This window comes from Nocardia sp. NPDC004654, assembly GCF_040609595.1.
Taxonomy (GTDB): Bacteria; Actinomycetota; Actinomycetes; order Mycobacteriales; family Mycobacteriaceae; genus Nocardia.
In genome coordinates this window covers 57,672-168,588 of sequence record NZ_JBEXKI010000004.1, presented here as the reverse complement: position 1 = coordinate 168,588, position 110,917 = coordinate 57,672, and the positions used below count along the sequence as shown (strand labels likewise).

Here is a 110,917-nt window from a genome sequence, read left to right as displayed (position 1 = left end):
AACTTGCTGTCGACAGCGAGCATCGAACTGGGGATCTCCGAACCGATGGGCGGCGGAAACCCGGCTGAGCTTGGGCCACTCCGGAACCGGTCGGGCACAACGCCACCGCCGCATAAGCCGCCGTAGCCGCGACCACTCGACGCCACCCCGACGCGGCGGAGACCCAGCGCTGAGCAGATTTCGGACCGTTCAGCGACAACTTCGTTCTCGCTGATGAAGCCGGACATCACTGACTGACCTGCCTGTATTCGCGGCCGGCGCCGATTCCAGAGGGCGACAGCGCAGCGACCAGGCCCCCGAAGTTTTCCATGGCCTCGGGCCATTGACGCGCCCACACCGGGAGCACCGCAGAAGCGGTCACAGCGCTAAAGGTCAGTCCTCAGGAGTGGCCGACACGAATAGCGCATGGATCGAATAACTACCCTCCACCAGTTTTGCCGGAACAACTACCGGGGCGGATTTCGTCTTCTCGAGATGATGGCGCACTCGCGTGCCCGGTTTACCGTTCGGGGCACGGATCGCGGCCGAAGCTCGCATCGATTCGATGGCAGCCGGCAACGTCGCCAGAGCCGACTGCTCGCGATCCTGACCTGCAGCCTCGACGACCATCGCTGCTCGGCAGGTTCCGGATCGGCGCTCTACCACCGATCCCAGTACCTGACAACGACAATGAACAGTCGGCGTCGTGCCGATAACGGGAGAACTACGATGGTCGTGCGCAATTCGCCTCTTTCCGACGAACCAACCGTGCCTCTGGTATCGGCGGCACTATCAGCAGCGGCACCGTCCGCACCCGATCGGTCACACTCGCTGCCCCGAACCAGGCGACCATGCTCGGCACCCGGATCGACCTGTCGATGCTGCCGGTCGACGCCTACGTCGTGGCGGGCATCGCCGATCACATCTCCCCGTGGCAAGCCTGCTACCGCAGCGCGCGGCTGCTCGGCAGCAAGGATCTTCGTTTCGTCCTGTCCACCAGCGGCCATATCGCGGCCTTGGTCAACCCGCCTGGCAACCCCAGGGCTTCCTACCGCATCGGGCCGGTAGACCAGATCGAACCCGACGGATGGGCCGAAAGGCATGCTACGCAGCAGGGTTCGTGGTGGCCGAACTACGTCGAATGGCTCGCCGAGCGCAGCGGTCCGGACATCGCGGCGCCGACCATGCTCGGTAGTGCCGAATTGCCGCCGCTCGCAACGGCGCCGGGGACTTATGTGCGCGAACACTGAGGGCCCCGGCGCGGAACCCTCGCGCGGCAGGACCGAACAACGCCTCGTTTCCATACTCGGACAGCAGATCCGGGTCGACGTGCGCTGGGGGACCGGTGTACCGCTCGTGTTGTGCAACGGCATCGGCGCCAGTCTGGAGGTCCTCGATCCCCTTGTCGCGCAACTCGATCCGGAAACTACCGTGGTACGGATCGACGTTCCCGGCACCGGCGGCTCGCCGAATTCGCCCTTGCCGTACGGGTTCCCGTATCTGGCTACGGTGCTCGGCCGACTGCTGCGCAAGATCGGCTTCTCCGGGCAGGTGGACATCCTCGGCTTCTCCTGGGGCGGCGCGCTGGCCCAGCAGTTCGCCTTCCAGCATCCACGCCGCTGCCGCACCATGATCCTGGTGGCCACCGGAACCGGAATCCTCATGGTTCCCGGCGATCCGCGGGCCCTGCTGAAGATGCTGACCCCACGCCGATTCCTGGATCACGAATACGCTGCCCGGATCGCCGCCGGCATCTATGGCGGCAGCGCGCGTGACGACCCACGCGTCGTGCGGCAACTGCTCGATCGCCAGCTCATGGCGGGCTCCCGCGTCGGCTACCTCCACCAGCTGCTGGCAGGCTCGGTCTGGACCAGCCTGCCCGCCCTACCGCTGATTCGCCAGCCCACCTTGATCATCGCCGGTGCCGACGATCCGATCATTCCGCTCGCCAATCCCCGCATCATGCGACGGCTGCTCCCGCACGCCGCCGTCCACCTCCACCCCGGCGGCCACGTCGACCTCATCACCAATGCCGCGGAATTGGCTCCGGTCATCGAACGCTTCCGCAGGGCGCCTCAGCGCGTCCTGGACGGAGATTGTCCGTCGTCCGACAGCATTGCCGACTGATTTACCGCCGCGTCAGTCGCCGAGCATGTCCCGCACCGCCAGATGGCTGAACAACATCGATGCGCCGATCGGGTTGCCGCCACCGGGGTAGGTGGTGCCGCTGACCGCCGCCATGGTGTTGCCCGCCGCGTACAGGCCAGGGATCGGCGCGCCGTCTCGGTCGAGCACCCGTGCCGCGCTGTCGGTTCGTAGCCCGCCCTTGGTCCCCAGGTCCGAGATGCCGAACGCGGCGGCGTGGAACGGTCCTCGGTCGATCGGCACCAGCGGCGGTTCACCGTGGGAGAAGGCGCGATCGTAGGCTTCGTCACCGCGGCCGAAGTCGGTGTCGACGCCGGCGGCGGCCATCGTGTTGAACCGGTCGACGGTCGCGACGAGCGCGTCGGCCGGGACGCCGATCTTCCCCGCGAGTTCGGGCAGTGTGTCGGCGGTGTGCCAAAGACCGGCGGCGACGTACTTCTCGGTCTCCACCATCGAGACGTTGGTCACCTTGACCGGCGGCTTCTCGCCTTCTCTGTGGTCGTAGATCATCCAGTAGGGCAGCGTGAGCGAGCCTTCCCGCAGCTGCCGGATCACCTCGCGACCGAGCCGGTCGTAGGGCGCGGACTCGTTGACGAACCGCTTGCCGTCCTGGCCGACGAAGATGCCGCCGGTGAACCACAGCGCGAACGCCGAGCGACCGTCGGGATGGGTCAGCCCGGGCGACCACCACGCCTGGTCCATCAGGTCGACGTCGGCGCCCGCCGCGATGCCGGCCTGGTGTGCGAATCCTTGATTTCCCCAGGGGCCCATGGTGTCTCGGGCCTCGCCCGGCACGCCGTACTGACGGCGCATCTCGTCGTTCTGCTCGAAGCCGCCGGTCGCCAGGAGCACGCCGCGCCGCGCACGGATCGCGAAGCGTTCGCCGTCGCGTTCGATCAGCGCGCCGACTACCGCGCCGCCCTCGACGACCAGCTCGATCAGCGGCGAGTTCAGGTGCAACCGGACGTGCGGGTAGGTCGACAGCGCCCGCAGGAACCGGCCGATGAGTGCTCGACCGCCGATCAGCACCTCGGGCAGCGGCGCGCCGAGACGGTCGGTGTCGAGTGGTCCGCGGAGGGACTCGCGCAACTCTCCGAGTTCCGCGGCGGGGAGCGGCGTGGGCATGGTGTGGCGCAGTCCGTCGAGACGGGCCTTCGGCGCCGTGCCGAAGTAGTCCGGCCAGGGCAGAACTTCGAACGCGAAGTGGTCGTCGGCCTCGAGGTATTCGATGAGGTCGCGGCCGCGGCGGACATAGGTTTCCTGCAATTCCCGCGGGGTCCGGTCGCCGACGACGGCGTGGTAGTAGGTGAGCGCGTCCTCGATGGTGTCGTCGCTGCCCGCTCGTTGCAGCACGGGGTTACAGGGGAACCACACGCCGCCGCCACCCGAATAGGCGGTGGTGCCGCCGAATTTGTCGGTCGCCTCGACGACCGCGACGCTCAGTCCCTCGCGGGCCGCGGTGTAGGCGCCGGCCAGACCGCCACCCGAACCCGCGACCAGCACATCGACTTCGTCGTTCCAATCCACCACTGTTTCCTCCCGCGCCACCGTGTTTCCGTCGACGCTAGGCTCGGCCGCCTCGGCCGGAGCACCGGCGATCCCGGTCATCGGAATGGCGGCGCAGCGGGAGAAGATCGAACGCTTTCAGCCTCGGGCGGCGAAGATGGATTGTCGAAGTCGATCAGTGGGACAGGACAACCGACCGCATCATCGCCAGCAGGAGAGCGCCGCAGGCCTCGAGCTGTTGATCGGCGGCGCGGGGGTCGTCGCTTACTGTTCCGATGGTCGTCTTCAGGCCGTCGAAGGCGCCGACGAGGACGGTGGCGAGCTGTTGGGGGTCGACTTCGTCTGATACCTCACCGATGTGCTGGGCGTCGCGAATGAGGTCGGCGACGCGGTCGATCCATCGGCGGGTCAGTTCCGTGGCGAGGTCGCGGGTCGCGGGCACCTCGGCGAGGTTCTGGGCAAGGCGCGAAATGACCCAGGCGTCGGGGTCGTCACGGTGGAGATCCAGCATGGCGGGCAACAGCGCTTCCATCCGTTGCAGCCCAGGGGGTGCCGTGGCCAGTCGTGCATGTACCCGATCGAGCCATTGCGCGTGTTTCTCGGTGAGCACGGCGACGGCGAGGGCTTCCTTGCTCTCGAAATGAAAGTAGACCGAGCCCTTGGTCATTCCGCTCGCTTCGACAACGTCGGCCATGCGTGCCCGGTCGTATCCGACCTGCGCGAACACAGCGGCGGCGGCATCGAGAATCCGCTCTCGGGATGCCGCTCCGTGTTCGGTTGGGCCGGACGGGCGGCCGACGCGTCGCCGGGCCTGCGTGCTGCGGTGGGGGCTTGCCATGGCCTCAGCATAGCGGTATTAATTAGACCGGCATGAAGGTTTAATTAAGGAGATAGTGGTGGCCGGATATTTCGACCGACAGCGAGTACTGGTGACCGGGGCGTCATCGGGTATCGGGCGCGCCTTCGCCGCGCGTATCGCCGCGGACGGTGGTGACCTCGTTCTGGTCGCCCGCAGGGAGGCGGTATTGCGAGCACAGGCCGAGGAACTGCACGCGCGATTCGGTTCGAGCGTGGAGGTCATCCCCGCGGACCTCAGCGCCCCGAACGCCGCAGCGAGCGTCGCCGAACTGCTCGCCCAGCGTGCGATCACCGTCGACGCGCTCGTCAACAATGCGGGACTCGGACTCCACGGCGACCTCGCCGACGCCGACCTCGGGGCGGTCTCGAGTCAGATCGCGGTGAACATCACCGCTTTGACCGAGCTCACCGCAATCCTGTTGCCCAGCATGATCGCTCGCGGCCGCGGAGCCGTCGTCAATGTGGCCAGCACCGCCGCGTTTCAGCCGGTCCCGCACATGGCGGTGTACGCGGCGACCAAGGCGTACGTGCTGTCCTTCACCCGCGCGCTCTGGTCCGAGACCCGCGGCACCGGGGTCCAGGTACTTGCCGTGAGCCCGGGTGCCACCGAGACCGCGTTCTTCGAGATCGCCGGCGAGGACGCCTCGGTCGGCAGCAGGCGCTCGCCCGAACAGGTCGTCGAAGCGGCCTTGGGCGCGCTCGGGTCGAACCGCCCGGACATCGTCGACGGCGCGGCGAACGCACTGCTGGCGCGCATCGCCTGCCGGATTCCCGCCAAGTGGGCGATCGCGCTCGCCGAGCGTTCCGTCCGACCGGAATCGTCTGTATCCCAAACCAATTGATCGAATCGGAAAGAGCAAGACATGTTCATCCAGAAGTTCGCCACAGCGGCCGCGGCCGCGGTGAACAAGCACAGCGTGGACGAGGTCGTCGGCCTGTGGCGAGAGCCCGCCGCCTACGACTCACCCCTGACCGGTCCCCAGCAAGGTCTTACGGCGCTGGCCGCGCGAGAGTCCGCGCTTTTCGACGGCTTCAGCGATCTCACCGCCACTATCGAGCCCCTCGGGCAAGTGAATTCCACTGGTGCCGCGCTGGTTCGCTTCGACGGTATCCACGACGGGCACTACGCGGGAATAGCGCCGAGCGGGAACACGATTGCCATCGAGATGGTCGCCGTCGTCACCTTCGACGACGAGGGCTACGTCGTCGGCGAACGCGTCTTCTTCGACACCGCGGTTGTTCTGTCGCAACTCACCGGATGCGCCGGCACCGGCACGGCATAACCTCGCCAACTTCATCCGCGCTGCCCGACGCAGCAGGACTCGCCTCGATACGACGTCGACGATCCCTATGACCGTCCGTTCGCTCCGGTCTGGCCGGAGCGAACGGCGGGATATCGATACGCCGGTTATGCCGTGCTCACCGCGGTCCGCCGACGGCGCCGACATTGCCGATGCTCACCGGGGTGAGTGGTGGTCGTTCGCCCCGGACTTCATGGCCACGATGGATCTTCGGTCGCCGACCGGACTGGTGACCGGCCCGGGGCGGATCACATCGGGTACACCGGGTGTTTCCGCGGGTTGAACTCCGGCTTGACCTTCGGCTTGTCACGCAGCAGGCGCAGCGCGCTTCGGATCTCCAGGCGGGTGGTCGCCGGTTCGATGACCGCGTCGATGTAGCCGCGCTCGGCGGCGATCCAGGGGGTGGCGATCGTCTCGTTGTACTGGTTGACCATGAACTCGCGCGCCGCCGCCCGATGCTCCTCCGGCACCGCCGCCAGCTGCCGCTTGCCGATGAGGTCGACCGCGCTGTCGGCGCCGATCACCGCGATCCGGGCCGTCGGCCAGGCGAAACTGATGTCGGCGCCCACCTGCCGGGCCGCCATCATGCCGTAGGCGCCACCGTAGGACTTGCGCACGACCAGGTTGATGATCGGAACCGTCGCCTCGATGATCGCGCGCGGGACCCGGCCGCCGCGGATGATCACGCCATTGGCTTCCTGATCGAGCCCCGGCAGCACACCGGGGGTGTCGGCGACGAACACCAGCGGGATGTTGAACGCGTCGCAGAGCCGGATGAAGTACGTCGACTTGTCGGAGCAGGCGGCGTCGATGGAACCACCCAGCACCAACGGCTGATTGGCGATCACACCGACCGGATATCCGTCGACCCTGGCGAACCCGGTGATCAGATTCGGGGCGAACGCTTCGCGGACCTCGTGGAACTCACCGTCGTCGAAGATCCGCAGCAGGATCTCGTGCATGTCGTAACCGGAGCGATCGGAATCCGGGATGATCTTCTCGAGTTCCCGGTCGGAAGCGGTGATCTCCGGCTCCAGGCCGGGGTTCACGATCGGCGGCTGCTCGAGGCAGCTGGTCGGCATGTAGCTCAGGTAGTTGCGGGCCCAGGCGTAGGCTTCCTGTTCGGTGTCGGCGACGTGATGCAGCGTCCCGCGCTCGGCCTGCACCTTGGCGCCGCCGAGCTCCTCGGCGGTGATGTCCTCACCATTGACGGCTTTGATCACCTCCGGCCCGGTGACGAACATGTAGGAATCCTTGGTGCCGATGAGCACGTCGGTGTTGATCGGCCCGTACACCGAACCCGCGGCGCACTTGCCGAGAATGATCGACACCTGCGGCACATACCCGGACAGCTTCTCCAGCACCCGGGAAATATCACCGAACGAAGCGATCGAACCCACCGCGTCCTGGATCCGCGCGCCGCCGGAGTCGTTGATCGTCACCACCGGGCACGCGTTGTCGAACGCGAGTTGCAGCGCCCGCATGAACTTGCGCGCGGACGTGATACCGACCGACCCGCCGTAGACGGTCTGATCGTGGGCGATCACCACCACCGGGCGGCCCGCGATCAGCCCGCGACCGGTGACCAGCCCGTCACCGTAGAGAGCGTCCGGCTGGCCGGGCTGACGAGCCAGCGCACCGGTCTCGATGAACGTCCCGGGGTCGAGCAGCATCTCCACCCGCTGGCGAACGCTCGGAATGCCCTTCTTCTCCCGCTTGGCGACACCGGCCTCACCTGCCGGTTCCTCAGCGATTGCCAGGATCTTGACCAGTTCATCGATCTTCGCCTGGGTACCTGCCACGCTCGCTGCCACCTTTCAAACCAACTGTTGCCGTCGCGACGTTAGGCGGTGTCGAGGCGGAACGTGACATCGGGCCGGATATCCGGGACAAATCACAGACGAGGCCGGACGCACATCACCTCCCGCCCAAAGACGCAGTCAGCGGTATGCCCATCGGATGCGACCCCGAATACCTGGCACTGCCCGCTGGAGCCGGGCGGTGTACCGCTACGACTTCGACCAGGGACCTGTGAGCGCCGTGGCGAGGATCGCGCGGCCAGGAGGGAAAGCACGTCGCCGCGATCGCTAGGCTGGTCTTGTGGCTCAGCCCGGTGGCACCCCAGTCGACGGGCACCCCGGATCGGGAAAGCGAAGGGGGACATCGCAATGAAGGCCGTCATCGTCTGCACCTCGGTGTCGCATGGCAACACCAAGAAGGTCGCCGACGTCATCGGGCAGGTTCTGGAGGCCCGGGTCGTCGACCCCGCCCAAGTCGACGCGGCCGAGCTTTCCACCTATGACTTGGTGGGATTCGGTTCGGGGATCTTCCTGGGATCCTTCCACGCGGAGCTGCGCGAGTTCATCAGGTCGCTGCCGGATGCGCAACGGCGGAAAGCGTTCGTGTTCGCCACGAGTGGCTTTCCCGAGGCGCGGTTCCAACGCTTCTCTCGACCTCTCGTGCGGATGCTCGACCAGAAGGGCTTCGAGGTAGTCGACACCTTCTCGTGTCGGGCATTCGACACGTACGCGCCATTCAAGCTCGTCGGCGGTATCCGGAAAGGGCGGCCGAACTCCACCGACCTGGCGGCGGCGCGCACGTTCGCCGAAGGACTGGCAGGCACCTACTCGATCACATAGGCGTCTCCCGGAAGGGTGACGCTCCCGAATTCCGGGCCGGGAATCGTCGGCTCGAAGTCGCTGGATCCACCTGTGCGGGCGTCTTCGGCGAAGTCCTGCCAGGTCGTCGGCACGCCGTCCTCGATGACGGGATCCTCCAGGCTGACGTCGTAGTCGTCATCGTCGTAGTCGTCATCGGCCGACTGCTCGGGCGGGGGTGACTGATCGTCCGTCGACTGGTCTGGCTCCTTCTCGTCGGTCGACGTGCTCGCGAGGTAGTCGGGGCCACCGATGTAGACGGTGTGGCCGGATTCGGTGGGGGCCGTCGTGGCGTCGGCGATGGCGGTGGCGAACTCTTCGACGGTGGGGAGTGGGCCGTGGTCGCGGCGGGTGGTGACGGCGTCCGGGTCTCGGCGTTCGAGGAGGCGGACGATGATGGTGCCGTCGATCATGTCGCCGGAGACGACGGTGAGGGTGATGCCGAGGGCCTCTAGTTCGGGGATCAGGGCGCGGAGGGCGTCCTCACCCGCGCGTTTGCTGGCGGCGATCGGTTCGTAGTCGGCGGGGACGGGTTTGCGGCCGTGGAAGTGGGCCTGGTGGCTGGTGACGAAGACGATGCGGCCGCCGGATGGCATGAGGGGCAACGCGAGTCGGGTCAGGCGCAGTTGCGCGTCGCGGTTGATGGACATGGCGTAGTCGGCGGCCGCGTCGCGTTCGAGGCCGCCGGATGCGTTGAGTACCAAGACATCCAGGCGGGCGAAGCGGTCGGCGATTTCGGCGATCAATGCGCGGGTGGCGGTTTCGTCCGAGACGTCCGCTCCCGCGACCGACGCGCTGCCTCCGGCGGCCGCGATCTCGTCGGCGATGGTCTGGGCACGGCGGCGCTTCTCGCGGTAGTTGACGATCACGTGGTCGCCGCGGGCCGCCAGGATGCGGGCGGTGTCGGCGCCGATCCCTCGGGAGGCGCCGGTGACGAGGGCGATTCGCTGGTCGGTCGAGATGTTCGGTTCGCGCACCACGTTCCTTTCCTGCGCGGACCGCCGCCCGCCCGGTTGCTTCTAAATTAGAATCACTATGGTGGTTCGAAATGAGAAGCGCAAGCGGTGCGAAACCGTCGCGAGGTGCGGCCGACCCCGCGAACGAACCGATGCTCGCCGCCATGGAACTGCTCGGCCAGCGGTGGATGCTGCGCATCGTGTGGGAGTTGGAGCCCGGCACGCTGGGCTTTCTCGAACTGCGCCGCCGGATGGGGCAGTGCTCGTCGAGCATGCTCTCGGTGCGCTTGCAGCACCTTCAGGCCGCGGGGCTGATCGTCAAGAAGCCGGACAAGTCCTACGAATTGACCACGGCCGGAAGGGAACTCGGGGAGTCGCTGCGTCCGGTGTGGGAGTGGTCGCGGCGGTGGGAGAGGTTGTTCCCGGAGGCGGGCGACTGACCGTGCGCGCCGACGGGCCGACTGCTGGACGGCCTCAACCCGGTGGGCGCGGGCGCCTCGCCGCTGCTGAAGTAGGCTGACGGCTCCACTTCAGCACGGGAAAGAGACCATGTCGCAGTTCGAGAATGTCAGCGTCACGAAGAAGGCCAACGTCTACTTCGACGGCAAGTGCGTCAGCCACAGCATCGAGCTGGCCGACGGCACCGCCAAGTCGGTCGGCGTCATCCTGCCCTCGACCCTGACGTTCAACACCGGCGCACCGGAGATCATGGAACTCATCGAGGGCGAGTGCAAGGTCACCCTCGCCGGTGCGACCGAGGCCGTGACCTACAAGGGCGGCGAGTCGTTCGACGTGCCCGGCGACAGCTCGTTCCAGATCGAGGTTCTGGAGACGGTGCATTACGTCTGCCACTTCGGCTGAGTTCTCGACACCTCCGCCGCCGTGCTTGCGGGCCGCGACAGTGTCGGCCGGTGAATCGTTCGGCACAAGGTGAGCGGCTGGAACAAGAACCACGCGGGTGTGGCGTTCGGCGGAATTCTGTCCATGATGACCGACCCGTTCTTCGGGCTGATGGCCCTGTGGCAGCTGGGCGAGGGATACCGCGTCTGGAACATCACGGCCACAACGGAATTCGTGCGGCCGGGTCGCGGGTTGGTGCGCGTGACGATGCTGATGCCGCCCGAAGACATGGCCGAGATCCGCGCGAATCTGGAGGCGGACGGCGTCTCTCGCACCAAGCACTCCGCCGAGCTCGTCGGTGCCGACGGCGAGCTGGTCGCGCGCACGAGCCAGGAACTCTACGTGCGCAGGCACTCTCGGTAGTGCGGTGCAGCGCGCCCGGCTGACTCGGCGACTGCGCGGCACGACGTCCCCCCCGCTGCGGCGGGTGGCTCGCGACACCGCGCGGGGGTCGGCTCGGCACGCGCTGCGACCGAGCTCGCGGGCTCGACGAGTCAGCGGAGCGCGGGCGACGCGGCCTAGCTTGGACAACTCAGCGCAACGCCGCGGCAGCCGCCCGGGCAATCGCCCCCGCGATCGCGCTCAACGCGGGGGAGTGCAACTTCCACTGCTGCCAGTAGAGCGGCACGTCGATGAACGAATCCCCGTCTATCGGAACCAGACTCGTCGGTGAGTCGTCGGCGGTCTGCAGGTCCGGCAGCATGCCCCAGCCGAGGCCGAGGCGAACGGCCGTGCCGAAGGCGGTGGACGAGGGGACGTAGTGGCGGGGCGGATCGATCGGCTGTCGAGTGCGGCGGCGGAGATGGCGGTCCTGGAGGTCGTCTTTGCGGTCGAACAGGACGACGGGCGCCGCGGCGTAGGCCTTGGCGGTCGGGCCGTCGGCGAACCAGATCCGGGCGAACTCGGGGTTGGCCATCGGGCGGTACCGCATGGCGCCGAGCTTGTCGACCTTGCAACCCTGCACCGGCTTCGCGGTGGCGGTGATGGCCGCCATGACAGTGCCGTCGCGCAGCAGGGCGGTGGTGTGCTCCTCGTCCTCGCGGTGGATTTCGAAGCACACGCCGGGCGGTGCGTCGCGGAGGGCGGGCATCACCCACGTCTCGAGCGAGTCGGCGTTCACCGCGATGGGGAGGCGGATCGGGCGGTCGACGGGGTGGTCGGCGTCGCCGAGTTCACGGGCCGTGTCGCCGGTGAGCAGATCGATCTGCCGGGCCAAGCGCAGCACCGCGAGCCCGGATTCGGTGGCGCGCACCGGTTTCGTGCGTTGCAGCAGGATGCGACCGGCCGCTTCCTCGAGCGCTTTGATGCGCTGGCTGACCGCCGATGGAGTGACCCGCAGACTGCGCGCGGCCGCCTCGAAGGTTCCCTCGGTGACTGCCGCGTTGAGCGCCCTGAGCTGGTCCAGCTGCAAATCCATATCAAGAAATTGTAATGATGCTTCAGAATCTTTAGCTTGTCTGGTTGAATGGCGCGGTCATAGCGTCGATGGACGTGACGGTTTCCTCGGCGGGTTTCGCCACCATCTCCGGTTTGGGTTTCGGGTTGTCGCTGATCGTGGCGATCGGCGCGCAGAACGCCTTCGTGCTGCGCCAAGGTGTGCGCGGACAGCACGTCGCCGCGGTGGTCGCGGTGTGCGCGGTGTCGGACATCGTGCTGATCGCCGCGGGCATCGCGGGCTTCGGAGCGCTGGTGGAGTCGCTGCCCTCGGTGGTGACGGTGGTGCGCTACGCGGGCGCCGCGTTCCTCATCGGCTACGGCGTGCTCGCGGCGCGGCGTGCGATCTCCGGCGGCACCCTCACCGCGGACGGGGCGGGCACGTCGGTGGCACTGGGCGCGACCGTCCTCACCTGCCTGGCGCTGACCTGGCTCAACCCACACGTCTACCTGGACACGGTCCTGCTGCTCGGCTCCTTCGCCAACACCTACGCCCCGCCGGACCGCTGGTTCCTCGGCGCGGGCGCGATGCTCGCCAGCATCCTCTGGTTCGTCACCCTCGGCTTCGGCGCCCGCCTGCTGAGTCCGCTGTTCGCCCGCCCCGCGGCCTGGCGAGCGCTGGATTCAGCGATCGCGCTGATCATGTTCACCCTCGCCGCGGGCCTGCTGCTTTCGAGCTGACGAGTGCCGCGTCCAGAATTGGATGTCCAACCTTTGTGCGGCACTAGAAAGTCTTGTGCGGCACCCCCACCGTCAACCCACCATCGATGACGAACTCCGCGCCCGTCGAATACGACGACTCGTCACTCGCCAAATAGGTCACCAGGTTCGACACCTCGGCCGGATCGGCGGCCCGCCCCAGCGGGATCTGCAGGAAGTCCGCTGGAATTCCCTCGGTCATCGGCGTGCTGATCAAGCCGGGATGCACCGAATTCACCCGAATCCCGTACTGCGCCAGCTCCAGCGCCGTCGACTTCGTGAGCCCGCGGACCGCGAACTTGGTCGCCGTGTACCCGTGCAGACCGGGGCTCCCACGCATGCCCTCGACGGAGGAGATGTTGACGATGGAACCGCCGCCCGCCTCGATCATCGCCGGGGTCGCGGCCTGCATACCGAGGAACGTGCCGGTCAGGTTGATGTCGACGATGCGCTGCCACTCCTCGAGCGCGAAGTCCACCAGCAGGTTCCCGTTGACGATCCCCGCATTGTTCACCAGCACGTTCAGCGCGCCGAAACGCCGCACGGCCTCTTCGGCGGCGGCCTGCCAGTCCTGCTTCTGCCGGACGTCGAGGTGCACGTAGACGGCGTGGTCGCCGAGTTCCTCGGCCAGCGCCTTGCCCTCGTCGTCGAGAATGTCGCCGAGCACCACGCGCGCGTCCTCGGCCACGAACTTCCTGGCGTGCGCGGCGCCCATGCCGCGGGCTCCGCCGCTGATCAAGGCCACCTTGCCGGTGAGTCGCCCCATTGCGATACCTCCGTCCGTCCCGGAACAGTCGTGAACACGTTACATAACTTCTGGACGGTTGCGGCTCGAAGGCGCGTCGGCACAGCGAAGAAGGCCGACAACCGTGTGGCATCATCGAATAGAACGTGTTTCAGTGACGGCTGGTCCGGAGGAGGCCGACGATGGCGAACCGGTTCCGACGCTTGATCCGGCGCGCGGGCGTCCCCGACATCGCGGAGGTGCCCGGTGGCCGATTGGTCGACCTGCCCGGCCGGGGACGCACCTACGTGGTCGACATGCCGGGGCCCGAGGGAGCTCCCACGCTGATCCTGCTGCACGGCACCGCGAGCACCGCCTGTCTCACCTGGTTCCCCGCGCTGGAAGCGCTCGCAAAGCGGTACCGGGTGATCCTGTTCGACCAGCGCTGGCACGGCCGCGGCATCCGATCCCCGCGCTTCTCGGTGGACGACTGCGCCGACGACGTCGTCGCCGTCGCCGACGCGATGCGGGTCGAGCGCCCGATCTGCGCGGGCTATTCGCTCGGCGGAGTGGTGACTTTGACGGCCGCGCACCGGCATCCGGACCGTGTCGGCGGGCTGGTGCTGTGCGCGACGCCGTACCGATTCCGGGAGAAGTGGCGCGAGCAGGCGTTCCACCAGGTGTTCGGCGCGTTCGCCGACGCCATCGGACCGTATTCGTTGCGGCGCATCGAGAAATTCGCGAGCACACTGTCCGAGCTGCCGGAACATACCTGGCCGCCGGGCGGCTTCGAGAAGTGGGCGCTCGGTGAATTCCGCAGTACGAGCGGATGGGCGCTGGCCCAGGTGATCGCGGAGGTCGGCCACTTCGACGCGTCCGCTTGGCTCGACACGATCGCGGCGCCGACGGCGGTGGTCATCACGACCCGCGACCGGGCGATTCCGGTGTATCGGCAGCTGGAGATGGCGACGATGATTCCCGGCTCGACCATTCACCTGGCCGGTGTGGGACATGCGGGCTGCGTTTTCGGCGCGGAGCGTTTCGTTCCCGCACTGCTCGACGGCTGCGCGTCGGTCGTCGACCGGGTGTAGCGAAATTCGCCGCGGTCGACCCTGTTCGGCGTCGGTGGCGAACAGGGCGGCGCGGGTCACTCCACTTCGCGTGCCGCGGACCGCAATTCGTCGATGATATCCGGCACCGCGTCGGCCATCGCGGCGAGATCCGGCACGAGTTCCTTACAAGCTATGAACCCGATATCGAGATCGCCGTTGTTGGACAACACCGTGACGGTGAGCCCGGCACCGTGGAAGACCGGCCCGAACGGATACATCGCGTCGACCTTCACGCCGAGGAAGTACAGCGGCATCGGCGGTCCCGGCACGTTCGAGACGACGAGGTTGTGCACCACCGGATGGTGCTCGGCCAGCTTCAGCGACGAGTAGACCCGCGCGGCCAGCTGAAAAGTGTTGGGCGGGGCGTACTGTGACCAATCCTGTAGGAAGTCGGCGCCGATGAGGTCGTGTTCGTCTTTGGCGTCGCGGTTCGCTTCGGCCACCTTGCGCAGCCGCTCGACCGGGTCGGCGATGTCGGTGCCGAGCTCGGAGAACAGCGAGGAGACCTTGTTGATTCCGGCCTTGTGCCGGGTGGCTTCGTGCACCGACACCGGTACCGAGGCGATGAGCGAGCGATCGGGCAGCTCGCCGTGCTTGTCCAGATAGGCGCGCAGCACACCGCCGACCACGGTCAGCACCACGTCGTTGACCTTCACGTCGAACGCGGACTTGATCTCCTTGATGGCGGCCAGATCCGCTTCGGCGAAGGCGACCGTGCGATGCGGTGTGATGGCCCTGTTGAACGGCGTGCGCGGCGCCGTGAGCGGAATCGCCATGCCCGCCTGGTTGTTTCGCCGCCGCTGCGCGAAACCGGCGAGCATGCCGACGGTCTTGGGCAGCATGCCGACGATGCCCGCCTTGCCGGGCAGCCGAACGGCCGCCTCCGCCAACAGTTTCCAGTCGTTCGGCGCGGCCTCGGGCCGCCATTCCTCGGTCGGCTCCGGATGCGTCACGCCCGGTTCCATATCGCACAGATGCATCATCATGTTCGTGCCGGTGATGCCGTCCACGGCGGCGTGGTGGTACTTGCAGATCACCGCGACCTTGTCGCCGTCGATGCCTTCGACGACGTTCATCTGCCACAGCGGCCGGTCGCGGTCCATCGGCCTGCTGGCGATGTCGCCGACCAGTTCGGCCAGCTCGCGCCTGCCGCCCGGACTCGGGATGCCGATGCGGCGGATGTGGTAGTCGAGATCGAAGTCGGGGTCCTCCACCCAGACCGGATGGTCCAGGTTGAACGGCACCTCGTGCAACCGCCGCCGCATCTGCGGAATCAGGGGCACCCGGCGGCCGAGTTCGGCCTTGAAGGAGTCGAAGGAGTACCGCACGCCGTCCGCGGTCGGGTCCAGGATGAGCAGCGCGCACACATGCAGATGCTGGGTCCCGGTCTCGAGATAGAGGAAACTGGCATCCAATCCGGTTAAACGTTCCATAGCGAAAGACTACTAGAACAGGTTCTAGTTTTGGGCTGGATTCGGGGGAGGTCGGTCACAGTGGCGCTCTCTATCGTCCACTTGGAGAACGGAATTCATCGGATGAATGCCGGGCGATAGCTCGCCGTGTCGGGTTCGAGTCCGATCGGTGACATGCATGTGTGTTACCGCTAGTTCCACGTATGTGTATGATCGTTTCTACACCAGCGCAGGAATCGGCGCACCGCCGTGCCGATCCGCCGCTGAGGTGCACGTATGAGGATCGAGGAGTACCGATGAAGCTACTTCGCAGGGCTCACCGGCGACCGGAAACCGACCCGGGCGAGGTGGCCCTCAACGCACGTAACGTCCAGTTCGACTGGGCCGACACTCCGCTGCACTGGATGCCGGAGGAGCCGATCGCCTCGCATCTGATCAATTCGCTGAATCTGCTGCTGCCCGAGGGCGAGCGCATGTTCTGCGCCGCGTATGCCGAGGCGCTGCCCTACGTCAAGGACGAGAAGCTTCGCGAGGCCATGCTCGGCTTCATCGGTCAGGAATCGATGCACGCCGAGACCCACGACAAGGTGCTGAACGAGGTGCTCGCGGCCAACGGCATCGACCCGGCGCCGTATGTGCGACAGGCCGAATACCTGTTCCGCAAGACGCTCGGGCCCAAGAACGTCGAGGGCATCGCGCAGCGCCAGATCATGGTCGAGCGGCTGGCGTTCATCGCCTGCCTCGAGCACTTCTTCGCCTTCCTCGGTGACTGGGTGCTCAACGCCGATCTGGAGAAGTTCGGTGCGGACCCGCGGGTGGCCGACCTGTTCCGCTGGCACGGCGCGGAGGAAGTGGAACACCGGCATGTCGCCCACGACGTGGCGGTGTACTTCGGCGCGGGATACATCCGCAGGTCGGCGCTGATGGTGCTGGTCTTCCCGATCTTCATCTCGCTGGTCGTGCGCGGCACCAAATTCATGGTCCAGCAGGATCCCGCGCTGCCCGATCTCGGCTATCCGCGCCTGATCAAGCGGGTTTTCGGCGCCATGTGGCGCGGCTCCCTGCCCGGCGTACCGTCGCTGCTGTGGAGTGCGCTGTCCACGCTCGAGCCCGGCTACAACCCGGAGACGGTCGGCTCCACCGCACAGGCGGTGGCGTACCTGGCCGCCTCGCCCGCGGCGCGCGCGGTCGCCTCGTGAGTCCGCGGGTCGTCCCCAAGCAGTTGCCCGCCGACCTGTTCGGCAAGCGCGATCGGGACCGGGCGGTACGGGTGCTCGATGCCGTAGCCTCGGCCCGGTTGCGCTGGGCCACGCTGGTCAACCGACGGGATCTGCGCCCGAAGGTCGACGACCGGAGATTGGCGCTCGTCGTCACCGAGCGCCGGGTCGAGGCGCACGACCAGGATGTGGTGAGCCTGCGACTCGAGTCGCCGGACGGCCGCGAACTGCCCGCGTGGCGGCCGGGCGCGCACCTGGATCTGGAGCTGCCCTCCGGCAGGTTGCGGCAGTACTCGCTGTGCGGCGACCCCGCCGACACCCGCGCCTACCGTGTCGCGGTGCGCCGCATCCCGGAGGGCGGCGGCGGTTCGGTGGAGGTGCACGACGCGCTGCCGGTCGGCGCGCCGATCGTGGTGCGCGGGCCGCGCAACGCCTTTCCGTTCGCGGTGCCCGGCTACGGCTCACCCGCGGTGCACCTGCACTTCGTCGCGGGCGGCATCGGAATCACCCCGATCCTGCCGATGGCGCGGCTGGCGATGCGGCTCGGCCTCGACTGGTCCATGGTCTACGTCGGCCGCAGCCGCGAGACCATCCCGTTCCTGGACGAGATCGAGACGTTCGGCGACCGGGTCACCGTGCGCACCGACGACGAACACGGTCTGCCGGACGCGCCCGCACTGCTGCCCGGCGTGACCACCGGCACCGCGGTGTACTGCTGCGGTCCGGTGCCGATGACGACCACCGTCGCCGAAGCGGTGCGTCGAATGCGCGGCGTGGAACTGCATTCCGAGCGGTTCTCGCCGCCGCCGATCGTGAACGGGCGGCCGTTCGAGATCCAGCTCGCCTCCACCGGTGAAGTGCTCCAAGTGCCCGCCGACGAGTCCGCGCTGACCACCCTCTTGAAATCCCGCCCTGATCAACCGTATTCGTGTCGGCAGGGCTTCTGCCGAACCTGCAAGGTGCGCGTGCTGGCCGGCGAGCCGGACCATCGCGACACGGTGCTCACCGAGGACGAACGCGCCGATGGCGACATGCTGGCCTGCGTATCGCGCTGCGACGGTGGCCGTCTCGTGCTCGACCTGTAGTGGAGACCCCCTCCGACCCGGAGAACAAGGAGACGTCCATGACGACGGATATCGACTCGGTGGCGACCGAGCGGATCGTGCGCAGCGGTGAATTCGACCTCGCTGTCTACGAATACGGTGATCCCGCCGATCCGACCGTGGTGCTCGTGCACGGCTGGCCGGACACCCACCACCTCTGGGACGCCGTGGTGCCGCTGCTGACGCCGCGGTTCCACGTCGTCACCTACGACACGCGCGGGCACGGCCGGTCGACCCGGACCCAGCGCACCGCGGACTTCCGGCTCGAGGAGCTCGCCGCCGACTTCTACGCCGTCGCCGACGCGGTGAGCCCCGACGCGCCCGTGCACGTCCTCGCCCACGACTGGGGGTCGGTGCAGGTGTGGGAGGCGGTGTGCGAACCGCGGGCCGCCGACCGTATCGCCTCGTTCACCTCCGTGTCCGGCCCGAATCTCGACCACATCGGAAAGTGGGTGCGCGCCAGGCTGTCCCGGCCCACGCCGCGCAACCTCTGGCAGCCCTTCACCCAGCTGCTCTCCTCGGCCTACACCGCCTTCTTCATGACGCCGGTACTGCCGCGAGCCGCTTTCACCGCGCTCGGCACCGAAGAGCGTTGGCAGCGCGTCGTTTCCCTCATGAACGACACACCGACGTCGAACGTCACCCTGGCGCCGACCTTCCGGCGCGACATCGTCGACGGCCTGCGCATCTACCGCGCGAACATCGTGCCCCGGCTGCTCGGCCCGCGGGAGCGGCACACCGAGGTGCCGGTTCAGCTGATCGTGGCGGGTCGCGACGTCGCGGTGCGGCCCGCGGGCTACGACGACGAGCGCAAGTGGGTCTCGCGGCTGTGGCGTCGCGACGTGCCCGCCGGGCACTGGATGCCGTTCTCGCACCCCGAACTGCTGGCTACCGCCACCACCGAGCTGATCGACACCCTCGCCGGTGGCGCGGTGCCGCGCGGCCTGCGTCGCGCCGAAACCGACCGGAACCGAAAGGAATTCGACGACCAGCTGGTGGTGATCACCGGCGGCGGCAGCGGCATCGGCCGGGAGACCGCGCTGGCGTTCGCCCGCCTCGGCGCCGAAATCGTGCTCTCCGACATCAATCTGGACGCCGCCAAGCAGACCGCGGAGCTGATCGCCGCGGAAGGCGGTGTGGCGCACGCCTATCGCCTCGACGTCTCGGACGAGGCCGAGGTCACCGCGCACGCGGCCGAGGTGTTCGCCGCGCACGGCGTGCCGGACATCCTGATCAACAACGCGGGCATCGGCCAGGCGGGCGGGTTCTTCGACACGCCGTCGGCGGAGTTCGATCGGGTGCTGCGGATCAACCTCGGCGGCGTCGTCAACGGCTGCCGCGCCTTCGGCGCCGCCATGGCCGAGCGTGGTTTGGGCGGACACATCGTCAACCTGTCCAGCATGGCGGCCTACAGCCCGCAGCAGGGGCTCAGCGCGTACTCCACCAGCAAGTCGGCGGTGTTCATGTTCTCCGACTGCCTGCGCGCCGAGTTGGCGGGCCGCGGCATCTCGGTGCACACCGTCTGCCCCGGCATCGTGCACACCAATATCGTTGCCACCACGTCCTTCTCGGGCCTCAGCGTCGAGGAGGAGAAGCGCAAGCAGGCCAAGTACGACGACCTGTACCGGAGGCGTCACTACACGCCCGACAAGGTCGCCGATCAGATCGTGCGGGCCGTCCGGCGCAACCGCAGCATCGTGCCGGTCACCCCGGAGGCGCGCTTGCAGTACCAGTTCAACCGCTTCGCGCCCGCGGTGGTGCGGTTCTTCGCGGCGCGGGTGAAGCTCACTTAGCGGGGTTCGTCGCCGCCCGGTGCAGTTCGGCCTCGATCGCCGCGACGCGCCGGGCGTCGATGCCCCACGGTTCGGCGACCCCGACCTTGCTGTCGAGATCCCACAGCACACAGGTCTCACCGGGCCGCGCGACCATCGACCACGCCACCACCGTGCGGCCGAGCTGTTCGGTCATCGAACCGTGCGCGGTGGGCTCGGCGGGGCCGTCCCCGTCCGGGTAGTGGTGCAGGAACCGGCCGTAGGCCGCCGTACAGAACGCGGCGTAGCGCTGCGTGCACAGGATCAGGCCGTGCCACGCCTCGTCCACCGCGTGCGAGGGCATGCCGATGACCTGGCCGTCGCGCATCGCCGCGCCGCAACAGCGCAGCCACTGGCGCAGGCCGGTCTCCACCAGCTCGCGCGGCTGCCACGGGCACGTCTTGAAGACGGCCTCGGTGAGTTTCAGCGCGGCCACCGCCTCCTCGACGTCGCGTAGGTCGACCTGGCGGCGGAGGCGCTGTCGGGAACGGAAAAACTGCACGATTCACTGTACGGCGGCGCGCCGCTACCATTCCGGCATGAGGGCTGTTCTCCTGGGTCTGTTTCTGATCGCTGTGGTCGTGATATTCGTGGTCGCCGTCGTCGCGTTCGTGGTGCTTCTGGTCAAGGCCGTGAACAGGCCGTCGCGGCAGCCAGGGTGGGGACCGAACCACAATCCGGGACCGTGGTTCGCGGGCGGCGCCGGGACGGGGCACCGCCACCACGGCAGCGGCTGCGGCGGGGGAGACTCCGTGAGCGGCTGTTCGGGCGGCAGCGGCGGAGACAGCGGGTCCGGCGGGGGCGGCGGCAGTAGCTGTGGCGGCGGGAGCAGCAGTAGTTGCGGCGGCGGTGGGGGCAGCAGTTGCGGTGGCGGGGGCTCCTGAACGCGATGTCCCGCCTCGCTCGCGAGTGATACCGCTCCCAGCGCTTGACCTCTACTGAACTTCAGGTTTCATGCTGGGCACTGATCAACGAGATGTGGAGGTCAGTGATGCGGGTTGTGCAGGCAACGGAATTCGGTGGACCAGAGGTGCTCGCGGTGCGCGAGATCCCGGATCCGACACCGGGTCCCGGTCAGGTGGTCGTTCAGGTCGCGGCGGCCGACGTGATGTTCCTCGACACCCGGCTGCGCGGCGGGTGGGGGAGCGAATACTTCCAGATCGAAACCCCTTACGTGCCGGGCGGAGCGGTGGCGGGCGTGGTCGTCGAGGTGGGCGCGGAGGTCGATCCCTCGTGGATCGGCAAGCGCGTCGCCACCAGCACCGCCGCGAGCGGCATCGGCGGCGGTCAGCCCATCGGCGGCTACGCCGAGAAGGCGCTGGCCAAGGTCGAGACGCTCAACGAAGTGCCGGAAGGGCTTTCGCTCGAGCAGGCCGTGGCGTTGGTCCACGACGGCAGGACCGCGCTCGCCGTCTTCGAGCGGGCCGCGATCCAGGCGGGGGAGTGGGTTCTCGTCACCGCGGCAGGCGGCGGGCTCGGCACGCTGCTCATCCAATTGGCGCGCTCCGCAGGGGCACACGTGGTCGCGGCGGCTCGCGGCCGCGACAAGCTCGAACTCGCCGAACGGCTCGGCGCGCACGCCGTCATCGACTACTCCGAGCCGGACTGGTCGGCCAAGGTACGCGCCGCGACCGGCGGGGCTGGGGTGAACGTCGTGCTCGACGGAGCGGGTGGCGACCTCGGCGCGGCGGCCACCGAAGCCATCGCCGACCACGGCCGATTCCTCGGATACGGCGCCGCGGCGGGCGAATTCGCCGAGTTCGACAGCGACAGCTTGGCCGTGCGCGGCATCTCGGCGCTCGGCCTGTTCGACATCACCGGCGCCGACACCGATTGGAACGCCCTCGCGCGGGGTATCCAAGACGCCGTGGTCGCCGGTGACATCGAGGTCGTGATCGGTCAGACCTTCCCCCTCGAACACGCCGACCGAGCCCATGCCGCAATCGAATTGAGGAAATCTCTCGGTCGAACGCTGCTTACTTTGTGACTTGTCCGCGCGTGGGTGCGATCGGTCTCAGACAGCGCTAGGGTGCCCCCGTGCAAACTCTGATAGTCGTCGGTGTCGTTGCCGTCGTCCTCTTCCTCGTTTTCGCCGTCGTCCAATTCGCAAGTCGCCCACCGAGAATGGAGAGTCGGTGGGACGACAGCGTGCCGGTGGACAAGGGGCGATGGGGAGACGGCGACGACTGACCGCGTCACCTCGCCTGCGTCAACACCACCACCGCGATGGGCCGCTTGGTCATTTTCTGATAGGCGCTGTAGCGGCCCTGGTTCACCTCGTCGACTATCGCCCAACGTCGTGCGTAGTCCGGGTCGTCCGGATACGTGGCTCGCGCAACCACTCTCATCCTGCGTCGCCCCACCTGGATCTCGCACTCGGGCGCTGCCTTCACGTTCGCCAGCCACCCCGGCGGACGCGGCGAGCCGCCGTTCGACGCGGTCACCAGGTATGCCTCGCCATCGCGTCCGTAGGTCAGCGCCGAGGTCCGCTCCTGACCCGTCTTCCGTCCTATCGTTCGCAACAGCAGGGTCGGATTCCCGAACAGCAGCTTGTGGCCCACCAGCCCGCCGCTCTGCTCGTATACCCACTGATGAACCCGCAGCACATTCGCGAACACACTGGCCATATCTGACCCTCCAGTAAGTTTCCGGTGTCGGCCCCACCCTAATCGACCTCGCCCGGCCGAGTCGGCCGACAGACCGCGCTTCGTCGGAGTAGCGTCGAGGGGCCGGGGAGTCAACTGGTGCCCGGCCCGCCGCGCCCGGTAGCATCCTTGACAGTCGCGGTTCCACCGCGCATGCGGGGCGGTAGCTCAGTCGGTTAGAGCCGTGGACTCATAATCCATTGGTCGCGGGTTCGAGCCCCGCCCGCCCCACAAACCCCCTTCTACCAGCGGAAATGTTCGCAATTTCGCTGTGCGTTCGTCCCGGACGGGGCTCGGCAGCGATAGATTTCGGCGGTCGACTGGGCGTGGGATTCCGCTGGATTTCCTACTCGACGTCCGTGGCGTGCAGCGCCCAGTTGAAGCGCCTCAACCTTCGTCCGCTCCTGTTCTCGGAGACAGGTGCCAAGCCGAGCGGTGCTCCCCGGTGTCGCCCGCCGCTCGGCATCGCTCGGCTCGGCGCGGTTCACGGTCGGCCGGTCGTTGCAGCGCGTTCGTTGGCCTCACGGCGGCGAAGTGATACGGACGTCCGTCGCCAGCATCGCTGTCGACGTTTCACGCGAATTCACCGGCGGCATTGGATTGGCCGTAGCTTCGGACGTTATCGGCGGCGCCGAGGAGTCGAGGTCCGTGCCCCGAGCTCGCCTGCGCCCATCAAAATTCCTCCCGCGGCGAAGATCGCGAATCCGACGCCGGGAGTGCTCGGTGAATTGTGTTGGCTGATGGCGATCATCATGATCACCCAGCCGAATACGGCAATCGCGCCACCGACCCAGAGGCAAACTTTCGTCCAAGTCGGGGCCCCGGACAGGTCGTCGTTTTGCGGGGCGTAGTAGTCGGAGACGATGTTGTCTCTGCCCGCTGTATGGCCCTGGCCGTAACCGGCGACGGTCTGGCTACCACCGCCGGTCAGGATCACGCTGTTGTATCCCTCGCGCCGACCGAGCTGATTTTGCAGCTCGGCGAGTTCCCGTGCGAACTGCGCGTCGGTGGCAGCCGCACGTTCGATCGAGGCGGCCACGCGACGATGTGCCGCAACGCTGTCCGGGTTCTCGGCGAGGTCGTCGAGAGGCGCGCGGCCGAGCTTGCGCCGCACAGTCTCGGTGAGGGAACTGAGTAGCCCATCGAGTTGGCCATCGACCCACCGGCTGCCTGCGGCTCCGAGCGCCCCCGCGAGATAACCAGCGATCACCATTCCGTCGATCACGGCCCTGCCTCCTCCGTAGCCATCGGGCAACTCGATCATCTCACCCCTCATCGCGTGAATGGACCCTTTTGTTTCCAGCTCAGTGATCATGAATTCGTTTGCTAGCAAAGGTAATTCACTGTGGAATTGCGTACGACGGCCTATTCGCCGTAGCCCCCGGACTCAGTCGCCTGACAGACGGTGCGCGATCCACGAATCGATATCCCGCAGCGCGACGGCGGCCATGCCGGTCGGGCGGTGGGTGAAGGCGTGGGTGGACTCGGGGTACACCCGGATGTCCACGTCGTTTCCCGCCGCGGAGAGGCGGGCGGCCATAGCCAAGTTGTCTTCGAGGAGGATATCGAGACTTCCCACCACCAGCAGTGTCGGCGGTAGGTCGGTGAGGTCGCCGTAGAGGGGAGAGATATCGGGGTCGGTTCGGTCGGCGACATGGCCGACATACGCCTCGATGAAGAACTCGTCGGCGTACAGCCTCCCGCCGGGGGATCGCCCGCTGAGGTCGTAGGCGCCGAACTGTAGGACGGCACCGGCGAACGGATCGGCCAGGCCCTGGTCGCGTAGTCGTAGCAGGGTGGTCATGACCAGCGTGGAGCCCGCCGAGGCTCCGCCGATCACCAGTTTCGTTGTCCTGAACAACGACTCGGCCTGTTCGAGGAGCCACAGCGCAGCGGTTTCGCAGTCGTCGGGAGCCGCGGGCCATGGATGCTCGGGCGCCAATCGATAGTCGACGCTCACCACGGCCACGCCGAGAGCGTCGGCCAGACGAGCATTGCGGGCGTCCTCACTGGCCGCTGATCCGAGATAGAAGCCGCCAGGGTGGATGTCGAGGTAGGCGCCCCGGATCTCGGTTTCCCGAGGGACGGTGATCCGCACCGGGACTCGACGCTCACCGACTTCGGCGGTGCGCTGGGTAGCCCTGTCACCCGATGACGTGAGAGACCTGGCCTGCCTGGCCCGGGCCTGCCGCAATTCCTCGACACTGGTCGGGCCCGCGCCAGCAGGTGAGGCCGCGTTGAACTGTCGGCTCTCCTCGACGTAAGCGTCGAGTCCCTCGCCGATCAGCCGCTTCAGTCCGATCTCCATGTTCCTCCCGTTCGTAGCCGCGTGTCGTGTGGGGAGCGCCGATGAAAGCCTGCCGCCATGTCCGAACAACCCACATCGACCAGGAGGATGCAACCAGGTGAAGCGACGAGCCTCAACAGCCAATCCGCGTGCTGGCCACAATTATTGGTTGTGCACTGCGCTGACCGATCGCGCGACCGCAGCTCGGCGATACCGCTCTCGGACTCCGCCGGCCGGGGCCACACAAGGTAATCGGGACTCGCCGAACCAGTCGTGATCCGTGCTGGAGCGGCGAGAGATCAGTCGATGTCTCAGAACAGCGGTGATGAATCGCGCTCGCGTGCAACAGGTTCTGGTATGACGGGCATGAGTTGCCTGCCTGGCCGTGAGTGCCACGGGGACCGTGCCGCTGACCTCTTCGAGATGCCGATGCGTCACCTCCGCCGACCACGCTCCGATCGGGGGACTCGGTTAGGCTTCCTTAGGAACTTCTGGCATCACTCACGCGAGGTGTGGCATGGACTCGTCGGCGGTCGCCGCGGCTGCTGGTGTGGCGACGGCGGTGATCGCGCTCGTCGCCGCGTCGTTGGTGGTGTGGCAGGTGACCGAGATGCGGAAGACGACCTACGCCAGCGCTTTCAAAGCGGTGTACGACATGCTGCAGGCGGAAGTGATCCGTCAGGATCGGCGTTTCGTCATGCGGGAATTGCGGATTCGCGACCTCGACACCTGGACCGAGGACGACATCCTGCGCGCCGAACGCGTCTGCCACAGCTACGACTGTGCCGCCATCATGTGCCGCAATGGGTTCATCCCGACCGACGTGGTCGCCGATTCCTGGGGCGATTCGCTTCGGACCTGCTGGAGCGTCCTGCGACCGCTGGTCGAGAAATACCGTTCGGACCGGGGCGCGCCCGAGTTGTGGGACGACTTCGCCTGGCTCGCCGGACGCGCCACCGAACTGCACGGGCAGCGGCAGTCGCGGTAAGCCGCATCCCGGTCGCCACAGCCTTCGGTGGCGGGCACGCCGTTCAGCCGTGTCGCGACCGAGGCCGCGCCCCGCGACCGTCGCGATGGAACTCAGTACGGCCGGTCGATGGTTTGCGGGACTTCCCATTCGTCGGTGATGTCGAGGGCGCGGTTTCGGGCCTCGCCGAGCAGGGCGTGCGAGTGCCTGCTGCGCTTGGTCAATTCGTAGCGGCGAGCGCCGAGGCCCGTCGTGGTCTGCAGCTCGTAGTCGAGGTCGTCGACCAGGTGGTGTAGCTCGTCGACCTGCGTGAGTGTGGGCCGGTCGCCCAGACTCTCGAGTTGGTCGATGACGTCGCCGAATCGGTCTTCCAGACTGCGCATCGCGCGCCCTCCCCTGTATCACCGTGTGCCCCTTGCTATCTCAGAGTAAGGCGGAATCAGGTATTCGGCGAACGATCGAGACGCGCACGTGCGGGTTCGGGGCCGAGCACGGCGTACACCGCTCGCTTTGGCTAGCATCTGACCGAGGCGTACGGGTTTGGTGGACAGGGCGGAAGCTCAACGGCGGTACGGGAGCCCATGAATCAGATCTTGTTCTCGGCGATGATCGCGCTGGCGGTGTCGATCATGGTGACGCCGTTCCTGATCAAGGCGTTCGTCACGAGGAACTTCGGTCAGGAGATCCGCGTCGACGGACCGGCGAGTCATCAGGCGAAGCGCGGCACGCCGACGATGGGTGGCATAGCCATCATCGCCGGTCTGTGGGCCGGGTACCTCGGCTCGCATCTGATCGTGGTCCGGGACGGCGTCGATGGCCCGTCGGCTTCCGCGCTGCTCGTTCTCGGGTTGGCGACCGTCTTGGGTTTCGTCGGCTTCCTCGACGACTCCATCAAGCTGCGCAAGCGACGCAATCTCGGCCTGACCGCGACGGGCAAGTACCTCGGCCAGCTCGGCGCCGCCGTGTTGTTCGGCGTGCTGGCGCTGCGATTCCCCGACGGCGCCGGGTTGACGCCCGCCAGCAAGCACATGTCCTACGTCCGGGATTTCAGCGCCGTGTCGCTCGGGCTTGTCGGGTTCCTGCTCGTCGTCTGTTTCCTCGTGGTGGCCTGGTCGAACGCCGTGAACATCACCGACGGCCTCGACGGCCTCGCCGCCGGATCCATGAGCTTCGCGCTCGGCGCCTACGTGATCATCACCTTCTGGCAGTACACCAACGCGTGCGCGACCGGGGTCGCGCCAGGCTGCTACGAGGTCCGGGATCCGCTCGATCTCGCGGTGGTCTGCGCCTCGGGCGTCGGCGCGTGCATCGGATTCCTGTGGTGGAACGCCGCACCGGCGAAGATCTTCATGGGAGACACCGGCTCGCTGGCCCTCGGCGGCCTGCTCGCGGGCCTCTCGATCACCACCCACACCGAGCTGCTGATGGCCGTGGTCGGCGCGTTGTTCTGTGCGGAAATCCTTTCGGTCCTGCTGCAAATCGTCGTTTTCCGCACCACGGGCAATCGGGTGTTCAAGATGGCCCCGTTCCACCACCATTTCGAACTCAGCAAGTGGGCCGAAACCACGGTGATCATCCGCTTCTGGCTCCTCGCGGGGATCGCCGCGGCGGTGGGGCTCATGCTCTTCTACGGCGAGTATCTCGCCGTCGTCGGCTGATCCTGGCCCTGCGTCCGTATGCCTCGGAGGCGTACGGAACCGAGTGCGGGAGTCCTCCGCCGCGGGCTACCGTGGAGGGATCATGGCCGATACACCGCGCAAGGCGCCGCGGCAGCGGCGGTCGAAGGAGACCGTGGACACGCTGCTCGAGGCGGCCGCGCAGATGTTCGGGCGGGAGGGGTTGGCGACGACGACGAACCGGATCGCCGAGCGCGCCGGGGTGTCGATCGGGTCGCTGTATCAGTATTTCCCCAACAAACACGCGCTGCTGCACGCGCTTGCCGAGCGGCACGTGGCCGAGGGGATGGCGCGGCTGGACGCGGTGTTCGCCGAGGCGCGTGTGACGCGGCCCGGGTTCGACGAGACCATGCGGGTGATCCTGGAGGCGGTAGTCGACCTGCACCGGGATCGGCCCGCGCTGCACGCGGTGCTGCACCGGGTCGCGCCCCGGTCGGCGGCGGAGGTGGCGGCGATGCGGGCGTTCGAGGACCGGCTCGCGGATGAGGTGGCGTTCCACCTCGTGCGCTGCGGCCGGGGTGGCGAGGACCCGAATTATCTGGCGCGCACCATTGTTCACGCCGTAGACGTCCAGGTGCATCGAGTGCTGATCCCACACCGGCTCGACACCGAACGGCTACTGGAGCTGGTCCGCCGGATCACCGCCGATCCGGCGGCGTGAGCGCGGCCGTTTCGGCCAGCACCTCGCGCAAGGTCGTCGCCAGCAGGCTCAGGCCGGGTTCTTCGATCGGGAAATGTCCGCAGCCGTCCAAGAGAACGGTCCTGGTCGGTCCGGGGACCCTGGCCAGGAACCGGAGACTGAGCGACGGCGGTGTCCACCGGTCGGCCGCGGGGTGCACCAGGGTGACCGGTGTGGCGGTGAACTCCTCCGGCGGGGTGTGCCGGAAGTTCAGGAAGTCGGCGAGAAATCCCAGCGGGACGTGCGCGCCGCCGCCCTTCGGGTCGCTGCCGCACAGGTCGGAGAGGGCCGGGTCGAGGCTCATGTTCCGCATGTCGACCAACCACCTGATCGGCACCCGAAGCCCGGCCAGCGGTGTGAGCGATCGCAGCAGTAAGGGAGCGAAGCCGCCCGTGAACGACCAGCGTGCCGCGGCCCGCCGAGCCGCGGGGTCGGAAGGGTCGAGCAGGCAGGTGGCGACGACGTGCGCCACTGCTCGCGTCCGCGCGGCGGTCTCGTAGGCGAGCATGCCGCCCATGCTCGCGCCGAACAGGATCAACGGCCGTTCGTCGAATTCTGTTTCGGCTAGGACGAATTCGCTGAGCAGGTCCACCCAGTGGGCGTAGCGGACCGAGTTCGGCTCGGGTTCGACGGTGTCGCCGTAGAGCGGCAGATCGATGGCCATCGCCTCGACGCCCTCGCTCGCGGCGAGCGCGGCGAACGGCCAGAGCAGTCCCGCGTGCCCGCCCGCGCCGTGGACGAGCAGCACCCGCACCGCCGCATCGGGTCGCGCCGCTCGGGCGACGTGCACAGTGCGCCCGCGCCACGACCACCAGGTGGAGATCGGTTCGAGCAAGGGTTCGCGTCGATAGTCGGCGGGCAGGAATTGGGCGTATCGCAGGTATTCCATGTATTCAGGCTCGGCCCCGGCGTCCATGCGGACAACTCGCATTCGACCCGGTCGGTTCCGCCGTAGACGACCCCGCTGACCTGCGAAGATCGGCACCCCGCGAGCCCGCGCGACCACCGGCTCACATTCGGACCTTCAACCTTGCCGCTCACGCACTCAGACGGGGTCCTCGGTGCGCATGCCGATGGGCCGGGCAGCCTGCCTTGCGTCGAACTCGGGCGAGTCGGAGCACGGATCGAGTTGTCTCACAGCGGAATCGGCGTCGCGCTGCTAGAGTCTCGCGCAAGCCCGAGGGAGGTGAGGCTTGGTGATCGTGGGGCGCGCCGAGCTGCTGGAACTGATCGACACCCTGGTGCGGGTTCCGCGGGGAAGCACCGAAGAAACCGGGAATCCCGTACTGGTGCTGGAAGGGTACGGTGGGTCGGGGCGCACCACCGTGCTGGAGCAGGTGCTCGACCGGTGGCAGCGACGGACCCCGACCGTTCTGGTCCGGCCGTTGGAACGCCCGTACGACCCGGACAACCCGGCCCGCCCCGTGCTCGCCGCGGCGATGCTCGGCCTCAGCATGGATCTGCCCGGCTTCCCGATGGCGTTTCCGCGCATCGTGGTGGCGCAGATCGCGATCAACGAGAATTTCACCGAGATTCCCGCGACCGAGCATCGAGAACGGTTGCGCACGGCGCTGAATCGGTACCGGGACCGCGCGACGCTGGTCGCTTTCATCGGCGATCTGGTCGGTTTGGCCGGCGCGCAGGCCGCCAACATCAAGCTGCCCGGCGCCAGCATGATCGCGCCGACCCTGAGCCAGCACCTGTCGAACCTGGTGGTGGGCAGGCTGACTCGCGGCAGGCTGATCACCAAGATCACCTGGGGTTCGGCGGTCTCCTGGTACGGACACCAGGATCTCGGCCTGCGGGCCGACGCCGAGACGGAGCTCATCGAACTCGGCATCAAAGCGGCCAGCGAAGACGCGGCCACCAGGCGCGGCGTGGACAACCTGCTGATCAGCGCCTTCCTCGCCGACCTCCGGCACAGCGCGGCGCGGGTCGCCGGACGGCCGTCGAATGTCGTTGTGCTGCTGGACGATGGCGACACCCCGACCGCGATCGCCTTCACCAGCGCACTGCTGCGTGCGCGCGAGGCGATGACCGCCGCCGGATCCCCGCTGACGGATCCGCTGACGCTCGTCACCACCAGCTCCGGCGTCCTCGCCGAGGAACTCGACGGACAGGTCCCCGCGCCGGTGACGTGGACGCCGCGCCGGCGCGCCGATCCGTCCGAGCGGGACCCGTGGGCGCGGTTGCGGATCGACGACTTCACGGAGTTCGAGGTGAAGACCCTCGCCAAGGACGTCACCTCGATCGAGGCGGACCGGATCGGCGAACAGGTGTACCGGCTGACCGGCGGCCACCCCGCCGCGACGGCCTATGTGCTGGATCGGTTGCGGCAGCGTCGGCGGTCGGTAGACGACCTGGACGACCTGTTGCGCGACAACCACGCGGGGCCGGGCACCGCCGTCCAACGCCACCTGCTCGGCATGTTCGCCAAGGATCTGCACCCGCGCAAGCAACTCGACGAGGACACGCTCGACGCGCTCGTCACGGTGTCGGCGGCGCGCACCAAGGGCGACGCACTCCGGTTGGTCACGCTGTTGCCCCCCGGGATCGGGGAGCGTTCGCCGGTGTTCCGATCCCCGTCGCTGTGGAGCGGGCCGACCGACAGCGCGGTGCTGCCCGCCTTCGTTCGTCGCATGGGCCTGCGCGAACTGGCGGTGCGCACGAACCGTCACCCCGGTTGGGACCGCGTGTTCGGAAAGCTGCTCGACACAGCGCCTTCCGGCGATCGCGCGAGCAGGCTGCACTACACGCGGCTGCTGCACGGTGGCGCCGCCATCGTCGACGAACTGGCTGAGTTGCTGCCGATCACAGCCGCTTCCGAGTGGTTGTCGCTGTTCGACAAGATCGTGGAGATGTCCGATCCGCGCAGGCCGGATGCCGGTCTCGTCGACGGCCGCGACCACGCCGCGAGTCGCGTCGAGCACATAGCCGTGCTGCTCGCGGTCGTGCCCGCAGTGGAATCGGACCTGCGGATCACCGTCGCGGAGCGCAGGGAGATCCTCTGCGCACGGGCGGCGCACAGCTTCGAACGCCTCGCCGACCACGCCACGGACCGAAGCCCGTTCCTGTTGCGCGCCAACGATTACCACCATTGTGTGCGCCGAACCCGTTGACCCGACCTCGATGAGGAGCCCGCTGTGGAGTCGCGTTACTGGGCAGGCATAGTCCCGAAGCGGCGAAGGCCCATGCCGCGACCCTGGACCGACTGGGTGCGGCTGGGTGTAGTCGTGATCTTGGTGGTCGGCGCGGTGAGCGGGTTCGCGGCCCGTGAGCCGTTGCGGCGGTTGGCCACCTGCAACGACGGCTTGCCGAGCACGGCGGCGTGGGCGGCGGGCGGCCGGTGCGTCGGATTGTCGGAGGGCCCTTACGCTTTCGAACTGCCCGCGTTCGAGCACGTCATGCGGGTCATCGATGAGCAGAACCGCACCGCCGCCGACGGATGTCCCGGCACACCGGTGACCGTCGGTGTGCTGCTGACCATGACCGACCAGCTGGCGGGCAGTCGCGCCGTGCACGAGCTGGAAGGTATGGCCGTCGGCCAGCGCCGGGCGAACGCCACCGGATGCGTGCATCCGATGCGTCTCGTCGTCGGCAATCTCGGTGACTACGGACCCGAGGGCGACGCCGTGGCGGTGGCGCGGAAAATGGCGCAACGCGGCGACGTGGTCGCCGTCGCGGGCATCGGCCTCAGCGACCAGACCACGGCCGAGGTCGCGGATCTGCTTGCCGCCGAGAAGATTCCGATGGTGTCGGACGTGGTCACCGCCGAGGGCTTCGACCAAGCCGGTTCCGCCGGCGACGATCCCGACTTCACCCGGTGCGACGAGAACATCACCTACCCGGGGGGAGTCGGGAAGGACTACTACTATCGGGTCGCCTTCCGTGTCGCGGTGCAGGTCCGCGCGCTGGGTGCGGTCGCGCCGACCAGGCCCGATTTCGTCATGGTTCCCACCGGTGGCTCGGACCCGTATACCTGCACGACGTTGCCCTTCCTGCACCGCCAGTACGGCGGCGAGTTGCTCGAGGTGAAGTTCGACGCCGAAGAGCCGACCACCGTGTCGCAGACGGCGCGACGGGTGTGCGCGACGGCCAAGGACGTGACGATCGCGTATCTGGCACGCGGTCGCGACCTCGGTCGCCTGCTCTACGACCTGGACGTTTCGTACACCAACGGGCAGTGCGCGGCCACCTCGATCACGGTGCTCAGCACCTCCGACGGAAATCGGCTGCGCACCGCGGAATCCGATGCCGCGCTCGAGGATTTGCGTGGCAAGGCGCTGAGTTCGCCGAGCTTCGTCGGCGGACGCGTCCGGGTGCTGTTCACCCTCGTCGCGGGGGCCGACGGACCCGAGCAGGACAATCCGCAGTGGGCCCTGTTCGAAGAGGCCTACACCGCAGCGGGATTCGATCTCGCGCACGTCGGCGACGGCTGGGCGGTGAACGCCTACGACGCGCTGAGCACTGTCGTCGCCGCCGTGCGCGCGCTTCCTGCCGCGTCGACGGTTCAGCGCAGCCAGGTCAACATCACCCTCGGCGGTTTCACCTCGCCCGAGCTCGCGGTGGCGGGTGCGGGCGGCCCGATCGTTTTCGACAACAGCGGCAACCGGGCCGGACCGGATCCCGCGGTGGTGCGGCTGTGCCCGGCGGGTGAGTTCGGCGGCAGGCCGTATGTGCCGACCGTCGAGGCGAAGCCAGGCGAACCGATCCCCGAATGCGTCCGACCCGCTGCGTGACGGGTCCGGCGTGCATGCCATCCGCCGCCGCTCTGCGCACGCGGGTATGGCCTGATTCATCAAGGGGCGCTGCGCATTCGGTGGAGTCGCGTTGGTGTCGGCGGTGCGTGATACGGTACGGCGCGAACGGCGAGAGGTCGTTCGTCAGGGGTGAGGGGGAGTGGGCGAGTCCGCCACGTGATCCGGGTTTCGGGTAGCCGATCGTCTCGCGTGTCGGGGCGCGTGTAGGTCGGCTGTCCGTGGATTCGTGGCGAGCCTTCCGCCGATCGGGCGCATCGAGTTACACCGGCCGACCGCGCCTCGGCCACGCATGAGGAAGCGTGAACATGAACTACCGCAACAAGCTGACGCAGCTCCTGCTGACGGCGGCGTTGGCGACGGGCCTCGGCGCGGCGTTTCCGGCCACCGCGCAGGCGCAGGGGATCGCCTATCCCGGCATGACCATCACGACGGGCGAGAGCATCTGCTCGGTCGGCGCGACCGGACACATGGGGGATCAGCAGTACGCGGTCACCGCCGCGCACTGTTTCCAAGAAGGCCGAACCGTCTACGACGAGAACGGGAGGGTGATCGGCCGATACGAGCAGAGCCACGGCGACGACGCCACCATCGGCGGGCTGGGCTTCGCGCTCATCCGGCTGGCCGCCGGGGTGGGTGTCTCGGCTTCGCTCGGCAACTTCGGCATCGAGTCGACCTACACCGATGCCCAAGTGGGACAGGAGGTCTGCCACGTCGGCTGGGCGACCAACTGGACCTGCGGCCGGGTCACCGAGGTGGGCGCGACCTTCTTCGTCGCGGATTTCGTGGCCGACCGGGGTGATTCGGGCGGCATCGTCTACTTCCCGACACCGGAGGGCCGCGCGGCCTTCCTCGGCATCGTGATCGGCAGTCTGGAATCGGGTGGCGTGCTGGTCGAATCGGCCAACTATCTGCGCGACACCATCGACGCCCACGCTCAGGGCCCCGATCACTTCCGGTGGTACGTCGAGTGAATCGAGGGCGGGAAGAGCGGGGCCGAATGTCCCGCTCTTCCCGCGCGATTCGCTAGCGGCCCTGGTGGCTGTGCTGGCCGCCGAGTCGCTTGGCCTCGGTCGGCTGGGCCGCGGCACCCTTCTTACCCGCTTCGCTCGCCCTTCTCGGGTCGTTGTCGAAGCTGCCGCTGCTCGCCTTGCCGCCCAGGCTGGCGATCTTGCGCTGCTGCTCGGAATCCATTGCCGCGAAACCTCGTTGGTTGTTTGCCATCGTCATCCTCCCTCGGAAGGTCGGCGGTTGCGTGACGCGGTCTCGCGCCACCACTCCTGGCGCTACCCGGGGTCGGCGGAGGCAAACACGCGCCCGCCGATCGATGGGCGCTCGCATGTTGGGGGACCGTTGCGGCAGCTTTGCCGTTCTGCGCACGACGATCGCGAGTTCCAGCGCCCGCGAAATCCCTCGCATCGTGAGGTGAATCACGCTCTGCTGGAGCGCTTTCCACTCGAGCGGCGGCATTCGCGGGTACCGCCTACCCTCGACACCAGCGGGGCGGTCCGGCGGAAGGGGAGCAGTCATGGGACATGTCGAGCACAAGGCGACCGGTGCGGCGCCGGTGGATTTCGTGTTCGAGTACATCGCCGACTATCGGAATGTGCCGAAGTGGATGTTCGGAGTTCGTCATTACACGCCGGTCGGCGAGCAGACCACCGGCGTCGGCGCGGTGTTCGACACGGCGCTGCATCTCGGCCCGACCACGTTGCACATGCGCGCGGAGGTCACCGAATGGGTAGACGGCGCGAAGGTCTCGCTGCACGCGATCAAGGGCATCGAGGGCACGGTCCACTGGAGTTTCCAGGCCATCGATCCGACTACCACCGAGATCGGCGTGGTGGTCGATTACCGGGTACCCGGGGGATTCGCGGGCCGCGCGCTGGACAAGATCATCCAGGCCTTCGTCGGCCCGGCCATCCGGCACACCGAGAAGAGTCTGCGCGAGCAGGTGCTGGCGGGTTATCGGGAATCGCTCGGCGAGAACGCCTGACAGGACGGGCCGGGAACGCCCGGGTCTCCGAATTCCTCGGGCGCCGAGAACCCCGGGCCGTGGGTATGCGGACGCTGGTGATCTCCACGGGACGCGTCAGGCGCGCCGTACAGCGGAACGGCGCGCCTGTCGTGGTCGGGGTTCATCGATCGCCGGGCAGAGCCACGGACCATCGACTTCCGTGACGGGTCGACCCAGCTCGGTTCACGCCCGCACGGACTCCGACTCCGGTTCCGAATCCGGTTCCGCGACCGGGGTCTTCCGCGCCCGCAGCAGCAGCATGCCGAGCACGGCGGCGGCGATGCTGAAGCCCGCGCTGATCCAGGCGCCGCTCGACATGGCTTCGGTGAACGCCGTCTTGGCCGGTTCCTCGAAGCCGAGTTGGAATGCGGCGCCGATGGATTCGCGCGCGGCCTCGGGCGCGTCGGCGGGCATGTTCGAGGTGAACACACCGGCCAGCACGCTGCCGAGCACCGCAATGCTGATCGCCATGCCGACCTGTTGGAGCGTGTCGTTCATGGCCGAGCCGACGCCCGCGTGCTCCAGTGGAATGGCGCTCATGATGGCGGCGTAGGCGGCCGGTCCCGCCAAGCCGCCGCCGACGCCCATCACGAGCATGCTGACCAGGACCCACGTGTACCCGCTGCCGAGAGCGAGGATCGCGAAGGCCAGCCCCATGACCAGCAGACCCGATACGATCAGCGTCTTGTTGCTCAGCTTCTTGCCGAGAGTCGCGCCGAGCCCGTTGCACACGGCCGCGGCCACGGCGTACGGCAGCAGCGCCAAACCCGCCTTCATCGGGCCGTACCCGAGCACGAACTGCAGGTACTGGGTGAGCATCAGCATGATCGCGCCCATGCCGAAGACCATGAGCAGCAACGTCAGACAGGTGCCGGTGAAGTCTCGGTTGCGGAACACCGCGAGCGGCAGCATCGGATGCGCCGAGCGGCTCTCCCACGTGACGAATCCGAGCGCCGAGACCGCCGCCAGCGCGATCACCGGGATGTTCCATTCGCGTTCGATGATGACGTAGACGATCGAGACGAGCGCGACGATCGACAGCAGCACACCGACCAGGTCCACCGGCCGCTGCTCGCCGGTGGTCTCGGGCATCAGCACGAGCGCGGCGACGATGGCGAGGATCGCGACCGGAATATTGAGCAGGAACACCGAGCCCCACCAGTAGTGCTCCAACAGGAAGCCGCCCAGCGTGGGGCCCGCGACGATGCCGACCATCGAGACGGTGCTCCAAGCCGCCATCGCGGTGCGCCGTTCGTCCTCGGCGAAGGTGGTCATCAGGATGGACAGCGTCGATGGCATGAGCAGCGAGCCGCCGACACCCATCGCGGCTCTGGCGGCGATCACCTGCCAGGGTTCGCTGGCGACTACCGCGGCGAGCGAGGCCACGCCGAAGACGGCCAAGCCCGTGACGAGCATCCGCCGCCTGCCGAACCGGTCCGAGAGGCTGCCCGCCGTGAGCAGCAGTCCGGCGAAGACAAGCACGTAGGCGTCCAGGATCCACTGCACGTCGGACGGCGTGGCGCCCAGCTCGCGGATCAGGGACGGGATGGCCAGATTGAGGACGGTGCCGTCGATCATCAGCACCAGCAAGGACAGACAGAGGACCCCGAGCACCCACCAGCGGCGGGGGTCTCGTACGGTGTTCGATTCCACTCGCACACCGTACTATGAACTCGAACGTTGTGCGAGTGAATATAGGATCAAGTCGTGGCCAAGCAGTTCACTTCGATATGGACCCGCGAACCCCGGCAGCCGAGGGGGTCGGGGTTGGATCGCGCGCAGATCGTCGCGGCGGCGCTCGAGATCCTCGATTCCGAGGGACTGGACGCGTTGAGCATGCGCAAGATCGGCGCGAAGCTGAACGCGGGTGCGACCAGCCTGTACTGGTACGTCGCCAACAAGGACGAACTGCTCGAACTCGTCCTCGACGAGTTCTGGGGGATGCTGCACGCCCCGGAATCGGAACAGGCGTCCTGGCGCGAGGTGCTCACCACCTTCGCCTACAGCCTGCGCGGCAGCATGCGTGCTCACCCGTGGGTTGCCGGGCTCGTCGGTCACATCCCGAGCATCGGGCCGAACGCGATGCGCGTCAGCGATCGGTTGCGGCGGGCGTTCACGGAGGCGGGCTTCCAGGGTGTCGACATCTACCGTGCCAGCGGCACGGTGATGTCTTTTGTTCTCGGCCAGGTGCTTCCGGAGATCGCGTATGCCAAGACCTACGGCGAGGACTACGACGCCGAGAGCGTTTCGCAGGTGATGAGCAAAGTCGCCGGAGACTATCCCGAGATGTTCGCCGACTACCGCGATGTCGCGCAGACCGACCCGGAAGTCGCTCGCGCGCTCGGCTTCGATTTCGGGCTGCTGTGCGTGCTCGACGGGCTGGAGTTGCGCCTGCGCGACGGTGACCGGTCGCGTCTGCGGAAGTGACGGCGGCGCACGGGATCTCGTAGCCGGACGGGCGCGGCTGGAGCAACGAACGCCTCGCGTGCCCGGCAGGCGTTGCGGTCGATCCGATACCGCCGGTTGTGGAACCGCGGTCGGTCGACTGCGGTTCTGCCGTACGCTGAGCCGGTCGCGGCGACAGGAGTTTTCGGTGGGCACAGTCTTGGTCAAGGGGCAGAACGGGCCGGTGGCCGCGGGGCGAGTCGTGGTGTCCGTGCGCACCGAGGCGGTGGTCGACGTGTCGGCGCTGCTGGTCACCGAAGCCGGGACGGTGCGTTCCGACGCGGACTTCGTGTTCTTCAACCAGCCCGTCGCACCCGGCGTCGAGCTGACGTCGGGTTCGCCTGCCGCACTGGCGATATCGCCCGCCGACCTACCTGACGAGATCGCGCAGGTGCGCGCGGTGCTCACGCTGGACGACGCCACCTTCGGACGATTCGCACCCCCCGTCGCGACCGTCGCGGACGAGCTGGGAAATGTGCTGTACGAGTACGAGATCGAGGGACTCGACAGCGAATCGGTGGTGATCGCGCTCGAGCTCTACCGGCGCGGTCCGCAGTGGAAGGTGCGCGCGGTCGGGCAGGGATACGCGGGCGGGTTCGCCGCGCTGGTCACCGATCACGGCGTCGTCGTGGACGACGAGCCGTCGCCGAGCGCCGCCACCGCGCCGCCGACAGTGCCCGAGGTCCGCACTGTGCCGGGCGAGTCGAAACTCTCGTTCGAGAAGCGCGCCGTGCTCGACCTGCGCAAACGCGAGGTCGCCAAGATCCTGATCGACCAGAACGCCATGGGCATCCGCGCCCGGGTGGTGCTCGTCATCGACAAGACCGGCAGCATGCAGAAGCAGTACCGGAACAAAGTCGTGCACCGCGTGGTGGAGCGGATGATCCCGATCGCCACCCAACTGGACGACGACGGGACGCTCGAGGCCTACCTGTACGCGCTGTCGTACACGAAGCTGCCGGATATCGAAGTGGCCGAGGGCGATCGCTGGTCGGAGACCCACCTGCATCTCAGCGGCACGCACGCGGGTATCGACTACGGCGCCCTCGGCGGGCGCAACGACGAGTTGCCGATCATGCGCGCCGTCATCGATACGCTGCGCCCCGGCGATCGGCCGACGCTGGTGCTGTTCTTCACCGACGGCGGTTTCGCCAAGAAGCCGGAGATCACCGCCCTGATGCGGGAAGCCGCACGGCTGCCCGCGTTCTGGCAGTTCGTCGGGCTCGGCAAGGCCAACTACGGGCTGCTGCGCAGCATCGACGAGATGGACGGCAGGCTCGTCGACAACGCCGGGTTCTTCGCGCTCGACGACATCGACAGTGTGGACGACGCACAGCTCTACGCCAGGTTGCTCGGTGAATTCCCGCAGTGGCTGCGCGCCGCGCGTGCCGCGGGCGTGACGAGTTGAGTCGCGGCGTTCAGTCGTCGGCGACGATCAGCCGATCACCGCGTTCATGATGGTGCCCGCGCTGGTGGCGACCACGCCGCCGATCATCGCGCCTGCCACCATCTTCGGCGACTCGAGCCCGCCTCCGGTCCACTTCTCCCAGGCGAACCGGCCGCCCGCGTAGATGATGCCGCAGACACCCGACAGCAGAACGAACCAGGTCAGGTAGCGGACGAGCTGCAAGATCTTATCGGACACCGGCGGCGCCTCGGGCGTCGGATTGCCGATCTGCGCCAGGGTGTCGTATGCGACGGCCAGGATCATCGTTGTGCTGCTCATTCCGGGTTCGGGACAAGGAGAATCGCTGAATGGATGGTATCCGGTTCTCCGGCATGCCGCCCATACCTCACATCCGTGGCGCGATACCTTCACCACCCCGGCGCGGGCTGTTGTCCTGCTGAGGCGGTCGGACTCTCGCCGCAGTGCGGCACCGTGGCACGGACCGCGGTGTCAGCTCGGCGCTGCCTCCGTTGTCTCGCGGTCGTCGTCAAGCTGCCGGGCGATCGGCCGATCGGTGGCCGCGGCAATGATCTGCGACCATGTCGAGCAGGCCGTCGATCGCTGCCAGTGAAGACCAGGGGTTGTGAAAGACCAGGTCCGGATACTGATCCGACAATGCGACGAAGGCGGAGTCCGCCGCCGACCAGTGCACGTGGATGGACGATAGGCAGATCTCGCGAGCGACGGAAGTCATGACGGTCCTATGCCCCCTGAACGAATTGCGGCCCAGAGGTGTAATTCAAGGCGGTAACTGTCATGACGGCGTTGCTATTAGCGATTTCTCGACGGCTGGGTAGGGGTTATTTCCGCTTTCTTGGCGGGTCGCTGCGGTCGGGTGATCCGTCGTCGAACGCATCCTCGTACAGCGCGTCCCACGTGTCCTGGCGCGACAACATCGTGGCGGTGCGCAGTCCGAGTCCGGTAAGCGCGAAGGTCTCGGTCGCTGGGTACCGCTGGTCCAGGCTTCCCGCACCGTCGCCGAAGACCAGACCGTGCGCCGCCAGCCTCCGTAATCCGCGCACCACCGACCTGTACCCGCCGCCGATGTCATCGAGCTCGGCCACGGTTCGAGGCCGACGCGAGAGAGCATCGAGCAACTCCACCAGATACGGGTGGCTGAGCGTCTCACGCAACTTGTCCAACTCGGCAACACTGATCATCGGCACGACTACCTCGGGGGTGCATACGTTTCGGTTTCGTGAGGGTATGAAGAGCCGCGACCGGCGAGGCGGTTCCTTGACGGAAACTTGCGGAGCGTCGGCTCACTCTTGACGAATTCCCTACGAGGCTCGGCAGACATGCGCGAAGCCCCGTGGCGCGTAGTGGGCGCGCCACGGGGCTTCGGGTTTTCCAGCCTCGGTTTCAGTCCGGGATGGGCGATTTCAGCGCTGGTTCGGTTTGTGGCCGTGGTTGGCCTTCTTCTTCCGGCTGGCCCGTTTCTTGCTGGAGCGTTTCGACATGGGATTCGGCTACCTCTCGGTTTCTCTTGCGGTCAAGCGGTGGTGTATTGCTGGTTGGTCCATGCGGCCAGCCGGGCTCGGGCACGTGAATTGCGCACCAGCGCAGCCGGTCGCGCCGGTCGGGTGCCTTCGTAATAGCTGCCGTTGACGACGGGGGCGCCGGAGGCGCTGTACATCGCAAGCAGATCGGCGGCGTCGTCCATCGGCGCGTCCACGTGACTGCGAAGCTGGGGCATGTCGATTTCGAAGTCGGCCGGGTGCACGCTCACCGCCGTCAGGCCCTCGGGACCGGTCTCGGCGAGCGTCCGCGTGAACATGGTCAGCGCCAGTTTGGATTGCGCGTAGACAGCCAGTGGCGTGTAGATGCCGCGATTGCGGTCCAGATCGGAGTAGTCGATGTTGCCGCTCAGATGCAGCGGAGACGACACGGTCACCACCCGGCCCCGCGCCGCCGCGACGGCGGGCGACAGCGCCGCGATCAAACGCTGCGGTGCGAGGTAGTTGATTTGCAGGGTCGTCTCGTAGCCGTCCGCGGTTCGTGAGCGGCGTTCGCCGCCCGGAACCGAGGCGGCATTGATCAGCGCGTGCAGGCACGGCACCGTCGCGGCCAACGTGGCGGCGAGTTCGTCCACCTCGGTGAGGTTCGAGAAGTCGGCGTGCACGATGTGCAGCCTGGCGACCGGAATGCCGGTCTGCACCAACGCTTCCAACGCCTCCTCGGCGTGTTCTTTGTCGCGTGCGTGCAGGATGACGGCGGCGCCATCGGTGGCGAGCCGTCGCGCGGCCGCGAAACCGAGACGGGTGTCGACGCCGGTCACCATGGTGATCCGAGCCGCGGACAGAGATTCGAACATAGCTCTCCTATCGAGTGAGCGTGCGACCGCCGTCGATCGACGGCAGACGAATCCGCGACGAGTGATCACCGATCAACGCGCGGAGACTTGGAATGCCTACGGCAGCTGCCGTACGCACAGAGGCGCCCCGTGGCAGTAGAGGACCGGGGCGAAAAGGGGAGGTGTCAAGCCGGACTCGGCGGCTCGTCCTCACTTCCGAAACCGAAAAGTTCCAGCGACGACGGCAACTCGTGCGCGACGCGGACCGAGACAGCACCGGACGACGTGCGCAGAGCACGCAGAACGTCCGGAGTGGGGGTCATAGTCCGATATAAAGGCCTCGCGGTAGCCCGGGCAAGGTTCTTCGCTCCGGATTGACGAATCCTTTGCGCTGGAAAATGCCACCGCGCCCGGCTCGCCGTAGCCATGCTGTCGCTGTGGCGTAGGCATCGTTGTGGCACAGCGCCTTGCGAGCGACCGGGTCCGTCCGGATCATGGGTGGGACGTGGTGGTCGATGCCCGGCCGCCGTGAAACCGGTGAATCCCGAGGTAACCAACAGTGAGCATGATCTTGATGTCGGTCGGGGACACGTATTCCACCCTGGCGCAAATCGGTAACCCGACACCCGAGGCGCCGCCGTTGTCGGACAAACTCATGCAGTTCGTCCGGTACGCGACCTGGTTCGCGCTGCTGTCCGGCATCATCAGCATCATCTACGCGGGCGGCCGCTTCGCCTGGGAGAAATGGTCCGGCGGGGCGCTGCAGTCGCCGAAGATGGTGGCGGGCGCGATGATCGGTGGTGTCGTCGCGACCAGCGCGGGCACCATCATGAACGCCGTCGTCGGAAGCTGACCAGAGACCGACCGGTACGAACTTTTCGAGCCGTGGTCCGGCGAGCGCTCAGCCCTCCCAAGTCCAGCGCGGCACCGCGCGGATCGGATGCAACTCCTCGTCGGTGCTCGCGTGCGAGTTCTGCTGCGCCACTTCCGCGCCGAACTCCACGTGCGAGCGCACCGCGTCGCGGAACGCCGCCGACTCCAGCAGGCCCGCCTCCTCGAACGCCTCCATATACAGTTCGGCGAATCGCTCGCGCTGCTCGTCGGTGATCTTCAGGTGCCGGTGCACCGCGATGAGGTAGTCGAACCCCAGTTCGCGGCTGAAGCGATCCGGGCCGCCGAACGACTCGGCGGTGAACCAGGTGAGGTGATCGACGTGGTGCGGGCGACGCTCGGGGAACAGCGACTTCAGCACGGGGTCGGCCAGCACCTTGTCGTAGAAGGCGGTCTCCACCCGGCGCAGCGCCTCCTCGCCTCCGACGTGTTCGTACATGCTCGTCATGGGTGACCTCCCGAATGGCTGCGACTGCTACCCATTAGAGGCCCGTGCGTCGCGCAATGCGCCCGGTTTCGCCGAGAGCGGGTCCGAAATCCGTGTTTTCTCAGGGTGTTTCCCGATTCTCTCGTCCGCGTTCCTGCCACACGATCGATACGACCGGATCGAGACGAGGAGCTGAGATGACAGATCGAGCCAAGGACGAGGCGCTGATCCGCGAGGTGGTGGCGCGCGCCGCGCAGGCGTGGGACGCCAACGACGCGACGGCCTACGCGGCCGAATTCACCGAGGACAGCGACTACGTCGCGTTCGACGGGACGCTGCTGCGCGGACGGGAGGCGAACCGCGCCCTGCACGCCGGGCTGTTCGACGGTGTGCTGTACGGCACCAGGATGGAGGGCACGATCGAGTCGATCCGCTTCCTCACCGGCGACGTCGCCGTCGTGCACCTCACCGGATCCGTGGTGTTCGCCTGGCAGCGCGAGGTGCCCAAGGGCCGACGCTCCCGCAACACCTGGGTGCTGGTGCGCACCGCGGACGGCTGGCGCGTCGCCGCGTTCCACAACACCCGGGTGCGGCCGATGCCGGGGGAAGGGCCGGTGGTGCGGTTGTTCGGCAACTACGTGCGCTGGCGGACCGCACGGGCACGAGCGCACGGGTAGCGGAACAACGTCAAGGCTTCAGATCCGCGCGCCCTTGGCGCGATTGCAGGCTCGACAGAGGATCTGCAAGTTGCTCGCGCTGGTGGCACCGCCGCGACTGAGCGGGATGACGTGGTCGAACTCGAGGTAGTGCGCGCTGGCGCATTCGACGCACTTGCCGCCGTCGCGCTGCCACACTTCGGCTTTCACTTCCTGCGGGATGCTGCGCGTGTCGCGCTGGCCCGGCGTGAGCACCAGCCGCTTCGCGACCCGCAGCGCGCCTTCCAGCGCGGCGGCGACGTAGTCCGGGTCGGCCACCTCGAAGGTCGCGCCGCCGCGGGCCGAGGTCGCCGCGAGCACCACGACGCCCGCCTCGACGTGTACCGAGACGACCCTCGACCACGGCATCTCCACGCCGGCGCCGGTGCCGACGAAACGCAGTTTCTTGTTGCTGGCGATCAGCCTGCCCTCGGTGACCTTCGGCCCGCGGGCCAGCTGTCGCACATGGGTGGCGACCAGGTCGAGGTGCACCTTCTCCTCCGAGTCCAGGTGCAAGCCGGGCGTGCGGACCACCGGCAGATCGCCCTCGCGCAACCGGCACAGCGTGCGACCGCGGTGCATCCGCCTGCGTAGGTCCTCGATGAGCGGTCCGGTCAGCGCCAGCTCGGCGACGGCGCGTTCGAAGAGGTCGTACTCCGACTGCTGGATCGCCCCGTCCGCGAACGCGAAAGTGACCAGCCGCTCGACGTAACTGAGCCCGACCTCGCGCAACGCCGTGCGGCCGATGTTCTCGTCGATGCGCTGGTAGCGCAGCGACGCCCACAGCGCCTCCCACGGCTCGCCCTGCGGCCCCGAGCCGATCAGCACCCGCCAGGCCCTGGTGTGCCAGTGGGTGAGGAATTCCTCGATCTCGGCCTCGCAGTACTGGCACGGTGCGGACCCGCCGAACAGCTTGCGCCGCAAGGCGTTTCCGCAGCGTGGGCAGGCGCGCGGGCCCGGTGGCGCGGTGCGGTAGGTTGCCGAGGTCCATTCCGAGCCGTCCCACCAGCGCATGCGGGACGGGTCCTCGGGGTCCGAATGCCAGTCGGCGCGTTCGGGATTCGGTGGCGGCGGTGGTGGCATCGGTTGCCGCGATCGTCGCGTCAGGTCGACGTGCTGGTCGGCGCGCGGCGGTCGGTCCGCGGGGTATGGCTCCGACATCGCGGATCCGCCCGGGCTCGCCGGTTCTCTGGCTCCGGTCGATTCCTGACTGGTCCGTCTGGATGGCGCCGGTGGGTCGACGGGATGGCGTGGCGCGACACTCCCTTGACGGGTGGGGGTTTCCGCGGCGCCGACGTGTTCGGCGCGGTGCGGCACGTCCTCCGGTAGCTGCCGCGCGGGGTAGGGAGCACCCGAAGGCAGGTGCCGGTCGGGTGCGGAGTCGGCGGTCCGCGAGCCGCGTGCGACGGCATCGTGCGCGCCGGACCGCGTGGTGCCACCCGGCTCGTGCACGGCGGGCCGCCGCGCCGGGCGTCGGGGCGACTCGTCGACCGCGACGCCGAACTCGGTGACCAACCCCGCCAGCCCGCTGCTCCAGCCCTGACCGATCGCGCGGAACCGCCAGCGGCCCTCGCGCCGGTAGAACTCGCCGAACATCATGGCGGCCACCGCGTCGGCGTCCTCGATGTCGAAGCGGGCGACCGGGCCGTCGGCGGCGAAGACCGTCACCGTCAAACCTGCTATGTCGCCGAATGTTCCGTGCTCGAGGGAGCCGCTGACCACGATCCGGTCCACCTCGCTCTCGGTGCGCGGCAGCGAGACGCTCAGCCGCGCGGTCCCCGGCGCGGGCTCCTGATCCAGCGTCACCGCCTGTGACACGTGCCGAGGCGCGTTGTAGAACACCAGATCTCGGTCCGTGCGCACCGCGCCCGACCCGTCCAGCAACAGTGCGTGCGCGTCGACGACATGCTCCGATCGCCATGAAACGACTACGGCTAGAAGGGATGTCGGTACCGGCGCGTGCGCGCCCTTGCTCAGTTTCATCGTGCTCGAATATTGCCACGACCCTCCGACACGCCGAATTCGCGAGGTCCGCGCGCGGGCGCGCCGAGGGCGACACAGACCGATCGGTCCGGGATTTACCGGGGTTCCGGCGTTCGGTCGGGCACAGTATTTCTATGACTACCCCGAAGGGGTCGGGCCGCAAGAAGCAGACCCCGAAGACGACGGGACCGCGCGTCCCCGGCGCCGCGGAGATCCTGGCCGCCGCGCAGACGGCGGTCGAGGCGGCCCAATCGGCCGCTGGTCAGGCGCTGGAGTCGGCGCAGCTCACCGCCGGACACGCCTTCGACGCCGCCATCCGGCTACCACCGGCCTCGGCCCAGCTGGCCGCGCAGCTGCCCGATCTGATCGAGAACCTGACGATGGCCATCGACCGGCTCAACGCGACCATCGACCGGTTGGACCGGACCCTCGCGCTGGCCGACCCGGCCTTCGCCGCCTACGACCGGCTGCTGCCGCGACTGGAGGCGATGATCGCCCTCGGTGAGGACGTGCTCGGCAAGCTCGCCAGGTTGCCGGGCATCGCCATGCTCGGCAAGGTGACCGGATTCAGCGGCAGGCGGCCCGGCGAGGAGGAGCCGCCGCCCGAGCGACCGAAGCGGCGTCGCTGACTCAGCGGACGGCGGCGCGATAGGTGGCCGCCGCCTTGAGCAGCACCTCGCGGAACTCCTCTTCCGGGTCGGAGTCCAGCACGATCGCCCCGCCCGCGCCGATACGCCACTCGCCGCCGTGTCGCACGGCGGTGCGGATGACGATGTTCAGATCCGCGGTGCCGCCGAGCCCGAGGAAGCCGATGGTGCCGGAATAGACGCCGCGCGCCTCGGTCTCCAGTTCATCGATGATCTCCATGGTGCGCAGTTTCGGCGCGCCGGTCATGGAGCCGCCGGGGAAACAGGCGCGCAGACAGTCGATCACGTCGACATCCGGACGCAGCGTGCCGCGCACCGTCGAAACCAGTTGATGCAGCGTCGTATACGTCTCGGTGGCCATCAGCTTCGGCACGTGCACGCTGCCGATCTGGCAGACGCGGCCGAGATCGTTGCGCAACAGGTCGACGATCATCAGGTTCTCGGCCCTGGTCTTCGGGCTGTCGGCGAGTTCGCGGCGCAAGCGCTCGTCCTCGGCGGGGTTCGCGCCACGCGGTGCGGTGCCCTTGATCGGCTTGCTCTCCACGGTGCGCGCCCGGTCGATCTTGAGGAAGCGTTCCGGTGAGGAACAGGCGATCTCGAGGTCGTCGAAGCGCAGGAACGCCGCGTACGGTGCGGGGTTGCAGCGGCGCAGCGTGCGGTAGAAGTCGAGGCCCTCGGTGTCGGCGGCGACGGTGAGGCTGTCGGTCAGGCAGATCTCGTAGGACTCGCCCGCGTGCAGCCGGTCCAGGCAGACGCCGATGTCGGCGAGATAGCGCCCGCGACCACGGGTGAGCAGCCGCTCGACCGCCGCGATATCCGAATCCACTTCCAGCGTGGGCGGATTCGACCAGGTGGGCAGGGCGGCGAGCGCCTCCGCGGTGTCGCGCAGCCAGTCCGCGGCCGCGCGCGCGGTGTCGGAGCCGGGATCGGTGAGGGCGAGCAGATGGGTGCGCCCGGCGACTTGGTCGACCACCACGAGCCGATCGGCGAAGATCCACTGCGCGTCGGGTGTCGGTGCGCGGTGCGCCGCGTTCGCGCCGCAATCGGCCTTCACCTCGTAACCGAGATAGCCGACGTACCCGCACGCGAAGTCGAACGGCAGGTCGGGGATTTCGGCGGTGCGCCAGCGCAATTCGGCGGCCAGGTAGTCGAGCACGTCACCCGCGACGGTGCGTCGGCCGCCGTCGGCGGTCTCCACGACCACCGCGCCGTCGCCGACCCGGTACCGGACCACCTCGGCCAGCGGCCCGCTCGCGTCGCCGAGGAAGGAGAACCGGTCGAGCCCGGGTTCGACGTGCTCGCTGTCCAGCCAGAACGCGGTCGGGGAATCCCGGTAGAGGCGAAGGAACGCGGCCTCGGTGTCGATGGCCCGGTCGAGGATCTCGTGGCGCAACTGCCAGGGTCGCTCGGGTTCGCCTGGGCGATAGGGGCTTTCGGTGGACGGGTCGGGCTCCGGCGGTATCCGTCCCGTCTTGATCGAACCGGGGCCGAGGTCGATCGCCGTTCTCTCGGTGGTGAAACCGGACGTGCGTGTCGAATCCTGCGCCGTGCTCGGATCGCCCGGTCTGGTTCTCGCGGCGGCGTCGACCACGGCCCCGCCGCGGGGCGGTCTGGAGCGCGCGAGCGGCATCGCGTTGCGGATCTGTGGCGCGTCGGCGGTCGCGGGCGGGCGATGACGAGCCGCGCGGGGTTCGGCACGCTCGACGGTCGCCGTCGCGCCGCGCGTGGATTGCGCGCCTCCGACCCGTTGCCCCCTGGCGTGTTCGGTCCGCTCGTGGTGCGCCGCCGTGAGTTCGGCGAAATTGCGCAGCAGCGCCGCGCCGTACTCGCTGGCAATGGACTCGGGATGGAACTGCACGCCCCACTGCGGTCTGGCGCGGTGCCGCACGCCCATGACGACGCCGTCGGGGGTGCTCGCGGTGATCTCCAGCTCGGCGGGCAGCGGCCGGATGGCGCTCAGGGAGTGGTAGCGGACGGCGGTGAAGCCCTGCGGAAGACCGGCGAACAGCTCGCGGTTGTCGTGGCCGACCTCGTCCAGATAGCCGTGCCGCGCGATGGGTGCGGGCGCGACGAGACCGCCCGCCGCCACGACGATGCCCTGGTGGCCGAGGCACACGCCGAGCAGCGGGAGTTCGACGGTGGCGATGACGGCAGCGGAAATGCCCACGTCACGGGCCACATCAGGGCGGCCGGGCCCGGGGGAGACGACGATGTTGTCGAAACGGTGCAGGCCGAGCCGGGCCGGGTCGTCCACCTCGTCGTTGCGCACGACCGTCGGCTCGACGCCGTTCACCTCGCTGATCAGCTGATACAGGTTGTAGGTGAACGAGTCGTAGTTGTCGATCAACAGCGTGTGCATGGTGTGCCAAACCCTACGCCTGGCAGGTCGGCACGAACTGTTGTCACGCGCCTTCAGTTGGTGTGGGCGGGTGGTGCAGAATGTGGGGCATGTCTGTTGCGCAACCGGTCGAAGTGGATCGCGACGTCGTCGATTTCGCGATCGTCGGGAAATGGATGGAAGAACAGGGCCTGCCCGGCGGCGCGTTCGAGGAGGTGACTTCGCTCGGCGGCGGCACGCAGAACATCATGCTGCGGTTCCGTCGCGGCGGCCGGGACTACGTGCTGCGGCGCGGACCGAAGCATCTGCGCGCCAAGAGCAACGACGTCATCCGCCGGGAGGCGCGGCTGCTCGGCGCGCTCAGCGGCGCGGGCGTGCGCGCGCCCGAGGTCATCGCCGCCTGCGCCGACGAGTCGGTCATCGGGGCGGTCTTCTATCTGATGGAGCCGATCGTCGGTTTCAACCCGCAGAACGAACTGCCCGAGTTGCACGCGAAGGACCCCGAGATCCGGCGGCAGATGGGACTGTCCGCGGTCGAGGCCATCGCCCGGCTCGGCGCCCTCGACTACAAAGCGCTCGGCCTGACGGACTACGGCAAGCCCGAGGGATTCCTGGAGCGCCAGGTGCCGCGCTGGCTCGGCGAGCTCGAATCCTATTCGGCCAACGAGGGTTACCCCGGACCGGAGATTCCCGGCGTCCAGCAGGTCGGGGAGTGGCTGGATCGCCACCGGCCCGCCGACTGGACGCCGGGCATCCTGCACGGCGACTGCCATCTGGCCAACATGATGTTCTCCTACGAGGGCCCCGAGGTGGCCGCGATGGTGGACTGGGAGATGTCCACCATCGGCGATCCGCTGCTCGACCTGGGCTGGCAGATCGCGACCCGGCCGGAGCCCGGCACCACCGGCGCGGCGCTGGTCGGCAAGCTCGGCGCCGTCGGCGGTCTGCCGACCCCGGAGGAGATGGTCGAGCACTACGGCCGGTTCTCCGATCGCGACCTGAGCCACGTCACCTGGTACACCGTGCTGGCCTGTTTCAAGCTGGGCATCGTGCTGGAGGGCACGCACGCGCGCGCGTTCGCGGGCAAGGCGCCCAAGCAGGTCGGCGACTTCCTGCACGCCATCACCCTGGAGTTGTTCGAGCGGGCGCACCGCCTGATGGAGTGACGGACCGGATCTCGACGAAGCCTGGCCGTATATGGGTGGAAATCCATATGCGGCCAGCTCTAGTTTCGACGCATGCCGATCGTTCCCGACGTGAAGAACTGGACCTGGGTGTTGGAGCGCGCCTGTCCCGAGTGCGGTTTCGCCGCCGCCGCCATCGATTACGAGCAGGTGCCGTCGCTCGCGCGCGACAGCGCCGACCGGTTGCGCGCGGTGCTGGACCGCCCCGACGCCCGGCAGCGTCCGGACGAGTCGACGTGGTCGCCGCTGGAGTACGCGGCCCACGTGCGCGACGTGTGCCGGATCTTCGCCTACCGTGCCGCGATCACCGCGCGCACCGCCGCCGTCGATCCGCGGGTGCCCGCCTTCGACGCGCGCGGACTCACCCCGGAGGAGACACCGGACGGTTTGCCGGTCTTCTCGAATTGGGATCAGGACGAGACTGCGATCGCCGACCGCTACGACTCGCAGGAGCCCGCCGCGGTCTCGGGTGAACTGGCGCTGGCGGCCGAGGCGGCGGCACGCGCGTTCGAAGTGGTGCCGGCGGCGGATCGCGGTTTGCGGGTGCGTCGCGGCGACGGGTCGATCTTCACCGTCGACTCGCTGGCGAAGTACTTCGTACACGACCTCGTCCATCACGTACACGACGTGTGCGGCTGAGAACGAGTGCCAATTCTAGAACGTGTTCGGGCATCGCGCCGTGCCGCACCGATGAATTTCCCGATCGGTACTAGAACGCGTTCCACTTTTCTCGTACTGTGGGTGCAGTCACATTGAAGCACTGTGCACGCGAGAGGTCGACAGGAATGAAGACGAAGGGCGCGATCCTGTGGGGGATCGACGAGCCGTGGTCGGTGGAAGAGATCGAGATCGGTGACCCGGTCGCCGGCGAGGTGCAGATCCGGATGGAAACCGCCGGTATGTGCCATTCGGATCACCACATCGTCACCGGTGCGACACCGATGCCCGCCTTCCCCGTGATGGGCGGCCACGAAGGCGCGGGCGTGATCACCAAGCTCGGTCCGAACGTGCCGGGCGATCTTCAGGTCGGCGATCACGTCATCCTGTCCTTCATCCCGGCCTGCGGCCGCTGTCCGGCTTGTGTCTCGGGCAATATGGCCCTCTGCGATCTCGGCGCGGGTCTGCTGCTCGGACAGGCGATCAGCGACGGCACCTACCGCATCCAGGCGCGCGGCCAGAACGTCATCCCGATGTGCCTGCTCGGCACCTTCGCGCCGTACATGACCGTGCACCACACCTCGGTGGTGAAGATCGACCCGACCATCCCGTTCGAGGTGGCCTGCCTGGTCGGCTGCGGCGTGCCGACCGGATTCGGCTCCTCGACCCACGTGGCCAACGTGATGCCCGGTGAGACCGTGGTGATCGCGGGCATCGGCGGCGTCGGCATGAGCGCGTTGCAGGGCGCGGTGCTCTCCGGTGCCTCGAAGGTCGTCGCCATCGACCCCAACCCGTGGAAGCGGGAACAGGCGCAGAAGTTCGGCGCCACCCACACCTACGCCAGCATGGCCGAGGCGATCATGCCGCTGATGGACGCCACCGAGGGGCGGATGGCCGAGAAGGTCATCCTCACCATGGGCGAGATGCACGGCGACTACATCGAAGAGGGCCTGATCCTCACCGCGAAGGCGGGAACTCTGGTGGTCACCTCTATGGGCCGCATGGATGCCGGTGACGTGAAGATGAACAGCTTCCTGCTGTCCATGCTGCAGAAGACGGTGAAGGGCTGCATCTTCGGCGGCGGCAACGCCCGCCAGGACGCGCCGCGCCTGCTCGCGCTGTACAAGTCCGGCCAGCTCAACCTGGACGACATGGTGACCCGCAGCTACAAGCTGGAGGAGATCAACCAGGGCTACCAGGACATGTTGGACGGCAAGAACATTCGCGGCATCATCCGCTACACCGAAAACGACTGGTAAGTCGTCGGACGACCCCGCTCGGCAAGCCGGACCGCGGCCTGGGTCACCAGAGCGCGCGGGATCGGTTCGCCGAGCGGGGATTTCAGATCTTGCAGCGCAGCAGGGCCTCGCGGAGGTTGCGGCTGCGCACGTCGTCGAGGACGGCCATGCCGAGGCGGTTCATGGTGTAGCCGAAGCCGAGACCGGTGCTCGGGTCCGCGAATCCGAAGGAGCCGCCGAGGCCCGTCGTGCCGTAGGCGCGTTTGTCGGAGCCGAATCGGAACGAACCGCGGGACTTGCGGAAGCCGAGATGGTAGCGACTCTTGGTGTGCAGCACCAGGTCTTCGGCTGGCACGTCGTCGGCGGTGTCGGCGGCGGCGAGCAGGTCGAGGAGGTCGTCGGCGATGGGCAGCGCGCCGGTGCGCGCCGCGGCCGCGCCGTAGATCTTGGCCAGCGATCGGGCGTTGCCGACGCCGCCGTGGCCGGGCGACTCGACTCCGAGGAATTCGCGGCGGGTCGCTCGCGCGGGCGCGCCGCAGCGCGGATTGGTCAGCGCCGCATGCGAATGTCCGCGTTCCAGGAAGACCTCGGCGCCGATGCGCAGCGGCAGATCGCGCTCGTAGCGCAGGATGTCCAAGCCCTTGGTGGCCGAGAGCACCGCGACGCGCTCGATCGGTTCGGCGGCGGGCAGGCCGATGAAGAAGTCCAGGCCGAGCGGCTCGGCGATGTCCTCGGCGAAGACACGGCCGAGGGTGCGGCCCAGCGGATCGACGCGGCGCACCAGCTCGCCCTGGTAGAGGCCGAGGGTGATCGCGTGATAGCCGTGCCGGGTGCCGGGCTGCCACGCGGGCTTCTGTGCCGCGAGGATCTTCGCGAGCCCGTCCATATCGGCGAGCTGGGACAGTTTCACCACGGTGTCGAGTCCGGAAAGACCCGCCTGGTGATCGATGAGCTGGCGCACCGTGATCGCGCCCTTGCCCTGCGCGGCGAACTCCGGCCAGTAGTCGGCGACCGGCTTCTCGTAGTCCAGGACGCCCTTGGAGACCGCCGTCGCGACCACGAACGCCGCCATGCCCTTGGTCGAGGAAAAGACCGGCACGATGGTGTCTGGCTCCCACGGCTCGACGCGGCGCCGGTCTCGGTACCCGGCCCACAGATCGACGACGGGGCGATCGCCCGCGAAAACGGCGACGGCCGCGCCGATTTCGCCGTGCCGGGAGAAATTGCGGCGGAACGCGTCGGCGACCGGACCGAAGCCGGGGGCCACCTCGCCGTGGATCGTGGGTTCGCTCATGCCTGCGCCTCGCTGGCGCTCGGCTCCGGCATGCGCGATGCACGCTGGCACATGATTCGCTCACTGCGTTCGCTCATAGTGAGTCGATGGTACCGGCGGTACCGAGATCTCTCGGAGGCTCCCATTCATCGGATCGATTTCCGGTGGCGGTACTACCGCGCCGCTGCGGTCTCGTAGGCTCGTTTTCGTGCGTTCACTCGAACAGATCCAGGACTGGCCGGTTCGACACGCGGCGGCCGGTGTGGTCACCGGCGCCGGCGCGGTTTCGCAGGGCGATGCTGAGCGCGTCTTCCCGCTCGCCTCGGTGACCAAGCCGCTGGTCGCCTACGCGGTACTAGTCGCGGTGGAGGAGGGCGCGATCGAGCTCGACCAGCCCGCGGGCCCACCCGGAGCAACCGTCCGGCATCTGCTCGCGCACACCTCCGGTCTCGCCTTCGACACCACCGATGTGCTCGCCGAGCCGGGCGCGCGCCGAATCTATTCGAGTTCGGGATTCGAGGTGCTCGCCGAATTCGTCGCGGACCAGACCGGAATCGCGTTCGACGAATACCTGCGGGACGCGGTGTTCGAACCGCTCGGCATGAAATCCTCGGTGCTCACCGGGCCCGCCGGACACGCGTGCAAGTCCTCGGTGGCGGACCTGCTGTTGTTCGCCGCCGAACTGTTGAACCCGCGGCTGATCTCGGCTCGGACCCACGCCGAAGCCATCACCGTGCAGTTCCCCGGCGTGAACGGCATCCTGCCCGGATACGGCTCGAAGCGGCCCAACGACTGGGGCCTCGGATTCGAAATCCGCGACGCGAAATCCCCGCATTGGACCGGCGGAGCGAACTCCCCGCGTACCTATGGGCATTTCGGCCAGTCCGGCACCTTCTTATGGGTCGACCCGGAAATCGGGGTGGCGTGTGTCGCGTTGGCGGACGAGAATTTCGGCGACTGGGCACGGGAGGTGTGGCCGGTACTGAGTGACGCGGTGATCGCCGAAGCGAGACTCGCAAGCAACACACTCGCGAAGTAACATACGTAACTTCGGGCACTCCAGTACACTCAGGCAACGCCAGCTGGACGAGTCGTTGGGGAAGACGTCCCTCGTCGAAGCTGGAGGTATCGGTGGTGCGCGCATCGAGTCAGTTCGCGGACGCGACGGCGGGTGTGGTGTGGATCCACTCGTCGCCCGCCGCGCTGTGCCCACACGTCGAGTGGGCGCTCACCTCGGCCCTCGGTTCCCCCGCCAAACTGCGCTGGACCAACCAACCGGCCGACGGTCAACTGCGCGCGACCAGCGACTGGATCGGGCCCGTCGGCACCGCCGCCCGAATTGCCCAGTCGTTGCGGTCTTGGCCGGTGCTCCGGTTCGAGGTCACCGAGGACCCGAGCGATGGGGTGGACGGGGAGCGGTACAGCTTCGTGCCCGGTTTGGGGTTGTGGCACGGATCCACCAGTGCGAATGGGGATGTGACGCTGGGGGAGATGCGGTTGCGGGCGATGCTGCAGGCGGCGCGGGAGCTCGGGAAGTACTCGGCTTACGACCTGGCGTCCGAGATCGATCGTGCGCTGGGGACGGCGTGGGACGAGGATCTGGAGGTCTTTCGGTCCGGGGATGGTGGGGTTGGTGCCGAGGTCACTTGGTTGCGTCGGGACGTGGGGTAGGTCTTCGGCTCGCGAATCGGTTTCCGCTGCTTGGGTTTCGGTGGTGTGGTCGTTGAGATCGGTGGTTCCGGGGGCCTTCTGTCGACGCTCGGCTTGCCAAAGTGACGTGGGGGTGTGGGTGTCGTCCGGGAAAGTGCTCTCGAATCAGCTGTCTTCGGTCTGCTGCGAACTCACTTGCTGGGTCGGAGCAGGGGATTTCGACCTCGGCGCGGATCGCACCCATGGCCATGTCATCAAGGCCCATACGACGAGCAGGATGACGGCGACGGTCCCCCAATACCACGGCCACGGGCCCAGCACGTCGAGCAGCGACGGCGTCGAAGGCTTTCGGTTGACGAACCCGTAGTTGGTGTCGGCGAGGGAGTTGAAGACGAAGGTGACCGCGACCCACACCACGGTGACCGCCACGGCGAACCAGTAGCTGCGCCAAGTCGGGTGCATGCCGATGCCCCAGGTCAGGTAGATGGCGGCCCAGACCACGGCCAGGTGGATCGCCCAGAAGGCGAGGAACTCGTAGTGCGGGAATTCGGGGCTTTCCAGGGCAGGTGAGATGAGCGCTTGGGTGCTCAGGGTGAGGCACCAGTAGTAGGTCAGTGCGTAGGCCCAGCGCTGGTGCGTCAACAGCGCGTACCCGGCGACCATCGTCGCGAGATCGGTCAGGCGTAGCGGAACCGAGCGGCCGATGGTGGGCGGGAACAGCGTGGAGAGGTAGATCGCCAGATACAGCCCCAACGTCACCGCGCCGAACGCGCGGCTGAAACGGCGTGCGGCGGAAGGGTTCTGCTTTCGCCCGATGACGACCACCAGCACCGCGCCCACCGCGAACACGGCAAGCACGATCCAATGCGACAGCCCGTAAGCGGAGAACTCCCGCTGCGCCGTGGGTGCGTCCACCCGCTCAGTTTAGTGGGGGAGCGGCGGAGACCTGGTCGACGCGCGACGAAGGCGTTCGTCGGCGCGGTGCGGGCCGAGGGCGCGACTGCTGGAGCGTCATTTCAGCTTGCTGAACCCCGTCCGCGTGGTGTTGGTTCAGGCCGCGACCGCGGAGCGTCGGCGGGCCGCGGCGATCCGGCGGCCGATGATCCCCTGCCGCGGTGCGAACAGGTACGCCAGGGTGAACGCGACGCCCTGCACCACGACCACCATGCCGCCGGGCGCGGTGTCGAGGTGGTAGCTGACGTACAGCCCGATCACCGAGCAGAGCGCCGACACGGCAGGGGCGATCAGCAGCATGCGACCGAAGCGGTCGGTGAGCAGGTACGCCGTGGCTCCGGGAATGATCAGCATCGCCACCACCAGGATGACTCCGACCGCCTGGAGCGCGAGGACCGCTGTCAGCGCGAGCAGCGCCAGGAGCGCGGTGCCGAGCAGGCGCGGGCGCAGGCCGATGGCGTGGGCGTGGGTGGTGTCGAAGGCGTAGAGGGTGAAGTCGCGTCGCTTCAGGATGAGGGCGGCGAGCACGATGACGCCGAGAATGGCGATCTGGACGAGCTCGTCGCGGCTGACGCCGAGCAGGTTGCCGAAGATGATGTGGTTCAGGTCGGTTTGGCTCGGCGTTATCGAGACCAGGACCAGCCCGAAGGCGAACAGGGTGGTGAAGACGATGCCGATCGCCGCGTCTTCCTTCACCCGGCTGGTGTTGCGTACCACGCCGATGAGCGCGACGGCGAGGAAGCCGAATACCACCGCGCCCACCGCGAACGGTGCGCCGACGATGTAGGCGAGGACGACACCGGGCAGAACGGCGTGCGACACCGCGTCACCCATCAGGGACCACCCGATCAGCACCAGCCAGCACGACAGGGTCGCGCACACGACGGCGGTGACCAGGGTGGTGGCCAGCGCTCGCACCATGAACTCGTAGCGCAGCGGATCGACGAAGAACTCCACGAGCGACATCTCAGCCCGCCTTCGGTAGTGAATCGCGTTCCAGCACATCGAGTCCGAAGGCCAGCGCCAGTTTCTCGGGGCGCAACACTTCGTGAGTATCGCCGTGTGCGAGCACTTTTCGCATCAGCAGGACAGATTCGTCGGCGAGGTCGGGCAGCGCGTGCAGGTCGTGGGTGGAGATCAGGATCGTGGCGCCGTCGGCGGCGAGTTCGCGAAGCAGCGTGGTGATGGTGGCCTCGGAACGCTTGTCCACTCCGGCGAACGGTTCGTCGAGCAGCAGAATCGTTGCGCCCTGGGCGATTCCACGCGCCACGAATGCGCGCTTGCGCTGTCCGCCGGACAGTTGCCCGATCTGGCGGTCGGCGAGGTCGGTCAGTTCCACTCGTTCCAGAGCGTGTGCCACGGCTTCCCGATCCGCGCGCCGGGGGCGGCGGGTGAAACCCATGTGGCCGTAGCGTCCGGTCATCACGACGTCGCGGACCGACAGTGGGAAACTCCAGTCGACCGCCTCGCTCTGCGGCACGTAACCGAGCGCTCCGGCGCGACGCGCGCCCGCGGGGTCGGTCCCATCGATGCGGACCGTGCCGCGATCGGGTCGCACCAGACCCATGATCGTCTTGAACAGCGTCGACTTGCCGGAGCCGTTCATGCCGATGAGTCCGCACACGCGCCCGGAACGCAAGCTCAGATCGACGCCGTCGAGCGCGAGCACCTCGCCGTAATGCACTGTGACGTCACGGATTTCGATGCTGGGTGTCATGGCCGTGCTCCCGTCAGCGCCGCGGTGATGGTCTTGGCGTCGTGCCGGATCAGATCCAGGTACGTGGGCACCGGGCCGTCGGCTTCGGAGAGCGAGTCGACGTAGAGCACGCCGCCGAACCGCGCGCCGCTCGCCTCGACCACACGCTGCATCGGGGCATCGGACACGGTCGACTCGCAGAACACGGCGGGCACCCGGTTCGCGCGGACGAAATCGATCGCCGAGGTGATCTGCTGCGGTGTCGCCTGCTGTTCGGCGTTGACCGCCCAGATGTACTTCTCCGTGAGTCCGGCGTCGCGAGCCAGGTAGGAGAACGCGCCCTCGCAGGTGACCAGTGCGCGCTCGTTGGGCGGCAGCGTGGCGAGGGTGCTCACCAATTCGTCGTGGATCTTCTGCAGTTCGGCCTGGTAGGCGGCGCCTGCGGCGCGGAAGTCGGCGGCATGTTCCGGAGCGAGTTCGTCGAAGGCGCGAATCATGTTGTCCACGTAGATCTTCACGTTCAGCGGAGACATCCACGCGTGCGGGTTCGGCTTGCCCTGATACGCGTCCTCGGTGATCGACATCGGCGTCACGCCGTCGCTGACGACCACGTGCTTCACGTCCACGTCCTCGACGAACTGAGTGAACCACGCCTCGAGGTTCATGCCGTTGTCGAGGATGAGATCGGCGGTCGAGGCCCGGCGAACATCACCCGGGGTCGGCTCGTAGCCGTGAATCTCCGCGCCCGCCTTGGTAATCGATTCGACGGTGAGATGCTCACCCGCGACCTGGCGCGCGATATCGGCGAGCACGGTGAACGTGGTCAGCACCACCGGTTTCTCGTTCCGGTTCGCGGACTCGCCACAGGCGGCGAGCGTCGCGGTCATCGCGAGCGCGCCGAGCAGAGCGGCGAACGCGCGAGCAGTCGGGCGGAACGAGGGGTGGAGCGAGACCTTCACAAGCCGAATGATAAGTTTCGGGTTACCTAAATTTCAAGTTCGAGATCGCCGAACGCTGCGTAGGCCACATCGCGCCCTACGCATATCCGCAGCCCAGAAGGGTGCTTCTCGTTGATGCCCACATTGGGCTAGCGGAGGCTGCGCCCGGGGGGCTTCGGTCGAGGACGACGTCGACCCGCCCGCACCCCTGCCGACCCTCGTAGCCGGAGGTGACGCCGTACTTCGTGCAGCCACTCCCGTCGCAGATCGAGCGCCGCCACGGCAATGGGTCGCGAAAGCACGGAGACCGTGCCAGATCCACTGGCACGGTCTCCGTTCTCGAATCAGGTTGTCGACGCGACTACGCCTCGGCCAGCGCGGGCACCTCGTCGGCGCCGTCCTGCGCACCCAGCCGCGGGTACGTCGGATATTCGATGCCCGAGATGTACTGCACCGTCCGCACGACCTGGCACGAATAGCCGAACTCGTTGTCGTACCAGAGGTACAGGATCACGGTGTCACCATCGACGATGGTGGCATTGGCGTCGACGATCGACGCCGCGCGAGAGCCGATGAAATCGCTCGAGACCACGTCGGTGGCCGCGGTGTAATCGAGGTTGCGGCTCAGCGGGCCGGACAGCGAGACCTGGCGCAGGTACTCGAGCACTTCGCTGGTCGTGGTCTCCCGCTCGAGCTGCAGGTTCAGAATCGCGACCGAGACGTCCGGCGTGGGGACGCGGATCGAGTTGCCGGTGATCTTGGCCTTGAAGTCCGGCATCGCCTTGGCGACCGCGGACGCGGCGCCGGTCTCGGTGAGCACGAGGTTGAACGGCGCGGAGCGACCACGGCGGTCGGCCTTGTGGAAGTTGTCCAGCAGGTTCTGGTCGTTGGTGAACGAGTGCACCGTCTCCACGTGGCCGCGGACGATGCCGTACTCGTCGTCCATCGCCTTGAGCGGCGGAACGATCGCGTTGGTCGTGCACGAAGCGCACGAGACGATCTGCTCCGAGAGGTCCAGCCCGCGGTGGTTGACGCCGTGCACGATGTTCGGGACATCGCCCTTGCCCGGCGCGGTCAGGACGACCTTCGCGATGCCCGGACGCAGGTGCTGCGACAGGCCCTGACGGTCACGCCATTTGCCGGTGTTGTCGATCAGGATCGCTTCATCGATTCCGTAATCGGTGTAGTCGATCGTGGTCGGGTCATCGCTGTAGATGAACTTGATGACGTTGCCGTTCGCGATGATCGTGTCGTTGTCGGCGTCGACCTTGATCGTTCCGTTGAAACTGCCGTGCACCGAATCGCGGCGCAGCAGAGAAGCGCGCTTGGCCAGGTCACCCTCGCCGCCCTTGCGCACCACGACGGCCCGCAGGTTCAGCCCGTTACCGGACCCGGTCTTCTCGATCAGCAGACGAGCGACCAGGCGACCGATCCGGCCGAAGCCGTACAGGACCACGTCCCGCGGACCCTGCGGTTCGGCCTTGTTGCCGTCGGTGACGTCGGCCAGCACCGCGGCCGTGAACTCGGGGATCGACAGTCCGCGTTCGTCGGTGCGATAGGCCATGACCAGTCGGCCGAGATCGATCTTGCACGGCCCCAGATCCAGCTGACTAAGCGCTTCGAGGAACGGCAGGGTCTCGTCGATCGACAGCTCCTCGCCCTCGATCTGCCGCGCGAAGCGGTGCGTGCGCAGGATGCTGATCACCGATTTGTTCACCAGCGACCGGCTGTGCAGGAGGATGGTCACCCCCTTCTCGCGATACAACCGCCCAATGATCGGAATCATCGCCTCCGCCGAAGCCTCGTGAGCGTTCCAGCGGTCAAGATGGTCGTTAATCAACACACGTCCTCGGGGTTCCCTCGATCTGTACAACGACCGATGCTATCCAGGGCCGCGCTATCACAAAGCCCCGCTACCCCCCTGTGAGGCGGAGACCACGATGCGTCGGCATCGGCCGACCGGGTGCTGGCTCCGAAACAAGGCCCTCTCAGCTAGGCGGGCTGCGCGTTCTGGGTACGGAACGACACCCGAGGCAGGCGAACTCGGGGCGAGTACGGAGCGCCGCCCGGCGGCATGTCGGCGAACCCGAGGCGGGGGTCCGGGGGCGAAGCCCGCCGGGCGGGGCGTGGGGGGCTGCGCCCCCACAAAACACGACGGAACGAGAATCGGCCCACGCCCTCCGTGGGCATGGGCCGGGCATCGAGTGAGGTGGGCGCAGAGGGGATCGAACCCCCGACCGCTGGTGTGTAAAACCAGTGCTCTACCGCTGAGCTATACGCCCGTCTCCGTCGGCGGGGGCCGACGGGCAACGGTCTATGAATCTAGCGCGGCGAGCGCTTTCTCCCAAGCCGCCTGGTCACGGGGCTCTCCGGGGCCGTTCATCTCGGAGAAGCGGATGTAGCCCTCGCGGTCGACGACGAAGGTGCCGCGGTTGGGGTAGCCGGACTTCTCGTTGAAGACGCCGTAGGCCTGGGCGATGGCGCCGTGCGGCCAGAAGTCGGAGAGCAGGGGGAAGGTGTAGCCCTGTTCGGCGGCCCAGATCTTGTGGGTGGGCGGCGGGCCGACGGAGATGGCGAGGATCTCGGCGTTGTCGTTCTGGAACTTGGGCAGCTCGTCGCGCACCTTGCACAGCTCGCCCTGGCAGATGCCGGTGAACGCCAGTGGGTAGAAAACGATCAGCACATTCTTCTTGCCGCGGTAGTCCGACAGCGTGACGTGCTGGTTGTTCTGGTCCCGCAGCGTGAAATCCGGCGCGAGGGTGCCCTCCTCGAGCGGCATACGCGAATCCTCCATCGGTTCGGGTTCCCACCGGGCGGCGATAACACCGCCCGGCGAAACCATAGCGAAAGGCTCAGCGCTGCTTCGACGGCGCCTTCGGCTGCACCAAGCGACTGCCGGTCCAACCGCCGAGGCTGATCGCCGAGGTCTGCGTGAGTCCCGCGGTCGGTGCGGCTTCGGCGATCTCGCTCGGGTCGACGTGCCCAGGTTGACCGGTCTTGGGGGTGAGGACCCAGATGAAACCGTCGTCGGCGAGCGGGCTGATGACCTCCATCAGCTCGTCGGCGAGATCGCCGTCGCCCTCGCGCCACCACAGCAGCACGGCGTCGACCACCTCGTCGGAGTCCTCGTCGACCATCTCCCCACCGCTGGCGTCCTCGACATCGGCCCTCAGGTCGTCGTCGGTGTCCTCGTCCCAGCCCAGTTCCTGGACAACCATGCCGTGTGTAATGCCAAGCTTCTGAGCGTAGTTCTGCGCGTCCGCCGCGGCGACCACGGTGGTGTCCTCCTCAACTCCCGACAGTAGATAGTTGCAAGCGAACATGGTTATCGGCTCGAGCGCAAGCCGATCGGCCGAAAATGATCACCGAATGTCGCGTCGGCCGCCGTGTCGTCAGCGTTTCGGGCAGGCGTCGCGGACCGCGTTGCGCGCGTCGTTCACCCGTTTGCTCGCCTCGTTGAGCGGGCCGACCGGCGCGGTGTAGGTCATCGTGCGGGTCTCCGCGGCCAACGCGCGTGCGGCGGCGACGTATTCGTTCAATTTCACGACGAGGTCGTCGGGCAGCGCGCCCGCGGCGGTGTTCACGCCGGTCTCGACCTTCGTCGCGGCGTCCTCGAGGGTTTGCGCGGCCAGATCGCGCTTCGCCGCGTAGTCGGGAGCGTTGGAATCGTGCGCGTCGACGAAGTCGTTGTAGGTCGTCACCCCGACGCCGGTGGTGGTGGGGAACTGCGCGCAGTTGTCGGTGATCGCCTGCGCTTGCGCCGCGGCCCGCCGCGAGGAGGTGGCCGCGGCCGACGAAGCCGCCGCCTCGGTCTTGTACGCGGCTAGGTCCGAAGTGTTCGGATGGGCGGTGCCCGCCACCCGTTCGGCGCAGCCCGCGACCGTCAATCCGGCCGCGACCACGACGGTCGCGCACACCAGTCCGAACCCGCGTGGGTTCAGCAGCTTCATCGTCCTCCCCGCTCTTGTTTCGTCCATCGGCGGTAATCGAAAAACAGGTGGTCAGGCCAGCTGGGCGACGCCAGGTTCCCGGCGCGTACCGGGGCAACTCGGGAGTAACCCATTTCCTGCAAACGGTACTGGATTTCCTGCTGACATGATGACCTGGGACGCATCCTCGGCAAGGATGGAGGGTGCGCCCGAACCTTACGTAACGGGTGGTCCGCACACCAGCGTGCCCGCTCGGGGAAACAGACGCCATCAGCATGTCCACCCCTGTACGAGGAGCAGATTTGACCGACCTGATCGACTCTTCCGTTCCAGCGAAATCCGCTGGAGGAACCAATGCCGCCCCCGCCCCCGCCGCGGGCCGCGAATCGAACGGTTCGCAGCCGCAGTCGGGTGGGCGTGTGCGGGTGATCCGCGAAGGGGTGGCGTCCTACCTGCCGGACATCGACCCGGAGGAGACGAGCGAATGGCTCGAATCCTTCGATGAGATGCTCGACCGCGAGGGCCCCGGCCGGGCCCGCTACCTCATGCTGCGCCTGCTGGAGCGGGCCGGTGAGCGCCGGGTCGCGATCCCCTCGCTGACTTCGACCGACTACGTCAACACCATTCCCACCGAGAACGAGCCGTGGTTCCCCGGCGACGAGGAGGTGGAGCGGCGCTACCGGGCCTGGATCCGCTGGAACGCGGCGATCATGGTGCACCGCGCGCAGCGGCCCGGTATCGGCGTCGGCGGTCACATCTCGACCTACGCGTCCTCCGCGGCGCTGTACGAGGTCGGCTTCAACCACTTCTTCCGCGGCAAGAACCACTCGGGCGGCGGCGACCAGATCTTCATCCAGGGTCACGCCTCGCCCGGTATCTACGCGCGCGCCTTCCTCGAGGGCAGGCTCAGCACCGACAAGCTCGACGGTTTCCGGCAGGAGTACAGCCACGGCGGCCTCGGCCACGGGCTGCCCTCCTACCCGCACCCCCGGCTGCTGAACAACTTCTGGGAGTTCCCGACGGTGTCCATGGGTCTCGGCCCGATGAACGCCATCTACCAGGCGCGGTTCAACCACTACCTGCACGATCGCGGTATCAAGGACACCTCCGACCAGCACGTCTGGGCGTTCCTCGGCGACGGCGAGATGGACGAGCCGGAGTCGCGCGGCCTCGCGCACGTGGCGGCCATGGAGGGCCTGGACAACCTGACCTTCGTGGTGAACTGCAACCTGCAGCGCCTGGACGGCCCGGTGCGCGGAAACGGCAAGATCATCCAGGAGCTGGAGTCGTTCTTCCGCGGCGCGGGCTGGAACGTCATCAAGGTGATCTGGGGCCGCGAGTGGGACGCGCTGCTCGGCGCCGACCGCGACGGCGCGCTGGTGAACCTGATGAACACCACGCCCGACGGTGATTTCCAGACCTACAAGGCCAACGACGGCGCCTACGTCCGCGACCACTTCTTCGGCCGCGATCCGCGCACCAAGGCGCTCGTGCAGAACATGTCCGACCAGGACATCTGGAACCTCAAGCGCGGCGGCCACGACTACCGCAAGGTGTACGCGGCCTACGCCGCCGCGATGGCGCACAAGGGTCAGCCGACGGTCATCTTGGCCAAGACCATCAAGGGCTACACCCTCGGCAAGCACTTCGAGGGCCGCAACGCCACGCACCAGATGAAGAAGCTGACGTTGCAGGATCTCAAGGACTTCCGCGACCTGCAGCGGATCCCGATCACCGACGCCGAGTTGGAGAAGGATCCGTACCTGCCGCCGTACTACCACCCGGGTATGGAGGCCCGCGAGATCCAGTACATGCTGGATCGGCGCCAAGCGCTCGGCGGGTTCCTGCCCGAGCGGCGCAGTCTGGCAAAGCCGCTGCAACTGCCGGGCGACGAGGCGTACCGTTCGGTGCGCAAGGGCTCCGGCAAGCAGAACGTGGCCACCACGATGGCGCTGGTGCGCCTGATGAAGGAGTTGTTGCGCGACAAGGAGATCGGCAAGCGGATCGTGCCGATCATCCCCGACGAGGCCCGCACCTTCGGTATGGACTCGTGGTTCCCTTCGTTGAAGATCTACAACCGCAACGGCCAGTTGTACACATCGGTCGACGCCGAGTTGATGCTTGCCTACAAAGAGAGCGCGGTCGGGCAGATCCTGCACGAGGGCATCAACGAAGCCGGTTCGACGGCGTCGTTCACCGCGGCGGGCACCTCCTACGCGACCCACGGCGAGCCGATGATCCCGCTGTACATCTTCTACTCGATGTTCGGCTTCCAGCGCACCGGCGACGGACTGTGGGCCGCCGCGGACCAGTTGGCGCGCGGTTTCGTCCTCGGAGCTACCGCCGGGCGTACCACGCTGACCGGTGAGGGCCTGCAGCACAACGACGGCCATTCGCTGCTGCTCGCCTCCACCAATCCCGCTGTGGTGACCTACGATCCGGCCTTCGCCTTCGAGATCGCCCACATCGTGCGCGACGGTCTGCGCCGGATGTACGGCGGTGGCGTCACGCCGCCGCATCAGGCCGCGCTGCCGGGCACCGAGCCCATGGAGCGGCCGGACACCGACACCTTCGGCGGCGAGGACATCTTCTACTACATCACCCTCTACAACGAGCCGTATCAGCAGCCCGCCGAGCCGGACGACCTGGACGTCGCCGGTCTGCTGAAGGGCATCTACCTGTACCGGCGCGGGGGCGAGGGCGACGTGCGCGCCCAGATCCTCGTCTCCGGCGTCACGGTGCCCGACGGCCTCCGGGCACAGGCGCTGCTCGCCGACGAGTGGGGTGTGCAGGCCGATGTCTGGTCGGTGACGTCCTGGGGCGAGTTGCGCAAGGAGGCGCTGGCCAAGGAGATCGCGGCGCTGCGCAAGCCGGGCGAGGATCCCGGCGTCCCGTACGTCACCGAGGCGTTGTCGCGGGTCGAGGGCCCGTACGTCGCGGCGACCGACTGGATGCGCGCCGTGCCCGATCAGGTCCGCAAGTGGGTGCCCGGCGACTTCACCACGCTCGGCACGGACGGTTTCGGCTTCTCCGACACCCGGCCCGCGGCGCGGCGCGTCTTCAACGTGGACGCGCAGTCGATCGCGGTCGCGGCGCTGGAAGGGCTGGCGCGGACGGGCAAGATCGACGCGTCGAAGGCGGTGGAAGCGGCCGCGAAGTACCGCATCGACGACGTGGACGCCGCGCCGAAGGCGGCGGTGAGTTCGGACGAAGATCTCGCATAGCGGAATATTGGATGGTGGAACGTAAACCGCCGCGGCCCCGTCGGATCACCGAAGGCTCCTCCGAGCACGAGGTGTATCTGCCGACCGGCGCGCTCTCCCCGAACCGGCAAAACCGCGATCCGCTCCCGGACACGCTGCTCAAACGGGTGAAGCAGTTCTCGGGACGGCTCTCCACCGAGGCGGTGGGGTCGATGCAGGATCGTTTGCCGTTCTTCGCCGATCTGGACGCGGCGCAGCGCGCGGGCGTGCAGATGCTGGTGCAGACCGCGGTGGTGAACTTCCTGGAGTGGCTGCAGGATCCCGACAGCGACATCCGGTTCAGCCTGGACGCCTTCCAAGTCATTCCGCAGGATCTGGCGCGGCGGCTCACGCTGCGCCAGACCGTCGACATGGTCCGCGTGGCCATGGAGTTCTTCGAACAGTGGCTGCCCGCGCTCGCGCGCAACGACCGGCAGCTGGTGGCGCTCACCGAGGCGGTGCTGCGATACGGGCGCGAGCTCGGTTTCGCGGCCGCCTCGGTGTACGCCAGCGCCGCGGAATCGCGCGGCGCGTGGGACACCCGCCTTGAGGCGCTCGTAGTGGACGCGGTGGTGCGCGGCGACACCGGCCCCGACATGCTCTCCAGGGCGGCAACGCTGAACTGGGACGCCACCGCGCCCGCCACCGTCCTCGTCGGCACGCCGCCGGGGGAGCAGGGCGTCTCCTCCGTCGGCTCGGTGCACGCCATCGCGGCCAGGCACGGGCGCGCGGCGCTCGCGGTCGTGCAGGGCACCCGATTGGTCATGGTGGTGAGCGGACATCTCGGCGACGCGGGGTACGTCTCACCGTTCCTCGCCGACCTGCTCGCCGAGGTGTTCTCCGACGGTCCGGTGGTCATCGGGCCGACCACCCGAACTCTCGGCGCGGCGCACGCGAGCGCCGTGGAGGCGTTGGCGGGTATGGAGGCCGTGGTGGGCTGGCGCGGGGCGCCGCGGCCGGTGCACGCGGCCGAGTTGCTACCCGAACGCGCTTTGTTGGGTGATCGAGGTGCGGTCGACGCGCTGAACGAGTATCTTGTCCTCCCGTTGGCCGCCGCTGGATCGGCGCTTGCGGATACCCTCGATGCCTATCTGGATTGCGGGGGAGCCGTAGAGACGTGCGCCCGTCAGCTGTACGTCCATCCAAATACCGTTCGCTACCGACTCAAACGGATCGCCGAGATAACGGGCCGGGATCCGATGAATCCGCGGGACGCCTACGTACTCCGGATCGCGGCAACGGTGGGTCGTTTGACACGAACGCGTAACGAATCGTCGACTCCAGGCACAGAGGTAACTCCGATCCCGATCGGTCACGACGGCCTGTAACGCCGAAGGGGAGTCTGTCGATCGGGCCGACTCACGTGGGATTTTGTGGGACCCCCACAAAACCCATCGGAAAGCTTCATTCGCGCCGACATCTCGTGCGGCGGGGCTCACAGTGTTTTCTTAGAGGCGTGATCGCGTTGTTCGCCCCTGGACAGGGGTCCCAGACACCCGGCATGCTCGCGCCTTGGCTCGACCTTCCCGGCGCGAATGATCGCCTCGCCTTGTGGTCCAAGGCCGCCGGCCTCGACTTGGTTCGTCTCGGCACCACCGCGACGGCCGAGGAGATCGTCGACACCGCCGTGACCCAGCCGCTGGTCGTCGCGGCCGCGCTGCTGGCGTACGCCGAGATCGATCAGGATTCGCTTCCGGCCGCTACGATCGTCGCGGGACATTCGGTCGGCGAGTTCGCCGCCGCCGCCGTCGCCGGAGTGATCAGCTCCGACGAGGCGGTCACCCTGGCCGCCATCCGCGGTGCGGAGATGGCCAAGGCGTGCGCGCTGGAACCGACCGGGATGTCCGCGGTGCTGGGCGGCGACGAAGCCGCTGTCCTCGCGCGGCTCGCGGAACTGGACCTCGTTCCGGCCAACCGCAACGCGGTGGGCCAGATCGTGGCCGCGGGCAAGTTGGACGCCCTCGCGGAACTCGCCGCGAATCCGCCGGAAAAGGCGCGGATTCGGGCGCTGCCCGTGGCGGGCGCCTTCCACACCGCGTTCATGGCCCCGGCCCAGGACGCGGTGGCGGAGGCCATCGCCAAGATCACGCCCAAGGACCCGACCCGGGTGCTGCTGTCGAACTTCGACGGGCAACCGGTGGCCTCGGGCAAGGACGCGATCGAAAAGCTCGCCGCACAGGTCACCCGACCCGTGCGCTGGGATCTGTGCACCGAGACCGTCCGACAGGCCGGTGTCTCGGCGGTGGCGGAGCTGCCACCGGCCGGAACGCTGGTCGGCATCGCGAAACGAGAGCTGAAGGGCACGCCGAACCTGGCGCTGAAAACCCCCGAGGACCTCCCCGCGTTGGCCGAACTGTCGACCTCCGGCTAGCTTTCCTCCGCGACCGCGCATCGAAAAAATGCGAGGTCGTGACCGAACCGACGGTAACCCCCGGCGGCCTCGGCCCGAAAAACACAGAAGAAGCCCTACAAAGTAACAAGAAGGGAGCCACCAAGTGGCCGCTCTGACCCAGGAACAAATCGTCGAGGAACTCGGCAAGATCATCGAAGAGGTCACGGGCATCGAGCCCTCCGAGGTGACGATCGAGAAGTCCTTCGTCGATGACCTGGACATCGACTCGCTGTCCATGGTCGAAATCGCTGTGCAGACCGAGGACAAGTACGGTGTGAAGATCCCGGACGAGGATCTGGCCAGCTTGAAGACGGTCGGCGACGCTGTCGCCTACATCCAGAAGCTCGAGGCCGAGAACGCTGACGCGGCCGCGGAGCTCAAGGCCAAGTTCGACGCCGAGTAGGGCCGAAAAGTGACCACTCCTTCCACCTTGAACGGGAATTTCCCCAACGTCGTCGTAACGAGCCTGGCGGCGACCACGTCGATCGCGGGCGACGTCGATGCGACGTGGAAGGGACTCCTCAACGGCGAGAGCGGCATCGACGTTCTCGAGGATTCCTTCGTCGAGGAATACGACCTGCCGGTCCGCATCGGCGGCCACCTGAAGGTCAACCCCGACACCCTGCTGAGCAGGGTCGAGATCCGTCGCATGGCCTATGTCGAGCGACTCGCGACCGTCCTCGGCCGCGAGGTGTGGAAGAACGCCGGCAGCCCGGAGGTCGACCCCGACCGTCTGGGCGTGGCGATCGGCACCGGTCTCGGCGGCGGCGACGCGCTGATCGACTCGGTCGACAAGCTGAAGAACGGCGGCTACCGCAAGATCTCGCCGCTCGCTGTTCAGATGGTCATGCCGAACGGCCCGTCGGCCTGCGTCGGACTCGAGCTGAAGGCCCGGGCAGGAGTGGTCACTCCGGTCTCGGCGTGCTCGTCCGGATCGGAAGCCATCGCCAACGCGTGGCGGATGATCGTGATGGGTGACGCCGACATGGTCGTCACCGGCGGCGTCGAGGGCTTCATCGACTCGGTGCCGATCGCGGCGTTCTCCATGATGCGCGCGATGAGCACGCGCAACGACGACCCCAAGGGTGCGTCGCGTCCGTTCGACAAGGACCGCGACGGCTTCGTCTTCGGCGAGGCCGGTGCGCTGATGACCCTCGAGACCGAGGAGCACGCCAAGGCGCGCGGTGCCACCATCCACGCCCGTCTGCTCGGCGCAGGCATCACTTCGGACGGCTTCCACCTGGTCGCCCCGGATCCCGAAGGCACCGGCGCCGCTCGCGCGATGACCCGCGCGATGCAGACCGCGGGCCTGTCCAAGCAGGACATCACTCACATCAACGCGCACGCCACCGCGACGCCGATCGGCGACACCGCGGAGTCGAACGCGATCAACAAGGCCGTCGGCAACCACCCCTCGGTGTACGCGCCCAAGTCGGCGCTGGGCCACTCGATCGGCGCCGTCGGCGCGCTCGAGTCCGTGCTCACCGTGCTCAGCATCCGGGACGGCATCGTCCCGCCGACGCTGAATCTGGAGAACCAGGACCCGGAGATCGACCTCGACGTGGTGAAGGGCGAAGCCCGCCGCCAGGAGATCGAGTACGCGATCAACAACTCCTTCGGTTTCGGTGGGCACAATGTCGCGCTCGCCTTCGGTCGCGCATAGCCGCACGACTGACTGCAACAACGATCCCCGGTGGGGTCGGCCAACAGAACTGGCCCGACCCCACCGGTGGTTCGACATACGCAGCCGCAGTAGCGGCACTCTCGTGACAGAGGAGAAAACGCGATGACAATTGTGGCTCCCGCGTTTCAACCAGAAACCGCGACCGATCCGCGTGACCCGCTGGGCCGGCTCCAGCGTTTCTTCGATCCCGGCACCGTTCTTCCGCTGCACCCGCGCGACAAGTCCGGCGTCCTCGCCGCGATCGGCGAGGTGGACGGCGTCCGCACCGTGGCCTACTGCTCCGACGCGACCGTCATGGGCGGCGCGATGGGCGTCGAGGGCTGCAAGCACATCGTCGACGCGATCGACACCGCCATCGATTCCGGCGTTCCCGTCGTAGGCCTCTGGCACTCCGGTGGCGCCCGCCTCGCCGAGGGCGTCGAGGCCCTGCACGCGGTCGGCCTGGTCTTCGAGGCCATGGTTCGCGCGTCCGGTCTCGTCCCGCAGATTTCCGTGGTGCTCGGCTTCGCCGCCGGTGGCGCCGCCTACGGTCCCGCCCTCACCGACATCGTGATCATGGCCCCCGAGGGCCGGGTCTTCGTCACCGGCCCCGACGTCGTGCGCAGTGTGACCGGCGAGCAGGTCGACATGGCGACCCTCGGCGGTCCCGAGACACACGGCAAGAAGTCCGGCGTGTGCCACATCGTCGCCGACGACGAGGCCGACGCTATGCACCGCGCCCGTCGACTGGCGTCGATGTTCGCCGAGCAGGGCGAATTCGACCTGAACGCCGCCGCGCACGGCGACGTCGACCTGAAGGCGATGCTGCCGGAATCGGCCAAGCGCGCCTACGACGTCAAGCCGCTCGTGCACGAGCTGCTCGACAACGTCGATGGCGAGTCCACGTTCGAGGAACTGCAGGCCGGATACGCCCGCAGCATGGTGGTCGGTCTGGGTCGTCTCGGCGGACGCACCGTCGGCGTGCTCGCCAACAACCCGCTGCGCCTCGGCGGCTGCCTGAACTCCGAGAGCGCCGAGAAGGCGGCTCGGTTCGTGCGGCTGTGCGACGCGTTCGGCATCCCGCTGATCGTGGTCACCGACGTGCCCGGCTACCTGCCCGGTGTCGGCCAGGAGTGGGAGGGCGTGGTGCGCCGCGGCGCGAAGCTGCTGCACGCCTTCGCCGAGGCCCGTGTCCCGCGCGTCACCCTGGTGACCCGCAAGATCTACGGTGGCGCCTACATCGCCATGAACGCCCGCTCGCTGGGCGCGACCGCGGTGTACGCCTGGCCGGGATCCGAGGTGGCCGTGATGGGCGCCAAGGCCGCCGTCGGCATCCTGCACAAGAAGGCACTGGCCGCCGCTCCCGAGGAGGAGCGCGAGGCGCTGCACGACCGGCTCACCGCCGAGCACGAGAAGATCGCGGGCGGCGTCGAGCGCGCCATCGCGATCGGCGTGGTGGACGAGGTCATCGACCCGGCCAAGACCCGCAGTGTCATCGCCGCCGCGCTGGCCGCCGCGCCCGCGCGCAAGAGTCACCACAAGAACATCCCGCTGTGATGTGAGGACTCCGCTCGGGCCCCGGGAAATATCCCGGGGCCCAAGCTTTTTCGCCCGAAGGAGAAGCGTCGTGCCGGAACGCTACGAGGTCGGCAAGGTGCACAGCTGCGAGTTCTGCGGCATCGAGGAACAGACGATCGGTTCCCGCGCCGCCCTCGCGGACGCGCAGTCGCTCGCCGAACAGGACGCGCATCGGCCGCTGGAATGGCAGCGCGTGCTGGCAGCGGAGCCGTGGCCGTTGCGTGCCGATCCGGAGGACGGGCACTTCGAGTACGTCATCCACCGGCGCGCGGACGCCTGACTCGAGGGCGTACCTTCGTATTCGCTGCGGCTATGAGCGGTTCGATGACGGACCGCGTCCGACGGCGCCCACCGGGCGTGCCCCGCATTCGCTGCGGCCATGCGCGGTCCGCGTCCGACCGCGCCCCCTGGCGGGGCTGGGTAGCATCGAGGGATGCGTTACGAGGATCTTGCCGACGAGCCGTGTTCGATAACGCGGCCGCTGGTGGTTCTCGGTGATCGGTGGACGCTGGTCATCCTCAAGTACGCGTTCTCCGGGATTCGCCGGTTCAACGCCTTTCAGAGCGCGCTCGGCATTTCCCGCAGCAGGTTGCAGGATCGGCTGGACCGCTTGATCGAGCACGACATTCTGGTGAAGCGACCGGCCGCGGTCGGCGCCCATGAGGAGTATCGGCTCACCAAGAAGGGCCACGACATCTACCCGATCCTGATGGCGATCCGGGATTGGGGCGACGCCTACATGGCGCCGGACGGGCCGCCGGTGCACTACCGGCACCGCGACTGCACCGGCGAGGCGCACGCGCGGCTCGAATGCGACGCCTGCGGAAGCGAAATCACCGCCCGCGAAGTCAGCCCCGAGCCGGGGCCGGGGCTGACCGAGAATCGCCGGGTCGGCTGATCCGCTCTTGCTGGAAGCGGTGGTTCGCTCAGTCGGTGAACCAGGTCGCGACCTGATCGGTTTCTTCGCGGCGGGTGCGGAAACCGTTCACGGGATGGTCGCTGTCGGGATAGCCGAACGAGATGGCGGCGACGATTCTCCGGTTCTCGGAGAACTCGAAATACTCACGGAGAAAAGGGGAGTACGAGGCTAGGGCCGCCTGCGGTGCGGCGCCGAGGCCGAGGCTCTGGGCCGCGAGCAGGAAAGTGCCGATGTAGAGGCCGCAGTCCACGGCGCCGTAGACGCCGAGATCGGCCTCGGTGCTGACGATCGCGACGTGCGGGGCGTCGAACAGTTCGAAGTTTCGCATCGCCTGCCGCATGGTGCCCGCCTGATCGCCCTTGACGATTCCGACGCTCTCGTACAGTTGCAGGCCGCATTCGCGCCTGCGGTCGCGGTAGACGCCGGTGTATTGCGCGGGAAACGCGAAATCCGGTGCGGGGGCGGAACTTTGGACGTGTTCCAGCAACTCCTTGCGGAATCGGTCGGTGGCGGCGCCTTCGGTGACCGCGACCTGCCACGGTTGGGTGTTGCACCAGGAGGGGGTGCGCTGGGCCACGCGCAGCAGGGACTCGATGGTTTCGCGCGGCACCTGGTCGGGCAGGAACTGTCGGCAGGTCCATCGGTCGTCGAGGATTCGGGCGAGGGACTCGAACGCGTCGGTAGGCGCAGTGGTCGGGCTCATGGACCCGCCTCCTTTGTTTGGTTCCATTTCGAGACTGAATGCTAGCGGGTGTGGTCTCGTTTTGGAACCAGGACGGGGGTGGGGTTCGTTGGCGGCCTCATTGGCGGGGGATCGGTTCGCGTGCTGCGGTGATCGCGCGATTGTGCGCAGTCGTTGACGTTCGCCATATCCCGGTGGCGCAGTCCTATTGGCTCAGCTGCATCTTCCCGCTCTCGCGATTGCCCGAGTTCTTCCTCGGGGTGTTGGCTGCGCGGCTGGTGCTCGACGGCACGTGGCGCAACACGAGGCTGACTCCGCCGCTGCTCGCGCTAGCGGTGGCCTATGTGGCGACCTGGGGATGGTGCTGGTGACAAGCTGCTCATCGGCGGACGCCAGTTCGGGCCGATCGGCTGGGTCGGGTTCGCCGCGCTGTGCCTGGTGCTCTCGACCGCGGCCGCGGCGGCGATCTACCACTGGGTGGACGCGCCGCTGATGCGCAGGTTCGCCGGACGACGCCCGGCCGCGGGCGACGCGCGCGCCGGTTCCCGGCATCAGCACTCCCGCGGCCCCCTGACGAGGCACAATCCCACCCATGGGTTCGCACACCCGCACGGCGCGGGAGCGCAAACGGCATGGGCGGCACTACACCCCGCCCACGCTGGCGCTTTTCCTGGCGCGGCGGTTGCTCGCACACGTGCCGCATCCCGGCCACGGTGGCGAGCTGCGCGTGCTGGACCCGGCATGCGGTGACGGGGAACTCCTGCTGGCCGTGCACCGGGAAGCCGCCGCCCGCCTGCCCGGCGTCCGTCTCCGGCTGACCGGGTACGACCTGGACGAATCCGGCCTCGCCGTCGCGCGGGCGCGGGCAACCGCGGAGGACGTCGAGGTCGACTGGCACGCGGGCGACTTCCTCGCCGACGCCGCACGCCTGGACGACGCCGCGTTCGACGCGATCATCACCAACCCGCCCTACGTGCGCACCCAGCAGCTCGGCGGCGCCACCGCTCAGTTGCTCAGCAGGCAGTACGGGCTGCGCGGCCGGATCGACCTCACCCATCCTTTCGTCGCCGTCGCGCCGCGCTTGCTCACACCGGGTGGCGTGCTGGCGCTGTTGTGCGCCAACCGTTTTCTCACGACCAAGGCGGGTGCGAACATTCGCGCCGTCCTGCTGGCCGAACTGACTCCGGTCGAGCTCTACGACCTCGGCGACACCAAGCTTTTTACGGCCGCGGTGCTGCCCGCCGTCACCATCGCCACCCGCGGCGGGAGCGGCGCGGTGTGTCGCCACGTCTCGGCGTATGAGGTGTCTTTCAGCGAAACACTCGGCTCGATGGAGCTTTTCGATGCGCTGACAGCGGAGTCCGGTTCCCTCGTCCGGCACAATGGGCGGACCTTCGCGGTGGAGGTCGGCACCCTGTCGACCGGCACGCCGACAGGACCCGCCGCACAAACCGCTGCCGACTCCGCGGCTCGCCCGAGTGGCGGGGGAGATACGCCTGATGTGTCCGTCGACAGCCCAGCGCATGGCCGAAGCGAGCGCGGAGGTTCGCACACCGCGTGGCGAATGTCGCGGCCGAGCGTGGACTCCTGGCTCGCCCGCGTCGGCGCGGGCACCTGGCGGAGCTTCGGTGAGGTGGCCCGTATTCGCGTCGGCATCAAGACGACCGCGGACCGGGTGTTCATCTCCGATCGCTGGGCCCAGGTGCGCCCGCGACCGGAGGCCGAGTTGCTGTTGGAGCTGATCACCCACCACGATCTGGCGCCGTGGCGGATCGAGCGGGCCGCCGACACCCGCGTGCTCTACCCCTACGACACCGCCGCCCCGCGTCGTGTCCCCGTGGACCTGCGCGAATTCCCAGGCGCGGCAGCGTATTTGCGGAGCCACGAGCCCACGCTGGCCGCGCGCAAATACCTCACCGACAGCGGCCGCGAGTGGTTCGAGATCTGGGTGCCGCAGCGGCCCAACCTGTGGCGGGTGCCGAAACTGGTGTTCCCCGATATCAGCGAACGGCCGCGTTTCGCGCTGGACCGGTCCGGTGCGGTGGTGAACGGGGACTGCTATTGGATCTCGCTCGAGGACCTCGGCGTCGCCGAGCGGGCCGAGCGGCTGGCGTATCTCCTGATGGGCGTGGCCAATTCGGCGCTCGGGTTGTGCTACTACGACGCCGTGTGCGGTAACCGCCTGTACTCGGGACGGCGACGGTGGATCACCCAGTACGTGTCCCGCCTGCCGCTGCCCGATCCGGATCTGGCGGCGTCCCGGGAGATCGCGACGCTGGTCGCCGAACTCGTGGACGGCGACCGCGCACCCGACGACGCCGCGCGGCACCGGCTCGACGAGCTGGTGAACGCGGCGTTCGGGTTGAGCTCAGGCGGACGTGCGGACGCCGACCATGGGCAGCAGAGTGCGCCGGGCAAACGCGCGACCGGCCTCCGCGTCGCCGAGTGGGATGAGCCCGTCGGGGGTGAGCGCCAGCGAGAGCGCCAAGCGGGCCATGATCTCGGCGACCAGATCGGCGTCGAAGTCGGCGTCCCCGGCGCGTAACTCGCGCAGCTTCTCCGCCAAGTAGCCACGACCGACGGCCAGGATCGGACCGCCCTCGGTGGTGAGTCGCGGCAGGATGAGATCCGGCTCGGTGCGCAGCAGCCTGCGCAGCAGTTCGTTGCCCGCGATCGCCGTGATGAAGGCGACGAAGATCTCCACCAGCTGGTTCTCGGTGCCCTCGACGGTGCGTACCCGCTTGTCGATCTCGGCGACGAAACGCTGCGCCTCCCGCACGCTCACCGCCTCCACCAGGTCGTTCTTCGATTCGTACCGCCGGTAGAGGGTCGCGGGGCTGATACCCGCCCGGCGCGCGATCTCGCCCATGCTGGTGCGCTTGATCCCGAAGTCCAGGAACGCCGAGAGCGCGCTCTCCAGGAGTTTCTCGCCGTCGGTGACGGGCTTGTCGAGGATGCGCTGGAGCATGGACGGAACGGTGGGCATCGATTCTCCAGTCGTTCGCGCGGAAACCGGTGCGCTACGGCGCCGCGACGGTGCGGGTGATGGACGTTCATTATTTCACCAGCGCGCGGGGTCGGGGTCGGAGATGGTCTCGAAGGTATGGGACCGGGCGGTATGGAAGTTCTCGAACCGCGGTGGGGGCCGTGGGACACGAGATCGGTGCGTAAGCGATCGGGATAGGGCACCGGGCTGGCCGATGGGTAGGCAAGATGGGCGCGGTGCAGGGCTGGCGTCGTCCTCGCGGACGCAGAGCGCGGTCGCGCGCCGGATGCGTTGGGATGAGAGGTGCGCGGTATGGGGGCGGTGCGGCATGTGGGGCGGGATTCGGCGGCGCGGATCCGGTAATCGATCTTTCCCGAGCCCCTTCCTTCTGGATAACCTGGTCGCGTGCCCGATTCGGGTATTGGGGTGAAAGGGGTTGCACCGTGGGGTATTTCGCCGACAAGGTGGTGGTCGTCACCGGCGCCGGTTCGGGGATCGGGCGGGAGTTGGCGCTCGGGCTGGCGCACCGGGGCGCGCGCCTCGCGCTGTCCGACAAGTCCGATCACGCCGTCGCGACGACTGGGAAGCTTTGCGCCGCAGTCGGTTTCACCCCGACCGTGACCGTCCTCGATGTCACCGACCGGGACGCGGTGCTGGCCTATGCCGAAGGGACCGCCGCGCACTACGGGCGGGTGGAGGCGCTGTTCAACAACGCCGGGATCCTGCACGTCGGCGGGGTCGCGGAATCCCCGTTCGCGCATTTCGAGCAGGTGATGGACGTCGACTTCTGGGGAGTGGTCAACGGCACCAAGGCGTTTCTGCCGTATCTCCAGGCGGCCGAGCGCGCCAACGTCGTCAATGTGTCGTCGGCGTTCGGTCTGGTCGCGGTGGCGGGGCACGGACCGTACAACTCGGCCAAGTTCGCGGTGCGCGGGTTCACCGAATCGCTGCGCCAGGACATGCGCGCCGCGGGCGGGCGGGTGCGGGTGACCGGCGTCTATCCCGGCGGCGTCCTCACCACCATCGCGCGCACGGCGCAGTTCGCGCCGGGCATCGACGGGGCCGCGGTGGCCAGGCGGTTCGAGGACGAAGTCGCGCGAACAAGCCCCGAGGCCGCCGCCCGCACCATCCTGCGCGGCGCTGCGCGCGGGCACGCGAAGGTGCTCGTCGGACTCGACGCGCTATTGGCCGACCTGGTCACCCGGTACGCCGGGTCCTGTCACGAACGGGTGCTCGACTTGGTCTTCCGTTGAAGTCGTGGGGGTCACTGCCGGGGCAGATCCAAATCCGCCATTTCTTTCTCGATCGCGTTCGCGGCGAAATCCACCCCGCGGGAACGCAATTCGTGGACGCGACGATGAAGCGCCTCGATCCCGCCCGGTTGGGCCGCGATGTCGGCCACGCTGATCCGCCCCTTCGGCCGGTGCATACTCGAGTACGACACCGTGATACCTCCTGCCTGTCACGCATCACGCTCGCCGTGCCGACGGTCTCGTCGAGCCGCCGCACGCCGAGCATGCAGGCAAAATGCTATCAGCCGTTCTTGCTGGACACTTGATCAGTGTGTGCTGTATCACAGCACTTTCGCGCTGCGGTGGTTGGCCATGTTGTGTAGGTAGACCGCGCCGTTGAGCCGGATGCCGTCCTGCTCCGCCTCGCTCAGTTCGCGGCGCACCTTGCCGGGCACACCGGCCACGAGCGAGCCGGGCGGGATCTGCGCGCCCTCGGGAATCAGCGCGTTGGCGGCGATCAGGCTGCCCGCGCCGATCACCGCGCCGTTGAGCACCGTGGCGCCCATGCCGACGAGCACGTCGTCGCCGACGGTGCATCCGTGCAGAATCGCGTTGTGTCCCACCGACACTCCGCTGCCGACGGTCAGCGGGAAACCGGGGTCGGCGTGCAGCACGCAGCCGTCCTGGATGTTGGTGCGCGCGCCGACGGTGATTTGTTCCAAGTCGCCGCGCAGCACCGCGCTGTACCACACGCTCACCTCGGCGCCGAGTCGCACGCGCCCGATCACCGTGGCGTTGGGGGCGAGCCAGGCGCTCTCATCGATCTCCGGCGCGAAACCGCCGACCTCAATCCTCATGCTGGCAACGTAGCCGCGCGACGCCCGCCGTCGCGCACGGGGGCGTCGGCCGCGGCGCGGAAGAGGGCGCGGTGTGCGGCGGGACTGGCTCCGAGCAGGCGGCGGAAGTGGTGGCGCAGGCTCACCGCGGTCCCGAAGCCGGTCTCGGCGGCGATGCGGTCCACGGTGTCGTCGGTGGACTCGAGGAGCAGCCGGGCGCGGTCGGCGCGCTGGTGCAGCAACCACTGCTGCGGGCTGCTTCCGGTGCGTTCGCGGAAACGCCGGGTGAAGGTCCGCCGCGCCATCACCGCGACCGCTGCCCACGCGTCCAGATCGATCGGGTCGCCGAGATGCGTTCGCGCCCAGACCATGGCGCGCTCGATCGGATCGTTCTCGGCTTGGTCAGGCACGGCCACCGGGATGTACTGCGCTTGTGATCCGCTGCGGTGCGGTGCGGTGACCAGGGCCCTGGCCAGCTCGGTGGCGGCGCGGCTGCCGTGATCCTCCCGGACCAGGTGCAGGCAGCAGTCCAGTGCCGCGGCCACGCCCGCGGAGGTGATGACGTCGCCCAGATCGGACCACAGCGTGTCGGCGCGCACCCGCACCGCGGGATAGGCGCGTGCCAGGTCGGCGGCCGTGGCCCAGTGCGTGGTGATCTCCCGGCCGTCGACGAGACCGCTCGCGGCGATCGCCCAGGCGCCGAGGCACAGGCCGACGATCCGGGCACCGCGCGCGTGCGCCTGCTGTAGCGCGTCCCGCAGGTCCTCGGAGATGCCCGCGCCGCGCGTCCAACTGGGCACGACGACGGTGTCGGCGCGCTCGAAGGCGGCGAGGCCGTCGGCGACGTGGATGTCGAAACCGCCTGGAGTGCGCAGGATTCCGGGATGTTCGGCGCAGACCCCCACCGTGTACGGCGCCCGTCCGCCCGCGCCGACCCGGCCGAAGACCAGACCGGGTACGGAGAGGTGGAAGGGACTGATCCCGTCGTAGGCGAGCACGGTCACCGTATGCATGGCCCGATATTAGCGGTACACGGCTCACGGGCCACTGTTTGCGCGATCGTCCGGCGGCGACGATCGACGTCATGACCGAAACGATCGAACGCACCGCCCTGGAAGTCCTGCACATCGGCGGCCCGACCATCCGCTTCCGCTACGGCGGTAGCGTCTGGCTGACCGATCCCACCTTCGACGAACCCGGCGACTACCCGGGCCTGGTCACCCTGCACAAGCTGACCGGCCCCGCCGTGCCGGTCGAGGAAGTCGGCCCGGTCGACGTCGTGCTGCTCTCGCACGATCAGCACTCCGACAACCTGGACACCGCGGGGCGTGCCTTCCTGGCCACCGTCGACACGGTGCTCTCCACCACCGAAGCGGCCACCCGAATGAATGGCGTCCGGGGCCTGCGCAATTGGGAGAGCTTCCGGGTCGGCGCGGTTACCGTCACCGGCGTGCCCGCGCTGCACGGGCCGGAAGGATGCGAGCCGCTGAGCGGGCCGGTCACCGGTTTCGTGCTGGAGGCCGCGGGAGAACCGACCATCTACGTATCCGGCGACAACGCGTCGGTGGACGTGGTCGCCGAGATCGCGCAGCGGTTCCCGCGGATCGACATCGCGTTGCTGAACGTCGGGGCGGCGAACGTCGGACGGTTCGGCGACAGCGACCTGACCCTGAACGCGCGGACCGCGGTGCGGGCGGCGAAGTCGCTCGGCGAAGCGGTGATCGTTCCGGTGCACGCGGAAGGGTGGGCGCACTTCACGGAAACGCTCGATTACCTGGCGCGAGTTTTCGGGTACGCGGGTCTAGCCGATCGGTTGCGCGTTCCGGTCACCGGGGAGGTCATCAGCGTCTGAAGTTGATCGTCCTCGGGCAGCTTGCCGTCCACGCCGACGGCCCCGGTCGATCCGAATCCCGGTGGTGGTGGATGTGTCGGGTTCCGGGCCGGTTGTCCTCCGGTCGATCCGACCACGCCGCCGGTCCCGACGGTCCCCGTCGATCCCAACCCCGGTGGCGGCGGTTGCGGCGGGTTCCGGGCCGGTTGCCGATCCGCCCGTGCCGACGCCGCCATCGGTGCCGACCGTGCCCTCCGTGCCGACCGCGCCGGTCGATCCGTACCCCGGTGGTGGCGGTGTGTGCGTCGGCATTCCGGTCTGCCCGGCCGCGCTGCCTGCCGTCCCGGCGATCCGCTGACCCCTCCTTCGGTAGCGGGAGCCGTGGCCGCCCGTTGATCGGACGGCGAACAATTTCCGGCCGTGGGGTCGCGATGGCGTGCGGAGCCGCGGTTCCGGGCGTGTCGGACGGAACTTCTCCGCCCGGCTATGCGCGCCGTCGTGGCGAACCGTCCGCGGGTGGGCCACGATGGCGATATGAGGATCGGAGTGCCGCGGGAGGTCAAGGAGCAAGAATTCCGGGTCGCGCTAACGCCCGCGGGTGCCGGGGAGTTGGTTCGGCACGGGCACCGGGTGCTGTTCGAATCGGGCGCGGGCGTCGGGTCGGGGTTCGCCGATCGGCACTATGCCGACGCGGGAGTCACCCTGGTGGACGGACCCGACGCGGTGTGGGCGGACGCCGAGTTGATCCTGAAGGTGAAAGAGCCGATCGCGCAGGAGTACCCGCGGATGCGCCGCGACCAAGTGCTGTTCACCTATCTGCACTTGGCCGCCTCGCGGGACTGCACCGAGGCCATTCTGCGCTCCGGCATCACGGCCCTCGCCTACGAAACGGTGCGCGCCGCCGACGGCTCGTTGCCATTGCTCGCGCCGATGAGCGAGGTCGCGGGCAGGTTGGGTCCGCAGGTCGGCGCGTATCACCTGATGGCGCCGCTCGGCGGGTCCGGCGTGCTGCTCGGCGGAGTGCCCGGCGTGCGGCCCGCCGAGGTGGTCGTCCTCGGTGGCGGCGTGGCGGGGACCAACGCCGCGACCATGGCCGCGGGGATAGGCGCGCGGGTCAGCGTGCTCGACACCAACCTGGTGAAGCTGCGCGAACTCGACGAGCGGTTCCAGGGGCGGATCACCACGGTGGCGTCGAATGCCGCCGAGGTCGAGCGCGCGGTGCTCGGCGCCGATCTGGTCATCGGGTCGGTGCTCGTGCCGGGTGCGCGCGCCCCGAAGCTGGTCAGCGAGGAGATGGTCGCGGCGATGCGGCCCGGCACGGTGCTGGTCGACATCGCCATCGATCAGGGCGGCTGCTTCGCGGGTTCGCGGCCGACCACGCACGCGGATCCGACCTTCCGGGTGGCGGACGCGCTGTACTACTGCGTCGCGAACATGCCGGGCGCGGTCCCGCACACCGCCACCGTCGCCCTGACCAACGCCACCCTCCCGTACGTGCGCGCCATCGCCGACCAGGGATGGCGCGACGCGTGCACCACCCACCCCGACCTCGCCCACGGCCTTGCCGCCGATGGTGGACGCTTGCTTTCCGCCGAAGTCGCGGCGGCCCACGGCTATCCCGTCACGGCGACGGTCGGCCTCGCCGGTTGACTCCGCCGATGCCCGTGTGCGCTTCACAAGTGTGGCGCCTCGTGCGGGGAAGGAGCCGCTGCGGGCCGCAGCGACGTCAGCGCCACAGCGGTGAGCGCGGCTGTGATCGCCGCACATACGAGGGCCGTGCTGTTGAGCCCACTCGTGAACGCATCGCGCGCCGCGGCGAGCATTGCGTCGCCGAGATGTGCGGGTAGATCGGTCGCGGCGGCGTCGGCGGCGCCGAGCGAATCCTCCGCGGCCTCCTGCGCCCTCGGCTGCACTCCCGGTACTGGGGAGCCCGCGACGTCCGCACGGTATATCGCGGTGCCGATGACGCCGAGGACGGCGACACCGGTAGCGACACCGAATTCCATGCTGGTTTCCGACATAGCCGCCGCCGAACCCGCTTTCTCCGGTGGGGCCGTCCCGATGACCAGATCGGTACCGAGAACCATGAGCGGGCTGATGCCGACGTATACCAGCACGAAACCCGTAACCAGCACCGGAAGCCCACCGACGGCGTCGACGAAGGAAAGCGTCAGGTAACCGAGTGTTGCGATGGCCAATGCGGCGGCGACGACGAACCTGGGTTCGACCTTGCGCGCGATGATCGGTGTCAGCATCGACGCGAGGATCAGCGCCCCCGCCGGCGGCAGCAGCCACAGGCCCGCCCCCAGCGGCGTCAGGCCGCGCACCAGTTGTAGGTATTGCGTGACGAACAGGTAGATGCCACCGACGGTGCCGAGTCCGAAGAGCAGGATCAGCAGCGCCGCGCGGAATGTCGGGTTGCCGAACAGCCGCAGATCGAGCAGCGGGTCGGTGAGTGCGCCTTGTCTGCGGACGAACAGCCGGCCGAAGCCGACGCCGATCGCGATCGCCGCGACCGGAACCGGGGAGAGCCCCGCTTCGGCCGACTTCTTGATGCCGAAGATCACCGGCAAAATGGTCGCCAGCGACAGCAGCACGCTCGGCAAGTCGACGCGGCCCGCATCGGGGTCGCGGTACTCCGGCAGCAGTATCGGCGCGGTGACCAGCAGCAGCGCCATCACCGGCACGGCGAGCAGGAAGACGGAACCCCACCAGAACGACTCCAGCATCGAGCCGCCGATGACCGGGCCGAGAGCCATGCCCGCGGACAGACAGGTGGCCCACACTCCGATCGCCATCGCACGTTGTCCTGCGGCGCGGAACATGTTGCTGATCAGCGCCAGCGTCGACGGCATCAGGGTTGCCCCCGCGATCCCGAGCAGCGCGCGGGCGACGATCAGCAGCAGCGGACCGGTGGCGAACGCGGCCAGCACCGACGCCGCGGCGAACGCGCCTGCGCCGAGCATCAGCAGTTTGCGCCGGCCGATGCGGTCACCGACCGTGCCCATGGTGATCAGGAAGCCGGCGATCATGAAGCCGTAGATGTCGGCGATCCACAGCTGTTCGATTCCGCTCGGCCGCAGATCGTCCGTCAGATGCGGCACAGCCAAATAGAGGACGGTCACGTCCATCGCGAGCAACAGAGTGGGCAGGGCGAGTACAGCGAGGCCGAGCCAGTCGCGGGGACCGGCAGGTGATGTGGGGGTTCGGTTGTGGTGCAAAGGATCTGGATCGGACATGCCGCTACGCTAAAGTCTCACATCAATGTGAGAGTCAAGTACGTACCGGAGGTTGCGATGCGAATCGGGACATTGCAGCGACGCACGGGAGTCAGTCAGCGCCTGCTGCGCTACTACGAGGAACAGGGGCTGCTGCGGCCGCACCGGCAGCCGTCGGGGTATCGGGAGTACAGCGAAGCCGACGTCGAGACCGTGCTGAACATCCGCAGCCTGCTCGCTGCTGGCCTGTCGACCACCACCATTGCCGATCTGCTGCCCTGCCTGTCCTCGGGAGATGGACAGCTCATCGCCGACTGCCCCGAACTCCTGGTCGACCTGTATCGCGAACGCGACCGCATCGACGGGAGCATCCGTGACCTCGAAACCGCCCGCCGTGCCCTCGACACCGTCATCGCGACCGCCCCGCCCGAGGTCGTGCGCGCCGTCGACGATCTGGTGCGCAGCGACTGACCCGGATTCGGCAGGGGTCGTCGACCCTTCGCCGCTACTGCACTCCGTCCACGCTGCACAAGCGTGGACGGAGGACGGGAGCCGCTACGCCTGGTCCGGGCCGAGGAACCAATCGGGGGTGTCGGTTTCCGGGAGTTCGCGCAGCTTGTCCGGGTTGCGGACGATGTGCAGCGCGACGATGCGGCCCTCGTCGACGGTGAAGGAGAAGACGCCGGTGTGGGCGCCGTCGAAGACGACCAGGCCGGGCTGGCCGTTGACCAGCACCGAGCGGCCCCACGCCCCGCGCGCGGACGGCGCGTTGTACCAACCGAGCAGCAGCTTCGCCACCAGCTCGGCACCCTGCACACCCTTGCGGATGGCGGGCACCTTGCCGCCGCCGTCGGCGGTCAGGCTGACGTTGGCGTCGAGTACGCCGAGCAGCGCGCTGAGATCGCCGGACCGCCACGCCACCGCGAACGCCGACACCACTTTCTCCTGCTCGTCGGGCGAGGCGGGGAAGCGGGGCGTTCCGTCCTCGACCCGTTTGCGGGCGCGTGAGGCGAGCTGACGGACCGCGGCCGGGGTGCGCCCCACCACATCGGCGACCTCCGGACCGCTCATCCCGAACACGTCTTGCAGGACGAACGCGGTGCGCTCGGCGGGGGAGAGGGATTCCAGCACGACGAGCAGCGCGGTGGTGACCCGCTCGTCCTGGGTGATCCGATCGGCCGGATCGTCCACGGTGGTGACCTCCGGCTCGGGCAGCCAATCGCCGACGTACTGTTCGCGGCGGGCGCGGGCCGAGCCGAGCTGGTCGAGCGCCAACCGGCCGGTCACGGTGGTCAGCCAGGCGCGCAGGTTGTCGATCTCGGCCGCGGTCCCTGCCTCGTGCTGGCGCTGCAACCGCAGCCAGGCCTCCTGCACCACGTCGTCCGCGTCGGCGAGGCTGCCCAGCGTGCTGTAGGCGAGCCTGCGCAGATACGGCCGATGCTCCTCGAAGCGGCGCGCCAGCTCGGCGGCGTCGAGGGGCTCGGGCTTCTCGGCTGTCACTGCAACCACCGTTCGGTCGGGCGGCCCCGTGGCGGGGTCGTAGCGGGCGTCATCGGTATGACGAGGCAGGACCACTGAGTGTGACATCCCGGCGGTCGCCGCGGTCGTGCGCCCGCTAGTCTCGCCAGGTGCACACGGGGATCTCGGCCGGTGGCGGTCTGCTGCTCGGCTTCGCGCTGGATCGCGCGTTCGGCGACCCGCGCCGGTGGCATCCGGTGGCCGGATTCGGTTCGGCGGCAAGCGCGCTCGAATCCCTGACCTACGCCGATCGACGGACGGCGGGGGTGTTGCACGAGGCGGTCGCGGTCGGGGCCGTGGTCGGTCTCGGGCTCGCGGCGCGGCGGGGCGGCCTCGTCGCCACCGCGCTCGCCACCTGGACCGTGCTCGGCGGACGCAGTCTGGCGGCCGCCGGTCGAGCCATGGCCGATCATCTGGAGTCGGGCGATCTGACCGCGGCCCGCGCGCTACTGCCCTCGCTGTGCGGGCGGGACCCGTCGGTGCTCGACGCCGACGGATTGGCCCGCGCCGCACTGGAATCCATCGCCGAGAACACCTCCGACGCCACCGTCGCACCGTTGTTCTGGGGCGCGGTGGCCGGCGTGCCCGGTCTGCTCGGCTATCGGGCGATCAACACCCTCGACGCGATGGTCGGTTACCGAAACGACCGCTACCACCGCTTCGGCTGGGCGGCCGCCCGACTCGACGACGTCGCGAATCTAGCTCCCGCCCGCGTCAGCGGACTGCTCACCGCAGGGCTCGCGCCACTGGTCGGCGGACGCCCCGGGGCGGTGCTGCGCGCTTGGCGGCGCGACGCGGCAAGACATCCCAGCCCGAACGCGGGCGTCGTCGAGGCCGCGATGGCGGGTGCGCTCGGGGTTCGGCTCGGCGGGCGCACGCAGTACCGGTACGGGACGGAACTGCGGCCCACCCTCGGCGACGGGCCCGCGCCGACGGTTCCGGATCTGCGGCGGGCGGTGCGGATGTCGGAGGCCGTTCAGGTTGGGGCGGTGGTGTTCGCGGCGGGGGCGGCATGGGGTCTGCCGACGCTGCTTCGGCGGCTCTCGCGCTGAATTCTGGGTGCTCGGCCGTACGCCGACTTTCCGCTGCTGTGGCTTTCGCGTGTCCGCTTCGGTGGCCGAACCCCGAAACCCCTCGGCGTCGGATCTACCGACGGCGAGGGGCAAGCGATGGCATGTCACCGCGAAGAAGTCGAGGGACACCACAGCGGCTGTTCTATTCGGCTGGTCGTGCGCGAAGGCGCTGTCGCTGTGGTTCGTTCGCTCACGCGCCCGTCAGCACCTCGCGCAATCTGGCGTCGAATGCGACGGGATCACCCATGGGCGCCCCCGCGAAACCCGTGTGATCGCCGGGGAACAGGGTCGGTTCGAGGTCGAGCAGATCCGCAAGCGCCCGCGACGAGCGGTCGCAGAACTGCCCGGCGGATTCTTCGCCGATACCGATCACCAGGCGCGTCGGTATCGAGCGCAACCGCTCGAGGTTCGGCTCCCACGACGTGGTGCCGCGGATTTCGTGGTTGAACCAGTAACTCTCGCTGGCTACCTGAGCCGGATCTCGATCGCCGCCGAACATCTGCGCCAAGACCGGCTCGGGCATCGAGATATCGGCGTTGACGAAGAACTGTCGCCACGCGCCGATCACATCGCCGCTGCGGTAGCTGGCGATCAAGTCCTCGACACCCTGACGTAATGCGTCGCGATCATCGAGCACCGCGTTGAGCGGCGGTTCATGTGCGATCGCGGTGCTGACCAGTTCGGGATGGTCCTGCGCCAGCGCCAGCGTCGTCACCGCACCCCCGCTCGAGCCGAACACCACGGCGGGGCCCGCGTCGAGGTGGGTGATGAGCCGGGCCAGGTCGTCGGCGCGCAGCTCGGGCGTCGAATCCTGGTCCGGGTCATCGAGCACGCTCCCCTGATGGCCGCGCGGATCGGTGGTGAGCACCAGGTGTTCGGTGGCGAGCAGATCGGCCAGCGGCGCGAACGCTGCGGCGTCCATCGGCGCGCCGATCAGCACGATCAGCGGTCCCGCGCCGCGTACCTCGTAATGCAGGCGCGCGCCGGGAACTTCGAGCGTCCGCACGGCGGCGGCAGTCGATGTGGGATGCATGGGTCCTCCTCGAGCGACAGGCATGGGTGTTCGGTTGGGTAGACCGCCGGTGCGGCGGAAATTCATCGCACCATCCGATTTCGTCCAGACCCATCCTGCTGCCGGGCGCCGGAAAATGACTTGCCCGCGCCCCCGAGGCCCCTCCTAAGATCGGCCGGGTGACCGATACCAGCGCCGCCGACCTGGTCGAGCAGAACAAACGCCACTGGGACGAGCGTGTCCCGATCAACGCCGCGAGTTCGTTCTACGACCTCGACGGGTTTCGCGCGGGAGACGAGGACTTCGATCGGTTTCAGCTGGACGAGGTCGGTGACGTCGATGGTCTCGATCTCGTTCACCTGCAATGCCATATCGGCCTGGACACCTTGTCCTGGGCGCGGCGTGGCGCGCGGGTCAGCGGTCTGGACTTCTCGGCACCGGCGATCGAAGCGGCAGCGGAGCTCGCCGACGAGATCGGCCTCGGCGACCGCGCGCGATTCGTCTCGGCCGACGTATTCGACGCCGTCGACGTGCTCGGCGCCGCCGCGTTCGACCTGGTCTACACCGGCATGGGCGCGCTGATGTGGCTGTCCGATATCCAGCGCTGGGCACGCACCGTCGCCGGTCTGTTGCGTCCGGGCGGACGGCTCTACCTGGTCGAAATGCACCCCGTCACCGACGTCCTCGACGACGCCACCGGTACCACCGTCGCGGGCGACTACTTCGCGCGCGACGCCCGCACGTACGAATTGCGCGGCTCCTACGCCGATTGGAACGCGCAGACCACGCACAACACCGTCACCGAGTGGCACCACACGCTCGGTGATGTCGTCAGCGCCGTCGCGGGCGCCGGGCTGCGCATCGAGTTCGTGCACGAGCACGACGTGATCCCGTTCCGGCGCTACGGCACGCTCGTCGCCGACGGGCCGCGGTTCCGGTATCCGGACCCTTCCCGGCGCTTGCCGCTGCTGTACTCGTTGGCCGCCACAGCCGTCTAGCGAGCGAGAGTCGTTGGGCGCGCACGGTGGCAAGACCGTGGTGCTGAACCGGCGGGAGAACGCGGGACTCGGCATCCTCTCCGCGCGCGGGCGGGTCCATACCGGGTTGTACGACATAGCCGTCGTGCGCCGATCCGCCGGTCCGGACTCGGCGCGGCTGTGCGGGCAACGAGCCGATCCAGATCAGCTGACCGTGATCCGAGCCGCCTCGGCCCGACCCGATGCCACCGCATCGCCAGTGTGATCGCATGCGTTCTGCACGAATTCGCGGCGAAACGGCGGGATGGAGTCGGCGGGCCCGGGTGGGGTTTCGCGGGCCGGGGCGCGCGGGCCGAGTGAGAGCGTGGCGGCTCGCGATGCCGATCGCGATCAGGAGCGGTTGCGTCCGTAGCGGTCGGCGAGTCTGGCCTCGGTCGTCGGCTGGGCCGGAGCGGGCGCGGTGGATTCGGTCGCGGCGGGCTCGGTCGGCGTGGGCTCCGTCGGCGTCGACTGCGCGGCCGCGGCTTTCTCCCTGCGGCGTTCGCGAATTTCCGCGTAGACGAAGTACCCGAGGCCCAGCGGCGCCATGATGCCGAAGGCCAGCCACTGCAACCCGTAGGAGAGGTACGGGCCCGCGTCGAGCTGGGGGAGCGGGGTCGGGGTGAACGCGCCCGGCTGGTTCTCCGAGAGTTGGAGGTACCCGCCGCGCTCGCCCGCGGGGATCGGGGTGAGCGGCTGACCGAGCACGTCGGATTCCTGCGTGGTGTCGATCGAATACACCTGGCGGTAGCCGTCCTGGGTGAGCGGCGTCTTGTCCGCGCTCACGCCCTCCGACATTCGGACCCGGCCCTCGAGGCGCTGCGGGCCCGCCGGTGGTTCCGGGATCTGCGGCGGCCGCGAGGATCCGTCCACCCCGGCGACCAGACCGCGGTCGACGAGCAACGTGCGCCCGTCGTCCAAGCGGAACGCCGCGAGCACCGCGTAGCCGGGCGCGCCGTCCAGGTGCCGCAGGCGCACCAGCACCGTCGAATCGGGCAGGTAGCTGCCCGTGGCCGTGACGCGCCGCCATTCGGTGTGCTCGGCACCGGAGGCGTCGAGCACCGTGGTCACGTCGACCGGGTCGGCGCGCACCGAGTCGGCGATCAGTTGGTTGCGGTGCTCGGTGGCGGTGTTCTTGCCGAGCTGCCACGGCGCGAGCACGGTGAAGCACAGGTAGGCGAAGGCGGCCACCAGCGCGGCGAGGATCAGCCAGCTGGGGCGCAGCAGGAACGCCAGGCGGCGCATCACGGCCGCCCGTCCGCGACGGCGACTCGGTCCAGCGCCGCGCGCACCCAGTCCAGCAGGCCAGGGATCGCGGCCTCGATCTGCGCGCGGACGAGTTCGAAGTCGGCGGCGGTGCCGTAGTACGGGTCGGGCACGTCCGGGCCGTCGGCTGCGGGATCGAAACTGCGCAGCAGCTTGCGGCGATCGGACGGGACGCCGAGTCGGGCCAGTGCCCGCTCGTGCCCGGTGTCCAGCGCGATGAGCAGGTCGGCCTCGCGGTGATCGGCGCCGACGACGGCGGCCACGTGACCCGCCGGATAGCCGTATTTCAGCAGCGTCTCGGTGGTGCGCGGGTCGGCGTCGTCGCCGACGTGCCAGGAGCCGGTGCCCGCGCTGCTCACCCGCACCCGGTCGGCCAAGCCGGCGAGGCGCAGATGGTGCGCGAACATCTTCTCCGCCATCGGCGATCGGCAGATATTGCCGGTACAGACGAACGAGACGTGCAGGTCACCCACGACAGCCATTCTGGCCGGTCACCCAGTACGCCCGCCACGTAGGGTGTGATCCCGTGCCCTCCGACACAGTCGACCCCGCGCTGCTTCGCCATCACGGCGACGTAGACGCGTGCCCGGGCATGCTCGATTTCGCGGTCAACGTGCAGGGCAGCGAGCCGCCGTCGTGGTTGCGCGAACGTCTCGCAGCCCGGCTGACCGACCTCGCCCGCTACCCGAGCGCCGCCGAGGACCTGGCCGCCCGCACCGCCGTCGCCGCCCGGCACGGCCGCCGCCGGGACGAGGTGCTGCTGCTCGCGGGCGCGGCCGAAGGGTTCGCTCTCCTGCCGAAGCTCGCTCCTCGTCTCGCTGCGGTGGTGCACCCGTCGTTCACCGAACCGGAACTGGCGCTGCGTCAGGCCGACGTCCCCGTCACGCGGGTGCTGCTCGAACCGCCCTACACCCTCGACCCGCTGGCGGTGCCCGACGAGGCCGATCTCGTCGTCCTCGGCAACCCCACCAACCCGACCTCGGTTCTGCACCCCGCCGAAACCCTCCGCGCTTTGCGCCGCCCCGGCCGCATCGTCGTCGTCGACGAGGCCTTCGCCGACGCCGTCCCCGGCGAACCGGAATCCCTCGCGACGACCGCTACCCCCGACATCCTCGTCCTGCGCAGCCTCACCAAGACCTGGGCACTCGCGGGCCTCCGCTGCGGCTACTTCCTCGGCGCGCCCGATCTGCTCGCCCGCCTCGACCACGGCCGCCCGCACTGGCCCCTCGGCATCCTCCAGCTCGAGGCGATGGCCGCGACCGCCTCCCCCTCCGCCGTCGCCGAATCCGAACGTCACGCGACCGTCCTCGCTACCCTCCGTGCCACCATGATCGAACGCCTCACCGCGCTCGGCATCGACGTGCACACCCCGGCCCATGGTCCCTTCCTGCTTCTGCGGGTGGCCGACGGCGAAGTGCTGCGCAAATACCTCGCCGACCACGGCATCGCGGTGCGCCGAGCCGACACGTTCCCCGGGCTCGGACCGGATCATATGCGCGTCGCGGTGCGCGATAACGCCGCAGTGGATCGGCTGTGCGCGGCCATACGTACCGTGCCCGGCTCCGATTGAGCTGCTGATTGGTGGTCGGCACGCGTTACCCGGGGTGCTGGTGGTTTGATGTGCGGCTACGCGTGATCACCGACGCAATGGAGTACCGCCGCTTTCGGCGTATTGTCGCGACTGAAGTCAGAGCGGCTGTTCCAGCTGGATTACGAGGACCGCAATCTGATCTCGGCAGCGCAAGAGCGAGAAGCTGCGCGACTATCCGTACCGCAAGCGGATTCAGAATTCGACGAGCAGCGGCGCGAGGGCTCTCGGGCCGATTCGCCACAGTCGGTTCGTTTCTTCTGGCGCTGATGCGCACCATCTGCTCCGGGGCCAGCCGAGACGGCAAACCTGTGCTCGCCGCAATGAAAACCCTGATAAAGAACAATGAGGGGGAGCGCACTGAAAGCCGCAGACGCTCCCCGACCTCGATCACGGACCGAGGCGATCGATTCGACCCCGACATGGACCGCCGGTTCGAGGCCGAGGATCTCATGGGGCCGTACATGTCAGCGCCCTGATCTGCATGGATCGCCCTCTTCGCGATCGAGGGGTTGACTGCCGCCGCACCATAAGTGAAACTTGCTGCAGCGCCATAACTATGCGCTCATCCCGTTGCGGGACCTATCCACTCCAAAGACTTCCCAGTGAAGCCCTAATCCAGCCATGAGCGGGTTAGGGCTTCACTCGTTCTCGGACCCTCCATCCCCGCAATAGATCCCGACGCTCGGAGGCATCGCCCAACTCGGTCCGATCCCGCTTCCCAAGGCGGATCCCGCATCGTTGCCCACCGGCATGCTGATTCTCCGCCCCGACTTCCTGATCCGGTATTCAAAGCCGTTGGCGTCCAGTCATGTTCACTTCGCTCGCGGAGTCGATCGATCACTGGGCGCATCTCACGCGACAACCGCACGCATCGACGCCATCCACTGGGTCCGGCTCCGAACGCCAACCGCGAGGTGAATTTCGTTGTCAGATCCGATTATCGGTCCTCTAGCGCCCAACTATCAATGGGTCTCCCTGCGAATCGACTGGTTCCGGTCCGTCACGCCTGCGGTCAGTGCCGCGCACGACGTTGACGCGGCAGGCCGGGTCTATACCTTCACGGGGACGACTCCGACCAGCGCCGCCCGCAAGCTCGAGCGTATCTGGGCCACACGTGAAATGGTCGCAGCTGCGCGAGCCGAACAGACCACCCAGTCGTCGTCGACAACCGCCGGCGATCCGCTCGCATGGCTCGCGGTGCATCGCCCAGACGGTGCCGAAATCGCAGCCCCGCAGGCGAAACCTATCGCCGACCCCCAAGCCTTCACCGATCTGGACGACGAGGGTTACCGAATCCCGCAACCCGACACCGTCGCCAATCCTGGATCCCAAGCCCAACGGCCGCAGCAGCCGGACCCTCGGCCCCTCCCCGCCCAACAACCCCCGGCGACACCGACGCGGCCCACCACAAACGTCGCCCCCGTGGTCCCAGTCCAGTCACAACCGATCCAGGAACAGCCGAAATCTGCAACCGATCCTGTAGCGCCGCCGGATCAGGCACCGGTCACCGACCAACTCCCGGAGCGCATGGATCCCGAAACGGTTCGGTTGCATCCGATCCTGCAGCAGATCTACAACCCCGACGGCACACGCAAGCCGCCACCACAGCCACTGCCTCCCGAAGCGCAGCAGGCATACGACGCCACACCGCCGCAGGACAAAGCCGTCATCGACCAAACCATTGTCGGCCAAGTCGTTTTCAACCAGCCACGCACCCGACACGACCCCACCCCGAACAACACCAACCAGACTCCCCCGACCGCACCCACGATCCCATCGCCAGCCGAACTCGACCTCAGCCGCGTCGCACCCATCCTGCCCGACGGCGTCGCACCCCCACAGCGCGGCGGCCTGCCCGTGGAATGGATCGACGGCAACGGCACCCACGGCTCGCTCCGGATCGATGAGTTCGGCCAACGCTATTGGCGTTACCTGCAAGCCAACGGTCGACTGATCGAGGTCACCGAAGGCGGCGGCAGCGACGGCGCCGACCGACCATGGACCCACACCAAGATCACCGAACCCGGCCAGCTGACACCGCATGTCGACACCTACGACACCGCCGGTGTCACCGCTTACGTCGGCGACCCGGTCAACGGCATCGAAACCCGTGTCGTGCTGTTCCAAGGCGGCGACAGCGGCATCGAAGAACACGGTGGCGGCAGCGACGGAAGCGACCGAGCATGGACCCGGACCACGCAGTTCACTGAGCACGGCGACTTCGTCACCAGCAGCTATGCGGACGGAACGACTGTCCGTGAAACCCCCCGCCCGGACGGCGGCATCGGCATCGTCACGACCCGCAACGGCGTAATTGTCAGCGACCTGATCAAGCGTCCCGATGGCACGCTGTGGGATCACAACGGACACAGGCTGATCACCATCGAAGGCCAACTGGTGCCCTTCGACGCGGACGGCAACGTCTACGTCCCCGACGAGACCTCGGGCAAAGTCAACCCGCCCGAAGCCGCCCGAGGCAAAGACGGACGCTGGTACATCCTTCCTCAAACCAATCGCGGGGATGCGCTGCGGCTGACCGAGATCCCAGTCCCGCCCGGGGCTCCCGGTCGACGCTATTTCAAGACCGACGACGGTCGCCTCGTCATCGTCGACAACAAAGGCCAGCACTGGGCCACCGGCGCTCCCGACAAACCCAGCGTGTTCGCCCGCGTCCTCGACATGCTCAGCACACTCCCCTACACGCCCGCGGGCCGAACCCCGGGAATAACCGCGTTGATACTCGAACGCCGAGCCGCCGCACAAGCAGCAGCCGCGGAGGCCCGAGTCGCCAGCAAGACACTGAAAGCGAGCCCAAACACAACCCTGGCCACGAACACGACAGCAGTTCGTGCGAATGCCGATCCAACAGCGATTTCAGGCAAACAAGTCTTCCAAGCCGTAATCAACGCCGAGCGCAGCGTCCCGAACGCCCGTTCCCCATATCCGCCGACTACGAAGAACGCACCGCGTCCTGCATCGCCCGATGCGCATCCCCCGGCGCCTGCCGTCTCCACGCGAGGTGGTCAAATTCCGGCTTTCGCGCTACGTCGAATTGAGCACCCGGTGCCGTTCTCCAACTTTGCTGAGAACGGCATTGTGGGAGCAGAAATAGCGGTTGTCAAAGGCCTTATCAACGCGGTTGCGACCGTGGAAAAAATGATCCCGCAGCCTGTTGCCGCGATGGCGGGAGTGCCGCGAAGTATGGTCAGTAATACTCCTAGAGCCGACATGCTTGCAGCCAGGTTCGCTGAAACACTTAGAAAGGACTCCAGAGGGCGCGTCATACCGCCTGGTGTTAACCGGTTGCCAAACGGTAAGTTGCCGTCTAACTTCGAATATGCAGGTAAAAAGTATCCGGTGGAAAAGTTGCCACCGGATTTGAGAACGAAGTACCCTGCCAGTGTTCAGTTTACTCACGACGGTTTCCCAGACTTCAGCCCTTATGCAAAGAATACGGTAAAGTTTGACCGACCGCAGTTCGACCCGCCCCGATTCACGGGTAATCGTTCGTCGGATTTCACGAACGCCAACCGGATGGCCGGGTATAGGCAGACGCCTGACGGCTACACGTGGCATCATCATCAGGACGGGAAAACGATGCAGTTGGTGCCGACCGATCTACATGATGCTGTGAGACATGCAGGCGGAGTCGCCATAGCGAAAGGAATGAGATAGCTGATGGCTGTCGGTTACTACAGAGCGGCTGGTCCGGCAATGCGATTCGATATCGAGCGCCTCGAGGAGCGTATCGGTCGCGGATTGCCTGAGGATTACAAGGGTTTCCTGATGCGGCAGGATGGGGGTCGGGTCGAGGGTAACGATCAAGCAGTGAATGAGATATTCTGCCTACGCGATGATGCCCCTAATTGGGCAAGTATTTGGTGGAAGCTCGATGTCTTTTCCGGGAGAATCCCCAACTGGTTACTTCCGGTCGCCAGCGATGAATACGGAAATTTGTTTGCTATTTCTTTGCGTGACTCGGACTTTGGTTCGGTTTGGTTCTGGGATCACGAGGAAGAGACGGATGAAGATGAGTCTGCGGCGGAGGATAATATCGAATGTAGGTCAGTCAGTTGGTCGAGCTTTATCGACGATCTGCAACCTCTGAATGACTCCGAATCGTAGTTGGCGGCCGCCCCTTGTAAGCCAAAGCCATGCCGCAGCATTGCTTTGCTGCGTCTACATCCGACCATTCGTACGCATCGCCGATAGCATGGGCTGCTGCGGATAAGGCTAAGTCGTGGCTGCCGATTTCATCCGAAATGGCGGTTGCTAGCCGTGTTCGACCGGGTGTGTTTTCCGCGCGGGAACCCCGGGCTGGATGATGGAGGACGACCGGCGCCCGCCGGGACGGGAGTTCGGGAGGAGTGGGGTAGGCGGATGGTGACGACGCTGGCGGATCTCATCGGGGTGCTGGACGCGGCGTATCCGCCGAAGCTGGCGGAGTCGTGGGACTCGGTCGGGTTGGTGTGCGGTGATCCCGAAGACGAGGTCACCAGGGTGTTGTTCGCGGTGGACGCGACCGCCGAGGTCGTCGACGAGGCCATCGATTGGCGCGCCCAGGCGTTGGTGGTGCACCATCCGCTGCTGCTGCGCGGCGTCGACACCGTGGCTGCCGACACCGCCAAAGGCGCTCTGCTGCACCGCCTCATCCGTTCCGGTTGCGCCCTGTTCACGGCCCATACCAACGCCGACTCCGCCGACCCCGGCGTCTCGGACGCGCTCGCCGCCGCGATCGGTCTGACGGTCACCGCGCCACTGGACCCGAAACCCACTGCCGCGGTGGACAACTGGGTCGTCCAAGTCCCGCGCACCCACACCGACGCGGTGCTGAACGCCCTGTTCGCCGCGGGTGCGGGCGGTAGCGGCAGCTATCACGACTGCGCGAGCTGGGCGCCGAGCACCGGACAGTTCCGTCCCATGCCGGGCGCGAATCCGGCGATCGGCACGATCGGCGAACTGGAACGCGTCGACGAGGATCGCATCGAGGTCGTCGCACCGCCCGCCGCCCGCAGCGCGGTGCTGGCCGCCCTGCGCGCGGCGCACCCGTACGAGGACCCGGCTTACCACGTCACCGAGCGCGCCGCCCTGCCGTCCGGGCTCGGCATCGGACGCATCGGAACCCTGCCCGAACCGGAACCCTTGCGCGCCTTCACCGCTCGCGTCTCCGCAGCGCTCCCGTCCACCGTCTGGGGCGTCCGCGCCGCGGGCGACCCGGATCGGATGATCGAGCGCGTCGCGGTGTGCGGCGGCGCGGGCGACTCCTATTTGGCCAAGGCCGCCCGCCTCGGCGTCGACGCCTACCTCACCTCCGACCTGCGCCACCACCCCGCCGACGAACACCTGCGCACAGGCGGGCCCGCTCTCGTCGACGCCGCCCATTGGGCCACCGAGTTCCCCTGGTGCGCGCAAGCGGAAGGCATTGTCGCCGCGGCGCTTCCCGGCGTGGAGACTCGCGTCTCCACCATCCGCACCGACCCGTGGACCGTGGCCGCCGCCGACTGACAGTTCCGCGCCGTTCCCGGGAATCGAAGGGCCGGAAGCGGGTACAACTACCGCATGAGTTACCCGGTGGATTTCGGGATCGTGCAGATCGGGTTGATCCTGCTGATCCTGATCGCGGTCGCGCTGCTCGTTTCGGCGTTGGTGAAGGTGCGCAGGGTCGGGCCGCGGGTGCTGCTCGGCCGGGGTGCGGGCGGGCTCGTGCTCCTCGTCGTCGCGGTGCTGCTGCTGTGGGTCGCGACCCTCATGCAGACCTACCTCGGACTGAGCGGCGAGATCAAAGCCGCGCACGTGGTGGTGAGCGAGGTTGCGGGCGAGGACCATCAGCTCGAAGTCGACCTCACGCTCTACGGCGACGATGACAATCCGGAGCGCCGCGAGAAGTTCCGCGTCCAGGGCGATCTGTGGGTGTTGCAAGCCAACATCGTCGAGCTGGAACCCTGGGTGAACGCCCTCGGCTTCCACTCCGGTTACAAGGTCAGCCGCTTGTACGGCCAGCGCCTCGACGGCGTCGCCACCACCCAGAACCACATCTTCCTCAACGGCGACGACGCCGGCTTCTTCGCCGACATGCGCGACGGAAAGTGGTGGACCGACCCCTTCGTTCGCTCCGCCTACGGCAACGCCGTCATCGCGACCCCCGGCGAATACGACGTCTACATCTCCCGCGACGCCATCAAGACCCGCGCGCCCGGAAGTTGAACTGCCGCCACCGCGCGGTTTGCCGACGATTTACGCACGTCTGTGTGCACCGGGCGTCACCACGCGTTCGTGCGCTCCCGGTTCACCACGGCGATTCGGTCCTGAAGTCGCCGCATGATCTCGTCGGTCGGGCCCGGCGCGATGCTGAAGTCGTTCCTGCTGTGGTTGACCAGCAGATACCGCCCGTCGTTCGGGTAATCCAGCCAGATGAACGCATGCCCGTCCAGCGTCGGCCGGGCGTCGTAGGCGATGCCAGGGTAGACAGTGATTTCGCCCGCGCCGACGCGCGGTCGCCGGAAGAACCGGTTCACCTCCTCGGCGTGCGAGAGACGCGTCGGATGTCGCGAGTACAGCGGCTGGTCCATGTCCGTGCGTCGAGCGCTGAACGGCTGGTGGGCGCCGCCCTGACAACGAGGCAGGCGCGCCGCGATCTCCGAAACCACCAAGTGCGAGTAGCACATGGTGAGCACGACATCGCGGCCGTGCTCACGATCCGGACCTGGCTGCTGTATCGCGATCGTCGCGACCTGGTCCACCACACCCGCGTGCATCCGCACGACCTGCTTCAGCTCCGGACCGTAGAAGCCGTGAATCTCGATGCGCACCTGCGGTTCCAGCAGGACGGTGAGCGCCCGGTGCAGCCGCTCGTCGAAGATCGGCTGCAACCGCTGTGCCGTCTGCATGCGAAGGCGCTCGAAATCAGATTGGTATTCCATGAATTCGGGCTGGAAACTCAACGGATACGGCAGCCGGTCCCGGCCCATGGCTTCCATCGCGATGCTGAACGCGAGACCGTCCAGCTGCCAACGCCATTCACTCATGCCTTCGCCTCGCTTGCGCTCGGCTGCGGCCTGCGCGCTCTCTACCTCCACTCATCCGCCGATGACCCCGCCCGGCGGCAGTACCCGCGGCTGCACGCCCAACAGTTCGGTGGTGCGGTCCTGCACTAGATAGTCCGGCGTCTTGTGCTCGTTCTCGTTGTCCTCGCCGCGGCGTCCAGCACCCGGGGCACCCATACCCGGCATACCGGGACGTCCCGCGGCCGGAGAGGCGGCGCGTCCGCCCGGTGTGCTGCCGGGTGCACCGGGCTGACCAGGTTTGCCGCCCGGAATGCTTTTCCCAGGACTGGGATTCGATCCAGGTCCTGGACCACCGGGGAAGCCCGGCGAACCAGGCGAGCCCGGTCCAGGCCTGCTGAGCGGGTCCTCCAGATACGACTTCGGTGTGGCCGGTGTCGGCACGCTGCTCTGCGGAACCGTGCTCTGCGGATTGGTGGACGCGGGATTCGTCGCGGCCGGATCCGTATTCTGCGGGTCCGTGTTCGAATCATCCGATTTCAGCTGATTCGGGTCGCCTTCCTCATTGTTCGGATCGCCACCGGGGTCTCTCGGATCATCGATACCGCGCGGATTCACCGGTCGACCGCCCGGCGGCCAGCCACCGTCGTCGTCCTTCGGCTTGTCGCCGGGGTTGCTGACCGGATTGAACGGCTCAGGAAGCTTGGGAGTGTGACTGTCGACCTCTTGGGCGCCCGGCACATAGATCCGTTTCATGATCTCGCGAGCATTCGCCTCGGCCTCGTTCGCGCGGTGCTGCGCCAGCTTCAGCACACCGTTGCCCGGAATGTGCCCCATGAATTCGTCGAAACCGGAAACGTGCGGCGCGGGCGGGATCGAGATCTTGACCTGATCCAGGTAGCCCTGCAACAGGTCGATGCCGTTGGCGACCTGCTGGAAGCTGACCGGCAGCTTCTTGAACTCGTCGGTGTAGGCGCGGGTGGCTTCCATCGCGGCGTTGGCGGCGCGACCCTTCCAGAGTTGTTCGATGTCCTAGTCGACGCCGGTGCGGAAGACGCGAACGGCCTCGTCGGCCCTGTCTCGCAGCCTGCGCCAACCGTCCGCGCCGCTGTTGATGTCGGCCTGCGAGACGCCTTTGCCGCCGTCGTGGTCGTTGAGCGCTTTCCAGATTTGCTCGTGTGACCAGGTGTCGAAGGGCTCCATGCCCGTCAGCACCGCGGGGGCGCGATCGCCGTATTGACCGTTGAGGGTGTTCCACTCGTTCTGGATGTGGCTCCGGTCGTTCTTCCACTTGTCCTCGCCGGAGTTGCGGAAATTGGTCTCGTTGACTTTGTTCTCGTGGGAGTCGTTCTGCGCGCGGGCGATTCCCGCACCGCCCGCGATGACGCCGATGACCGCTGCCGCGGCGACGAAGAAGGGCATCAGTTCATCCCTTCGGTGTGAGCGGTCAGCTGGTTGCCCGCTGCTTGGTCGGCGGCTTGGAGTTTGCCGATCGCGGCGGCGTAGGTGTCGTGCATGAGTTGGACGACTTCCATGTGCTGCTGCAGGCGGGTTACCGCAGAATCCTTGCTGTCGTGTGGCCCGCCGTTGACGGCTTTGTTTTGAAACTTCTCTTGCAGTGCACGAGCCGATGGCAGGCCACCGTAGCCGGACAAATACTGCAGATTGAGGGCATCGGCGGTGAGCACATCCAGGTCATCGAGCATCTCTTCACAACGCTTCCTGAGTGCTTCGCCGATGCTCTCATCCATACGGAACTCACCCGATATCGCTTGTTCCTTGAGCTGCTGCCACTGCCTCATCTGCGTTTGTATGTCGTCAGCCACGGCGTTCCACCCCTTGTCGATTCGTAAGCATCTGTCCAGTCGAGCTACTTCGGTAGATGCGGTTCGAGGTCCTTCGCATGTTTGACCGCAAGCTCGCACCGATCTTGGGTTATCGGCTTGGATGCGCGCCAATCCGCGCTTATGACGAACATGCCCTGCTCGGCGGGTATCGCGACTCGACAAATCAGACCGCGCGTGTCGGCTCTATCCTGATGAACCAGCCCCGGACGGGCCCCGATATTTACGTCGCGAAAGCCGGTTTCGTTGGGATTGGCTCGTGTCTCATCGACGGTGTGGCTGCTGGAGGCAACAGTCACGAAATAGGGCAGAGCGGTGACCTCCCAGGAGCAGATCCGCCACGATGCTGGCCCTGTCGGAGGATCGGTGACAACGCGCTTCGTCGAGGGGTCCGCGCCAGTACCACGCATAGCTTCCTCACTGAGTTGGGTACACGGGTTGTAGACCTCGATCTCGTCCAGGTTCCGGACCGTCGTCGTCGGTGTTGCGGCCGTGCCGTCGACCGTCGACCCGCACCCCGCGGCCAATCCGATGACAGCAGCACCCGCGAGGACGGTGCGTAAGACGTCGGCGGTTCGCATAGCTCTCCCAGTCATCGGCGTCGGGTGATCCCCCGGTCGTAACTATATGACGCGCCGAATCGGTCATCGGTTCCATCGGATTCCGGTCGTCCCGCAGGCGCCCACGCCCGCAGCGAGGCGGTGCGGACCGGTGTGTGTTCTCGCCGAGCGACACGCGATGTCGCCGGTCCCGGCTGTTTTTCCTGAGCGACGCGCGCATGTCCGACCTGATCAGGCGGCCGCGCACTCGCACCACGCGACCCGCACATTCCTCGGCCCGGTCTCGGAACCAACCGCCCCGTGGCCGGGGTACGGTTGAGCACTGGCATTCGCCGCCCGGCGGATACCCCCCGGCCCGTCCACAGTGTTCAGGAGTTTGTCCGCGTTGAATGTCGAACCACCGATCCAGGCCAAGCTGCTTCAGCTCGCGGCTGTCGACGCCGAACTGACGCGGATCGCGCATCGGCGCACCGTGCTGCCCGAGCTGCAGGAGGTGGCGCGGCTGGAGGGGGAGCGCAACAAGCACAAGGACGCCGCGGTGGCGGTGGAGATCGTGCTGGACGACCTCGATCGCGACATCCGCAAACTCGAGGGCGAGATCGAGGCGGTCCGCAAGCGCGAGGAGCGCGACCGCGGCTTGCTGACGGCCGGTTCCGTTAACGCCAAACAACTTTCGGAGCTCCAGCACGAGCTGGGCAGTCTGGAGCGGCGGCGCGGCGTCCTGGAGGACGAACTGCTGGAGGTGATGGAGCGCCGCGAGGCGTCCGCCTCCGATCACGACCACGCGGGCGCCCGGCTGAGCAAGACCGAAGAGGAGCTCGCCGAGGCGCAACGGCTGCGCGACGAAGCGCTGGCGGACCTGGAGGTGGCGCAGGGGCGGTGTACGGACGATCGCTCCAACCTGGTCGGACTGGTCCCCGCGGAGCTGCTGAACGCCTACGACAAGCAGAAGGCCGAGCGCGGTGTCGGCGCGGCGCTGCTGCAAGCGCGCAAGTGCGGCGCGTGCCGGATCGAGCTGGACCGCGGTGAGATCGCGCGTATCGCGAAGACGGCGCCCGACGTGGTGGTGCGCTGCCCCGAATGCAACGCGATCTTGGTGCGCACCAAGGAATCCGGTCTGTGACCTGCGGGTCCGATCGTCCGGATGCCGAGGAGGTCCGGTGAGTTACGAGCACGTGATCGTCGAGGCGGACGGTGGTTCGCGCGGCAACCCCGGCCCCGCTGGCTACGGTGCGGTCGTCTTCGCCGCCGACCACGTCGCGGTGCTCGCCGAACGGCGGGAAAGCCTCGGCATCGCCACCAACAATGTCGCCGAGTATCGCGGGCTGATCGCGGGCCTGGAGGCCGCCGCCGAGCTGGGCGCGCGCACGGTGGACGTGCGGATGGATTCCAAGCTGGTGGTCGAGCAGATGTCGGGCCGCTGGAAGGTCAAGCACGCGGCGATGATCCCGCTGGCCGATCGAGCTCGCCGTCTGGTCGCGGGCTTCGACCGGGTTGGCTTCACCTGGATTCCGCGCGCCCAGAACTCGCACGCCGACCGCCTGGCCAACGAGGCGATGGACGACGCCACCCTGGTCGACGAGGTGCGGGCGGCCCACGAGGCAGGACAGGAGACCCCGCTGCGCGACACTGTCGGTCGCGCGCCAGCGGGGACATCCGTTGGCACAGCGCACGGTGAGTCGGAAGCGGACGCCGCCGCGAGTTCGGCCGCCGTAGCCGAGCCAGACGCCCCGGTGTACCACGCTGCCGCCGCGGAAACCTCGCACGACCGCCCGGCGCTTCAAGCCAGCGGTGATCGCGGCCCTGCCGCTGAGCCTTCCGCCCACGGCGCCGAACAGAATGGCCCCAGCTGGATCGACGAAGTCCGAGAGGCTCGCGTAGACCCCGCGAACACCGAGGCCGCCTCCAGTAGCCCCGGCTGGACCGGCGCGATCGGCCGCCCTACCCGCCTGCTCCTGCTCCGCCACGGCCAAACCGAACTCTCAGTGCAACGCCGCTATTCGGGCCGCGGTAACCCGCCGCTCACTGCGCTCGGTCGCGAACAGGCCGCGCGCGCGGCGAAAATGCTTGCGGCCAAAGGCGATATCGCCGCGGTTCTGAGCTCGCCGCTCGGACGCGCCCGGGAGACCGCGGAGGCCGCGGGCGCCGCGCTGAATGTGCCGGTGCGCACGCACGACGGGCTCATCGAGACCGATTTCGGCGCCTGGGAGGGCCTGACGTTTCTCGAAGCGGCGCAACGCGATCCGGAGTTGCACGCGCGCTGGCTCGGCGACCCGTCGGTGGCGGCGCCAGGCGGGGAGAGTTTCGACGAGGTGCGCGAACGGGTGGAGGCGGTGCGCCGCGACCTGGTCGCGCTGTATCCGGGCCGGAATGTGCTGGTGGTCAGCCACGTGACGCCGATCAAGACGCTGTTGCAGCTGGCGCTCGGGGTGGGTCCGTCGCTGCTGTACCGGCTGCACCTGGATCTGGCGTCGCTGTCGATCGCGGAGTTCTACCCGGACGGCGGGTCCTCGGTGCGTCTGGTCAACGACACCTCCTACCTGTCCTGAACGCCCCCTTACCGACGCATCCGCGGCCGTCTCCGGGTACGGTGGCGCGGCACACATCGCATTGCGCGCACCGGCCGCTACCCCAACGCTGAGGTAGCCGACAGTCGACCGAGGCCGCGTACTCGGTTCGCTCCGCCTTCGCGCGGAAAGGGCCGGAACGAGCATCGCGTCACCGTTGATGTCGGTGCGATGCCGCACGATGTGTGGGGTGGGTCGATTCCTCGATCGAAATCGAGTGTCGGCCTGTGTCTTTCGAGAAGGAGAGTTTCTGCTGTGAGATTCAGGTGGATGGCGGCCGTGACGGCCGTCGTCGCGGGTGTGGGCGCCGCTGTCTCGGGCGCCGCGCAGGCCGCTCCGGGGAGTGCGGTGCTGGGCGGAAGCTCCGGCCTCGTCTTCGAGAACAACTCCGCGTGCTCGCTCACCGCCATCGGCCACGACAACGCCGGTCGTCTGGTGGGCCTCACCGCGGGCCACTGCGCGCCCGCCGGTACGCGGCTGGCGTCGGAGGCGGCACTGGATGTGGGCGGAGTCGGTGTGGTGGCCTACTCCGACAACGGGGAGGGGCTGGATTTCGCTGTGTTGCAGTTCGATCCGGCGAAGGTGACGCCGGTTCGCACGGTCGGCGCCACCACGATCAACGGGATCGGCCCGACGCCGGGTCCCGGCACCACCGTGTGCTCCAACGGTCGCACCAGCGGCCCGGGCTGCGGTGTCGTCTGGGGCAACCTGGACGAGACCATCACCTTGAACCAGGCCTGCTCGAAGCCGGGTGACTCCGGCGGTCCGGTGACGGTCGGCGACCGCCTGGTCGGCATGAACCAGGGCAGGCTGACCGGCCTCGCGGGCATCGGCTTCGACGTGCCGTGCACCACCGCGGCCAACCCGATCCACTCACCGGCGTTCTTCGCGCCGATCGACGTGATCCTCGCCGCCGTCAACGCCATCGGTGGCGTCGGCGCCGGATTCCGTCCGATCTGAGTCGTTTCCGGCCGAACCGTTCACCGTCGCGTCCCCGCGCTGCTCTCCCAGACCGCGCAGGGCCGCGGCGGTGAATTCGTCCAGGGGGTAGAACAATTCGATGGCGAGCTCGGAGAGCGTCACGTCCGCGGGCGCCCCGAACGTCGCCATCGTGCTGAACATCGCCATCTCACCGAGCGGCGTCCTGATCCGGACCGGCACCTGGAACGGGCCCGTCGGCGCCGCGTGATCCGCCGCCGGATCGGACGGCGCCGGGTAGCTCAGCACCTCGTCGTGCAGCGCGCGCAGGCGCTCGTCGCCGGTCGCGTCCGCCTGGCGGCCCAGCCGTTCCAGGAACAGCTCGCGCACCTGTGCGGGATTGGCCAGCCGCGCGATCAGGCCGTCCGGGTGCAGCACCAGCCGGTAGACGTTGGGACGCGGCGTCAGCAGATGCTCCGGAACGCCCGCCGTGAGCACCGACATCGCGGAGTTGCCGGTTACCACATTCCACCACCGGTCCACCACCACCGCCGGGTAGGGCTCGTGCGCGGCGAGCATGGTCGCCACCGCCGAGCGCACCGCGGTCAGCTCGGCGTCGTCGAGGCTGGACTCGCGGTAGGCGGGCGCGAAACCGGCGGCCAGCAGCAGCGTATTGCGTTCCCGCAGCGGCACATCCAGCGCCTCGCACAGCCGAAGCACCATCGCCCTGCTCGGCGCGGCGCGGCCGTTCTCCAGGTAGGACACGTGGCGGGCCGAGCTGTCCGCGGCCAGCGCCAGATCCAACTGGCTCAGCCGCCGGCGCTGTCGCCAGTCGCGCAGCAGCGGGCCGATCCGGGAACCGTTCTCCACGTCAGCAGGGTAGCCACCGCCTCGCGCGCATGACCTCCGAGGTTATTGAGACGCTTACCGCGTCCCGGCATCGTGGTGGCGGACACGATCGACCGACAGGAGATGGACATGAGCACGGCAGCACTCGCCGCCCCACCCGCCGACCCGTTGCGCACCGCACTGCGCGTCGACGGCTGGAGTACCGGGGCGTTCGGCGTCGTCATGCTGGGCGGAGCCGGCGCGCTGCGCGACCCGCTCGGGCTGCCGACGGCGTGGTCGATTCCGTTCGGGGTCGCGATGGTGGGCGGTGCGCTGGCACTCCTGCTGATCGCGGGGTATCCGCGGATCCCCGCGCGGCACGCGAAGGCGGTCGTGGCGGTGAATACCCTGTCGGCGGTGGCAATGGTGACGTTGGCGTTCTCGGGGGTTCTCGAGCTGACCGGATTGGGTGTGGTGTTCATGCTGATCGGCGCCGCCGTGGTCGCCGCCTTCGCCGCGACCGAATACCACGCGCTGCGACGGGTCGCGCTGTGAGCGCCCCGGATGCCGAGCGTGCATCGAAGCGCGCGGTGGGGCGTTCGACGGCCGCGTCCTCGGATTCGGTGGAACGCACGGGGATTGCCGCAGCGAACACTACGGATACGGCGGACGAAGGCCGATTGCTGGAACTGCTGGCCGCACAGGCCGCCGCCTGGGCCGCGGGTGACGGTGTGGCGTTCGCCGCGACGTTCACCGAGGACGCCGACTTCGTCTCGGTCATCGGTGAATTCGTCCGCGGCCGAGCCGAGTTGGCCGAGGTCATGCAGCAGGGATTCGACGGCTTCATGAAGGGCACGCGTCTCTCGTCTCCGCGGGAAGCCACGATCCGGTTTCCGGCGCCGGATGTCGCCGTGCTGGTCACCAATGGCGTCTGTGTGCTGCGGGATGGCGCGAATACCTGCCGCCCGGAAGACCTTTCGATCCAAACCCGCATCGCAGTGCGCGAGAACGGAGAGTGGTTGTTCACGTCCTTCCAGAACACCCGCATCTGGCGAGCACCCTGACACCGGCCACAGTCAGGATTCGTCACGCAGGAGGTGACCGAGACCCTCGCCCAGCCGTTGACCGACCGCGAGGCCCTGCCCCGTCGAACTCATGGACGAGGCGGGTCGCGCGGTCGGTATCAGGCGGGACTTCGCGAGCGGGGGTATGGTTCTCGCCAACCTGGTGACCCGAGTAGATTCCGGCCGATCGCCCAAGATCTACGCCGGGACGGGGTCCGAGTCCGGTCCGAGGACCGCCTCCAGCTTCGTCAGGAAGCGGACGAAATGCGGATCGGACTCCGGAACCGCGAACCGGTCGATGTCCCACCACCGCCCACCGGCGAACTCCCGCGGGTCGAGCCGGTACTCGTGGGTGCGCTCGCCGCGAATCACATACCAGAGGCTGACGTCCTCGTGACCACCACCGATCCCGACGGTCGTGGTCACGGTGAGGAACAGCGGCGCGGAACCCACCACGTCGAATTCGGCGGCGATACCGAGTTCCTCGCCCGCCTCCCGCCGGGCAGCGTCGAACGGATGCTCGCCGGGGTCGAGATGACCACCCATCGGCAACCACAAACCGGCCAGCCGATGCCGTCCGAGGAACACCGCACGCGACGCCGGGTCGACCAGCACCGTGTACGCCACCAGGTGCCGCGGTGGCACCGCCGGTTTCTCCCTGCGGAACACGTCGTCGGTCGACGCCAGCCAGTCCAGGGTCGTCGCGATGTGCTCGCGCTCGAGCTCGTCGCACGGGTCGATCCCGCGGACCGTCTCGGCGACCGCGGCAGTCGCTGCGTTCATGGCCCGCGACTGTAGCGGCGGCCACCGACAACCTGTTTGTTCCGCCCCCAACCCGGGTACGCGACCTCGAAGCGACAAGGAGGTACCCATGGACCCGCGACGCCCCACCGACCCGGACACCGACAAGCTGCACGACCTCGTCGACACCGCCAAAGACAAGGCCACCGACGCCAAACACCGCGCCGAGGACCGCAGCGCGGCGGCCGCGCTCGCCGCGACCGATCTGGTGGACCGTGCGAGGACCCGGGTCCGCGACGCGGCCGAGCACGGCGAGGAGGCGCTGCCCGAACCGGTCGCCGAGCGCGGTCGCGACATCGCCGCCGCCGTCCGCCAACAGCCACTTCCGTTCGCGCTGGCCGCCCTCGCCGCGCTGCTCATCCTGTGGCGGACCCTGCGCCGTTCACGCTGACACGCCGGTTGCCCTGCGCCGGACTGCTTGTCGATGGCGAACGCAGCGCACCTCACGTCGACGCGGCCGACACCTGCGCCCACGCGATCGTGCATCAGCAAAGCCCCGCAAGCTTGTACAGCACCAGCGACCCCGCCACCGCCACGTTCAAACTGTGCCCGGTGCCCACCATCGGGATCTCCACCGCCACATCGAGCAACTCCAATCCCGCGGGCGGAATCCCGTCGAGCTCGTGGCCGAGCACCATGACCGTGCGCTTGCGGGCCGTCGGCAGATCGGCCAGCCGGATGGATTCGTCGGTGAGCTCCACACCGACCACGGCCGAACCGCCCGCCCGTTGCCGAGTCAGCCAGCGGTCCACGCGCCCGTCCACCCAGTGCACACACTGCCGGTGGCGCAACGTGTTTCCTTGGTTCAAGGCGTCGGGCACCCACGGGCGGCGCGGCACGGCGAGGCACGCGCCGACGGCGTCGCAGGTGCGCAACAGGGTGCCGAGATTGGCGCCGTGCTTGGGCCACAGCGGCGCGGCGATCAGATGGTTCCAGCAGCCGTGCGCGCGTTGTCGCCGCTGCTGGCGCAGTTCCGGGCGGGTGCGTACCCGCGCGGCGCTCATCGGTGGACGGGAAGACCCTTCCCAAGGGGGACAAAGAGTTTCATCACGACGATGCTTCGCGGCGCATCGGGGCCATCGCAGAAGGAATCCGGTTCCAGAAACGATACCCGCCCCGGCGCACCGAAAGTGCGCCGGGGACGAGACTCACGGCCGCAGTACCGAGACCAGGAAATCGGTCTGGTCGTAGACCGCCTGCTCGAAGACGTCGTCGAAGTACACGTCGAAATGCCCGACGGGATAACGCTTCACGACCGCGTGCTTGGTGCGTTCGGCCGCCTTCAACGCGGGCTTGGCAGGCGCGATGGAATCGTTGTCGGCCACCGCGTAGAACACCGGCATCTTCAGTGCCTTGGCATGCCGACCCGGTGAGTCGAAGAGCGCGGGAAAGGCCACGCGCGCGGCCACTTTCGGGTCGTAGGTCTCGCTCTCCTCGGCCAGCCTGCCGAAACCCTCCGGCACGTCGGTGGCGCTCATCAGCGCCGCGGACCGCTTGCGCCCGGCCAGCCGGACGCGAATCGGCTTGCGCCGCAACGGCCCGATGAGCAGATCGGTGGCGGCGAGGGTGGCGACCTTGGTCATGCTGATCGGCCCCTTGGCCCATGCCGAAGCCCACCCGCTGGTGAACGGCACCTGGGCGACCACGGCGGCGATGTAATCGTCCTCCGGCGCCACCGTCAGCACGTGACCGCCGCCGAACGAGGTGCCCCACAGCGCGATTCGGGTCTTGTCGATGCCGCGCAGCGTGCGCGCGTACGCGATGGCCGACCGCCAGTCCTCCCGCTGCCGCGCGATGTTCAGCAACTGGCGCGGATCACCTTGGCTCGCACCGAAATGTCGGTAGTCGAACACCAGCACGGCCATGCCCGCCGCGGCGAATCGACGGGCGTACCTGTCCAAACCCATGTCCCGCGTGCCCCCCAGACCATGCCCCATCACCACGAGCGGACGGGGCTTGGGGACGCCTGCGGGAGGGTACAGCCAGGCGGCGCATTGCTGGCCACCTGAGGGAAAACTGACCTCGAGACGTTCCATGACGTCTAACCGTACTGGCGCGAGCGGCCGCTCACCTGCCGGGGAGTATCCTGGCACGCGCGGACGAGTTGGTCGGGCGGCCGCGGCGATGGGAACGGGCACCTCGGTGCCGCCGCCTGTCGTCGAGGAAAGTCCGGACTCCAGAGAGCAGGGCGGTTGCTAACGGCAACCCGGGGTGACCCGCGGGACAGTGCCACAGAAAACAGACCGCCCGTGTCCCTTCGGGGACGCGCGGTGAGGGTGAAACGGTGCGGTAAGAGCGCACCAGCGCCCCGGGTGACCGGGGCGGCTCGGTAAACCCCGCCCGGAGCAAGGTCGAAGGTCGCACTTCTCGGAGTGCGGCTGCGCAGGCGTTCGAGGGCTGCTCGCCCGAGCCTGCGGGTGGGCCGCTCGAGGCACCCGGCGACGGTGTGCCCAGATGGATGGTCGCCGCCCGGTGCGAACCGGGAACAGGATCCGGCTTACAGACCAACTCGTCCGCCACACGCCCGGGTGGCCCGTGCCGAGCCGCGAGGATCGGCGTCGACGGAACGAAGTCGAACCGCCGGATGCGGGCCGCGCCCTGGGCTCCGGGCCCGCATCGGCGGCGCGGTTCAGCAGAGGTACTTGGCCGTGGTGAAGATGGCCTGGGCTTCTTCCTTGCTCGCGGCGGTCGGGCCGGACTTGGTGCGGTCGACGGTGGACTGCACGATGGCGTCCTCGGCCTTGCCGTCCTCGAGATCCTTGCAGGTGGCGGTGAAGATCTCCGCGATCTGCGCGTCGCTGCGGCCCTCGGCCAGCTTCGGGAAGGCGCTGCGGTAGCTCACGACGAACATGCCGGCCTTGGCGCTGTCGGGCACGGCGGCGCCGCTGGGCTGAGCGGCGGGGGAGGCGGAGGTGGACGACGCCGCGGCGGTGTCCTTGTCGTCGCTGCTGCAACCCGCGATGAGCAGGGCGAACAGGGTGGTAGTGACCGCGATCGCGGCGGAAGTTCTTCTCACGGTGCCGGATGCTATCGGCACCGGACGAAAGTCGCCTTCCGTACGGTTAACGGAAGGCGACCGGCGTGTGGCGTTCTCTGTGAGATCAGGTGGGATCGACCATGAAGACCTGCGCCCAGTATGCGGCCTGCTCCGGGCCGAGCAGCGGCATCAGGTAGTCGAAGATGATCGATGACATCAGTGCATAACTCCCAATTGTCGACGTACGGGGTCACTTCGGAATGGGCGGCGAGATCACGGCCCGCACCGGCCCCGAACAGTAGCAGTCGATCGCGACACGACGAGTCGGGCCGGGCGATTTGTACGGAACTGGCCTAGATCGTGACCGACGTCATACAGTAGTCGCCGTTGGCAGGCCCGATGCCGGGCAGCAGCGGGCCATTCATACTTCGATTGCGGAAGCAGGTCTCAACTCTATGCGGGTAGTTCGTTCATTGGTCGCCGGTGCGCTCATCGCCGGGGCCGCATCGGTTTTCGCCGCGCTGGGCGCCGGGTCCGCCAATGCGGTCGCGGTGACTCCGCTTCCCGGCGGGGTGCAGGTCGATCTCAGCCCGGCCGACACCAGGTGGGTGGCCGACAACAATTTCGGCCGCACGCTCGCCGGTCTTCCGCACCCGTCGGCGGCGTCGTTCGGTGAGGCGCTCGACGCCGCGGCCGACCTGTCGTCGACCTACCCGACCGGGCGGGTGACGTTCACGGTGTTCGGTCCGTTCAACGAGCTGAACGGCACGATGCTGGCACTGCAGTAACGTATTTCTACGTGGAACTGCACCAGCGGATCATCTCGGCGCCGGTCGATTTCGGCGCCATCCGATCCGAATTCGGTCTGGCCTCGGCGTACCCCGCCGAGGCCACCGTGGAAGCCCGCGGCGCGGTGGACGCGTTCGCGGGCGACCGGATCGATCGCACCGACATCGAGCTGGTGACGATCGACCCGCCGGGCGCCCTGGATCTCGACCAGGCCCTGCACCTGGAGCGCACCGGCTCCGGCTTCACACTGCACTACGCGATCGCCGACGTCGGCGCCGTGATCGCCCCCGACGGAGCGCTCGCCAAAGAATCGGGCGTCCGGGGCCAGACCTTCTATCTCCCGGACGGCACGGTGCCGTTGCATCCGACCGTCCTCTCGGAGGGCGCGGCGAGCCTGCTGCCCGACCAGACCAGGCCCGCGGCCCTGTGGACCATCGAACTGGACGAGAACTGCGAACCGCTGACCTACTCGGTGGTGCGCGCGACCGTCCGCTCCCGCGCGCGACTCGACTACGCGGGCGTCCAAGCCGACGCCGACGCGGGCACCCTGCACCCCTCGATCGCGGCCCTGCCGGAATTCGGCACGAGGCGCATCGAGGCCGGACTGGCCCGCGGCGCGATCGGGCTGCGCCTGCCCGCTCAGAGCGTCATCCGCGACGACGCGAACGACGGGCATTGGCGGCTCGTCGTGGAGCCGCGCACCGCGGCCGACGACTGGAACGAGCAGGTCTCCCTGCTGACCGGCATGTGCGCGGCGCGCATCATGCTCGACGGCGCCGATACCGACGGGCGGCGGATCGGCCTGCTGCGCACCATGCCGCAGCCCTCCGAATCCGCCATCGCCTCCATGCGCCGCACCGCCGCCGCGCTGGCCGTGGCCTGGCCCGCGGATCAGCCGGTCGGCCGCATGCTGGCCGGACTCGATCCCAATAGTCCCGCCGCACTCGTGCTCATGTCGGAGGCCACCGGCCTGCTGCGCGGCGCCGCGTACACCGTGGTGAACGGGTCGACGCCGGAGATTCTGGCGCACAGCGGGATCGGCGCGCCCTACGCGCACGTGACCGCTCCGCTGCGCCGCCTCGCCGACCGCTTCGCCACCGAGATCTGCCTGGCCCACTGTGCGGGAACCCCGGTGCCGCAATGGGTTCGGGACGGGCTCGAGCCGACCGCCGACACCATGAAGCGCACCGACGGCGTCTCGGGCAAGGTGGACCGCGCCTGCATCGACCTCACCGAGGCCAGCCTGCTCGCCCAACGACCCGACGCCGTGTTCGACGCGGTCGTCATCCGCGAGGCCAACGGCAACCGGCCCGCGGTGGTCTTCATCGCCGACCCTCCGGTGCTCGGACCCTGCACCGGCAGCCCGAAGGAAGGCGCGTCCGTCCGCGTGCGGCTCGTCTCCGCCGACCCGGTCACCCGCAAGGTCGGCTTCGCCTTCCCCGCTTGACTGCTCGCAGCGCGTTCACCGACGCCGTCACAGGCCTTCAGCGCCCTGCGCAGTCGTTGTCCCCTCGCGGACCGTTCGCGCTCTGCGCAGTCGCTGTTCCTTCGCAGACGGTTTGCCTGCTACGCAGCCGCTGTCACCGCGGCGCGCGCCGGAGTCACGAAGTCACCAGAGGCTGGTCGAAAGTGCTTCGGCGGCTTCAGGGTAGCGGGCAAGGGCGCGGTCGGCCGCGGCGTTCTCCGCGACGGTGAGACGGCGATAGACGTCCATGTCCTCGCCGGCGGCCTCGGCTTCCGCCGCGCGCTCGATGATCGCCGCGCCGGATTCGACCGCGTCGCGGTGGTCGCCGAGCACGGTTTGCAGGCGCTTGGCGCGACCGCCGAGATCGGCGGCGGACTCGCCGATGACCTGTTCGGCGGCCTCGCACGAATAGCGTAAACGCTTGGCGCTCTTGCGAATATCGTGCAGCGCCTCGATGCGTTCCGGACCGGGCACCGTCGGCTCGTGCCGGATGAGCGCCGCCACCCGTTCGTGGTCGCGCA

At 68.0% G+C, this 110,917-nt stretch carries 112 protein-coding genes, 2 tRNA genes, 1 other RNA gene and 3 pseudogenes (2 of these 118 only partly in view); 63 read left to right on the top strand and 55 right to left on the bottom strand.

The window, feature by feature from the left end:
- Window positions 1–227 carry the 5' end (the start) of a hypothetical protein gene (locus tag ABZV58_RS15060; protein ID WP_355000712.1) on the bottom strand. It extends 634 nt beyond the left edge of the window, so the window shows 227 of its 861 coding nt (coding positions 1–227); it begins with the start codon at window positions 225–227; its stop codon lies beyond the left edge, outside the window.
- Window positions 228–372: 145 nt separating this feature from the next.
- Window positions 373–609, bottom strand: coding sequence for a hypothetical protein (locus ABZV58_RS15055; RefSeq protein ID WP_355000711.1), 237 nt, complete (start codon window positions 607–609; stop codon window positions 373–375).
- Window positions 610–806: 197 nt separating this feature from the next.
- On the opposite strand from ABZV58_RS15055, the pseudogene ABZV58_RS15050 reads away from it, so the two are divergent.
- Both ABZV58_RS15050 and ABZV58_RS15045 read left to right on the top strand, forming a co-directional pair.
- Window positions 807–1,229: pseudogene (locus tag ABZV58_RS15050) on the top strand (poly(3-hydroxyalkanoate) polymerase); the annotation flags it as partial.
- Window positions 1,213–2,106, top strand: coding sequence for an alpha/beta fold hydrolase (locus ABZV58_RS15045; protein WP_355001142.1), 894 nt, complete (start codon window positions 1,213–1,215; stop codon window positions 2,104–2,106). The pseudogene ABZV58_RS15050 and the gene ABZV58_RS15045, both read left to right, overlap by 17 nt.
- Window positions 2,107–2,118: 12 nt before the next feature.
- On the opposite strand, the gene ABZV58_RS15040 is transcribed toward ABZV58_RS15045, so the two are convergent.
- Both ABZV58_RS15040 and ABZV58_RS15035 read right to left on the bottom strand, forming a co-directional pair.
- Window positions 2,119–3,654 (bottom strand): FAD-binding protein, encoded by a 1,536-nt coding sequence (locus tag ABZV58_RS15040; RefSeq protein WP_355001141.1) that lies wholly within the window; start codon window positions 3,652–3,654, stop codon window positions 2,119–2,121.
- 151 nt (window positions 3,655–3,805) lie between these two features.
- Window positions 3,806–4,468: a TetR/AcrR family transcriptional regulator gene (locus ABZV58_RS15035; protein WP_355000710.1), complete on the bottom strand. Its 663-nt coding sequence runs from the start codon at window positions 4,466–4,468 to the stop codon at window positions 3,806–3,808.
- A gap of 58 nt (window positions 4,469–4,526) precedes the next feature.
- Between ABZV58_RS15035 and ABZV58_RS15030 the strand changes: the two genes are divergently transcribed.
- Complete coding sequence (locus ABZV58_RS15030) at window positions 4,527–5,330, top strand: SDR family oxidoreductase (protein WP_355000709.1); 804 nt, start codon at window positions 4,527–4,529, stop codon at window positions 5,328–5,330.
- A 21-nt stretch (window positions 5,331–5,351) separates the two neighbouring features.
- A complete protein-coding gene (locus ABZV58_RS15025) occupies window positions 5,352–5,771 on the top strand; it encodes an ester cyclase (RefSeq protein WP_355000708.1) in 420 nt (139 codons plus the stop codon).
- 266 nt (window positions 5,772–6,037) lie between these two features.
- Here the strand turns inward: ABZV58_RS15025 and ABZV58_RS15020 are convergent, their stop codons facing one another.
- A complete protein-coding gene (locus ABZV58_RS15020) occupies window positions 6,038–7,591 on the bottom strand; it encodes an acyl-CoA carboxylase subunit beta (RefSeq protein WP_355000707.1) in 1,554 nt (517 codons plus the stop codon).
- A 366-nt stretch (window positions 7,592–7,957) separates the two neighbouring features.
- Here ABZV58_RS15020 and ABZV58_RS15015 point away from each other — a divergent pair, with 366 nt between their 5' ends.
- The gene (locus ABZV58_RS15015) at window positions 7,958–8,428 is read left to right on the top strand and encodes a flavodoxin family protein (RefSeq protein WP_355000706.1); all 471 of its coding nucleotides are present in this window, start codon (window positions 7,958–7,960) and stop codon (window positions 8,426–8,428) included.
- Between the two features lie 248 nt (window positions 8,429–8,676).
- Here ABZV58_RS15015 and ABZV58_RS15010 read toward each other — a convergent pair.
- Window positions 8,677–9,390, bottom strand: a pseudogene (locus ABZV58_RS15010) (SDR family oxidoreductase); the annotation flags it as partial.
- Between the two features lie 104 nt (window positions 9,391–9,494).
- On the opposite strand from ABZV58_RS15010, the gene ABZV58_RS15005 reads away from it, so the two are divergent.
- The 3 genes from ABZV58_RS15005 (at window position 9,495) to ABZV58_RS14995 (ending at window position 10,665) form a co-directional block, all read left to right on the top strand.
- Window positions 9,495–9,842 carry a helix-turn-helix domain-containing protein gene (locus ABZV58_RS15005; RefSeq protein WP_355000705.1) on the top strand — a complete coding sequence of 116 codons (348 nt, stop codon included), beginning with the start codon at window positions 9,495–9,497 and terminating at the stop codon, window positions 9,840–9,842.
- A 109-nt stretch (window positions 9,843–9,951) separates the two neighbouring features.
- Window positions 9,952–10,263 carry a pyrimidine/purine nucleoside phosphorylase gene (locus tag ABZV58_RS15000; protein ID WP_355000704.1) on the top strand — a complete coding sequence of 104 codons (312 nt, stop codon included), beginning with the start codon at window positions 9,952–9,954 and terminating at the stop codon, window positions 10,261–10,263.
- Between the two features lie 69 nt (window positions 10,264–10,332).
- Complete coding sequence (locus tag ABZV58_RS14995; RefSeq protein ID WP_355000703.1) at window positions 10,333–10,665, top strand: DUF4442 domain-containing protein; 333 nt, start codon at window positions 10,333–10,335, stop codon at window positions 10,663–10,665.
- A 169-nt stretch (window positions 10,666–10,834) separates the two neighbouring features.
- Here the strand turns inward: ABZV58_RS14995 and ABZV58_RS14990 are convergent, their stop codons facing one another.
- A complete protein-coding gene (locus ABZV58_RS14990) occupies window positions 10,835–11,719 on the bottom strand; it encodes a LysR family transcriptional regulator ArgP (RefSeq protein ID WP_355000702.1) in 885 nt (294 codons plus the stop codon).
- 74 nt (window positions 11,720–11,793) lie between these two features.
- Between ABZV58_RS14990 and ABZV58_RS14985 the strand changes: the two genes are divergently transcribed.
- The gene (locus ABZV58_RS14985) at window positions 11,794–12,417 is read left to right on the top strand and encodes a LysE/ArgO family amino acid transporter (protein ID WP_355000701.1); all 624 of its coding nucleotides are present in this window, start codon (window positions 11,794–11,796) and stop codon (window positions 12,415–12,417) included.
- Window positions 12,418–12,460: 43 nt separating this feature from the next.
- Here ABZV58_RS14985 and ABZV58_RS14980 read toward each other — a convergent pair whose 3' ends face one another.
- On the bottom strand, window positions 12,461–13,201 hold the full coding sequence (locus ABZV58_RS14980) for a glucose 1-dehydrogenase (RefSeq protein WP_141812420.1): 741 nt from the start codon (window positions 13,199–13,201) through the stop codon (window positions 12,461–12,463).
- Window positions 13,202–13,362: 161 nt separating this feature from the next.
- Between ABZV58_RS14980 and ABZV58_RS14975 the strand changes: the two genes are divergently transcribed.
- A complete protein-coding gene (locus ABZV58_RS14975; protein ID WP_355000700.1) occupies window positions 13,363–14,250 on the top strand; it encodes an alpha/beta hydrolase in 888 nt (295 codons plus the stop codon).
- A 56-nt stretch (window positions 14,251–14,306) separates the two neighbouring features.
- On the opposite strand, the gene ABZV58_RS14970 is transcribed toward ABZV58_RS14975, so the two are convergent.
- A complete protein-coding gene (locus ABZV58_RS14970; RefSeq protein ID WP_355000699.1) occupies window positions 14,307–15,704 on the bottom strand; it encodes a wax ester/triacylglycerol synthase family O-acyltransferase in 1,398 nt (465 codons plus the stop codon).
- Window positions 15,705–15,979: 275 nt separating this feature from the next.
- On the opposite strand from ABZV58_RS14970, the gene ABZV58_RS14965 reads away from it, so the two are divergent.
- The 3 genes from ABZV58_RS14965 to ABZV58_RS14955 all read left to right on the top strand — a co-directional run bounded on the left by ABZV58_RS14965 (window position 15,980) and on the right by ABZV58_RS14955 (window position 19,796).
- Window positions 15,980–16,882 (top strand): metal-dependent hydrolase, encoded by a 903-nt coding sequence (locus ABZV58_RS14965; protein ID WP_355000698.1) that lies wholly within the window; start codon window positions 15,980–15,982, stop codon window positions 16,880–16,882.
- Between the two features lie 98 nt (window positions 16,883–16,980).
- Window positions 16,981–17,985: a PDR/VanB family oxidoreductase gene (locus tag ABZV58_RS14960; protein WP_355001140.1), complete on the top strand. Its 1,005-nt coding sequence runs from the start codon at window positions 16,981–16,983 to the stop codon at window positions 17,983–17,985.
- A gap of 38 nt (window positions 17,986–18,023) precedes the next feature.
- Window positions 18,024–19,796: an SDR family oxidoreductase gene (locus ABZV58_RS14955; RefSeq protein WP_355000697.1), complete on the top strand. Its 1,773-nt coding sequence runs from the start codon at window positions 18,024–18,026 to the stop codon at window positions 19,794–19,796.
- On the opposite strand, the gene ABZV58_RS14950 is transcribed toward ABZV58_RS14955, so the two are convergent.
- Window positions 19,789–20,316, bottom strand: a complete 528-nt coding sequence (locus ABZV58_RS14950; RefSeq protein ID WP_355000696.1) for a hypothetical protein — start codon at window positions 20,314–20,316, stop codon at window positions 19,789–19,791. The genes ABZV58_RS14955 and ABZV58_RS14950 overlap by 8 nt on opposite strands.
- A 489-nt stretch (window positions 20,317–20,805) precedes the next feature.
- Between ABZV58_RS14950 and ABZV58_RS14945 the strand changes: the two genes are divergently transcribed.
- Window positions 20,806–21,801 carry a zinc-binding dehydrogenase gene (locus tag ABZV58_RS14945; protein ID WP_355000695.1) on the top strand — a complete coding sequence of 332 codons (996 nt, stop codon included), beginning with the start codon at window positions 20,806–20,808 and terminating at the stop codon, window positions 21,799–21,801.
- Window positions 21,802–22,009: 208 nt separating this feature from the next.
- Here ABZV58_RS14945 and ABZV58_RS14940 read toward each other — a convergent pair whose 3' ends face one another.
- Window positions 22,010–22,441: a nitroreductase/quinone reductase family protein gene (locus ABZV58_RS14940; RefSeq protein WP_355000694.1), complete on the bottom strand. Its 432-nt coding sequence runs from the start codon at window positions 22,439–22,441 to the stop codon at window positions 22,010–22,012.
- Window positions 22,442–22,616: 175 nt separating this feature from the next.
- Here ABZV58_RS14940 and ABZV58_RS14935 point away from each other — a divergent pair.
- Window positions 22,617–22,690 (top strand) — tRNA-Ile (locus ABZV58_RS14935).
- A 388-nt stretch (window positions 22,691–23,078) separates the two neighbouring features.
- Here the strand turns inward: ABZV58_RS14935 and ABZV58_RS14930 are convergent.
- A complete protein-coding gene (locus ABZV58_RS14930; RefSeq protein ID WP_355000693.1) occupies window positions 23,079–23,774 on the bottom strand; it encodes a hypothetical protein in 696 nt (231 codons plus the stop codon).
- Window positions 23,775–23,846: 72 nt separating this feature from the next.
- A complete protein-coding gene (locus ABZV58_RS14925; protein ID WP_355000692.1) occupies window positions 23,847–24,767 on the bottom strand; it encodes an alpha/beta hydrolase in 921 nt (306 codons plus the stop codon).
- Between the two features lie 496 nt (window positions 24,768–25,263).
- On the opposite strand from ABZV58_RS14925, the gene ABZV58_RS14920 reads away from it, so the two are divergent.
- Window positions 25,264–25,734 carry a hypothetical protein gene (locus ABZV58_RS14920; RefSeq protein WP_355000691.1) on the top strand — a complete coding sequence of 157 codons (471 nt, stop codon included), beginning with the start codon at window positions 25,264–25,266 and terminating at the stop codon, window positions 25,732–25,734.
- A 92-nt stretch (window positions 25,735–25,826) separates the two neighbouring features.
- On the opposite strand, the gene ABZV58_RS14915 is transcribed toward ABZV58_RS14920, so the two are convergent.
- Window positions 25,827–26,096, bottom strand: a complete 270-nt coding sequence (locus tag ABZV58_RS14915; protein WP_355000690.1) for a hypothetical protein — start codon at window positions 26,094–26,096, stop codon at window positions 25,827–25,829.
- 198 nt (window positions 26,097–26,294) lie between these two features.
- Here ABZV58_RS14915 and mraY point away from each other — a divergent pair, with 198 nt between their 5' ends.
- A complete protein-coding gene (gene mraY / locus ABZV58_RS14910; RefSeq protein WP_355000689.1) occupies window positions 26,295–27,371 on the top strand; it encodes a phospho-N-acetylmuramoyl-pentapeptide-transferase in 1,077 nt (358 codons plus the stop codon).
- A gap of 82 nt (window positions 27,372–27,453) precedes the next feature.
- Window positions 27,454–28,050, top strand: coding sequence for a TetR/AcrR family transcriptional regulator (locus ABZV58_RS14905; RefSeq protein ID WP_355000688.1), 597 nt, complete (start codon window positions 27,454–27,456; stop codon window positions 28,048–28,050).
- On the opposite strand, the gene ABZV58_RS14900 is transcribed toward ABZV58_RS14905, so the two are convergent.
- Window positions 28,028–28,957, bottom strand: coding sequence for an alpha/beta hydrolase (locus ABZV58_RS14900; protein WP_355000687.1), 930 nt, complete (start codon window positions 28,955–28,957; stop codon window positions 28,028–28,030). The genes ABZV58_RS14905 and ABZV58_RS14900 overlap by 23 nt on opposite strands.
- A 304-nt stretch (window positions 28,958–29,261) precedes the next feature.
- Between ABZV58_RS14900 and ABZV58_RS14895 the strand changes: the two genes are divergently transcribed.
- The 3 genes from ABZV58_RS14895 (at window position 29,262) to ABZV58_RS14885 (ending at window position 33,799) form a co-directional block, all read left to right on the top strand.
- On the top strand, window positions 29,262–31,187 hold the full coding sequence (locus ABZV58_RS14895; RefSeq protein WP_355000686.1) for a hypothetical protein: 1,926 nt from the start codon (window positions 29,262–29,264) through the stop codon (window positions 31,185–31,187).
- A gap of 72 nt (window positions 31,188–31,259) precedes the next feature.
- Window positions 31,260–32,807, top strand: a complete 1,548-nt coding sequence (locus ABZV58_RS14890) for an ABC transporter substrate-binding protein (RefSeq protein ID WP_355000685.1) — start codon at window positions 31,260–31,262, stop codon at window positions 32,805–32,807.
- Window positions 32,808–33,133: 326 nt separating this feature from the next.
- Window positions 33,134–33,799, top strand: coding sequence for a trypsin-like serine protease (locus ABZV58_RS14885; protein ID WP_355000684.1), 666 nt, complete (start codon window positions 33,134–33,136; stop codon window positions 33,797–33,799).
- A gap of 52 nt (window positions 33,800–33,851) precedes the next feature.
- Here the strand turns inward: ABZV58_RS14885 and ABZV58_RS14880 are convergent, their stop codons facing one another.
- Window positions 33,852–34,049 (bottom strand): KGG domain-containing protein, encoded by a 198-nt coding sequence (locus tag ABZV58_RS14880; RefSeq protein ID WP_355000683.1) that lies wholly within the window; start codon window positions 34,047–34,049, stop codon window positions 33,852–33,854.
- A gap of 304 nt (window positions 34,050–34,353) precedes the next feature.
- Between ABZV58_RS14880 and ABZV58_RS14875 the strand changes: the two genes are divergently transcribed.
- Window positions 34,354–34,821, top strand: coding sequence for an SRPBCC family protein (locus ABZV58_RS14875; RefSeq protein WP_355000682.1), 468 nt, complete (start codon window positions 34,354–34,356; stop codon window positions 34,819–34,821).
- Between the two features lie 204 nt (window positions 34,822–35,025).
- On the opposite strand, the gene ABZV58_RS14870 is transcribed toward ABZV58_RS14875, so the two are convergent.
- Window positions 35,026–36,495, bottom strand: coding sequence for an MFS transporter (locus tag ABZV58_RS14870; protein WP_355000681.1), 1,470 nt, complete (start codon window positions 36,493–36,495; stop codon window positions 35,026–35,028).
- 54 nt (window positions 36,496–36,549) lie between these two features.
- Here ABZV58_RS14870 and ABZV58_RS14865 point away from each other — a divergent pair, with 54 nt between their 5' ends.
- Both ABZV58_RS14865 and ABZV58_RS14860 read left to right on the top strand, forming a co-directional pair.
- The gene (locus ABZV58_RS14865) at window positions 36,550–37,269 is read left to right on the top strand and encodes a TetR/AcrR family transcriptional regulator (RefSeq protein WP_355000680.1); all 720 of its coding nucleotides are present in this window, start codon (window positions 36,550–36,552) and stop codon (window positions 37,267–37,269) included.
- Window positions 37,270–37,435: 166 nt separating this feature from the next.
- Window positions 37,436–38,695, top strand: coding sequence for a VWA domain-containing protein (locus ABZV58_RS14860; protein WP_355000679.1), 1,260 nt, complete (start codon window positions 37,436–37,438; stop codon window positions 38,693–38,695).
- Between the two features lie 27 nt (window positions 38,696–38,722).
- On the opposite strand, the gene ABZV58_RS14855 is transcribed toward ABZV58_RS14860, so the two are convergent.
- From ABZV58_RS14855 to ABZV58_RS14840, 4 genes are all read right to left on the bottom strand, one after another.
- Window positions 38,723–38,998: a hypothetical protein gene (locus tag ABZV58_RS14855; RefSeq protein WP_067786073.1), complete on the bottom strand. Its 276-nt coding sequence runs from the start codon at window positions 38,996–38,998 to the stop codon at window positions 38,723–38,725.
- Between the two features lie 223 nt (window positions 38,999–39,221).
- On the bottom strand, window positions 39,222–39,428 hold the full coding sequence (locus tag ABZV58_RS14850; protein ID WP_355000678.1) for a hypothetical protein: 207 nt from the start codon (window positions 39,426–39,428) through the stop codon (window positions 39,222–39,224).
- A gap of 106 nt (window positions 39,429–39,534) precedes the next feature.
- A complete protein-coding gene (locus ABZV58_RS14845) occupies window positions 39,535–39,894 on the bottom strand; it encodes a hypothetical protein (protein ID WP_355000677.1) in 360 nt (119 codons plus the stop codon).
- 332 nt (window positions 39,895–40,226) lie between these two features.
- On the bottom strand, window positions 40,227–41,048 hold the full coding sequence (locus tag ABZV58_RS14840) for an SDR family NAD(P)-dependent oxidoreductase (RefSeq protein ID WP_355000676.1): 822 nt from the start codon (window positions 41,046–41,048) through the stop codon (window positions 40,227–40,229).
- 538 nt (window positions 41,049–41,586) lie between these two features.
- Here ABZV58_RS14840 and ABZV58_RS14835 point away from each other — a divergent pair.
- Window positions 41,587–41,880 (top strand): hypothetical protein, encoded by a 294-nt coding sequence (locus ABZV58_RS14835; protein WP_355000675.1) that lies wholly within the window; start codon window positions 41,587–41,589, stop codon window positions 41,878–41,880.
- A gap of 48 nt (window positions 41,881–41,928) precedes the next feature.
- Here the strand turns inward: ABZV58_RS14835 and ABZV58_RS14830 are convergent, their stop codons facing one another.
- Window positions 41,929–42,366 carry a hypothetical protein gene (locus ABZV58_RS14830; protein WP_355000674.1) on the bottom strand — a complete coding sequence of 146 codons (438 nt, stop codon included), beginning with the start codon at window positions 42,364–42,366 and terminating at the stop codon, window positions 41,929–41,931.
- 176 nt (window positions 42,367–42,542) lie between these two features.
- Between ABZV58_RS14830 and ABZV58_RS14825 the strand changes: the two genes are divergently transcribed.
- Window positions 42,543–43,022, top strand: a complete 480-nt coding sequence (locus ABZV58_RS14825; RefSeq protein ID WP_355000673.1) for an SgcJ/EcaC family oxidoreductase — start codon at window positions 42,543–42,545, stop codon at window positions 43,020–43,022.
- An 18-nt stretch (window positions 43,023–43,040) separates the two neighbouring features.
- Here ABZV58_RS14825 and ABZV58_RS14820 read toward each other — a convergent pair whose 3' ends face one another.
- Complete coding sequence (locus ABZV58_RS14820; protein ID WP_355000672.1) at window positions 43,041–45,023, bottom strand: TerD family protein; 1,983 nt, start codon at window positions 45,021–45,023, stop codon at window positions 43,041–43,043.
- A 134-nt stretch (window positions 45,024–45,157) separates the two neighbouring features.
- Between ABZV58_RS14820 and ABZV58_RS14815 the strand changes: the two genes are divergently transcribed.
- Complete coding sequence (locus ABZV58_RS14815) at window positions 45,158–45,652, top strand: hypothetical protein (RefSeq protein ID WP_355000671.1); 495 nt, start codon at window positions 45,158–45,160, stop codon at window positions 45,650–45,652.
- A 1-nt stretch (window position 45,653) separates the two neighbouring features.
- Here ABZV58_RS14815 and pabB read toward each other — a convergent pair whose 3' ends face one another.
- Complete coding sequence (gene pabB, locus ABZV58_RS14810; RefSeq protein WP_355000670.1) at window positions 45,654–48,029, bottom strand: aminodeoxychorismate synthase component I; 2,376 nt, start codon at window positions 48,027–48,029, stop codon at window positions 45,654–45,656.
- A gap of 80 nt (window positions 48,030–48,109) precedes the next feature.
- Here pabB and ABZV58_RS14805 point away from each other — a divergent pair, with 80 nt between their 5' ends.
- From ABZV58_RS14805 to ABZV58_RS14795, 3 genes are all read left to right on the top strand, one after another.
- Window positions 48,110–49,174 carry a phosphotransferase family protein gene (locus ABZV58_RS14805; RefSeq protein ID WP_355000669.1) on the top strand — a complete coding sequence of 355 codons (1,065 nt, stop codon included), beginning with the start codon at window positions 48,110–48,112 and terminating at the stop codon, window positions 49,172–49,174.
- A gap of 72 nt (window positions 49,175–49,246) precedes the next feature.
- Window positions 49,247–49,831, top strand: coding sequence for a DinB family protein (locus ABZV58_RS14800; RefSeq protein ID WP_355000668.1), 585 nt, complete (start codon window positions 49,247–49,249; stop codon window positions 49,829–49,831).
- Window positions 49,832–49,977: 146 nt separating this feature from the next.
- Entirely contained in the window at window positions 49,978–51,108 is a 1,131-nt protein-coding gene (locus tag ABZV58_RS14795) for an NDMA-dependent alcohol dehydrogenase (protein ID WP_355000667.1), read from the top strand.
- Window positions 51,109–51,190: 82 nt separating this feature from the next.
- Here ABZV58_RS14795 and ABZV58_RS14790 read toward each other — a convergent pair whose 3' ends face one another.
- Window positions 51,191–52,381, bottom strand: a complete 1,191-nt coding sequence (locus ABZV58_RS14790) for a serine hydrolase domain-containing protein (protein WP_355000666.1) — start codon at window positions 52,379–52,381, stop codon at window positions 51,191–51,193.
- Between the two features lie 187 nt (window positions 52,382–52,568).
- Between ABZV58_RS14790 and ABZV58_RS14785 the strand changes: the two genes are divergently transcribed.
- Both ABZV58_RS14785 and ABZV58_RS14780 read left to right on the top strand, forming a co-directional pair.
- Window positions 52,569–53,399: a serine hydrolase domain-containing protein gene (locus tag ABZV58_RS14785; protein WP_355000665.1), complete on the top strand. Its 831-nt coding sequence runs from the start codon at window positions 52,569–52,571 to the stop codon at window positions 53,397–53,399.
- A 95-nt stretch (window positions 53,400–53,494) separates the two neighbouring features.
- Complete coding sequence (locus ABZV58_RS14780) at window positions 53,495–54,031, top strand: DUF3145 domain-containing protein (RefSeq protein ID WP_355000664.1); 537 nt, start codon at window positions 53,495–53,497, stop codon at window positions 54,029–54,031.
- 144 nt (window positions 54,032–54,175) lie between these two features.
- Here ABZV58_RS14780 and ABZV58_RS14775 read toward each other — a convergent pair whose 3' ends face one another.
- The 9 genes from ABZV58_RS14775 to ABZV58_RS14735 form a co-directional block, all read right to left on the bottom strand.
- Window positions 54,176–54,925 carry a TIGR02206 family membrane protein gene (locus ABZV58_RS14775; RefSeq protein WP_355000663.1) on the bottom strand — a complete coding sequence of 250 codons (750 nt, stop codon included), beginning with the start codon at window positions 54,923–54,925 and terminating at the stop codon, window positions 54,176–54,178.
- A 135-nt stretch (window positions 54,926–55,060) separates the two neighbouring features.
- The gene (locus ABZV58_RS14770) at window positions 55,061–55,930 is read right to left on the bottom strand and encodes a metal ABC transporter permease (protein ID WP_355000662.1); all 870 of its coding nucleotides are present in this window, start codon (window positions 55,928–55,930) and stop codon (window positions 55,061–55,063) included.
- Between the two features lies 1 nt (window position 55,931).
- Complete coding sequence (locus tag ABZV58_RS14765; RefSeq protein ID WP_355000661.1) at window positions 55,932–56,681, bottom strand: metal ABC transporter ATP-binding protein; 750 nt, start codon at window positions 56,679–56,681, stop codon at window positions 55,932–55,934.
- Window positions 56,678–57,547: a metal ABC transporter substrate-binding protein gene (locus ABZV58_RS14760; protein WP_355001139.1), complete on the bottom strand. Its 870-nt coding sequence runs from the start codon at window positions 57,545–57,547 to the stop codon at window positions 56,678–56,680. Before ABZV58_RS14760 ends, ABZV58_RS14765 begins: the two co-directional genes overlap by 4 nt.
- Window positions 57,548–57,959: 412 nt before the next feature.
- Window positions 57,960–59,438 carry a glyceraldehyde-3-phosphate dehydrogenase gene (locus ABZV58_RS14755; RefSeq protein WP_355000660.1) on the bottom strand — a complete coding sequence of 493 codons (1,479 nt, stop codon included), beginning with the start codon at window positions 59,436–59,438 and terminating at the stop codon, window positions 57,960–57,962.
- 370 nt (window positions 59,439–59,808) lie between these two features.
- Window positions 59,809–59,880 (bottom strand) — tRNA-Val (locus ABZV58_RS14750).
- 32 nt (window positions 59,881–59,912) lie between these two features.
- Window positions 59,913–60,377, bottom strand: coding sequence for a peroxiredoxin (locus ABZV58_RS14745; RefSeq protein WP_355000659.1), 465 nt, complete (start codon window positions 60,375–60,377; stop codon window positions 59,913–59,915).
- 73 nt (window positions 60,378–60,450) lie between these two features.
- On the bottom strand, window positions 60,451–60,873 hold the full coding sequence (locus ABZV58_RS14740) for a DUF3052 domain-containing protein (RefSeq protein WP_067786218.1): 423 nt from the start codon (window positions 60,871–60,873) through the stop codon (window positions 60,451–60,453).
- A 117-nt stretch (window positions 60,874–60,990) separates the two neighbouring features.
- Window positions 60,991–61,548, bottom strand: coding sequence for a hypothetical protein (locus ABZV58_RS14735; protein ID WP_355000658.1), 558 nt, complete (start codon window positions 61,546–61,548; stop codon window positions 60,991–60,993).
- A gap of 404 nt (window positions 61,549–61,952) precedes the next feature.
- Between ABZV58_RS14735 and aceE the strand changes: the two genes are divergently transcribed.
- From aceE to ABZV58_RS14695, 8 genes are all read left to right on the top strand, one after another.
- Window positions 61,953–64,751: a pyruvate dehydrogenase (acetyl-transferring), homodimeric type gene (gene aceE / locus ABZV58_RS14730; protein WP_355001138.1), complete on the top strand. Its 2,799-nt coding sequence runs from the start codon at window positions 61,953–61,955 to the stop codon at window positions 64,749–64,751.
- Between the two features lie 11 nt (window positions 64,752–64,762).
- Window positions 64,763–66,097, top strand: a complete 1,335-nt coding sequence (locus ABZV58_RS14725; RefSeq protein ID WP_355000657.1) for a helix-turn-helix domain-containing protein — start codon at window positions 64,763–64,765, stop codon at window positions 66,095–66,097.
- 128 nt (window positions 66,098–66,225) lie between these two features.
- Window positions 66,226–67,140, top strand: a complete 915-nt coding sequence (locus tag ABZV58_RS14720) for an ACP S-malonyltransferase (protein ID WP_355000656.1) — start codon at window positions 66,226–66,228, stop codon at window positions 67,138–67,140.
- Window positions 67,141–67,264: 124 nt separating this feature from the next.
- Complete coding sequence (gene acpM, locus ABZV58_RS14715) at window positions 67,265–67,564, top strand: meromycolate extension acyl carrier protein AcpM (protein WP_014982996.1); 300 nt, start codon at window positions 67,265–67,267, stop codon at window positions 67,562–67,564.
- A gap of 9 nt (window positions 67,565–67,573) precedes the next feature.
- Window positions 67,574–68,824, top strand: coding sequence for a KasA/KasB family beta-ketoacyl-ACP synthase (locus ABZV58_RS14710; protein ID WP_355000655.1), 1,251 nt, complete (start codon window positions 67,574–67,576; stop codon window positions 68,822–68,824).
- A gap of 123 nt (window positions 68,825–68,947) precedes the next feature.
- A complete protein-coding gene (locus ABZV58_RS14705) occupies window positions 68,948–70,381 on the top strand; it encodes a carboxyl transferase domain-containing protein (RefSeq protein ID WP_355000654.1) in 1,434 nt (477 codons plus the stop codon).
- 70 nt (window positions 70,382–70,451) lie between these two features.
- Window positions 70,452–70,682, top strand: coding sequence for a hypothetical protein (locus ABZV58_RS14700; protein ID WP_355000653.1), 231 nt, complete (start codon window positions 70,452–70,454; stop codon window positions 70,680–70,682).
- A gap of 153 nt (window positions 70,683–70,835) precedes the next feature.
- Window positions 70,836–71,300, top strand: a complete 465-nt coding sequence (locus ABZV58_RS14695; protein ID WP_355000652.1) for a helix-turn-helix domain-containing protein — start codon at window positions 70,836–70,838, stop codon at window positions 71,298–71,300.
- A 28-nt stretch (window positions 71,301–71,328) separates the two neighbouring features.
- On the opposite strand, the gene ABZV58_RS14690 is transcribed toward ABZV58_RS14695, so the two are convergent.
- Window positions 71,329–72,024 carry a nitroreductase gene (locus ABZV58_RS14690; protein ID WP_355000651.1) on the bottom strand — a complete coding sequence of 232 codons (696 nt, stop codon included), beginning with the start codon at window positions 72,022–72,024 and terminating at the stop codon, window positions 71,329–71,331.
- A 173-nt stretch (window positions 72,025–72,197) separates the two neighbouring features.
- Between ABZV58_RS14690 and ABZV58_RS14685 the strand changes: the two genes are divergently transcribed.
- Both ABZV58_RS14685 and ABZV58_RS14680 read left to right on the top strand, forming a co-directional pair.
- A complete protein-coding gene (locus ABZV58_RS14685) occupies window positions 72,198–72,374 on the top strand; it encodes a hypothetical protein (RefSeq protein ID WP_355000650.1) in 177 nt (58 codons plus the stop codon).
- 221 nt (window positions 72,375–72,595) lie between these two features.
- A pseudogene (locus tag ABZV58_RS14680) lies at window positions 72,596–73,219 on the top strand (N-6 DNA methylase); the annotation flags it as partial.
- A gap of 1,152 nt (window positions 73,220–74,371) precedes the next feature.
- Here the strand turns inward: ABZV58_RS14680 and ABZV58_RS14675 are convergent.
- Window positions 74,372–74,989, bottom strand: coding sequence for a TetR/AcrR family transcriptional regulator (locus ABZV58_RS14675; RefSeq protein WP_355000649.1), 618 nt, complete (start codon window positions 74,987–74,989; stop codon window positions 74,372–74,374).
- A 443-nt stretch (window positions 74,990–75,432) separates the two neighbouring features.
- Between ABZV58_RS14675 and ABZV58_RS14670 the strand changes: the two genes are divergently transcribed.
- Window positions 75,433–76,242 carry an SDR family oxidoreductase gene (locus ABZV58_RS14670; RefSeq protein ID WP_355000648.1) on the top strand — a complete coding sequence of 270 codons (810 nt, stop codon included), beginning with the start codon at window positions 75,433–75,435 and terminating at the stop codon, window positions 76,240–76,242.
- 11 nt (window positions 76,243–76,253) lie between these two features.
- Here ABZV58_RS14670 and ABZV58_RS14665 read toward each other — a convergent pair whose 3' ends face one another.
- The 3 genes from ABZV58_RS14665 to ABZV58_RS14655 all read right to left on the bottom strand — a co-directional run bounded on the left by ABZV58_RS14665 (window position 76,254) and on the right by ABZV58_RS14655 (window position 78,070).
- The gene (locus ABZV58_RS14665; protein WP_245910181.1) at window positions 76,254–76,391 is read right to left on the bottom strand and encodes a hypothetical protein; all 138 of its coding nucleotides are present in this window, start codon (window positions 76,389–76,391) and stop codon (window positions 76,254–76,256) included.
- 171 nt (window positions 76,392–76,562) lie between these two features.
- Window positions 76,563–77,078 (bottom strand): gamma carbonic anhydrase family protein, encoded by a 516-nt coding sequence (locus ABZV58_RS14660; RefSeq protein WP_141812470.1) that lies wholly within the window; start codon window positions 77,076–77,078, stop codon window positions 76,563–76,565.
- Window positions 77,075–78,070 (bottom strand): helix-turn-helix domain-containing protein, encoded by a 996-nt coding sequence (locus ABZV58_RS14655; RefSeq protein WP_355000647.1) that lies wholly within the window; start codon window positions 78,068–78,070, stop codon window positions 77,075–77,077. Before ABZV58_RS14655 ends, ABZV58_RS14660 begins: the two co-directional genes overlap by 4 nt.
- 71 nt (window positions 78,071–78,141) lie before the next feature.
- Between ABZV58_RS14655 and ABZV58_RS14650 the strand changes: the two genes are divergently transcribed.
- Both ABZV58_RS14650 and ald read left to right on the top strand, forming a co-directional pair.
- Window positions 78,142–78,909 (top strand): MBL fold metallo-hydrolase, encoded by a 768-nt coding sequence (locus ABZV58_RS14650; RefSeq protein WP_355000646.1) that lies wholly within the window; start codon window positions 78,142–78,144, stop codon window positions 78,907–78,909.
- 513 nt (window positions 78,910–79,422) lie between these two features.
- Window positions 79,423–80,538: an alanine dehydrogenase gene (gene ald, locus ABZV58_RS14645; RefSeq protein WP_355000645.1), complete on the top strand. Its 1,116-nt coding sequence runs from the start codon at window positions 79,423–79,425 to the stop codon at window positions 80,536–80,538.
- Window positions 80,539–80,561: 23 nt separating this feature from the next.
- Here ald and ABZV58_RS14640 read toward each other — a convergent pair whose 3' ends face one another.
- The gene (locus ABZV58_RS14640) at window positions 80,562–82,127 is read right to left on the bottom strand and encodes an MFS transporter (RefSeq protein WP_355000644.1); all 1,566 of its coding nucleotides are present in this window, start codon (window positions 82,125–82,127) and stop codon (window positions 80,562–80,564) included.
- A 57-nt stretch (window positions 82,128–82,184) separates the two neighbouring features.
- On the opposite strand from ABZV58_RS14640, the gene ABZV58_RS14635 reads away from it, so the two are divergent.
- The gene (locus tag ABZV58_RS14635; protein ID WP_355000643.1) at window positions 82,185–82,577 is read left to right on the top strand and encodes a MerR family transcriptional regulator; all 393 of its coding nucleotides are present in this window, start codon (window positions 82,185–82,187) and stop codon (window positions 82,575–82,577) included.
- Window positions 82,578–82,661: 84 nt separating this feature from the next.
- On the opposite strand, the gene sigJ is transcribed toward ABZV58_RS14635, so the two are convergent.
- Window positions 82,662–83,606 carry an RNA polymerase sigma factor SigJ gene (sigJ, locus tag ABZV58_RS14630; RefSeq protein WP_355000642.1) on the bottom strand — a complete coding sequence of 315 codons (945 nt, stop codon included), beginning with the start codon at window positions 83,604–83,606 and terminating at the stop codon, window positions 82,662–82,664.
- Between the two features lie 128 nt (window positions 83,607–83,734).
- Between sigJ and ABZV58_RS14625 the strand changes: the two genes are divergently transcribed.
- Window positions 83,735–84,676 (top strand): cobalamin biosynthesis protein, encoded by a 942-nt coding sequence (locus ABZV58_RS14625; RefSeq protein ID WP_355000641.1) that lies wholly within the window; start codon window positions 83,735–83,737, stop codon window positions 84,674–84,676.
- Between the two features lie 211 nt (window positions 84,677–84,887).
- Here ABZV58_RS14625 and ABZV58_RS14620 read toward each other — a convergent pair whose 3' ends face one another.
- On the bottom strand, window positions 84,888–85,730 hold the full coding sequence (locus ABZV58_RS14620) for an alpha/beta hydrolase (RefSeq protein WP_355000640.1): 843 nt from the start codon (window positions 85,728–85,730) through the stop codon (window positions 84,888–84,890).
- 158 nt (window positions 85,731–85,888) lie between these two features.
- Here ABZV58_RS14620 and ABZV58_RS14615 point away from each other — a divergent pair, with 158 nt between their 5' ends.
- Together ABZV58_RS14615 and ABZV58_RS14610 are read left to right on the top strand one after the other, a co-directional pair.
- Window positions 85,889–86,707, top strand: coding sequence for a class I SAM-dependent methyltransferase (locus tag ABZV58_RS14615; RefSeq protein ID WP_355000639.1), 819 nt, complete (start codon window positions 85,889–85,891; stop codon window positions 86,705–86,707).
- Between the two features lie 13 nt (window positions 86,708–86,720).
- Window positions 86,721–86,951 (top strand): hypothetical protein, encoded by a 231-nt coding sequence (locus ABZV58_RS14610; RefSeq protein ID WP_355000638.1) that lies wholly within the window; start codon window positions 86,721–86,723, stop codon window positions 86,949–86,951.
- Between the two features lie 125 nt (window positions 86,952–87,076).
- Here the strand turns inward: ABZV58_RS14610 and ABZV58_RS14605 are convergent, their stop codons facing one another.
- A complete protein-coding gene (locus ABZV58_RS14605; RefSeq protein ID WP_355000637.1) occupies window positions 87,077–87,970 on the bottom strand; it encodes an SURF1 family protein in 894 nt (297 codons plus the stop codon).
- Window positions 87,970–88,473 carry a low molecular weight protein-tyrosine-phosphatase gene (locus ABZV58_RS14600; RefSeq protein WP_355000636.1) on the bottom strand — a complete coding sequence of 168 codons (504 nt, stop codon included), beginning with the start codon at window positions 88,471–88,473 and terminating at the stop codon, window positions 87,970–87,972. Before ABZV58_RS14600 ends, ABZV58_RS14605 begins: the two co-directional genes overlap by 1 nt.
- A 44-nt stretch (window positions 88,474–88,517) precedes the next feature.
- On the opposite strand from ABZV58_RS14600, the gene cobC reads away from it, so the two are divergent.
- The 5 genes from cobC (at window position 88,518) to ABZV58_RS14575 (ending at window position 95,786) form a co-directional block, all read left to right on the top strand.
- Window positions 88,518–89,561 (top strand): Rv2231c family pyridoxal phosphate-dependent protein CobC, encoded by a 1,044-nt coding sequence (gene cobC, locus ABZV58_RS14595; protein ID WP_355000635.1) that lies wholly within the window; start codon window positions 88,518–88,520, stop codon window positions 89,559–89,561.
- Window positions 89,562–90,506: 945 nt separating this feature from the next.
- Window positions 90,507–93,257, top strand: coding sequence for an HNH endonuclease (locus ABZV58_RS14590; RefSeq protein WP_355000634.1), 2,751 nt, complete (start codon window positions 90,507–90,509; stop codon window positions 93,255–93,257).
- 3 nt (window positions 93,258–93,260) lie between these two features.
- Window positions 93,261–93,707, top strand: coding sequence for an SMI1/KNR4 family protein (locus ABZV58_RS14585; protein ID WP_355000633.1), 447 nt, complete (start codon window positions 93,261–93,263; stop codon window positions 93,705–93,707).
- Between the two features lie 255 nt (window positions 93,708–93,962).
- Entirely contained in the window at window positions 93,963–95,087 is a 1,125-nt protein-coding gene (locus ABZV58_RS14580) for a Nif3-like dinuclear metal center hexameric protein (protein WP_355000632.1), read from the top strand.
- A gap of 54 nt (window positions 95,088–95,141) precedes the next feature.
- Window positions 95,142–95,786 carry a hypothetical protein gene (locus ABZV58_RS14575; protein WP_355000631.1) on the top strand — a complete coding sequence of 215 codons (645 nt, stop codon included), beginning with the start codon at window positions 95,142–95,144 and terminating at the stop codon, window positions 95,784–95,786.
- 56 nt (window positions 95,787–95,842) lie between these two features.
- Here the strand turns inward: ABZV58_RS14575 and ABZV58_RS14570 are convergent, their stop codons facing one another.
- Genes ABZV58_RS14570 through ABZV58_RS14550 form a run of 5 tightly spaced genes read right to left on the bottom strand, consistent with a single transcriptional unit; the run spans window position 95,843 to window position 99,008 of the window.
- The gene (locus tag ABZV58_RS14570; protein ID WP_355000630.1) at window positions 95,843–96,607 is read right to left on the bottom strand and encodes an ESX secretion-associated protein EspG; all 765 of its coding nucleotides are present in this window, start codon (window positions 96,605–96,607) and stop codon (window positions 95,843–95,845) included.
- Window positions 96,608–96,658: 51 nt separating this feature from the next.
- The gene (locus tag ABZV58_RS14565) at window positions 96,659–97,573 is read right to left on the bottom strand and encodes a hypothetical protein (RefSeq protein ID WP_355000629.1); all 915 of its coding nucleotides are present in this window, start codon (window positions 97,571–97,573) and stop codon (window positions 96,659–96,661) included.
- A 42-nt stretch (window positions 97,574–97,615) separates the two neighbouring features.
- Window positions 97,616–98,005 (bottom strand): hypothetical protein, encoded by a 390-nt coding sequence (locus ABZV58_RS14560; protein WP_355000628.1) that lies wholly within the window; start codon window positions 98,003–98,005, stop codon window positions 97,616–97,618.
- Window positions 98,005–98,409: a hypothetical protein gene (locus ABZV58_RS14555; RefSeq protein ID WP_355000627.1), complete on the bottom strand. Its 405-nt coding sequence runs from the start codon at window positions 98,407–98,409 to the stop codon at window positions 98,005–98,007. Before ABZV58_RS14555 ends, ABZV58_RS14560 begins: the two co-directional genes overlap by 1 nt.
- 44 nt (window positions 98,410–98,453) lie before the next feature.
- Window positions 98,454–99,008 carry a DUF3558 domain-containing protein gene (locus ABZV58_RS14550; protein ID WP_355000626.1) on the bottom strand — a complete coding sequence of 185 codons (555 nt, stop codon included), beginning with the start codon at window positions 99,006–99,008 and terminating at the stop codon, window positions 98,454–98,456.
- Window positions 99,009–99,372: 364 nt separating this feature from the next.
- Here ABZV58_RS14550 and ABZV58_RS14545 point away from each other — a divergent pair, with 364 nt between their 5' ends.
- The 3 genes from ABZV58_RS14545 to ABZV58_RS14535 all read left to right on the top strand — a co-directional run bounded on the left by ABZV58_RS14545 (window position 99,373) and on the right by ABZV58_RS14535 (window position 102,514).
- A complete protein-coding gene (locus tag ABZV58_RS14545) occupies window positions 99,373–100,110 on the top strand; it encodes a C4-type zinc ribbon domain-containing protein (RefSeq protein WP_355000625.1) in 738 nt (245 codons plus the stop codon).
- A 37-nt stretch (window positions 100,111–100,147) separates the two neighbouring features.
- Window positions 100,148–101,536, top strand: a complete 1,389-nt coding sequence (locus ABZV58_RS14540; protein ID WP_355000624.1) for a bifunctional RNase H/acid phosphatase — start codon at window positions 100,148–100,150, stop codon at window positions 101,534–101,536.
- 288 nt (window positions 101,537–101,824) lie between these two features.
- A complete protein-coding gene (locus ABZV58_RS14535; RefSeq protein ID WP_355001137.1) occupies window positions 101,825–102,514 on the top strand; it encodes a hypothetical protein in 690 nt (229 codons plus the stop codon).
- On the opposite strand, the gene ABZV58_RS14530 is transcribed toward ABZV58_RS14535, so the two are convergent.
- Entirely contained in the window at window positions 102,428–103,342 is a 915-nt protein-coding gene (locus ABZV58_RS14530) for a helix-turn-helix transcriptional regulator (protein WP_355000623.1), read from the bottom strand. The genes ABZV58_RS14535 and ABZV58_RS14530 overlap by 87 nt on opposite strands.
- A gap of 108 nt (window positions 103,343–103,450) precedes the next feature.
- On the opposite strand from ABZV58_RS14530, the gene ABZV58_RS14525 reads away from it, so the two are divergent.
- Complete coding sequence (locus ABZV58_RS14525) at window positions 103,451–103,855, top strand: hypothetical protein (protein WP_355000622.1); 405 nt, start codon at window positions 103,451–103,453, stop codon at window positions 103,853–103,855.
- Window positions 103,852–104,364, top strand: coding sequence for an SgcJ/EcaC family oxidoreductase (locus tag ABZV58_RS14520; RefSeq protein ID WP_355000621.1), 513 nt, complete (start codon window positions 103,852–103,854; stop codon window positions 104,362–104,364). The genes ABZV58_RS14525 and ABZV58_RS14520 overlap by 4 nt, the downstream gene beginning before the upstream one ends.
- Before the next feature lie 198 nt (window positions 104,365–104,562).
- Here the strand turns inward: ABZV58_RS14520 and ABZV58_RS14515 are convergent, their stop codons facing one another.
- On the bottom strand, window positions 104,563–105,147 hold the full coding sequence (locus ABZV58_RS14515) for an NUDIX domain-containing protein (protein WP_355000620.1): 585 nt from the start codon (window positions 105,145–105,147) through the stop codon (window positions 104,563–104,565).
- A gap of 88 nt (window positions 105,148–105,235) precedes the next feature.
- On the opposite strand from ABZV58_RS14515, the gene ABZV58_RS14510 reads away from it, so the two are divergent.
- On the top strand, window positions 105,236–105,556 hold the full coding sequence (locus ABZV58_RS14510; RefSeq protein ID WP_355000619.1) for a hypothetical protein: 321 nt from the start codon (window positions 105,236–105,238) through the stop codon (window positions 105,554–105,556).
- Between the two features lie 94 nt (window positions 105,557–105,650).
- On the opposite strand, the gene ABZV58_RS14505 is transcribed toward ABZV58_RS14510, so the two are convergent.
- Together ABZV58_RS14505 and ABZV58_RS14500 are read right to left on the bottom strand one after the other, a co-directional pair.
- Window positions 105,651–106,169 (bottom strand): TrmH family RNA methyltransferase, encoded by a 519-nt coding sequence (locus ABZV58_RS14505; protein ID WP_355000618.1) that lies wholly within the window; start codon window positions 106,167–106,169, stop codon window positions 105,651–105,653.
- Between the two features lie 144 nt (window positions 106,170–106,313).
- Window positions 106,314–107,201, bottom strand: coding sequence for an alpha/beta fold hydrolase (locus tag ABZV58_RS14500; protein WP_355000617.1), 888 nt, complete (start codon window positions 107,199–107,201; stop codon window positions 106,314–106,316).
- 64 nt (window positions 107,202–107,265) lie between these two features.
- Between ABZV58_RS14500 and rnpB the strand changes: the two genes are divergently transcribed.
- An RNA gene (gene rnpB / locus ABZV58_RS14495) (RNase P RNA component class A) lies at window positions 107,266–107,681 on the top strand.
- A 113-nt stretch (window positions 107,682–107,794) separates the two neighbouring features.
- On the opposite strand, the gene ABZV58_RS14490 is transcribed toward rnpB, so the two are convergent.
- Window positions 107,795–108,181 carry a hypothetical protein gene (locus tag ABZV58_RS14490; RefSeq protein WP_355000616.1) on the bottom strand — a complete coding sequence of 129 codons (387 nt, stop codon included), beginning with the start codon at window positions 108,179–108,181 and terminating at the stop codon, window positions 107,795–107,797.
- A gap of 416 nt (window positions 108,182–108,597) precedes the next feature.
- Here ABZV58_RS14490 and ABZV58_RS14485 point away from each other — a divergent pair, with 416 nt between their 5' ends.
- Entirely contained in the window at window positions 108,598–108,930 is a 333-nt protein-coding gene (locus tag ABZV58_RS14485) for a hypothetical protein (RefSeq protein ID WP_141812492.1), read from the top strand.
- An 11-nt stretch (window positions 108,931–108,941) separates the two neighbouring features.
- Window positions 108,942–110,378 (top strand): RNB domain-containing ribonuclease, encoded by a 1,437-nt coding sequence (locus ABZV58_RS14480; protein ID WP_355000615.1) that lies wholly within the window; start codon window positions 108,942–108,944, stop codon window positions 110,376–110,378.
- Window positions 110,379–110,540: 162 nt separating this feature from the next.
- Here the strand turns inward: ABZV58_RS14480 and ABZV58_RS14475 are convergent, their stop codons facing one another.
- Window positions 110,541–110,917, bottom strand: the 3' end of a protein-coding gene (locus ABZV58_RS14475) for a CHAD domain-containing protein (RefSeq protein WP_355000614.1). Its footprint extends 493 nt past the window's final position; 377 of the gene's 870 nt are visible here — the last part of the coding sequence; its start codon lies off the right edge, out of view; it ends in the stop codon at window positions 110,541–110,543.

Excerpts from the sequence above, each read along its gene's own strand:
- ABZV58_RS15055 (WP_355000711.1), bottom strand. The coding sequence starts at position 609 with ATGGTCGTCGAGGCTGCAGGTCAGGATCGCGAGCAGTCGGCTCTGGCG.
- ABZV58_RS15045 (WP_355001142.1), top strand. The coding sequence starts at position 1,213 with ATGTGCGCGAACACTGAGGGCCCCGGCGCGGAACCCTCGCGCGGCAGG.
- ABZV58_RS15035 (WP_355000710.1), bottom strand. The coding sequence starts at position 4,468 with ATGGCAAGCCCCCACCGCAGCACGCAGGCCCGGCGACGCGTCGGCCGC.
- ABZV58_RS15025 (WP_355000708.1), top strand. The coding sequence starts at position 5,352 with ATGTTCATCCAGAAGTTCGCCACAGCGGCCGCGGCCGCGGTGAACAAG.
- ABZV58_RS15015 (WP_355000706.1), top strand. The coding sequence starts at position 7,958 with ATGAAGGCCGTCATCGTCTGCACCTCGGTGTCGCATGGCAACACCAAG.
- ABZV58_RS15005 (WP_355000705.1), top strand. The coding sequence starts at position 9,495 with ATGAGAAGCGCAAGCGGTGCGAAACCGTCGCGAGGTGCGGCCGACCCC.
- ABZV58_RS15000 (WP_355000704.1), top strand. The coding sequence starts at position 9,952 with ATGTCGCAGTTCGAGAATGTCAGCGTCACGAAGAAGGCCAACGTCTAC.
- ABZV58_RS14990 (WP_355000702.1), bottom strand. The coding sequence starts at position 11,719 with ATGGATTTGCAGCTGGACCAGCTCAGGGCGCTCAACGCGGCAGTCACC.
- ABZV58_RS14980 (WP_141812420.1), bottom strand. The coding sequence starts at position 13,201 with ATGGGGCGACTCACCGGCAAGGTGGCCTTGATCAGCGGCGGAGCCCGC.
- ABZV58_RS14975 (WP_355000700.1), top strand. The coding sequence starts at position 13,363 with ATGGCGAACCGGTTCCGACGCTTGATCCGGCGCGCGGGCGTCCCCGAC.
- ABZV58_RS14970 (WP_355000699.1), bottom strand. The coding sequence starts at position 15,704 with ATGGAACGTTTAACCGGATTGGATGCCAGTTTCCTCTATCTCGAGACC.
- ABZV58_RS14965 (WP_355000698.1), top strand. The coding sequence starts at position 15,980 with ATGAAGCTACTTCGCAGGGCTCACCGGCGACCGGAAACCGACCCGGGC.
- ABZV58_RS14955 (WP_355000697.1), top strand. The coding sequence starts at position 18,024 with ATGACGACGGATATCGACTCGGTGGCGACCGAGCGGATCGTGCGCAGC.
- ABZV58_RS14945 (WP_355000695.1), top strand. The coding sequence starts at position 20,806 with ATGCGGGTTGTGCAGGCAACGGAATTCGGTGGACCAGAGGTGCTCGCG.
- ABZV58_RS14940 (WP_355000694.1), bottom strand. The coding sequence starts at position 22,441 with ATGGCCAGTGTGTTCGCGAATGTGCTGCGGGTTCATCAGTGGGTATAC.
- ABZV58_RS14930 (WP_355000693.1), bottom strand. The coding sequence starts at position 23,774 with ATGATCACTGAGCTGGAAACAAAAGGGTCCATTCACGCGATGAGGGGT.
- ABZV58_RS14925 (WP_355000692.1), bottom strand. The coding sequence starts at position 24,767 with ATGGAGATCGGACTGAAGCGGCTGATCGGCGAGGGACTCGACGCTTAC.
- ABZV58_RS14920 (WP_355000691.1), top strand. The coding sequence starts at position 25,264 with ATGGACTCGTCGGCGGTCGCCGCGGCTGCTGGTGTGGCGACGGCGGTG.
- ABZV58_RS14915 (WP_355000690.1), bottom strand. The coding sequence starts at position 26,096 with ATGCGCAGTCTGGAAGACCGATTCGGCGACGTCATCGACCAACTCGAG.
- mraY (WP_355000689.1), top strand. The coding sequence starts at position 26,295 with ATGAATCAGATCTTGTTCTCGGCGATGATCGCGCTGGCGGTGTCGATC.
- ABZV58_RS14905 (WP_355000688.1), top strand. The coding sequence starts at position 27,454 with ATGGCCGATACACCGCGCAAGGCGCCGCGGCAGCGGCGGTCGAAGGAG.
- ABZV58_RS14900 (WP_355000687.1), bottom strand. The coding sequence starts at position 28,957 with ATGGAATACCTGCGATACGCCCAATTCCTGCCCGCCGACTATCGACGC.
- ABZV58_RS14890 (WP_355000685.1), top strand. The coding sequence starts at position 31,260 with ATGCCGCGACCCTGGACCGACTGGGTGCGGCTGGGTGTAGTCGTGATC.
- ABZV58_RS14885 (WP_355000684.1), top strand. The coding sequence starts at position 33,134 with ATGAACTACCGCAACAAGCTGACGCAGCTCCTGCTGACGGCGGCGTTG.
- ABZV58_RS14880 (WP_355000683.1), bottom strand. The coding sequence starts at position 34,049 with ATGGCAAACAACCAACGAGGTTTCGCGGCAATGGATTCCGAGCAGCAG.
- ABZV58_RS14875 (WP_355000682.1), top strand. The coding sequence starts at position 34,354 with ATGGGACATGTCGAGCACAAGGCGACCGGTGCGGCGCCGGTGGATTTC.
- ABZV58_RS14855 (WP_067786073.1), bottom strand. The coding sequence starts at position 38,998 with ATGATCCTGGCCGTCGCATACGACACCCTGGCGCAGATCGGCAATCCG.
- ABZV58_RS14850 (WP_355000678.1), bottom strand. The coding sequence starts at position 39,428 with ATGACTTCCGTCGCTCGCGAGATCTGCCTATCGTCCATCCACGTGCAC.
- ABZV58_RS14845 (WP_355000677.1), bottom strand. The coding sequence starts at position 39,894 with ATGATCAGTGTTGCCGAGTTGGACAAGTTGCGTGAGACGCTCAGCCAC.
- ABZV58_RS14840 (WP_355000676.1), bottom strand. The coding sequence starts at position 41,048 with ATGTTCGAATCTCTGTCCGCGGCTCGGATCACCATGGTGACCGGCGTC.
- ABZV58_RS14830 (WP_355000674.1), bottom strand. The coding sequence starts at position 42,366 with ATGACGAGCATGTACGAACACGTCGGAGGCGAGGAGGCGCTGCGCCGG.
- ABZV58_RS14825 (WP_355000673.1), top strand. The coding sequence starts at position 42,543 with ATGACAGATCGAGCCAAGGACGAGGCGCTGATCCGCGAGGTGGTGGCG.
- ABZV58_RS14820 (WP_355000672.1), bottom strand. The coding sequence starts at position 45,023 with ATGAAACTGAGCAAGGGCGCGCACGCGCCGGTACCGACATCCCTTCTA.
- ABZV58_RS14815 (WP_355000671.1), top strand. The coding sequence starts at position 45,158 with ATGACTACCCCGAAGGGGTCGGGCCGCAAGAAGCAGACCCCGAAGACG.
- pabB (WP_355000670.1), bottom strand. The coding sequence starts at position 48,029 with ATGCACACGCTGTTGATCGACAACTACGACTCGTTCACCTACAACCTG.
- ABZV58_RS14805 (WP_355000669.1), top strand. The coding sequence starts at position 48,110 with ATGTGGGGCATGTCTGTTGCGCAACCGGTCGAAGTGGATCGCGACGTC.
- ABZV58_RS14800 (WP_355000668.1), top strand. The coding sequence starts at position 49,247 with ATGCCGATCGTTCCCGACGTGAAGAACTGGACCTGGGTGTTGGAGCGC.
- ABZV58_RS14795 (WP_355000667.1), top strand. The coding sequence starts at position 49,978 with ATGAAGACGAAGGGCGCGATCCTGTGGGGGATCGACGAGCCGTGGTCG.
- ABZV58_RS14790 (WP_355000666.1), bottom strand. The coding sequence starts at position 52,381 with ATGAGCGAACCCACGATCCACGGCGAGGTGGCCCCCGGCTTCGGTCCG.
- ABZV58_RS14770 (WP_355000662.1), bottom strand. The coding sequence starts at position 55,930 with ATGTCGCTCGTGGAGTTCTTCGTCGATCCGCTGCGCTACGAGTTCATG.
- ABZV58_RS14765 (WP_355000661.1), bottom strand. The coding sequence starts at position 56,681 with ATGACACCCAGCATCGAAATCCGTGACGTCACAGTGCATTACGGCGAG.
- ABZV58_RS14760 (WP_355001139.1), bottom strand. The coding sequence starts at position 57,547 with ATGACCGCGACGCTCGCCGCCTGTGGCGAGTCCGCGAACCGGAACGAG.
- ABZV58_RS14745 (WP_355000659.1), bottom strand. The coding sequence starts at position 60,377 with ATGCCGCTCGAGGAGGGCACCCTCGCGCCGGATTTCACGCTGCGGGAC.
- ABZV58_RS14735 (WP_355000658.1), bottom strand. The coding sequence starts at position 61,548 with ATGAAGCTGCTGAACCCACGCGGGTTCGGACTGGTGTGCGCGACCGTC.
- ABZV58_RS14725 (WP_355000657.1), top strand. The coding sequence starts at position 64,763 with ATGGTGGAACGTAAACCGCCGCGGCCCCGTCGGATCACCGAAGGCTCC.
- ABZV58_RS14705 (WP_355000654.1), top strand. The coding sequence starts at position 68,948 with ATGACAATTGTGGCTCCCGCGTTTCAACCAGAAACCGCGACCGATCCG.
- ABZV58_RS14695 (WP_355000652.1), top strand. The coding sequence starts at position 70,836 with ATGCGTTACGAGGATCTTGCCGACGAGCCGTGTTCGATAACGCGGCCG.
- ABZV58_RS14690 (WP_355000651.1), bottom strand. The coding sequence starts at position 72,024 with ATGAGCCCGACCACTGCGCCTACCGACGCGTTCGAGTCCCTCGCCCGA.
- ABZV58_RS14675 (WP_355000649.1), bottom strand. The coding sequence starts at position 74,989 with ATGCCCACCGTTCCGTCCATGCTCCAGCGCATCCTCGACAAGCCCGTC.
- ABZV58_RS14660 (WP_141812470.1), bottom strand. The coding sequence starts at position 77,078 with ATGAGGATTGAGGTCGGCGGTTTCGCGCCGGAGATCGATGAGAGCGCC.
- ABZV58_RS14655 (WP_355000647.1), bottom strand. The coding sequence starts at position 78,070 with ATGCATACGGTGACCGTGCTCGCCTACGACGGGATCAGTCCCTTCCAC.
- ABZV58_RS14650 (WP_355000646.1), top strand. The coding sequence starts at position 78,142 with ATGACCGAAACGATCGAACGCACCGCCCTGGAAGTCCTGCACATCGGC.
- ald (WP_355000645.1), top strand. The coding sequence starts at position 79,423 with ATGAGGATCGGAGTGCCGCGGGAGGTCAAGGAGCAAGAATTCCGGGTC.
- ABZV58_RS14640 (WP_355000644.1), bottom strand. The coding sequence starts at position 82,127 with ATGTCCGATCCAGATCCTTTGCACCACAACCGAACCCCCACATCACCT.
- ABZV58_RS14635 (WP_355000643.1), top strand. The coding sequence starts at position 82,185 with ATGCGAATCGGGACATTGCAGCGACGCACGGGAGTCAGTCAGCGCCTG.
- ABZV58_RS14620 (WP_355000640.1), bottom strand. The coding sequence starts at position 85,730 with ATGCATCCCACATCGACTGCCGCCGCCGTGCGGACGCTCGAAGTTCCC.
- ABZV58_RS14605 (WP_355000637.1), bottom strand. The coding sequence starts at position 87,970 with ATGCGCCGCCTGGCGTTCCTGCTGCGCCCCAGCTGGCTGATCCTCGCC.
- ABZV58_RS14600 (WP_355000636.1), bottom strand. The coding sequence starts at position 88,473 with ATGGCTGTCGTGGGTGACCTGCACGTCTCGTTCGTCTGTACCGGCAAT.
- ABZV58_RS14585 (WP_355000633.1), top strand. The coding sequence starts at position 93,261 with ATGGCTGTCGGTTACTACAGAGCGGCTGGTCCGGCAATGCGATTCGAT.
- ABZV58_RS14580 (WP_355000632.1), top strand. The coding sequence starts at position 93,963 with ATGGTGACGACGCTGGCGGATCTCATCGGGGTGCTGGACGCGGCGTAT.
- ABZV58_RS14575 (WP_355000631.1), top strand. The coding sequence starts at position 95,142 with ATGAGTTACCCGGTGGATTTCGGGATCGTGCAGATCGGGTTGATCCTG.
- ABZV58_RS14570 (WP_355000630.1), bottom strand. The coding sequence starts at position 96,607 with ATGAGTGAATGGCGTTGGCAGCTGGACGGTCTCGCGTTCAGCATCGCG.
- ABZV58_RS14565 (WP_355000629.1), bottom strand. The coding sequence starts at position 97,573 with ATGGAAGCCACCCGCGCCTACACCGACGAGTTCAAGAAGCTGCCGGTC.
- ABZV58_RS14560 (WP_355000628.1), bottom strand. The coding sequence starts at position 98,005 with ATGCCCTTCTTCGTCGCCGCGGCAGCGGTCATCGGCGTCATCGCGGGC.
- ABZV58_RS14550 (WP_355000626.1), bottom strand. The coding sequence starts at position 99,008 with ATGCGAACCGCCGACGTCTTACGCACCGTCCTCGCGGGTGCTGCTGTC.
- ABZV58_RS14535 (WP_355001137.1), top strand. The coding sequence starts at position 101,825 with ATGGCGGCCGTGACGGCCGTCGTCGCGGGTGTGGGCGCCGCTGTCTCG.
- ABZV58_RS14525 (WP_355000622.1), top strand. The coding sequence starts at position 103,451 with ATGAGCACGGCAGCACTCGCCGCCCCACCCGCCGACCCGTTGCGCACC.
- ABZV58_RS14515 (WP_355000620.1), bottom strand. The coding sequence starts at position 105,147 with ATGAACGCAGCGACTGCCGCGGTCGCCGAGACGGTCCGCGGGATCGAC.
- ABZV58_RS14510 (WP_355000619.1), top strand. The coding sequence starts at position 105,236 with ATGGACCCGCGACGCCCCACCGACCCGGACACCGACAAGCTGCACGAC.
- ABZV58_RS14505 (WP_355000618.1), bottom strand. The coding sequence starts at position 106,169 with ATGAGCGCCGCGCGGGTACGCACCCGCCCGGAACTGCGCCAGCAGCGG.
- ABZV58_RS14500 (WP_355000617.1), bottom strand. The coding sequence starts at position 107,201 with ATGGAACGTCTCGAGGTCAGTTTTCCCTCAGGTGGCCAGCAATGCGCC.
- ABZV58_RS14485 (WP_141812492.1), top strand. The coding sequence starts at position 108,598 with ATGCGGGTAGTTCGTTCATTGGTCGCCGGTGCGCTCATCGCCGGGGCC.